Annotated in this window: 100 protein-coding genes, 1 pseudogene and 1 riboswitch (2 of these 102 cut by a window edge); of the genes and pseudogenes, 15 read left to right on the forward strand and 86 right to left on the reverse strand. The window is 42.7% G+C overall.

The window, feature by feature from the left end; translation table 11 throughout:
- From AC1DPK_RS06650 to AC1DPK_RS06700, 11 genes are all read right to left on the reverse strand, one after another.
- Positions 1-787, reverse strand: the 5' portion of a protein-coding gene (locus tag AC1DPK_RS06650; RefSeq protein ID WP_477509731.1) for a carbohydrate kinase family protein. 170 nt of this gene lie to the left of the window's left edge; 787 of the gene's 957 nt are visible here — the first part of the coding sequence; its start codon is at positions 785-787; its stop codon lies beyond the left edge, outside the window.
- A gap of 57 nt (positions 788-844) precedes the next feature.
- A complete protein-coding gene (locus AC1DPK_RS06655) occupies positions 845-1,855 on the reverse strand; it encodes a LacI family DNA-binding transcriptional regulator (protein ID WP_339203046.1) in 1,011 nt (336 codons plus the stop codon).
- A gap of 130 nt (positions 1,856-1,985) precedes the next feature.
- Positions 1,986-2,882, reverse strand: coding sequence for a metallophosphoesterase family protein (locus AC1DPK_RS06660; RefSeq protein ID WP_477509732.1), 897 nt, complete (start codon positions 2,880-2,882; stop codon positions 1,986-1,988).
- A 25-nt stretch (positions 2,883-2,907) separates the two neighbouring features.
- Positions 2,908-3,795, reverse strand: coding sequence for a CehA/McbA family metallohydrolase domain-containing protein (locus tag AC1DPK_RS06665; protein WP_477509733.1), 888 nt, complete (start codon positions 3,793-3,795; stop codon positions 2,908-2,910).
- A gap of 27 nt (positions 3,796-3,822) precedes the next feature.
- Positions 3,823-4,614 (reverse strand): carbohydrate ABC transporter permease, encoded by a 792-nt coding sequence (locus tag AC1DPK_RS06670; RefSeq protein ID WP_477509734.1) that lies wholly within the window; start codon positions 4,612-4,614, stop codon positions 3,823-3,825.
- Positions 4,615-4,717: 103 nt separating this feature from the next.
- Positions 4,718-6,448 (reverse strand): extracellular solute-binding protein, encoded by a 1,731-nt coding sequence (locus tag AC1DPK_RS06675; RefSeq protein ID WP_477509735.1) that lies wholly within the window; start codon positions 6,446-6,448, stop codon positions 4,718-4,720.
- 119 nt (positions 6,449-6,567) lie between these two features.
- Positions 6,568-7,515 carry an ABC transporter permease gene (locus AC1DPK_RS06680; RefSeq protein ID WP_441875547.1) on the reverse strand — a complete coding sequence of 316 codons (948 nt, stop codon included), beginning with the start codon at positions 7,513-7,515 and terminating at the stop codon, positions 6,568-6,570.
- 377 nt (positions 7,516-7,892) lie between these two features.
- Positions 7,893-8,603 (reverse strand): glycerophosphodiester phosphodiesterase, encoded by a 711-nt coding sequence (locus AC1DPK_RS06685; protein ID WP_477509736.1) that lies wholly within the window; start codon positions 8,601-8,603, stop codon positions 7,893-7,895.
- Between the two features lie 44 nt (positions 8,604-8,647).
- Positions 8,648-9,376: an MgtC/SapB family protein gene (locus AC1DPK_RS06690; RefSeq protein ID WP_441874948.1), complete on the reverse strand. Its 729-nt coding sequence runs from the start codon at positions 9,374-9,376 to the stop codon at positions 8,648-8,650.
- Between the two features lie 306 nt (positions 9,377-9,682).
- Positions 9,683-10,438, reverse strand: a complete 756-nt coding sequence (locus AC1DPK_RS06695) for an endonuclease/exonuclease/phosphatase family protein (RefSeq protein WP_477509737.1) — start codon at positions 10,436-10,438, stop codon at positions 9,683-9,685.
- A 139-nt stretch (positions 10,439-10,577) separates the two neighbouring features.
- A complete protein-coding gene (locus AC1DPK_RS06700) occupies positions 10,578-11,060 on the reverse strand; it encodes a hypothetical protein (protein ID WP_477509738.1) in 483 nt (160 codons plus the stop codon).
- Between the two features lie 255 nt (positions 11,061-11,315).
- A riboswitch (purine riboswitch) is annotated at positions 11,316-11,418 on the forward strand.
- A 111-nt stretch (positions 11,419-11,529) separates the two neighbouring features.
- Here AC1DPK_RS06700 and AC1DPK_RS06705 point away from each other — a divergent pair.
- Entirely contained in the window at positions 11,530-12,579 is a 1,050-nt protein-coding gene (locus AC1DPK_RS06705; protein ID WP_477509739.1) for a Rieske 2Fe-2S domain-containing protein, read from the forward strand.
- Between the two features lie 134 nt (positions 12,580-12,713).
- Here AC1DPK_RS06705 and AC1DPK_RS06710 read toward each other — a convergent pair whose 3' ends face one another.
- The 5 genes from AC1DPK_RS06710 to AC1DPK_RS06730 all read right to left on the reverse strand — a co-directional run bounded on the left by AC1DPK_RS06710 (position 12,714) and on the right by AC1DPK_RS06730 (position 17,903).
- Positions 12,714-13,406 (reverse strand): M24 family metallopeptidase, encoded by a 693-nt coding sequence (locus AC1DPK_RS06710; RefSeq protein WP_477509740.1) that lies wholly within the window; start codon positions 13,404-13,406, stop codon positions 12,714-12,716.
- A gap of 132 nt (positions 13,407-13,538) precedes the next feature.
- Complete coding sequence (locus AC1DPK_RS06715; RefSeq protein ID WP_477509741.1) at positions 13,539-14,333, reverse strand: SDR family NAD(P)-dependent oxidoreductase; 795 nt, start codon at positions 14,331-14,333, stop codon at positions 13,539-13,541.
- Positions 14,334-14,567: 234 nt separating this feature from the next.
- The gene (locus AC1DPK_RS06720) at positions 14,568-15,590 is read right to left on the reverse strand and encodes a helix-turn-helix transcriptional regulator (RefSeq protein WP_477509742.1); all 1,023 of its coding nucleotides are present in this window, start codon (positions 15,588-15,590) and stop codon (positions 14,568-14,570) included.
- A 566-nt stretch (positions 15,591-16,156) separates the two neighbouring features.
- Complete coding sequence (locus AC1DPK_RS06725) at positions 16,157-16,840, reverse strand: DUF2306 domain-containing protein (protein WP_477509743.1); 684 nt, start codon at positions 16,838-16,840, stop codon at positions 16,157-16,159.
- Between the two features lie 13 nt (positions 16,841-16,853).
- Entirely contained in the window at positions 16,854-17,903 is a 1,050-nt protein-coding gene (locus AC1DPK_RS06730; protein WP_477509744.1) for a DJ-1/PfpI family protein, read from the reverse strand.
- 173 nt (positions 17,904-18,076) lie between these two features.
- Here AC1DPK_RS06730 and AC1DPK_RS06735 point away from each other — a divergent pair, with 173 nt between their 5' ends.
- Both AC1DPK_RS06735 and AC1DPK_RS06740 read left to right on the forward strand, forming a co-directional pair.
- On the forward strand, positions 18,077-18,763 hold the full coding sequence (locus tag AC1DPK_RS06735) for a response regulator transcription factor (RefSeq protein ID WP_477509745.1): 687 nt from the start codon (positions 18,077-18,079) through the stop codon (positions 18,761-18,763).
- Position 18,764: 1 nt separating this feature from the next.
- Positions 18,765-20,099 (forward strand): sensor histidine kinase, encoded by a 1,335-nt coding sequence (locus AC1DPK_RS06740; protein ID WP_477509746.1) that lies wholly within the window; start codon positions 18,765-18,767, stop codon positions 20,097-20,099.
- Positions 20,100-20,359: 260 nt separating this feature from the next.
- Here AC1DPK_RS06740 and AC1DPK_RS06745 read toward each other — a convergent pair whose 3' ends face one another.
- The 17 genes from AC1DPK_RS06745 to AC1DPK_RS06825 form a co-directional block, all read right to left on the reverse strand.
- On the reverse strand, positions 20,360-20,956 hold the full coding sequence (locus AC1DPK_RS06745) for a hypothetical protein (RefSeq protein WP_477509747.1): 597 nt from the start codon (positions 20,954-20,956) through the stop codon (positions 20,360-20,362).
- A 598-nt stretch (positions 20,957-21,554) separates the two neighbouring features.
- Positions 21,555-21,926 (reverse strand): hypothetical protein, encoded by a 372-nt coding sequence (locus AC1DPK_RS06750; RefSeq protein ID WP_477509748.1) that lies wholly within the window; start codon positions 21,924-21,926, stop codon positions 21,555-21,557.
- A gap of 129 nt (positions 21,927-22,055) precedes the next feature.
- The gene (locus AC1DPK_RS06755) at positions 22,056-22,256 is read right to left on the reverse strand and encodes a hypothetical protein (protein ID WP_477509749.1); all 201 of its coding nucleotides are present in this window, start codon (positions 22,254-22,256) and stop codon (positions 22,056-22,058) included.
- Positions 22,257-22,703: 447 nt separating this feature from the next.
- A complete protein-coding gene (locus tag AC1DPK_RS06760; protein ID WP_477509750.1) occupies positions 22,704-23,210 on the reverse strand; it encodes a DNA topology modulation protein in 507 nt (168 codons plus the stop codon).
- Between the two features lie 385 nt (positions 23,211-23,595).
- On the reverse strand, positions 23,596-24,531 hold the full coding sequence (locus AC1DPK_RS06765; protein ID WP_477509751.1) for an ROK family protein: 936 nt from the start codon (positions 24,529-24,531) through the stop codon (positions 23,596-23,598).
- Positions 24,521-26,302: a class I mannose-6-phosphate isomerase gene (locus tag AC1DPK_RS06770; protein ID WP_441874924.1), complete on the reverse strand. Its 1,782-nt coding sequence runs from the start codon at positions 26,300-26,302 to the stop codon at positions 24,521-24,523. Before AC1DPK_RS06770 ends, AC1DPK_RS06765 begins: the two co-directional genes overlap by 11 nt.
- Before the next feature lie 77 nt (positions 26,303-26,379).
- Positions 26,380-27,699 (reverse strand): glycoside hydrolase family 125 protein, encoded by a 1,320-nt coding sequence (locus AC1DPK_RS06775; RefSeq protein WP_477509752.1) that lies wholly within the window; start codon positions 27,697-27,699, stop codon positions 26,380-26,382.
- Positions 27,700-27,725: 26 nt separating this feature from the next.
- Complete coding sequence (locus tag AC1DPK_RS06780) at positions 27,726-30,035, reverse strand: glycoside hydrolase family 3 N-terminal domain-containing protein (RefSeq protein ID WP_477509829.1); 2,310 nt, start codon at positions 30,033-30,035, stop codon at positions 27,726-27,728.
- On the reverse strand, positions 30,035-32,485 hold the full coding sequence (locus AC1DPK_RS06785; RefSeq protein WP_477509753.1) for a glycoside hydrolase family 38 N-terminal domain-containing protein: 2,451 nt from the start codon (positions 32,483-32,485) through the stop codon (positions 30,035-30,037). Before AC1DPK_RS06785 ends, AC1DPK_RS06780 begins: the two co-directional genes overlap by 1 nt.
- A 22-nt stretch (positions 32,486-32,507) precedes the next feature.
- Positions 32,508-33,392, reverse strand: coding sequence for a carbohydrate ABC transporter permease (locus AC1DPK_RS06790; protein WP_339203079.1), 885 nt, complete (start codon positions 33,390-33,392; stop codon positions 32,508-32,510).
- A gap of 17 nt (positions 33,393-33,409) precedes the next feature.
- Entirely contained in the window at positions 33,410-34,267 is an 858-nt protein-coding gene (locus AC1DPK_RS06795; RefSeq protein ID WP_430059307.1) for an ABC transporter permease, read from the reverse strand.
- A 128-nt stretch (positions 34,268-34,395) separates the two neighbouring features.
- Positions 34,396-36,075 (reverse strand): extracellular solute-binding protein, encoded by a 1,680-nt coding sequence (locus AC1DPK_RS06800; RefSeq protein ID WP_477509754.1) that lies wholly within the window; start codon positions 36,073-36,075, stop codon positions 34,396-34,398.
- A 99-nt stretch (positions 36,076-36,174) separates the two neighbouring features.
- Complete coding sequence (locus tag AC1DPK_RS06805) at positions 36,175-37,830, reverse strand: response regulator (protein WP_477509755.1); 1,656 nt, start codon at positions 37,828-37,830, stop codon at positions 36,175-36,177.
- Position 37,831: 1 nt separating this feature from the next.
- Positions 37,832-39,565, reverse strand: a complete 1,734-nt coding sequence (locus AC1DPK_RS06810) for a sensor histidine kinase (RefSeq protein WP_477509756.1) — start codon at positions 39,563-39,565, stop codon at positions 37,832-37,834.
- Between the two features lie 54 nt (positions 39,566-39,619).
- Entirely contained in the window at positions 39,620-40,801 is a 1,182-nt protein-coding gene (locus AC1DPK_RS06815) for a GH85 family endohexosaminidase C-terminal domain-containing protein (protein WP_477509757.1), read from the reverse strand.
- On the reverse strand, positions 40,798-40,935 hold the full coding sequence (locus AC1DPK_RS06820) for a hypothetical protein (RefSeq protein ID WP_477509758.1): 138 nt from the start codon (positions 40,933-40,935) through the stop codon (positions 40,798-40,800). Before AC1DPK_RS06820 ends, AC1DPK_RS06815 begins: the two co-directional genes overlap by 4 nt.
- A gap of 279 nt (positions 40,936-41,214) precedes the next feature.
- Positions 41,215-42,285 carry an AraC family transcriptional regulator gene (locus AC1DPK_RS06825; RefSeq protein WP_477509759.1) on the reverse strand — a complete coding sequence of 357 codons (1,071 nt, stop codon included), beginning with the start codon at positions 42,283-42,285 and terminating at the stop codon, positions 41,215-41,217.
- Here AC1DPK_RS06825 and AC1DPK_RS06830 point away from each other — a divergent pair.
- The 5 genes from AC1DPK_RS06830 to AC1DPK_RS06850 all read left to right on the forward strand — a co-directional run bounded on the left by AC1DPK_RS06830 (position 42,256) and on the right by AC1DPK_RS06850 (position 47,099).
- Entirely contained in the window at positions 42,256-42,630 is a 375-nt protein-coding gene (locus AC1DPK_RS06830; RefSeq protein WP_477509760.1) for an MMPL family transporter, read from the forward strand. The genes AC1DPK_RS06825 and AC1DPK_RS06830 overlap by 30 nt on opposite strands.
- Positions 42,631-43,243: 613 nt before the next feature.
- Complete coding sequence (locus AC1DPK_RS06835) at positions 43,244-43,639, forward strand: hypothetical protein (protein WP_477509761.1); 396 nt, start codon at positions 43,244-43,246, stop codon at positions 43,637-43,639.
- A gap of 57 nt (positions 43,640-43,696) precedes the next feature.
- A complete protein-coding gene (locus tag AC1DPK_RS06840) occupies positions 43,697-44,149 on the forward strand; it encodes a hypothetical protein (RefSeq protein ID WP_441874907.1) in 453 nt (150 codons plus the stop codon).
- A gap of 583 nt (positions 44,150-44,732) precedes the next feature.
- Positions 44,733-45,974: a sialidase family protein gene (locus tag AC1DPK_RS06845; protein ID WP_477509762.1), complete on the forward strand. Its 1,242-nt coding sequence runs from the start codon at positions 44,733-44,735 to the stop codon at positions 45,972-45,974.
- Positions 45,975-46,187: 213 nt separating this feature from the next.
- The gene (locus AC1DPK_RS06850; protein ID WP_477509763.1) at positions 46,188-47,099 is read left to right on the forward strand and encodes an NAD-dependent epimerase/dehydratase family protein; all 912 of its coding nucleotides are present in this window, start codon (positions 46,188-46,190) and stop codon (positions 47,097-47,099) included.
- Positions 47,100-47,159: 60 nt separating this feature from the next.
- Here the strand turns inward: AC1DPK_RS06850 and AC1DPK_RS06855 are convergent, their stop codons facing one another.
- Positions 47,160-47,798: a class I SAM-dependent methyltransferase gene (locus AC1DPK_RS06855; RefSeq protein ID WP_441874899.1), complete on the reverse strand. Its 639-nt coding sequence runs from the start codon at positions 47,796-47,798 to the stop codon at positions 47,160-47,162.
- Positions 47,799-47,922: 124 nt separating this feature from the next.
- Between AC1DPK_RS06855 and AC1DPK_RS06860 the strand changes: the two genes are divergently transcribed.
- The 3 genes from AC1DPK_RS06860 to AC1DPK_RS06870 are packed head-to-tail and all read left to right on the forward strand — an operon-like array spanning position 47,923 to position 49,361.
- Positions 47,923-48,381, forward strand: coding sequence for a hypothetical protein (locus tag AC1DPK_RS06860; protein WP_339203094.1), 459 nt, complete (start codon positions 47,923-47,925; stop codon positions 48,379-48,381).
- 26 nt (positions 48,382-48,407) lie between these two features.
- Entirely contained in the window at positions 48,408-48,857 is a 450-nt protein-coding gene (locus AC1DPK_RS06865) for a hypothetical protein (RefSeq protein ID WP_076265539.1), read from the forward strand.
- Between the two features lie 45 nt (positions 48,858-48,902).
- Positions 48,903-49,361, forward strand: a complete 459-nt coding sequence (locus AC1DPK_RS06870) for a hypothetical protein (protein WP_475442679.1) — start codon at positions 48,903-48,905, stop codon at positions 49,359-49,361.
- 87 nt (positions 49,362-49,448) lie between these two features.
- On the opposite strand, the gene AC1DPK_RS06875 is transcribed toward AC1DPK_RS06870, so the two are convergent.
- The 5 genes from AC1DPK_RS06875 to AC1DPK_RS06895 are packed head-to-tail and all read right to left on the reverse strand — an operon-like array spanning position 49,449 to position 55,576.
- On the reverse strand, positions 49,449-50,684 hold the full coding sequence (locus AC1DPK_RS06875; protein WP_477509764.1) for a sialidase family protein: 1,236 nt from the start codon (positions 50,682-50,684) through the stop codon (positions 49,449-49,451).
- A 26-nt stretch (positions 50,685-50,710) separates the two neighbouring features.
- Entirely contained in the window at positions 50,711-52,069 is a 1,359-nt protein-coding gene (locus AC1DPK_RS06880) for a glycosyltransferase family 4 protein (protein ID WP_477509765.1), read from the reverse strand.
- Positions 52,066-53,286 (reverse strand): glycosyltransferase family 4 protein, encoded by a 1,221-nt coding sequence (locus tag AC1DPK_RS06885; protein ID WP_441874890.1) that lies wholly within the window; start codon positions 53,284-53,286, stop codon positions 52,066-52,068. Before AC1DPK_RS06885 ends, AC1DPK_RS06880 begins: the two co-directional genes overlap by 4 nt.
- A gap of 34 nt (positions 53,287-53,320) precedes the next feature.
- Positions 53,321-54,283: an NAD-dependent epimerase/dehydratase family protein gene (locus AC1DPK_RS06890; RefSeq protein WP_441874888.1), complete on the reverse strand. Its 963-nt coding sequence runs from the start codon at positions 54,281-54,283 to the stop codon at positions 53,321-53,323.
- A 15-nt stretch (positions 54,284-54,298) separates the two neighbouring features.
- Positions 54,299-55,576 carry a nucleotide sugar dehydrogenase gene (locus AC1DPK_RS06895; RefSeq protein WP_441874886.1) on the reverse strand — a complete coding sequence of 426 codons (1,278 nt, stop codon included), beginning with the start codon at positions 55,574-55,576 and terminating at the stop codon, positions 54,299-54,301.
- Positions 55,577-55,842: 266 nt separating this feature from the next.
- Between AC1DPK_RS06895 and AC1DPK_RS06900 the strand changes: the two genes are divergently transcribed.
- Complete coding sequence (locus tag AC1DPK_RS06900; RefSeq protein WP_477509766.1) at positions 55,843-57,261, forward strand: glycosyltransferase family 4 protein; 1,419 nt, start codon at positions 55,843-55,845, stop codon at positions 57,259-57,261.
- A 310-nt stretch (positions 57,262-57,571) separates the two neighbouring features.
- Here the strand turns inward: AC1DPK_RS06900 and AC1DPK_RS06905 are convergent, their stop codons facing one another.
- The 40 genes and pseudogenes from AC1DPK_RS06905 to AC1DPK_RS07100 form a co-directional block, all read right to left on the reverse strand.
- The gene (locus AC1DPK_RS06905) at positions 57,572-57,904 is read right to left on the reverse strand and encodes a CatA-like O-acetyltransferase (protein WP_477509767.1); all 333 of its coding nucleotides are present in this window, start codon (positions 57,902-57,904) and stop codon (positions 57,572-57,574) included.
- Between the two features lie 789 nt (positions 57,905-58,693).
- The gene (locus tag AC1DPK_RS06910; RefSeq protein ID WP_477509768.1) at positions 58,694-61,318 is read right to left on the reverse strand and encodes a glycoside hydrolase family 3 protein; all 2,625 of its coding nucleotides are present in this window, start codon (positions 61,316-61,318) and stop codon (positions 58,694-58,696) included.
- A 491-nt stretch (positions 61,319-61,809) separates the two neighbouring features.
- Entirely contained in the window at positions 61,810-62,175 is a 366-nt protein-coding gene (locus AC1DPK_RS06915; RefSeq protein ID WP_477509769.1) for a hypothetical protein, read from the reverse strand.
- A gap of 18 nt (positions 62,176-62,193) precedes the next feature.
- A complete protein-coding gene (locus tag AC1DPK_RS06920; RefSeq protein WP_477509770.1) occupies positions 62,194-62,421 on the reverse strand; it encodes a hypothetical protein in 228 nt (75 codons plus the stop codon).
- Positions 62,422-62,442: 21 nt separating this feature from the next.
- Positions 62,443-63,039 carry a helix-turn-helix transcriptional regulator gene (locus AC1DPK_RS06925; RefSeq protein ID WP_477509771.1) on the reverse strand — a complete coding sequence of 199 codons (597 nt, stop codon included), beginning with the start codon at positions 63,037-63,039 and terminating at the stop codon, positions 62,443-62,445.
- 88 nt (positions 63,040-63,127) lie between these two features.
- Positions 63,128-63,283 carry a hypothetical protein gene (locus AC1DPK_RS06930; protein WP_477509772.1) on the reverse strand — a complete coding sequence of 52 codons (156 nt, stop codon included), beginning with the start codon at positions 63,281-63,283 and terminating at the stop codon, positions 63,128-63,130.
- A gap of 23 nt (positions 63,284-63,306) precedes the next feature.
- A complete protein-coding gene (locus tag AC1DPK_RS06935) occupies positions 63,307-64,608 on the reverse strand; it encodes an ABC transporter substrate-binding protein (protein ID WP_477509773.1) in 1,302 nt (433 codons plus the stop codon).
- A gap of 179 nt (positions 64,609-64,787) precedes the next feature.
- Positions 64,788-66,578, reverse strand: coding sequence for a cache domain-containing sensor histidine kinase (locus AC1DPK_RS06940; protein WP_477509774.1), 1,791 nt, complete (start codon positions 66,576-66,578; stop codon positions 64,788-64,790).
- On the reverse strand, positions 66,575-68,143 hold the full coding sequence (locus AC1DPK_RS06945; protein WP_441874868.1) for a response regulator transcription factor: 1,569 nt from the start codon (positions 68,141-68,143) through the stop codon (positions 66,575-66,577). Before AC1DPK_RS06945 ends, AC1DPK_RS06940 begins: the two co-directional genes overlap by 4 nt.
- Before the next feature lie 501 nt (positions 68,144-68,644).
- On the reverse strand, positions 68,645-75,343 hold the full coding sequence (locus AC1DPK_RS06950; RefSeq protein WP_477509775.1) for an InlB B-repeat-containing protein: 6,699 nt from the start codon (positions 75,341-75,343) through the stop codon (positions 68,645-68,647).
- A 197-nt stretch (positions 75,344-75,540) separates the two neighbouring features.
- Positions 75,541-76,560, reverse strand: a complete 1,020-nt coding sequence (mglC, locus tag AC1DPK_RS06955; RefSeq protein WP_477509776.1) for a galactose/methyl galactoside ABC transporter permease MglC — start codon at positions 76,558-76,560, stop codon at positions 75,541-75,543.
- Entirely contained in the window at positions 76,538-78,094 is a 1,557-nt protein-coding gene (locus AC1DPK_RS06960) for a sugar ABC transporter ATP-binding protein (RefSeq protein WP_441874861.1), read from the reverse strand. Before AC1DPK_RS06960 ends, mglC begins: the two co-directional genes overlap by 23 nt.
- Before the next feature lie 78 nt (positions 78,095-78,172).
- Positions 78,173-79,201: a galactose ABC transporter substrate-binding protein gene (locus AC1DPK_RS06965; protein WP_441874859.1), complete on the reverse strand. Its 1,029-nt coding sequence runs from the start codon at positions 79,199-79,201 to the stop codon at positions 78,173-78,175.
- Positions 79,202-79,341: 140 nt separating this feature from the next.
- Positions 79,342-80,664: a helix-turn-helix domain-containing protein gene (locus AC1DPK_RS06970; protein WP_477509830.1), complete on the reverse strand. Its 1,323-nt coding sequence runs from the start codon at positions 80,662-80,664 to the stop codon at positions 79,342-79,344.
- Between the two features lie 406 nt (positions 80,665-81,070).
- Positions 81,071-81,937 carry a malonyl-ACP O-methyltransferase BioC gene (bioC, locus tag AC1DPK_RS06975; protein ID WP_477509777.1) on the reverse strand — a complete coding sequence of 289 codons (867 nt, stop codon included), beginning with the start codon at positions 81,935-81,937 and terminating at the stop codon, positions 81,071-81,073.
- Complete coding sequence (locus AC1DPK_RS06980) at positions 81,927-82,685, reverse strand: alpha/beta fold hydrolase (RefSeq protein WP_441884021.1); 759 nt, start codon at positions 82,683-82,685, stop codon at positions 81,927-81,929. Before AC1DPK_RS06980 ends, bioC begins: the two co-directional genes overlap by 11 nt.
- Positions 82,682-83,860 carry an 8-amino-7-oxononanoate synthase gene (bioF, locus tag AC1DPK_RS06985; protein ID WP_441884018.1) on the reverse strand — a complete coding sequence of 393 codons (1,179 nt, stop codon included), beginning with the start codon at positions 83,858-83,860 and terminating at the stop codon, positions 82,682-82,684. The genes AC1DPK_RS06980 and bioF overlap by 4 nt, the downstream gene beginning before the upstream one ends.
- A 13-nt stretch (positions 83,861-83,873) precedes the next feature.
- On the reverse strand, positions 83,874-84,872 hold the full coding sequence (bioB, locus tag AC1DPK_RS06990) for a biotin synthase BioB (RefSeq protein ID WP_477509778.1): 999 nt from the start codon (positions 84,870-84,872) through the stop codon (positions 83,874-83,876).
- Between the two features lie 5 nt (positions 84,873-84,877).
- A complete protein-coding gene (gene bioD, locus AC1DPK_RS06995; RefSeq protein ID WP_441884012.1) occupies positions 84,878-85,624 on the reverse strand; it encodes a dethiobiotin synthase in 747 nt (248 codons plus the stop codon).
- A 5-nt stretch (positions 85,625-85,629) separates the two neighbouring features.
- Complete coding sequence (gene bioA, locus AC1DPK_RS07000; protein WP_477509831.1) at positions 85,630-86,952, reverse strand: adenosylmethionine--8-amino-7-oxononanoate transaminase; 1,323 nt, start codon at positions 86,950-86,952, stop codon at positions 85,630-85,632.
- A 370-nt stretch (positions 86,953-87,322) separates the two neighbouring features.
- Positions 87,323-88,510: a staphylopine family metallophore export MFS transporter CntE gene (gene cntE, locus AC1DPK_RS07005; protein ID WP_441884009.1), complete on the reverse strand. Its 1,188-nt coding sequence runs from the start codon at positions 88,508-88,510 to the stop codon at positions 87,323-87,325.
- A gap of 58 nt (positions 88,511-88,568) precedes the next feature.
- Positions 88,569-89,303: an ABC transporter ATP-binding protein gene (locus tag AC1DPK_RS07010; RefSeq protein ID WP_477509779.1), complete on the reverse strand. Its 735-nt coding sequence runs from the start codon at positions 89,301-89,303 to the stop codon at positions 88,569-88,571.
- Between the two features lie 3 nt (positions 89,304-89,306).
- Positions 89,307-90,113 carry a staphylopine uptake ABC transporter ATP-binding protein CntD gene (cntD, locus tag AC1DPK_RS07015; RefSeq protein WP_477509780.1) on the reverse strand — a complete coding sequence of 269 codons (807 nt, stop codon included), beginning with the start codon at positions 90,111-90,113 and terminating at the stop codon, positions 89,307-89,309.
- Positions 90,114-90,117: 4 nt separating this feature from the next.
- Positions 90,118-91,014 (reverse strand): staphylopine uptake ABC transporter permease subunit CntC, encoded by an 897-nt coding sequence (gene cntC, locus AC1DPK_RS07020; protein ID WP_477509781.1) that lies wholly within the window; start codon positions 91,012-91,014, stop codon positions 90,118-90,120.
- Positions 91,015-91,947, reverse strand: coding sequence for a nickel/cobalt ABC transporter permease (gene opp1B / locus AC1DPK_RS07025; protein WP_477509782.1), 933 nt, complete (start codon positions 91,945-91,947; stop codon positions 91,015-91,017). It lies immediately after the preceding gene.
- Between the two features lie 96 nt (positions 91,948-92,043).
- Positions 92,044-93,660 carry a staphylopine-dependent metal ABC transporter substrate-binding lipoprotein gene (gene cntA, locus AC1DPK_RS07030; RefSeq protein WP_477509783.1) on the reverse strand — a complete coding sequence of 539 codons (1,617 nt, stop codon included), beginning with the start codon at positions 93,658-93,660 and terminating at the stop codon, positions 92,044-92,046.
- Positions 93,661-93,704: 44 nt separating this feature from the next.
- Positions 93,705-95,009, reverse strand: coding sequence for an opine metallophore biosynthesis dehydrogenase (locus tag AC1DPK_RS07035; RefSeq protein WP_477509784.1), 1,305 nt, complete (start codon positions 95,007-95,009; stop codon positions 93,705-93,707).
- A gap of 30 nt (positions 95,010-95,039) precedes the next feature.
- The gene (locus AC1DPK_RS07040) at positions 95,040-95,834 is read right to left on the reverse strand and encodes a class I SAM-dependent methyltransferase (protein ID WP_477509785.1); all 795 of its coding nucleotides are present in this window, start codon (positions 95,832-95,834) and stop codon (positions 95,040-95,042) included.
- Positions 95,835-95,860: 26 nt separating this feature from the next.
- Entirely contained in the window at positions 95,861-96,694 is an 834-nt protein-coding gene (locus AC1DPK_RS07045; RefSeq protein ID WP_477509832.1) for a histidine racemase CntK family protein, read from the reverse strand.
- Positions 96,695-96,791: 97 nt separating this feature from the next.
- Complete coding sequence (locus tag AC1DPK_RS07050) at positions 96,792-97,031, reverse strand: hypothetical protein (protein WP_477509786.1); 240 nt, start codon at positions 97,029-97,031, stop codon at positions 96,792-96,794.
- 112 nt (positions 97,032-97,143) lie between these two features.
- On the reverse strand, positions 97,144-98,043 hold the full coding sequence (locus AC1DPK_RS07055) for an NAD-dependent epimerase/dehydratase family protein (protein WP_477509787.1): 900 nt from the start codon (positions 98,041-98,043) through the stop codon (positions 97,144-97,146).
- Between the two features lie 35 nt (positions 98,044-98,078).
- Positions 98,079-98,738: a type 1 glutamine amidotransferase domain-containing protein gene (locus AC1DPK_RS07060; RefSeq protein WP_477509788.1), complete on the reverse strand. Its 660-nt coding sequence runs from the start codon at positions 98,736-98,738 to the stop codon at positions 98,079-98,081.
- 109 nt (positions 98,739-98,847) lie between these two features.
- Positions 98,848-99,735, reverse strand: a complete 888-nt coding sequence (locus AC1DPK_RS07065; RefSeq protein ID WP_477509789.1) for a LysR family transcriptional regulator — start codon at positions 99,733-99,735, stop codon at positions 98,848-98,850.
- Between the two features lie 276 nt (positions 99,736-100,011).
- Positions 100,012-100,551, reverse strand: a complete 540-nt coding sequence (locus AC1DPK_RS07070; RefSeq protein ID WP_441883974.1) for a GNAT family N-acetyltransferase — start codon at positions 100,549-100,551, stop codon at positions 100,012-100,014.
- A gap of 372 nt (positions 100,552-100,923) precedes the next feature.
- Complete coding sequence (locus AC1DPK_RS07075; RefSeq protein WP_477509790.1) at positions 100,924-101,817, reverse strand: nicotianamine synthase family protein; 894 nt, start codon at positions 101,815-101,817, stop codon at positions 100,924-100,926.
- Between the two features lie 177 nt (positions 101,818-101,994).
- Positions 101,995-102,228 (reverse strand): annotated as a pseudogene (locus tag AC1DPK_RS07080) (thioredoxin reductase); the annotation flags it as partial.
- A gap of 61 nt (positions 102,229-102,289) precedes the next feature.
- A complete protein-coding gene (locus AC1DPK_RS07085) occupies positions 102,290-102,622 on the reverse strand; it encodes a helix-turn-helix transcriptional regulator (RefSeq protein WP_477509833.1) in 333 nt (110 codons plus the stop codon).
- 492 nt (positions 102,623-103,114) lie between these two features.
- Entirely contained in the window at positions 103,115-103,981 is an 867-nt protein-coding gene (locus tag AC1DPK_RS07090) for an SDR family oxidoreductase (RefSeq protein WP_477509791.1), read from the reverse strand.
- A 24-nt stretch (positions 103,982-104,005) separates the two neighbouring features.
- A complete protein-coding gene (locus AC1DPK_RS07095) occupies positions 104,006-104,488 on the reverse strand; it encodes a hypothetical protein (protein WP_477509792.1) in 483 nt (160 codons plus the stop codon).
- A 105-nt stretch (positions 104,489-104,593) separates the two neighbouring features.
- A complete protein-coding gene (locus AC1DPK_RS07100; protein WP_477509834.1) occupies positions 104,594-105,163 on the reverse strand; it encodes a MarR family winged helix-turn-helix transcriptional regulator in 570 nt (189 codons plus the stop codon).
- Positions 105,164-105,463: 300 nt separating this feature from the next.
- On the opposite strand from AC1DPK_RS07100, the gene AC1DPK_RS07105 reads away from it, so the two are divergent.
- Positions 105,464-106,048, forward strand: a complete 585-nt coding sequence (locus AC1DPK_RS07105) for a hypothetical protein (protein WP_477509835.1) — start codon at positions 105,464-105,466, stop codon at positions 106,046-106,048.
- A 159-nt stretch (positions 106,049-106,207) separates the two neighbouring features.
- Here AC1DPK_RS07105 and AC1DPK_RS07110 read toward each other — a convergent pair whose 3' ends face one another.
- From AC1DPK_RS07110 to AC1DPK_RS07125, 4 genes are all read right to left on the reverse strand, one after another.
- A complete protein-coding gene (locus AC1DPK_RS07110; RefSeq protein ID WP_477509793.1) occupies positions 106,208-106,933 on the reverse strand; it encodes a glycerophosphodiester phosphodiesterase in 726 nt (241 codons plus the stop codon).
- A gap of 78 nt (positions 106,934-107,011) precedes the next feature.
- Entirely contained in the window at positions 107,012-107,197 is a 186-nt protein-coding gene (locus tag AC1DPK_RS07115; protein WP_477509794.1) for a hypothetical protein, read from the reverse strand.
- A gap of 116 nt (positions 107,198-107,313) precedes the next feature.
- A complete protein-coding gene (locus AC1DPK_RS07120) occupies positions 107,314-108,144 on the reverse strand; it encodes a metallophosphoesterase family protein (RefSeq protein ID WP_477509795.1) in 831 nt (276 codons plus the stop codon).
- Positions 108,145-108,180: 36 nt separating this feature from the next.
- Positions 108,181-109,128 carry a glycoside hydrolase family 43 protein gene (locus AC1DPK_RS07125; protein WP_477509796.1) on the reverse strand — a complete coding sequence of 316 codons (948 nt, stop codon included), beginning with the start codon at positions 109,126-109,128 and terminating at the stop codon, positions 108,181-108,183.
- A gap of 1,155 nt (positions 109,129-110,283) precedes the next feature.
- Between AC1DPK_RS07125 and AC1DPK_RS07130 the strand changes: the two genes are divergently transcribed.
- Entirely contained in the window at positions 110,284-111,414 is a 1,131-nt protein-coding gene (locus AC1DPK_RS07130) for a glycosyltransferase family 4 protein (protein WP_477509797.1), read from the forward strand.
- Positions 111,411-112,409: a phosphotransferase gene (locus tag AC1DPK_RS07135; RefSeq protein WP_477509798.1), complete on the forward strand. Its 999-nt coding sequence runs from the start codon at positions 111,411-111,413 to the stop codon at positions 112,407-112,409. The genes AC1DPK_RS07130 and AC1DPK_RS07135 overlap by 4 nt, the downstream gene beginning before the upstream one ends.
- A 728-nt stretch (positions 112,410-113,137) precedes the next feature.
- Here AC1DPK_RS07135 and AC1DPK_RS07140 read toward each other — a convergent pair.
- The 3 genes in view from AC1DPK_RS07140 to AC1DPK_RS07150 are tightly spaced (at most 24 nt apart) and all read right to left on the reverse strand, a layout consistent with a single transcriptional unit that may run on beyond the window.
- On the reverse strand, positions 113,138-114,019 hold the full coding sequence (locus AC1DPK_RS07140; protein ID WP_477509799.1) for a carbohydrate ABC transporter permease: 882 nt from the start codon (positions 114,017-114,019) through the stop codon (positions 113,138-113,140).
- A gap of 24 nt (positions 114,020-114,043) precedes the next feature.
- Positions 114,044-114,976: an ABC transporter permease gene (locus AC1DPK_RS07145; RefSeq protein WP_477509800.1), complete on the reverse strand. Its 933-nt coding sequence runs from the start codon at positions 114,974-114,976 to the stop codon at positions 114,044-114,046.
- A 1-nt stretch (position 114,977) separates the two neighbouring features.
- Positions 114,978-115,343: the 3' portion of a glycosylhydrolase-like jelly roll fold domain-containing protein gene (locus tag AC1DPK_RS07150; RefSeq protein ID WP_477509801.1), read on the reverse strand. The gene runs 2,334 nt beyond the window's last position; the window shows 366 of its 2,700 coding nt (coding positions 2,335-2,700); its start codon lies beyond the right edge, outside the window — the gene reads right to left on this strand; its stop codon occupies positions 114,978-114,980.

Here is a 115,343-nt window from a genome sequence, read left to right on the forward strand (position 1 = left end):
ATCCATAAATATAACCGGCATTAAAAGAATCACCCGCTCCAGTCGTGTCGACGACTCGGACGGAGAAGCTCGAACGATAGGACTGCTGCCCGCCTACCGATGTCACCGCACCTTTCGAACCCAATTTGAGCACGATATGGCTGCTGTGTTTAGAAAGAACTTCAAGACTTTCCTCTACCGTTGTACAACCGGTATAGTGTATAGCTTCGGTTTCGTTCATGAAGAAAACGTCGATATGCTTCATTAGTTCAAAAATGCCAGGGTACCATTCCCCAGTGTCATCCCACCCCATATCAATAGAGGTCGTTACGTTTAGTGCTTTAAGCTTTTTTACCGTTTCCAAAAATTCAGCATGATTGCGGCTTCCCTTATAACAAGTCAAATGAACATGACGTCCTAATAAAACACTATTCATGTCAAGCTGCTGCAAGCTTAGCTCGGCGTTTGAACCAGCATACGTTATAAAAGAACGATCATTTTCCGGATTAATTGCAATGGATATTCCTGTATTGCTGCTGCTCTTTTTAATATATCTGGTATCGATTCCATACCGAGAAAATTGATCTTTTATAAGCTGACCAAATCCGTCCTCACCTAGAACTCCGTTAAAGGCAACCTTCAAACCTAGCTTGGCTGTTGCCAAACTAAACAAAGCTGCCCCTCCGCCGACGTGGATGGTCATATTTTGAACAAATACCTCTTGTCCGGGTGCTGGCAGCTCGTTGCAGCCCTCAACAACTAAATCAATATTCGCGTCTCCAATCACGATGACATCGTAATTTTTCAATGGTGCCTCATCTCCATCTATTTCCGATATGCACTGATGTGCTGTGCTCTCTAATCCTTATGAATCTCTTCTTATACAGCTTTCACGGACAACTAGTTTATGCTCCAAGATAATATCCTCGGTTGACGTTTCCTTATTCGTAATCTGTTTCAACAGCGCTGCCATCGTCACTTTGCCCATGTCTTGAATAGGCTGCTCCATTGAGGTTAACCTCGGACGGGCAAGCTCGGTCAGTTGACTTCCGTCAAAGCCCATAATGGAAATATCCTCTGGAACTCGAAGGTTATGATCCCAAATGCAGTTCATCGCTCCAACAGCCATATCATCACTTACGGCAAATACAGCCGTAGGCGTTTGTTTATTGCGAAGAATATCCTTCATTTGCTCGTATCCGCTTTTCACTTTATAATCACCGAACCGGATATTTTCATATATGATTTTAATGGAATGGTCTGACAATGCATTTCGATATCCGCTATACCGGTTTTGTCCCGATGTAATATCACGCATGTCGCCGCCGATAAACCCGATTTCCTCATGGCCAAGCTCAATCAAATATTTTGTCGCATCGTAAGCAGCTTTGTAGTCATCAATAATTACAGAAGCGAACTCCTGGTCCATCGGTTTAACACTAGAAAAAATAACGGGAATGTTCATCTTATGAATCAAAGCACGAATTTCCTCATTAATTTTCTCATGCATAATAATGATGCCTTCTACTCGCATTTCCTGAAACACATTGATATACTTTAATTCTTTATCTATATCCTCGATGATATTGCATACCAAAAGGTTATAATCATTAGTGCTAGCCGCCTCTTCGATGCTGCTTAAAATTGTCGAATAGAAGCTTGAGGTAAGATCTGGCACAATTACCCCAATGAGATTCGTTTTGTTGCGTACCAAGCTTCGGGCGATATGGCTCGGAGCGTATCCCAATTGATCGATGGCTTGATTCACCTTTTCCTTGAGATCGTCTTTCACATACCTCTCGCCATTTAGCACTCTGGACACAGTCGTAACCGAAACTCCTGCTACCCGGGCCACATCTTTGATTTTTGGTTGCACATTATTCACCCTTCGTGGAAGTATATTTCGTTCATATATTAGAATTATATAAGATATACTTCGACTTCGACAAACTTTCTCATCATTTATTCTTTAATATCATTCAGCCGCGAGACAATTCCTTATCAGCTTAGTTCAATTTCGCTATTTCTATCCGTGTATCGAACTCCCGTTTTCCTTCGAATAACGTAATGATTCTTGCTCCGCGCTCAAGCTCTCCGTATGTGTTGAAGCCCGTGGCACGTCCATAACACAATCGGATGCCATGAAGCTCTCCTACGTAATCATTATCATGATCATGTCCGGCAAAAGTCCCCATGACATCACCCTGCTCCAGCATTGCCGTGAATAAACCGCTGTTCAACTTCGGACAGCAGACCTCCTCGCCTTTATTGCCTATACTTTTGCCTTCCTGCCAGACTTGCTCATATTCCGGTATTGGAATATGGAAAAAAGCGAGTCCAGGCAATGCGCTGCCATTCTTCTGAGCAAGCTTTTTCGATTCGCTGCAGTACCAGTGAACCTGATCTGGATGTATCCATTCATATCCACCAACGGACTCAGGTGCTGAATCTCCGGAATCAAAAAAGTACAGAACAGCCGTATCTTCTTCACTCGCAGAACCCGCTACAGTAAGAGCATAATTCCCAACTCCATGGATGTCCTTAGGACCATCCTCAGATAAGTTATTACTATATTCCTTTAAAACTTCATTCAATCGCTGACGAGTAATACCTGTCTCTGAATCATGATTGCCATAAATGACAGCGAACGGAATGGCAGACTGGACAACATCCGCAATCGCACGGCGAAATGCTGCTTCTTGATCCTCTGTATCATAGCTGGATATGACATCGCCAGTAAGGACGATCAAATCGGGCTTCTGCGACGCAATCAGCTGCTGAATAACAGCTAACGTTTGAACATCCTTTTCAGGTTCAATTCCATTCTTGATATGCATATCGGTAAATTGAATGATCGTAAATGTCCCGTCTGATCGGAATCTTAACTTGTTGTGCTCCACCATAACTCCTCCTCGACCTAAGAGCTGATTAATCTTCAATAAATAATGGCTGAGAAAAAGCTGAATACCCGCCTTCCAAATAAACGGCTATACGGACGTATTTTTCGTCTCCTTTACACTCATATTCAGCTTGCTTGATTCGTCCTGTTGTTTCTTTAAGCACCTGTCCGTCTTTACCGAAAAACGTGACGTATTTGTACATTTTATCAAGCAAATCATTAGAGCGAAGATCAACAACAACCTTGTTGCCTTCTACACTGATCGCATCAAACCCATACCCCGTTGATACATAAAAGTTACCTTCTTTAATCGCATCAATGATAGCATCGTTCGTATTTGCCTTAGCTCTAACCACGTTCCAAGCGCGTTTTTCTTGTCCATATACGTGCGAGTCGTCATTTCCGAAGCCCCACACTTTACGACCCGCGGATAGAAGAGCATCCCACTTGTCAAACGCGATATCATACTCTGGATTGCCGTCCCCGTTATAGACTTCAACCCCAAGATAACGTTCCATCTTAAACATATCTTCTAGTTCCCAAAAATTCGAGAAATACCGATTCGGATGCACAAGCACTGCAAATCCATCGTTCGTCGTTGTTAGATCCACAAAGCGTTGATAGTTCTCAATCGTAAATGCATTGCTGTAGTTTTCCATAATCATTTGCGGCGGTTTCACGAGCAGCATATGTGTTTGCCGACTGCTTACTTCTATGGCTTCGAAAACATTCGGTATCTCTCTTTTGCCTTCGTGTTTCGTAATTTTATCGTGGTCAGAAATACCGAGAAAATCGTATCCACCGTACATTTTGTAAACCGTTTCGAGCGAAAACCAACCATCGCTGTTCGTCGTGTGATTATGAAAGCTTCCTTTAAACCAAGTCCCCAACTCTACGTATGGATTCACTATTTTCATTTTTCCCCCATCCTCTCCTAGGCTGATTTACTCTTTAATCGATCCGATCATAATACCCTTGGTAAAATAGCGCTGCACAAATGGATAGATAAGAATAATCGGCGTGACGACGATAATGATCGTTGCCATTTTAAGCGAGTTTCCTGTAACCTGCATTTTTTCGATCAAATCGTATCTAAGTCCGGCAGCCTGATTGAGCGTATCCCGCATCGCTTCCGCACTCATCAACATTTCTTGTAGAAGCGTGGACAGCGGGCGCAAAGACGATTTTCGAATATAAAATGCACCAGTGAACCAATCGTTCCAATGGCCAACGGCGTTAAACAAGCCAATAACCGCTATAACCGGCCGACTGAGCGGCATAATGACGCGCAAGAAAATCGAAAAGTCGTTATACCCATCAATTCGCGCCGATTCTTCCAAACTCGGATGGATTTGTTGAAAAAATGTTCGCATTATGATGATGTTCCATACGCTATATAAGCTTGGAATGACGTAAACCCAAATATTATTCGTCAAATGAATGGACTTAAGCAGCATGTAATAGGGAATGATTCCCCCTCCAAACAACATGGTGAAGAAAATGATCATCATAATGTATTTTCCGCCAGGCAATGTTTTGCTCTTTAATGCATAAGCCCAAATCCTCGGCCAGAAGTAAATGCCGCCTCTTTCCGCGTCTTTACCGGGATTAAAAGCAAGTGCAAAAATATTAAAAAAAGGTAGAATGATCGATAAACACAGCGCGATTAGAAGCAAGTAGTTAATGACTCTGAAAATTCTTTCACCCGTGCTGAGCTTATAAAATTCGTTTCCCACTTTCTCCCTCCTCCGTTGAAGGAAAGGCGTTTTTACCCAGGTGCGGATAAAATCGCCTTGCCTCTTCCACTAATTTTCTGCTTCTAAATGTTGAACCTAGTCTCTAATCGTTCAGGTTTACGTCCGTTTTTGGATCGGCATCTTTTTCTGCGAGAAGCTTCAAATAATCGTCCAATCCTGCTGATTTCAATTGTTTCAAGTTGCTTTCCAACATTTTCTTAGCTTCATCAAGACTCTTGCCGTAATAAGCGCGGATCAAAGTTTCATTGTAAGCGTCCAAAGCCGCTTTAAGTTCTGAAGATCTATCAAATTCACCAAGGAACGCGGTAGGTACGTAGCTGTCAATGATCTTCGCATTTTTGTACTTTTCCTCAAAGTTCCAATATTCGATTAGTTTTAGAGCACCGTTATTGTCTTCTTTTTTCAATTTGTCGCCATATTGCATTTCCCCGAAATCAGCCAAGTTATCGGTGTCCGTGCCGCCTAGAATATCGCCCCATGAGTTGCCGACGCCTTGGAAGCCGAGCTTTTTCGCTTCGTTCGGATCTGTTGCTTTCAGATCCAACACTTCTTGTTTCACAAGTGGAAAACCGTCTGCGCCGAGCGTATAATCGCGGCCCTCCAAACCGTATTTCCAAATAAGTTTTCCTTCCTTACTAGCTAAGTAGTCCGCAAATTTAACAATCTCTTGCGGGTTTTTCGTTGTAGTTGGGATCGCCCAAGCGCTGTAGCCGGACTTAAAGCTAACTTGCATTTGGTAAGGCCCGTCTACGTTGTTAATTGGTCCAAGCGGTAGGTAATGCATATCTTGGTTGAACTCTTGATAGTTGTGGGCATCACCGATAATCGCCCATGAGCCATTCAAAGCGCCCTCTGTTGCGCGGCTTTCGTCTATCGTAAAGTACTCGGGATGAATAAGCTTTTCTTTAAGCAGCTTTTGGAAATACTCTACTTTCTTCATAGGATATTCGGTTTCTGCTTCATGAAGGATTTGACCGTCTTTCGATTTTTTGATTCGCTGGTCGTCTTCGCCCCACTGCAGATCCTTGAAAGCGGCTGAAACATCTTTACCTCCCCAAAATGATGGACCGATTGGAATCACTGGACTACCATTGTTGTCTTTGAAGTTACCGGTTTTAATTTTCTTAGCCAGCTCATACACTTCATCCGACGTCTTGATTGTGCGCGGGTCGATTCCTAGTGAGTCAGCAATATCTTTACGGATATAAGCGCCGCCTACGTATTTGTTAGATAGATAACCGCCTTGTCGATTGATATTCATATGAACGAAATAAGAAGAGCCGTTAAACTCAGGACGGAACATAACGCCGTATTTCGTATCAAGCGGCAAATAGTCATCTTGCAAATATTTGCTGTACACTTTCGTATCTTTCATAAGCGGAGTCAAATCAGTGAACATACCTTCGCGCGCCGCTTTCAAGACAACAGGCATTTCCGGTCTACCACTGTTATTGAGGTAGAAAGCAACGAAATCCGGCAAGTCGTTTGCAGCGATGCCTGCAATCAAGCCATCGATGGATTTTTCGGCTTTCATGATTTCAATTTCAAAGTCGATCCCCGTTTGCTCCTTTATTTTCGCTTTAATTTCCGGGTTCATATCTTCTGTGTAATCGTCGGTACCCATGAATACAAGACCTTTGATTTTACGATCAGCAATCCATGTAGCCGGTTTCCCTTCTGTTGTAGGTGAAACCTCATCTGTCCCGCCAGGAGCAGGTGTTTCATTATTGTTCTTGTTGCCATTCGAGCAGCCGGCGATCAGCATCGCTGTCACCAAAGGTATTGCGAAATACTTTGCCCATTTCTTACTCATGCGATTGTTCCCCTTTTCTAAAATGATTTTATGAAACACGCCAGAAGACGTCTCCCACCAAGTGGATGGTCATGCAAACCTTTTCGCATAGCAACTATGGTAACGTTATCAGAATTAAGCTACCATAAGGATGTTTCAGAAACCTTTCGGGAAACTCGGTTCGCGAATACAACCAAGATCAATCCAATTAATCCTTGCAGCATGCCCACGGCTGTCGCGTATCCGTACTGACCGCCTTGCAAGCCAACTCGGATAATGTAAGTGTCCAAAATATCAGAGAGCGGTGCATTACCCGGTGTTTTGAGCAAATAAATCTGGTCGAACCCGGCGGATAATATACTGCCCAGAGACAATATAAAGAGGATTACAATTGTCGGTGTGATGGACGGCAGCGTAATATTCCAAACCTCTCGGAATTTGCTTGCCCCATCAATTTTAGCCGCTTCGTACATTTCGGGATTAATTCCTGAGATCGCTGCGACATAGATGATCGAATCCCAACCAATAGACTTCCATACATGGCTTCCGAACATAATCTGGTAGAAGTAATCCGAATCCATCATAAAGAATGTACTTCCGTCGCCGCCCATATTCGTTATTACCTGATTCAACAAGCCAGTATCAGGAGCGAGTATACGTTGAACTAAGCCGATGACGACAACCCACGAGAGGAAATGCGGCAAATACAGCAAGCTCTGAGAAACATTTTTGAACCATTTTGAGCGAACTTCATTAAACATAAGTGCAAGAATAATCGGAAACGGCAAGTATAGAAACAATTTCATACAACTTATGATGAGTGTGTTTTTAATCAACTCTCCGCTTTGATAGGAATTAAAAAATTGCTTGAAATAATCCAAGCCAACCCATGGGCTTCCTAAGATGCCCTCATTGAACTTGTATTCCTTGAAGGCTAACAACAAGCCGGCCATCGGAATATAGTTGAAAATGATGAAGAAAACAACACATGGCAACAACATGAAATATAAATATTTGTGAGCCAACATTTTTCTCCATAAAACGATACCACTGTTTTTTCGCTTCATTGGTACGGTCATTTGCTTCATAAGTTGAAAGTCACCTTCTTTCTGATTACTGTCTGGAAGCGATACCATATAAAATTTCAATTACATAAATTTTAACCAATCACCCTCTTATCCGAGTAACAGTTTTTCATCCTAGACCGATTGTATTAACAAAAACTTGTTTCTTAAACCATTATTTGTTATCTATAGGTAAATATTTTGTTAAGATTCATTCACTCATTGGTATCAAGAGCTGCAACAAAATTCACCTTCTTCCATGTTGACTATGAGCGTCTTAATCTGAAACTGCTTTTTCTGGAAGCGATACCATGAAGATTAAAATAAAGTGCGCCTCTTAAAGTAAGCGCTTACCATGAACGGATTATACCAAACTTTTTTTCAATTGGCTACAGTTAATTTCATTCTTTTTTAAGTGCGATTAGATCCATGGGTGAACGTGTAGTAATGGCGTCAACTTTCATCCTCAGAAACCATTCCATTGCTGACCGAAAGTTCACAGTATAAACCCATACCTTCAAACCTAAAGCGTGCGCTCGAATTACGATTGGCGGAAGACAAGTAAAGCCATTCATATTGAGCCCTGCGTATCCAGCTTGCTTAGCTTCCCTGCATACGGCCTCCGCGAAGTCGCCATATCGCTCCATTTGTTCCAAAGTCAAATCGTCCGGCGTATTCAGCATGACTTGAATATCCGGGTATCTTACCGTAATGTTATCGGAACATCCTGTAATGAAAACCCGTTTTTGCGCTTTAAACTGGTGAATAAGCCCTACCGTCGGATCAATAGCTTCTACTGTTTTTATATCCAAATTCAATTTGATTCCTAGCGAAGCCGAAAGCTGAAGCACTTGTTCCAACGTCGCAATTTCATGATCTTTATAAATCGGATCGAGCAGCGGCCGTATATCCGGATTATTCAACTGTTCGAAGGTGTGTGAGTGAAGATAAGGTGAATCATCATGCAGAAGGATTGCAATACCATCTTGGGTTATGCGTACATCGACTTCTACGATATCTGCGCCGAATTTAATGCCTTCTTCAAATGATGCCATTGTGTTATCCGGATAAACACCACATCCCGTATGGGCTGCTACCATCGTGTTATGCATGCCATGCCTCCTCTTTCTAAAATTAAAATGATTCCGCTTTCAAATTAGGCGGAGACGCCTTCCGTTTCCAAGCTTAGTACCCCATCCATATGAGCTAACGCTGCGATAGATACCTCATAGTTTTTTATTTTCTTTAATTTCAACTGAATGCGAATCGTTAAATGCCGATCACTTAGCCGCTCCTCCTCTTCGTCGTTGTTTATCGTGAGCTTGCTGATTTGCAGTCCGCTTTGATTCAAATGCATCAAAACAAGATTAAGACCAGCTGATGTTTTATCCATTTTTATTAACAACTCGCGTACTTTTTTCGTTCGGGAGAAAAGTTTCTCAACCTTGTTCAATAAAAACAAACTCACCACCACCAAGAAGGTCGCTATGACAGCGCCGTAGTAAAATCCTGCACCAGCAGAAAGTCCAATTGCTGCCGATACCCACAATGAGGCTGCCGTAGTCAATCCGGAAACACCAAACCCATTTCGCATAATGGTACCCGCACCGAGAAAACCGACGCCACTGATTACTTGCGCTGCCAACCGAGCTGGATCTAAACGAACATTCGGTTCTGCGGCGAAATCAGAAAATCCATACATGGATAACAGTACAATGACAGCCGAACCAAGACAAACCAAAATGTGCGTCCGGAAACCCGCGGAATGTCCGCCAAGCTCACGTTCTAGACCAATCAAACCGCCAAGTACTAAAGCCAATAATAGTCTTAGCGTCATCTCAAATAAACTAATTTGCCATACAGTCGGATCATATTGGAGATCCATCGTGTTCCACTTCACCTCCTATGCGCTGGTATCGATATTAGTTTTGAATAACCACTCATCATCGGGTAGCTGGATAAATGGTATTATTTACACTACAAGATTTCCATCTTTTTCTCAACTGATTTTTCTCAAGCTTACCGAGGCGTTTAATAAGAACCCTAGAATAATTTGTCTGTTAGCAAATGTAACACCACCTATCAAATTAGACCAGTCTTCTATTTCAACTGATGATTTCCTAGCGAGCGATATAAAAAAAGAATGGATTTTGGCAGTTTCCTGTCCATCCACTCTTTTATTGTTCGTATGCTATACCTGCAGAGTAGCAATAATTGGATAATGATCTGATGGGTATTTGCCATCGTACTTGCCCTTGTCGACATTCGCTGACACGATCCGAATATTCGGCGTAACGAATATATAATCGATCGGCTCACCTTCTTCGCCGCCCTCAAAACCATGATAAGTGCAGCCGGGATGTACATCAGGATTGGTGTATGTATGACGCAGCCCTGCTTGGATCAGAGTTTGAATCGTTTTGGTTTCCGGTTCACAATTGAAATCACCTGTTAGAATCGCCGATGCTCCACTGGTAATATTCATCTTATCCAAGATGAGCATAGCTCCATTTATTCTTGCTTCCTCACTTATGTGATCCAGATGTGTATTCAGAATCAGATATTCCTGCCCGTCGATTTGCCCCAGCCTCACCCAAGTGCAAATGCGTGGACAAGCGGTGTTCCAGCTTTGAAAGCCAAGCTGCTCCGGCCGTTCAGACAATCCGAATGTGCCGCTTTCGACTGGCTTCAGCCTATCTTTCTGGAAGAAAATCGCGCAAAACTCCCCCTCTTCGCCGCCGAGTCTGCCCTCCCCGATCCATTCATATTCGGGAAGCAGCGCATTCAAGCTCTCCAGCATGGGCAAGCTTCCTTCTTGCGTGCATACAACGGCAGCTCCAGACGCTTTAATCGCTTCTGCAGCCGCTTCGACACGGTTAGGCCAAGCATTTTCCCCATCCTCCGCAACATGGATACGAAGATTAAATGACATAATTAATAATTCCATAATGATCCCTCCTAACATGAATGTAAGATAAGCATATGGCGAGTTGACGGGATAATCAACCCATAGACAATGTAGCATCATGTCCATAATAAACTCATGTCCCAAAAGCAATGCGCAATTAAGCTTTCATGACGCCGCTTTACAGGTTTATTTTTTTACTAATATAGAGCCACTTTTTATAGTCTTCCTTTATTTGTTCTTGTGATTTCCCAAGTATACTGCTTCTATTGTAGGGTCTATTTAATTCTAATATTTTTAATGCGTCATTCAATGAATAGTCATTACTATAAAGTGGATCACTTATAATGGGATAAATTTTTGAGAGTAATTCGTCAGCATATTGCCTTAATATTTCCGCTGCTGAACCATACCTATTTTCTTGAATGCCTGATTCCATCATTAAATGCCATAGCTGTTCAAAGTCGCATTCAGGCAATCTAACAAACCCCGTCTCATTTCCCCAACCGAAATCATATAGATCTCGTTGAACCCATAAAGAATTATCCTTTGGACAAATATAGAAGCCGTTTTCAGCACTCCTTTTTAATCCAAACTCTTTAGGTGTTGATTTATCGAATCTAAAACTCATCAAAAAATATTGCTGTAGAGGGTCTGCTTTCACTATGTTTTTCCTCCGTTTAACAGCATTTTTTTAAACAAATCGTGCTTTCTTTCAGCTTAATCTTATTCTCAATCCAATTAATAATATATTGCTATTAAAGGACTAGGAATGCAAGATAGCTATTGAAATAAATATGCTGGCGACCTTTTTTGGCTGAACATAAACTGGAATGGCTCTGCTTAGAATAACTCCTTAAATAACAGAATTGACAAAAAGCTTCTTCCAGAATAGAATAAACACATAGTTCATGTTAAGTAATCTAACATGAACTTCTCTTGTATAAGCTCATAAATTGGTGTGAGCGTCTCGACCAGGCAACCGTAAATTGCCCCAGGCTACAAGAGGCCGTTAGTGAAGATACTCTAATTTTTTCATTTCAGAAAAATTAGATCTATTTCACTACGCGCCTCTTAAGCCTGGGGTTTTATTGCGTTCAGCCTAATCATTCATTCTAAAGGAGCGATTGTGTATGAATAAGCCAAACTCGCATGTTGAATCCGCATTGCAATACCCTCGTGATTGTACATTTACACTAAATGATTGGAATGTTCTTTCTCAGTTCTGGTATCCTGTGGCCATTGCTGAAGAAGTAACAAATAAACCAGTTGCTGTGAAGCTGCTTGATGTAAAGCTCGTTTGTTACCGCAGCAGCTACGGCAAAGTCGTGATTGCTCGTGATCTCTGCTTTCACCGTGGAGCACCTCTGAGCAAGGGTTGGATTGAAAACGATGAAATCGTATGTCCTTACCATGGGTTTCGATATAACTGCGATGGGGTATGCACTGCCGTTCCAGCCCATTCTGACTCCAAAATATCGCCCAAACTAAAATTAATCATGTATCCGGTTATTGAAAGGTATGGGCTGATCTGGACATCTTTAGCCGCTGTAGACGAACAAATTCCGCCGTTCTCTGGGTGGGACGATCCGGATTTTATTAATATATTACCTCCTAGCTTTGATATTGCTGGTTCGGCAGGACGCCAAATGGAAGGTTTTTTAGATGTTTCTCATTTTGCATACGTGCATACGGAGACGTTCGGAGACCGCAATAACACAGAAGTTCCACAATACAAAGTAACGCGCGACGGGAATCAGCTTCAGGCGGACTATTGGAGCACCGTCAGCAATTACGGTAAAGGCCAGGAAAATCCCGCTCCTGAAGGATTCATGTGGCTTCGCGCGTTTCGTGTATTTGCACCTTTCGCGGCCTCACTAACTGTACATTTCCCAAATGACGGAAAGCTCATGATTTTGAACTGCGCATCTCCAGTCTCAGCACGTTACACTCGTTTATTTTGTCCAATCTCACGGAATTTTGATAAAGAGCTTCCGATTGAAGATACGATTAAATTTAATTTGCAAGTTTTTCAGGAAGATCGAGAAATGGTTGAATCCCAAACACCAGAAGATTTACCCCTCGATTTGATGGCCGAAGCCCATATTCCAGCTGATCGTACTTCAATTGCCTATAGGCAGTTGCTTACACAGCTTGGCCTTGGAAGAACCTACACATCTTAAGATTTAAGATTATAGCTGATTTCTAAATAAATCCTTGAAAAGAAAATTCACCAAGTTACCAACAAAGGCTGCCGATAAGCTCGGCAGCCTTTTGTAGTTACTCTGTAGTTTAACTATATTTTCCATACCTACAGTTAATCAACGGTTAATAATTGCTCTATAAAACCGCCAATTTCCAGCTTCCTGTCCACAAAATGAATTTCCAAAATCCAATCGCGAGGATTACCATTCGAATCCGGATCTCTCATTGGAATATGATTATCAGGATGAATATAGTTTTCAACGGATTCTCCCTGTATTACTTCATGAGGGAATTCACCAATAAGGTGACCCGCATGCGGACCTCCAAACTCCCATCCGTATTTTAAAGCTAAATGACTCACATAGGTATAAAGTTCACTACCTGTAATCGCAGATTGAGACTGAAAATAGGCCTTCCCTTCATCCCAGGCCTCCACAATATCATTTTTCAGTTTTATTTTTGCTGGATCATCTCCTAGGACGAAGGTTCTTCCGAAATCAGCTTCCCAATCTTCAAAAATTGGACCGAAATCCAGAAATATAATATCATCTTTGGAAACAATCAGATCAGGCGGGTTTTCTCTATATGGGAACAACGTGTTTTTTCCAGCTCGCACGATTCGTTTATGCCAGTATTTCTTAATACCAAACATCTCGAATGCCAATTGATAGATTTCACGATTTATTTGCTTTTCAGTCACATCAGGACGAATAATTCCTTGATCTTCGATCGCCTTGAATAGTTGTTCCGCCTTGCTTTCAGCCTCTCGTAGCGAGGCATGCCGTTTACTAATAGATAGATCCATTTCCCATTCTCCTCTCAATTCTATGAATCTTCTGAAGAAAGAGTACTTACCATATCTTCTCAAAATAATTCTAACGTTTTATTACATCAATTCCAAATGAAATGAGAATCAATCATTCAAATCGTAAACCTATTAAAAAATAGTCGGTACCATTCCCCCATCCATACGGATTGGAGAGCCTTTAAATGCGGATGCATAAGGACTGCATAAAAATGCAGCTAGTCTACCTATTTCAATAGGCTTGATAAATCGTTGTATTTCAGATTGAGGCAGGTTTGTAGTCATAAAATTTTTCTCTTTTTCTGAAAAAGTCATATCTTCATTTGAGTATATGCCCTCAATGATTTGATGCACATTTTCAGAGAGTGTTGGTCCTGGCAGGATCGTATTCACTGTAACTTCTGTTCCAACTGTTAATTTGGATAAGCTTTTGGACAATGATAATAGCATTGATTTTGTCATACAATACTGAGGCATTTGTCCTGAAGGCATAATTGCTTCTTCACTCGCAATAAAGATAATGCGGCCATAATCATTTTTCAGCATTTTAGGTAAATAAAATTTAGATAATCCATTTGCCGCAAGTACGTTCGTACGGAAGTATTTTTCCCAAATCTCATCGTCAACGTCTTCATATTTCATCATTTCATAGATGCCCATACTATTTACTAATATATCAATATTGGGGTATTTTTCGAATAAAGCTTCTCTTTGCGCAATATCCACAATATCGGCTGTAGCATTTTGAGGTGAGGTAGCCGGGAAATCTGATTTGATTTCATTTACAGTTCGTTCCACCTCTTCGTAATTTCGACCATTAATGAGTACATGGACACCTTCTTTAGCAAGTTCAATAGCAATTGCTTTACCTATACCCTTCGTTGATCCCGTAACTAAAGCTGTTTTATTTTTTAATCCCATATCCATATTAAATTTCTCCCTTTTCATTTACTTATTCATTCACGACAAGCTGATTAACAGTCATGATTAAAACAGTCTTGTAATGAGGATAGTGATAATATTACCTTGTCTGAATGGGATAGTAACTAGCATCTCGCGCCAATGTACTCGTTTAACACGCCAAATAAAAAAACGCAATAAATACTAGCTCTCTATTTATTTAAATGGTTGGGAATTTTATATAATCGGCAATCCTAGCCGTCATTCTGCTAACGGGTTTGTACCTAAATGTTCCGTACGCCAATTTGTAGGAGTCTCACCTTCCCAAAGTCGGAAGGCACGGTAGAATGAATTTTGGTCTTCATATCCAATCAAAAAAGCGACTTCCTTAATATCAAGCGAGGGATTTGCCAAGTACTCTAGTGCCTGCTCATGTCTAGCTTTTGTTAAAACATGCTTGAAACTCGTATTTTCGTCGGTAAGCCGTCGCTGCAAGGTACGATCGCTCATACCAAGTTCCTTCGCGACAACCTGAATATCGGGGCGCCCACCTGTAAGGCTGCGTTTTAGAATCCATTTGACCATTTCAGTTATAGAGCGGCTGCTTTGCTGTTCATTGAGCGATCGGTCTAAAACAGGAGTCAGAATCTCCAGCAACTCTTCGTTGTACGTGACAAAAGGACGATCCAGATCGCTTCGATGCAGCGTCAAACGGTTATATTTTGCATCCATTCGGATTGGGCAGCCAAAATAAGCTTCAAGAGCTTGTACATCGCCCATTGATTGTGAAAATTCGACTACCCGCGCTGTCAGCTGTTGACCTGTTCCCCGGCGCCCTAGCTCCAGCAGAAATGCCAAAGTGATGCCCACCAGAAGCGGCGGACCTGATTGCTCCGTATGCAGCCATTCCAGTTCGATTGTACAATGCTCTCCTTCCTCAGTAATACGCAGGCTTTCGGGTGGGCACATTTGTTTGTACCGAGCCATTCGGTTTAAAGCGTCACGATAGTCACGAGCGTAGTAAGTAGCTAAGACGGTCGGTGGATATTGCGCTGTTTCATAGATGGTCGCAAGCTTGATAATTCCTTTTGCAGTGTCGCCAATGAGATCGGAATAAGCCTGCCAGATCGCAAAATAATGAGCGGTGGTAACTACTGATTCAGTAATAATGGTGAGCGGCAATCGTGCTTTACGAGCTACGTCATGAGGGGCAATTCCTAATTGACGTAATCCTATCCAAAATCCTGGCGGTATTTTAATACGATCAGCGTTATGAGACTTCAACCTTAAGGACCTCCTCTATCTATTTTTATATATTCATTAATATTGGTTGTGATTTGATGCCTGCCTTTTGCCAAATACAGCGAATCTTAAGTACTCATAAGAATAGTCTTAAGTTCGGTATGGTGTCAAAATTAACGTAACAAGCTGCACTAAACTGCCCATTAGTTTAACAAGGAAACAGCCATACTAACCAGCAGCCATCAACAATGAGGTGGTTGATCAATTTATCTTAAACAGAGACATTTCTATAATTATGAATCGCTTATTTTTTCTATTTTCAATCCAACAAACAAGCAATGTTAACTTAATTTAACATAATCGAACGAGGACAATTTTATAAACCATTCTCTTCTTTCAAATTGATATGATTTCCACAATGCTTTTCAGAATTCGCATAATGAAACGTTAACTGTGAGATTATAAGTTCATAGACAAGGGCTTTCACAACATGCAATTAATTTCCGCTTAGATGAAACATTAATTTCTAATATTTTTCAAGGTGAAAGCCCAAACAGGATTGGTGGTACACTCCATTTTTAAACGTATGATTAAACCCAATCCATTTTTTATTTATTTCTCAAATCCTCTTTGGATTTATTGATTGTTCTGATAATGACCTCTGGAATAAGCAGCAGCAACCCAAGGGTGATATAGATTCCTATGGTATAGCTATCAGCGTAACCGTAACCAAACACCTGTTCAAAAAGAAAAGTGACAAGATGAATCAACATATTCGTAAAACAAAACGCGTAGCTTCGGATCATCCAGTTCCGATGCCGGATCATTTGCTTCTTTCTAATTTGTACGAGCGCTGTAATCGTAATAATCGGCCATATTATATTTAGCATGTTGAACCCCATACTGCTGGTTTTCCCCCCGGTGGAGTAAGGTGCCAAATATCCTGAAGTCAGCACCACAATAAGAACAGACACGATATATACGTAGCCGTTTATGCGATGGAGCTTACGGCTTTTCTCGAAAATAAAGCTAGAAAAGTTGAGCAGCCCCGACGCCATAGCTAAACAGGCAAATGCAACATGAACATGCATCACATTTAACCAGACTGGAAGATTAAGCGTTCGCCTAAGCCCGATTTTTTGGCTAAGAAAGCCCTCTGCACCGGGATCGATCATATAATTTTTCGCCAAAGCGTAAAGAATAAATAGAATGCTAACACAGGATAATATGCCAAATAATAATTTTCGTTTCGTTTCGTTTCTTGTTCCAATACTACTCCCTCCGCGGCTCATATCGTTTGTACCTCTACATCATTCCGGAAAAGGAAATTCGATTGCCAGTTAATTTGGATGCCGGTAAAATTCCTGCTTTAGCCGTTCCAGTCAGGCTGTCTCCTTTGGCGGACACCTCGAATTTTAGATTTAAGCGCATAGGTTTTGTTATTCGCAGCGACCAGTTAAGCTTATTATTCTCAAGCATAGGGTTCATCATTTCTACCGTTTCGTCCCCTTGAGTTGCCATGCCTTGAATTAAACCCCCTCTAGTCGTTATCGAGAGCTTGACCTGCATTTTCCCGACTGGCGTAGCGATTGTCGTATCCCAATCCCCTTCGAAGATAGATGACTGTATCATGTGATTGTCAAAAACTTCATTCTTCATCTCAACTGTGTCTGCTGCTACGTTCGGCTCCTCACTTTCCATTGTTTTATGGCTGCCAGGCGTCCTCCCTGTTTCTCTCCAAACTGTCCCTCTTCGTTCGTATTCGAATAATTGTTCTACCGCATGCGCGATACGCGGTCCAAGCTCACGTTCCACCAAGTAAAGAGCTACATCAATACCGGAGGTTACGCCGCCGCCGGTAACCAAGTTGCCATCATCCACGACGCGTGCTGGGACGGGAACAGCTCCAGTTGCTCCAAGTAAATCCATACCGAGATGGTTCGTTACGGCTGGTCTGCCTTCCAGCAATCCTCCCATCGCAAGTATCAGCGAACCTCCGCATACCGTTGCGACTACGATGTCCTTTTGCATGAGAGCCTGTTCCATCAAACCTGTTAATGCCGTGTTCTTAGCACGGCTTAGAATAACCGGAATCGAGTCGGGGCCATCTCCTTCTACCTCACCGGATGCTCCTGGAACGAGAATGATCCCCTGCGTTGCCGTGTTTAGACTGCCGCTTGCTTCAATTTTCAACCCATTGATACCGCTAGTCACGAACCTCGGCCCTTCGGCAGTGACAAATTCTACGTGTAATGCCTTGTCTGCAAGCATCGCGGCAGCACAAAAAACCTCGTAAGGTGCTATGGCATCCAGAAGGTCGAAGCCTTCAAAAAGCACAATTTGAACATTTAACATAAATACTTCCTCCTCATCTCAATAAAAATCGTTCGTAATAAAATCATAACAGCACAATATCTCAATCATGGTTGTGAAATAATCACAAAACTATAAATGAACCATCACAAAACATTGGAATTCGATTGTTTCGGTAAAAAAAATGATAAACTGGTTTGGAAGGTGGGATATTTATGAGCTTATTTAATACGATACTCGTTGTAGACGATGACCCAAGTATCGTTGAACTATTGAGTGACTTTTTGGAAAATGATCATTTTCAAGTGGTAACTGCTAACGACACCACTGAAGCATGGACATTGTTCCAACAAAACACGGTACATTGCATCGTTCTTGACATCATGATGCCCGGGCAAGACGGATTCGAGTTATGCCGTCGTATTCGGAAGGAGAGCAAAGTTCCAATCCTTTTCTTAAGTGCCCGCAGCGATGATGTGGACAAGATTCGAGGTCTGACACTCGGCGGCGATGACTATATCGTCAAAAGCGCTTCCCCAGGAGAGATTGTTGCTAGGGTAAAAGCTGTATTGCGGCGTTCCGTTTCCCCGCAGCATTTGGATGAAAAAATTTTGGATTATGGTCGCATCAAGATAAATTTGTCCTCAAGAGAAGTATTAGTGGAAGGGCAAAACGTAGTGCTCACACCTAAGGAATATGAGCTGCTGCGATTGTTTATGGAACATCCCAGGCATGTTTTTTCCTTTGAACAATTACTTGAAAAGTTTTGGGAAGGGGTAGGCGACAAGCATACGATTCGGGTTCATCTAAGCCGGCTTCGTGACAAAATTGAACCCGATTCAAACCATCCACGGTACCTCATCAATGTATGGGGAATTGGGTATCGCTTCGAGGGAGGATAAAATGAGGTCCATTCGCATTCGCACGTTTACTTTACTTTGTTTCTTCCTTCTCCTTTCACTGCCGTGGATCTTTTATATTACCGCCCATTTCTTGGAAACAAATACGCTCAGCTTGGACAGAAGCGATTCACAAAACGAGACTCTACAAAAACATTTAGCCGAAATGACTCTCCTGATTGAATCGAACACAGACAAATGGACGGAACCCAATTGGCAAAAAGAGTTGCAAACCCAATTACGGAAAGCGAATATGAATGCGGTTATAGTATCATCGTCAGATCAGGAAATTTTCCGGTCCAACATGAACTCCCACAGCGCTTTTTCGACAACCACCGAGCGGTTTACTCTCTTAGAGGACGGTCATTTACTTGGAAAGTTCGTCCTTTATGTGCCGAAGACAAATACAGTACAATTCATTTCAATGATTGTCGGATTGTTTTTGGCATTCTTTATTATTGGTATCGAAATGCGAAGGTTCATACTAAAGCCACTAGAGAGGATGAGTCTTGCAGTGAGACAAATTGATGCAGGAGATTGGGGTGTGCGATTACCCATATCCCGAATCACTGAAATCGCCGAAGTAAGTGATGGTTTTGAAGTAATGGTGAATGGCCTTCAAACATCTAATCAGAAGCAAGTAAGGCTCGAGGAAGAACGTCGATTTGTGATTGCAGCCGTCGCACATGATTTACGAACACCGTTGTTTGCATTAAGAGGCTATTTGGACGGTCTGGAACAAGGAATTGCTCATTCACCTGAGAAAACGGCAAAATATTTGGCTGTTTGCAAGGAAAAATCAACTCAGTTGGATCGGCTGGTTGAGGATCTATTCACATTTACAAAGATGGAGTATTTGGAGGAAAAACTAAGCAACAACACTTTTGATCTCACGACAGTCATTCGGAAGTCGATTGATAGTCTAAATCCTCTAGCTCAGCAAAAACACATCTCAATATCCAGTCATTTAACAGACGATTGCATCATTAGCGGCGACATGCATTTATTGGAACGCGCCATAAATAATCTTTTGGATAATGCCGTTAGGCACACCCCTCCCGGAGGAAAAATTGTAGTCCAATGTGATCATGATGGCAGAAACATGAAATTTACAATCCAGGATACAGGCTCTGGTTTCTCTTTGGAAGAGCTGCAGCGAGTGTTTGAACCATTATATCGTGGTGAAATATCTAGGAATCGGTTAACCGGAGGCAGCGGGTTAGGATTGACGATTGCACAAAAGATTATTAGGCGTCACGGAGGCGAGCTTGCTGCAGAAAACCATTCGGAAGGTGGAGCCCTGCTGACTGGCTGGGTACCTGTGAACGGTTCGGAGTAAAATAATAACGAGTATGGAGTTAAGGAAATAAGTCAGTACCCTGAGACTTACTTTACGTGGAAGTTTCAGATTGTCCTAAACTCACAAAAAAGCGTCTCCTATGATAAAGGGAAGGCTCTGTACGAAGCTCCGTATTCCAAACAAAGAAGACACCATCTCCACATGGTTTGTGAAGTTAGTGTCTTCTTCTAATAGGAGTGGCCTATCAAATGGGGCGTAATATAGCCGTTACAACTTTTTGAACAGCATCGATATAACTATTACGCTAGTCCCGCCTCCAGCTCTTGCAACCGCTCGTCGTATTGACCGAGCAGCTTATGCAGCTTGCTGTTGCTTGCAGCAAGTCCGCCTTTCCGGTTGCGAAGCAGCCACAGTCGATCAAATTCCTTGATAATAACAAGGAGTTCTGCCTTCTGCTTCTTGATCCACGATTTCTCTGAATCGATGTCAGGCAGATCAATTTGGAAGATTAACCGGTGCAGAGCGGAACCTTGCTCGATGAGACGAATCGCATTTGCCAGTTCAGCAACGACCGTATCCGCATCCTCGATTTCAAGCTGTACCCCGTCAAGCTCCAGTTTTCGCTGCTCAATCCATTTCAGCATTTCGTCATATTGGTAATCCAGCTCAAACGGTGTTCCGCTGCCAAGCCCAAACGGCTCATCCAGATTAATATTGACATAATCGGATATAAAATGTGGCAAAAGATCGCTGAACATTGTTTCAATTAGTTTGATTGCCCTCTCGTCCGTTGGATTCAAAGTCATCGGAGGCAATTTGATAGACACCGGCGTTTGTTGTCCACCGAGGTGTTCAGCCAGTTCGGTAAACTCAGCTTTGGCCAGCCATGGTCCCATATGTCCTAGACAATTCTTTTCCCGCTGATTATTAGTATTTTCTGGAATGATTTTCATTTCATTAGATGATTAGGCAGAAAATCTATATTTCAGCCAACTTGCTGCCATTACAAATCAAACTTCTATACATTCAGCTCATGTGGCACACCACAAAAGTGCTGCCTCCGAAACTTACGGTAGATCAGCCCAAAACCTTAACGTAATCATACTCATCGCCATTTCTCCCTTGAAATAAAGTCCTCCCTTATCATATCGCCTTAGAAAAATTATCTCTATCCATTTTCCGTCAATTTCATAGCACTTTCTCGACTCTTGTGGCTTATCAGAAAAGTATCCTAAGTGATAATTGCTGCGTTTACTGCTAATAAAACATGATGAGTCAAGTTTGAAATATCTTTAATCAAAAAAACCACATGGAGTTGTTGCCCTCCATGTGGTCAATCATGTTATAATCTTTCTCTTTAACTATATTCCTATATGCATCTGTAGATAGGGAATAAATAGTTTTACTGCGCCTCTAGGCTCGAATACTCACGTGAGATTCCGTGGCCTATACTCTAATAAAACGAAGACCCAGCATAAGGTGGCTGGGTCTTATTTATAAATTTCTCTCTTTTATATCGTTTACTATCACTAACGCTTCGCGTAAATTTTCCACGATCCCATCGTCATTATATTTCTCCACTAATTCTGCTACAAATAACATATCATTCGAAGCCCCGTAATCATTTACCGTGTGTGCTAACGCCTCATATACCACAGGTTCTAGGGCGTGGCTATCGAAGCGGGTTATATACGTTCCGTCATTCGAAATAATTCGCTCTAGGCGCTCGCTTGCCTCTTCAAGTGATAAAGTCGGTGCGGGCTTGCTTGAGAATGCATCGGGCATATAGGTTTTAAAGGCGATTCCGCCAATAATGAACACGATTAGAGTAATAGCGATTATATCACGTTTTAAGTCCGTAATCATGGAAACCTACCTCCTACAAGTCTGTAACGCTTACGCACCTTACTTACATATATTGCAGGAATTCCGACTTTTCGTGTAATATTCAAGGCTTTATTTTCCTCTTTTTGTTGTCTGTGCAATCGTTGATCTTTATATTCTTAAACTACTTAAATTGCTTACCTGTAAATTTAAATCCATTACTTCCTGCCTTATTTTTTCAAGTTTATTGTACTTCTCTTCGAATTTTGGATCAGTGATTTCTAAGGAAAATGCATCCTTTTCTGCTTGCTTTAATTCCTTGTCTTTCTGCTCAATCGCTTTCAATAAAAAATCCATATTTAGTTTGGTCACGTTTCATTTCTCCTTTAAACGTAGAATCAACTTCAATCCCGTTAGTTCAAAAACTCTATTAAGACCAAATTAGAAGACATACCCAAAATAGCCCCCCAAAAAGTAATGATGTAATAATAGTTAATTGAGTACTATTTTCTTTATTAATAAGAGCACGGAATGTACTTAAGAAAAACAACATAAATAAAAAAGCCAATATAGCAAATAAAAAAGCCATTAGTTTTTCCCCCTATCCTTGAAACTAGTAAAAAGTTATCCGTTTGACATAAACTCTCGATTGTTACCAAATACGGATTCACCATTCAATAATCGTATATAAAAGCACTTTCAAAATAATAATACCACATATTGGAATCTACTAGACTAATTATACCATTCTAATTATGCATGACTGTCTATTAGCTTAATAAAATGAGCAGGCCACCGCAGCGCCTGCTCATCAATGTTTTATTCAAGTTTTGCTACAAATTCTCGCACGTCCTTCGGAGACTTTAAAATGATTATTTTCTTTTCATTCGATAACCTTCGCAGTTTTTCTGTTATCTTCGGCTTCTGTTTGTCTGGGTATTCCCAGACCCATTTCAAAAATTCCAAACTAACCCTTTCTTCGCAACCTTCTGCCATATCCATTCTCTTCTTGTTGCGGTACTGAAACCTTCTCTTCAACACGCGAACAATGCAGATCCATCTTGATAGATCAACAAATATGATTGTATCAGCCGCTTGTAACCTAATATCTAAAGTGCCTCCATAATTACCATCAATAATCCAACTATCATGACTTATGAGCTCCTCTTGAACAACTTTTTGCTCGTTTTTAGGCGTGCTAATCCAACCCGGCTTCCAAAAAATTGAATCCAAATGATGAACTTTAATCGATAATATTCTGCCCAGCTTGCTAGCCAAAGTTGATTTGCCTGAACCTCCAGAACCAATAAGTACAATTTTTTTCATATTGACCCCCATCAATGATCCTTATAAACTGATTATTCCTTAAAAGATAGTTTTAGTCATCACGCTAACCTGGCTTTTTTCTATTATAATGTAGCTTTGTGTTGACAAATCCCATTCATTCTCAAAAAAAACCATCCCGAAGGATGGTCCATACTTTTGATGAGCACTATAAGGTTTGGATTAGAGTGGAGAGTCCTATCCTAAACCTTTCGCTTTTTAATATAACATACATTTGTATCTCTCTATTTCATTCTATCGTCGTTGCTAACATAAAAGCCACCGAGATTGTTTTATTATTTATAATAAGGTTTAGCGATAAGCGATTGCTCCCGCTCCATTCTCCAATCACGGTCTCCATATACGGCTCCACTAGTAAGGAGTCCTATTATGAAGTCCCATGTGGTTCTGCGTCGAACATACAGGAAGCGCCGATAAAGGTATGGTGCAGCGCATTGTCAAGGGCTTCGACTTTAATACCGAGTGGCGAGAGAATTCGAAAAAGGCCTTCTCCGAACAAATCCATGCTTTTGGCTATTTGGCCTCCAATCATGAGACGGTCAGCCTTAAAATCTATTAGAAAAGGCAGTAGAAATTGTCCCAATTCATCCCCGAATGCCCTGAACAGCTCGCTCATGCGATTCTCGCCCTTCCGGGCAAGCTCTGCAAGATCCTTCACATCCATGCCATCATGCAGAAAGCCGGCATCCCGGAATAAATGAAGAATACCTCTCCGTGAAAAGCATTCATCCGCAGCCACGCCTTGATGAGGCAAGTTATATAAATAGCCATCTTGCGGTACGTGATCACCTTCGGTGACAAGAGTTCTGCACTCAATAAAAGCTGAACCAATGCCGGTCCCAAGCGTAATAGCCAGTATTCGCTCATTTGGATAGAGCTTGCCGGTTCCCAAACCAAACAATCTGCCATCATTCTGGAACCGGATGTCCAAGAAATCTGTATTCTCCTCAAAGCCGTTTGCACGCAATGCTTGCATGAGCTTTTCTTTCACGTTTACACCATATAGCGATTCGAATTTATCCAGCTCACGAATCCAGCTCACGCCGTTTTCATAATCAAACGGTCCAGGAAAGGACATGCCGATGCCAATGGCTTCGGGTGAGCATGAATGCGGAAACTGCTTGTATTGCTCAAGCAAGTCTAATAGAATAGCTGCCAATCCGGCAATGATGACTTCTTCCGAACCCTTGGCATTTGCAGCATAATGAGAGATCGTGCCTTCCATTACTTCCCCGCGTTCTACAACGCATCCCTTGACATAGGTTCCACCCACATCCAAAGCAAATATGAGATCAGCGTTCAATCAGGCTCACGTTCCATTCCGGAGATACTCCCGCTTTAATCAGTTTGCATGGCGTTTCCGTCAGGTTTACGATTTTGTATGCACCGAATACGGAAGGTAGAATATAAGATTCCGCGTAGTTCAAATCAACGAATATTGATTCATCCGCAATGGATACGATGCGTACACTATCTCCCTCCACGAGATTGTACATGACAAACTCGCCGTCTGTCTGGTCTAGCCATTCCGTCTGCAGATGGATCCGCCTTACGTAAAACAGTAGATCGTCTCGTTGACCGAGCAAATACTCTTCGTTGCCTCCTTGGCTCTGCAGCAGCTGTGGCTCAGGGATGAGGTTTTGCTTAACCCATGATGTCGTTTTGTCATAATCGATATTACGGAAGCCGTGATCCGCGTTGATGGGACGCGGTTTGCCATCTAGGTCCTTACGCAAATAATCGTATAGCTTGAACGTAAACCACCAAGTCGTAGATGATACTTCAAGCACAAGATTATCGATGCCTGAAGCATGAACGGTTCCCGGAGGAATGAGGAACAAATCTCCTTTGTTCGAATCGAATTCGTTGACATATTCAGTGAATTCCATCGGTACGCCTGTCTCCTGTGCCTGCAAGACGGCGTTTTGGAAATTCTCTCTCTCCGTTCCCTCCGTAAGCCCGAGGTAAACCTTGGCATCCTTTTTCTGTTCCATAATATAATACGATTCCTGCTGTGTCATAAACTCGTTGAAATGTTCACGCACATAGTCCTGCTTCGGATGCACTTGGCAAGATAGTTTGTCCCCGTTCATCGTATCAAGGTAATCGAACCTTACCGGAAAATAATCGCCGAACAAAGACACCGGACGTTCACCCATGATGGCTTTATATTCAAGGGCCATGACGATCAGGAACGGTACTTCGATCACGTCGCCTCCATATCCAATCAGAATAGAATTCTCTGGTGCGATTGGCTCGAAGCTCCATGCACAGTTCACCCACTCCTTAGGAAGGTCAGCCATGTCTTTCAAATATTGTCCTCCCCAAATACCAGGAGCGAAAAACGGCTTGACGCGAAGCGGACTTTGGGCCACGCTCCGAATCATCGCTTCAAGGTCAGAGATGGTCAAAAATACAGGCTCTTCCGGCTTGTTCATGTCCAAGTAGAGATCGATGTTCTGGAAAATACGTTTACGGTACGTTTCCAGTATCGGCCATTCCACGAAATAACTAATTTTATACTTTTCGACGGAATCGCGGTTCCATGACATTCCGAAATTGAGCAGTTGCTTTTTATGCTGGATTTGCTGATATTCCCTAGAAACATCCAGAAATAAGACAGTGCTGCTCCGCTCTCCCGCAAGCCAATAAGCGCCTGGCCCGAACACGATAAACGCCGTTCTCCCATTTTGTTCTTTCAATCGGTTCGCGAGCGTTTCTCTTGCGTCCAATACGAAATAAGCCTCGATTTCACCTTCTGTTACGTAACCGAACGCTCTATTTTCCGTAATGTTGCGGTCGAATTCCTCACGCAGCGTTTCGCCGGATTTCAAGTAACCTGCCGTACTTTGAACGTTCAAGCTCCAACCTTGCTTCTCTATCGCGGAAGCAGCATGCCGAATGAATGACTGAAAGTCAGCGCCGTGCGTGCCGTCCACGATAATAAGCGGGGGGGTGTCCGTCTTCTCGTCCAAACTCGCTTTTAATAGCTCCGTTAAGGCCTCGTAACCTTTTGAAATTGGCTGTTTCGAGAATGGCTGCCTGACTGGATTTATAGGATATTTATTAAACATGGATCATACCTCCTTCAATAATCGCCGTCATATATTTGATAAACAGGGCTGTATGTTTAAATGAACAGTCTATCGCTCTAAATAATGCCTTGTTGCAAAGCCTTCCACACCAAATGGGCAAACTGACTGTTTGACCAAGCAAACCAATCCCTCGTGAAGTTGGTAGGATCATCCTTGTGGAAGCCTTCATGCATAAAGCCGGTGTCAGCATCCGTGGCCTCCATGATATTGATCATTTCCCTGATTTCATCCGGATCCACGGCGGTCAAACCTTGCATAGAATAAGCGAGATGCCACACGAAGTCCGGCGGTGTATGAGGGCTGCCAATACCGCTAAGGCTCTCACCTTTGTAATAGTAAGGATTATCTTCGCTCAAAATGAAAGCTCGCGTGTTCAAATAGATAGGATCGTTTGCATCCGCGAAGCCGATATAAGGCGCTGATATCAGACTTGGCGTACCTGCGTCATCCATCAGGACGTGATTGCCGAAGCCGTCTGTCTCGAATGCGTACATGCGTCCGTACTTCGGATGTTCCACGATGCCGTACAATTCAATAGCATGCCGGATTTCTTCTTCCATTGTAGCCATGCGAGCCGCAAGCTTCTCATCTCGGTATACGTAACGAACGATTTCGCCCATGTCGCGAAGTGTTACAGCGGCGAACATATTAGATGGAATGTTGAAATGGAAATCGCAAGCATCGTCGCTTGGACGGAATCCCGACCAGATCATGCCAGTCTCGTTGACCAGCATGCCGCGCCCTTGCCTCCGCAGCGTATCGATCATGATTCCATTATGACGCTGGAACCTGTACGTAGAGAGCTCAGCATGCTGCTGCTCGACCTGCCAGACATCCAGCATCGCCAGCAAAGAAGCTTTGAATTGCTCATTGAATATGCCCGTCCGGCCCGTTTCCTTCCAATAATGATAGGCTAGACGGAAAGAGAAGCACATGGAATCGAGTTCGAATTTACGTTCCCACACCCAAGGCGAACTTTCCGTTTCGTCTCCGGAGTTCCAATGCCAGTCATTCGCGGTTTCGTTAAACGCGTTAGCATAAGGATCAATGCTAATGTAGAACATATGACGATTAATGACTCCCTCCAGAATACGCTGCAAATCGGTGTCTTCCTTGGCAAACGGGACATAATGCATCACTTGCTCAACGGAATCCCGCAACCACATAGCGGGGATGTCTCCTGTTAGGACAAAGGTAGTCCCGTCCTCCAGCAGCTTTGTTGTCGTCTCCAGCGTATTTGGGAAGCAGTTCTGAAATAATCGGTTAAGCTTCGGCCGATGAGCGAGCAGCTTCTCCGCTTCCTCCATCGCCTTTACGATGGAAGGCGGCAGCTTTAGCTCGGGGATATCAATTTGCGGCAAACGATGGTTTTTCATAGTGTTGTTTCATCCTCTCTCCATACTTATTTGGGTGGAAGTACATACAAGTCAGCCCCAAGGAGCGACTCCGCGTGGCCGCCTACTTGGATACGGAACTGACCCGGTTCGACGATGCGGCAATAGTCCCTTCCTACGTATTGCAATTGTTCCTTTGCGATCGTAAACTGGACGGTCGTCGATTCGCCAGGCTCCAATTGAATTTTCAGGAAGCCCTTCAATTCCAAAGGTGGCCTCGTTACGGAACTGACAACATCCGTTACATAAAGCTGTACGACCTCCTGTCCCGCCATTCCGCCGATATTCGTGACATCAACGCTTACGGTGCAGCTCTCATCCGGCTTTATATTAGATTTGCTTAGCGTGATGCCGTCATACTGGAAAGACGTGTAGCTAAGGCCATAACCGAATGGATATCTAGGTTCTAAGTCTGTCTCCACATATCGCTTGCCTTTGGTCCGCTTCGTATTGTAATAAATCGGAAGCTGTCCCGAATGCTTGGGAATCGATATTGTGAGCCTGCCGGACGGGTTGTAATCGCCGAATAGAACGTCCGCGATTGCATTCCCGCCTTCCTGTCCGGGATACCAAGCCTCTAGAATCGCATCGGCGTGTTCGTCAATCCACGGTTCCACGATCGGCCGTCCGTTGATATAAACGACGATAAGCGGTTTGCCTGTCTTGTGAAGCTCTTTCAGCAATTCCAATTGAACGCCTGACAAACTCAGTTCCGCTCTGTCAAATCCTTCTCCGCAATCCATATCGCTTAAGCTTGACTGATCGGTAATAATCGCAGCACCCGTCTTTAAATCTATCGTTCCTTCGCCGAAGTCCCTTGCGCTGGAACCGCCAACTACGGCTATGATCGCATCTGCAGCCTGAGCGATCTGGAATGCGTGCTCGAATCCTTCCTTCGACGGATCTTTAATGCGGCAGCCCGGCGCATACATGACCTCGCTTTGGCCTACGCATTTTCGCTGAATGCCGTCTAGTACCGTCACAATTCCGGAGCGCTCCTGCGGCGATGTATAATCACCCAATTGGTTATAAATATTGTTCGCGTTAGGTCCGATGACCGCGATTTTGCTCAAGTTTGTTGACAACGGCAGCACCTGATTGTGGTTCTTGAGCAGGATTATGCTTTCTTGCGCCATCCGTCCCGCCAACTTGATATGGCTTTCTTGGCCGATAATTTCCGAGGCCCTGTCTGGGTTCGCGTATGGTCGCTCGAACAAACCTAACTCAAATTTCTGGTGAAGGATGCGGCGCACAGCAAGATCAATATCGTCTACAGAGACCTTTTGATTTCTTACGGCATGCAGCAAATGCTTGCCGAAGCTCTCGCCAGACATTTCCATATCGACACCCGCAAGCAGCGCCGCGCATGCTGCATCCTCTTCACTTTCTACTACTTGGTGGCCGCCGCAAAGCATATTGATCGCTCCGCAATCGGTAATGACGAATCCGTCGAATCCCCATTTTTCTCTCAAAGTTTGGGTAAGCAGCTCATGATTCGACGTGCATGGCACGCCATCGATTTCGTTGTATGCCGTCATGATTGACAGCGCACCGGCCTGCACCGCTCGCTCGAATGGCAACAAATCCTTTTCGAGAAGCTCCCTCGCACCGATTCGAGCGGGCGCCGCATTGCGTCCTCCTTCGGAGCTGCCATAGCCGGCGAAATGCTTGAGTGTAGCGATAACGGTATCATCGGAAGCGATGGACTCCCCTTGCAAACCTTCGACTGCCGCTACTGCCAATTCTCCGATAAGATATGGATCCTCGCCAAATGTCTCTTCCGTCCGTCCCCATCTAGAATCGCGGACGACGTCGAGGACAGGGGAATAAGTGACCGTTCCCCCTTGTACCCTCGTCTCTGCTGCAATCGCGCGGCATACTTCTAGATACAGCGGAGTATTCCAGCTGCTTCCCATCGCAAGCGGCACTGGGAATACCGTTGCACCGATGGCCATATGCCCATGGGAGCATTCCTCCCCGAACAAGATTGGGATACCAAGCCTCGTATGCTCAATCGCATATTTTTGAATCAGATTAATAACTTCCGCCCCTTCGCGGGGCGATAATCCCGACTCCAGTGTTACACCGGTCCAAGGATCAGCTCGCAAAACGCCGTAGAGTGAGCCAACGCTCCCCCTCTCGATATAGGCACGGAATGTTTCCGTCAGTTCTATGCCGTTATCCGTTCGTTCGTAAGCCTGCCAGCCAAAGGGTTGGATAAGCTGGCCGATTTTTTCCTCTAGCGTCATGCGGCCCAGCAGATCATGAACCCGCTTTTCCGTCGATATTGAAGCATCTAAATACGTTTTCACTTTCATCATTTCGATCTCCATGCCAAGATACCAGCATTCATGCTGCGGCAAGTGGTCATCGCTGATTCCGGCTTATTGAGCGCTTCGCCCCATGCGACAAAATATCGGAATTCATAGAAGCCGCCCAGCGTTGCCGTAAAGTTAGTTTCCCAATAATTGTTCATTGCCCATGAATAGAGATGGCCTGGATCCTGCTTCAGCTTCTCGTCCCCGTTCAGTAATCGGAAGCCGTGTTCAAGCTTACCTAGTTGAATAAGCGGTGTATCCGGCATTGCTATTGACACTCCACCTTGACTTCCCACGTAAGCGACGCCTTCCCCGATACAATAATAATCGGCTAGACTTCCCGGTAATTGATCCTTGCGCGGACGAGCTAGCGAACCCATTTTATCCATCCACAACTCCTGCTCGCTGTCCATAATGGGTCCCCCGAAAGGCAAGGAAATATACAGATTCTCCGGATCCCATACGCTGTCCTTATGCATACGCACGGCCACATCCACGCGAGGTCTGTCTGTATATGCCGTAACGAGCAATGAATAATGCGAGCATCCCGCCACCTCGAATGTCAACTGAACTGTACCGTACACATCACCCTGCGCAATTACTTCCGCACTCGTCAGTACCCCTGTCGAGACAATTGCATCGGCTCCTTTACGGTTGCGGCCCATCTTGCGTCTAACTTCGTACATATCCTTAACGCTCGAAGCACGTGTTATGTCATATACCGGCGAGAAGGCATGGTGATTGCGGTCAGAGCGCAGCATTTCCGCCCCAGTACGCTTGTCGATCCAGGATGTAATCCCTTCACCTTTCTTCCATTCCACCCGGACAAATGGCGTTTCCAAATAAGTCGAGGTGAAGTGGAAAGTCTTCTCTACATGCGATACGTCGATATCCATCATCCTGTCTGACCCTACATAATCCGTAGTGTATGCTGTCTTGGCTTGACCATTGTGGACAGGTTGAATCATCAATATTTTCTCTTCTCCGGCTTGAAGTGTCACTGGTATGCTAACGATAACACCCCTCGGCGCAACTCTTAGCTGAGCAGGATATACCTCTCCACTTCCTTCGACACGAGCTTCGAATCCGTCCTTGATCAGGTCGTAGTGCCAACCTTCCATAATTAGATGGGCAACGTCTTCTTGTGCAAAAGGATTAGGATTGTGCATCTTGAACCGCATCGGCCGATCTGGCGCAAGCAGCGCATCCCCTTTATGTTCCAAAATATCATACAATGCGCGATGTGCGAGCGTGCTCGCATTGGCGGCAAACGCCTCCTTGCGGACACCCAACTCCTGAACGAAGGGATTCCAAGGCTCTGTCACAGAGGAATGGTAGCCCCAAGTATGCTCGGCGAACAACGTCAGCTCGTATTCCATCGCTCTCATCGCCTCAGCCGTCACAATCTCTCCGTTTGGATCAAGCTGCTTCACTTTCCGATGGACACGCTGCGCCTCTCGGAATACTTGCACATGCTTCGGCGTTGAACCAACGCCATCCGTCCACCAATCTGGCCAATCGCCCCGGAATACAGGAATATCGTCGGGATGCTGATCTGCATGACCACGTACCGCGTCAAAAAATTCATCCAACGTACACGGTACGATTTTGATTTTTTCGCTATGTTTGCTGTTCCACTGGTTCACGAAATCCATAAGCTGGGCATTCGGAGAGCTGTTGTCCGTCGGCAGCCCAGACATCATAACAGGAGCGAATGGGAACGGATAACCGTCCGCACGCAACCGTTCCAAATACCTCGGAATACGTGCTTCCGCAATCTCGAACGTAATGCCTTTGGTCGTATCGAATTCATCCTTAATTGTATAAGAGCCTCCGATACCTGGAATTAATCCCAAGTCGTTGCCGAAGACGTAATGCTCTCCGTTCCATGTCAGAAGCCTTTCGCCATTTGGCATCTCCCACCAGAAAGGCTGCTGTTTCTTCCATAGTGGATACATCGAATGATGAGTATGGATGCAGGTGATCATGTTTTGAATACCTGCATTGAGCAGCACCTCGCCATACCCCCAGCTGAAGCCCGTAATATCAGCTGTCATGGCAGACTTCACCGGCATTCCAATCGATTCTCCGTAAGTGCGAACTCGACCGATCATCGCTTCAAGCAGATCTTTGCCGACAAGCTCGCTCATATTAAGATAAGTGCCTGAAAGCCCGATATCTCCGCGTCTTACCGCTTCAGCAAACTCCAACTTTTCCTGCTCTGCAGCCTTTTCGAGGAACGCCTCAATTGGCCAAAACGTTTCGCAGACCCATTTAAATCCATTCCATTCAGGGCGACGTCCAGCCTGAATTTCGCGGAAAATATGAAGCGCCTGCCGTATAAAATCGACATGATATTGTTTTATCTTCTCTTGTCGCTCCGTGTACCCCACATCGGTATGCGAGTGATGAATCGCGTAAATTGTCCAATGTTTAGTTCCAGTCTCCATTAGCAATCGCTCCTTTAATTAATTATTCTTTTACCCCGCCCAAAACCATACCCTTCACGAAATACTTCTGCAGGAATGGATAAAAAGCAAGAATCGGCAGTGCACCTACGAAAATTTGCGCGGCTTTTACTGTTCGGTCCGACACGGAGGCTAAATTCGCCAGCTGCTCCGCGGACATGTTGGTCAAGCTCGATTGAACGATGACGGTTTGCAGGTAACTCGACAGCGGATAGTTATGCTGCGAATTCATGACTACAAGTCCGTCAAACCAGGAATTCCAATGCATAACGATCGTGAACAACATAATCGTGGCAATGGAAGGCATCGACAGCGGCACAAATATGCGCCATAACGTAGTCCAGTGTGTCGCACCGTCGACAAATGCCGCTTCTTCCAGTTCTTTGGGCAGCCCTCTAAAAAAATTCAATAATAAAATGACATTGAATACAGGAACAGCCCCAGGAATAACTAATGCCCATATGGAATCGAGCAGCCCGGTCGCGCGAATCGTCATATACCAAGGAATCAATCCCCCGCTGAACAAAATTGTAAAGACGAAGAACCACGCGTAACCCGTCCTAAATTTCAGCTCCTTGCCGGTTTTGGACAGCGGATAAGCAATAAGAATGGTTAAAACCATGCTAATGACTGTGCCCAGAACAACCCTCTCCACCGTAATCCATAACGAAGTAAGAAACTCACTCTTGGATAACACGAATTCATAGGCTTTGAACGTCATTTCCTGAGGCCATAGCTTTACGATCCCAGCGCTTGCCGCTACATTTGAGCTTAGGGATACCGCCAAAATATGAATAAGTGGTATCAGACAAGATAATGCGATCCCAATAAGAAATACATAATTGAGTGTGTGAAATAAGCTTCGTCCAAATGATTTTCCTTCTACCAAATCGGTTCTCTCCTTTCCTAAAAGATGCGGTAATCAGCAATTTTGTATGCCAGCCAATACGAGATAGATACAAGGGCAAAAGAGATAATTGATTTGAACAAGCCAAGTGCGGTAGCTACACCGTACTGCATATCCATTAACCCAATTCGATAAATTAGCGTATCCAGAATATCTCCACTCTCGTAAACTAGCGGACTATATAAATTAAATACTTGGTCAAACCCTGCATTTAATACATTTCCTAAACTTAATGTCGCCATCAAAATGATAACCGGCATCATACCTGGAAGGGTGATATTCCATGTTTGCTTCCATCTGCCCGCGCCGTCTATCATGGCTGCTTCGTACAAACTAGGATTAATCGTTGTCAGTGCCGCTAAATAAACAATCGTACTGAATCCGAATTCCTTCCAAATATCAGAAACGATCAAGGTTATCGGAAACCAAGTATTATCTCCTAGAAAAAAAATAGGTTTAATTGAAAAGATACCTAAAAACTGATTCAGCAGTCCGTTGGACGGTGACAAAATATCGATGAATACGCCGCCCAGAATAACCCATGATAAAAAGTGAGGAAGGTAAATTAGCGTTTGAACCCATCTCTTCACATACATTTTACCAACTTCGTTTAGCAAAATAGCGATCGTAATCGGCACAAGAAGCCCAAACACCATCTTGAGAACAGCGATATAAACCGTATTCCAGAGAACCTGCCCGAAATCGGGCATTTGAAACAAATATTCGAAATTTCTAAATTCTACCCATTTGGAATCGAACAAACCTTTTGACGGAATATACTTTTGGAACGCCATCAATACCCCGACCATCGGAAAGTAGCAATAGATCAATACGATCACGATGCCCGGTATTAACATCAAGTGCAACGGAAGCTGCCTGAGTCCCTTTTTTGTGTGCAAGATGTCCACTTCCTTATTTCGAATCTCAATTTGTCTGTATAGAAGAAAAGGGGCAAGCCATAAGCATCTTACCCCTCACACTTGGATTATTGCTGTGAAGCGTTCCATTCATTGACTTCTTGTGTAATTTGATCGCCGCCGAGCGCTTTCCAATCCTCGACGAACTTGTCGAATTGGTCGATCGAAGCAGCGCCGTAAACGATTTTCGTGAAGATTTCAGTCTCCATCTTCTCCAATGTAGCTTTTTTCTCACCCATCGTATCGGTAGGAGCTCCGCCGTATCCTTCAGCGATCACTTTACCTTCATCCGACAGTTTCTTCAGCACCATCATCGCTCCTTCTGGACCGTTCTGGTACATTTCACCGTAGAAATTCAAGTCTCCGCCTTCAAATGCCTTGATTTTATCGTAGGTTGATTTTTCTTCCGGGTTCAGCTTGGATGGATCCCCGATCTTGATCGCTTCCGCTACGTTCACCGAACGGTTGATATCTTTATCCGGCGCAAACAAATCCACCATTGAATATTTGGCAACCGTTATACCGCTGCCGTCTACTCCATATTTCAAATAATCTGCAGTTTCTCCATACAGCTTCTCCATGAAGAGATTTGCCATCTTGACCGCAATTTCCGGATGTTTCATATCCTTCTTGACTACATAGTAGAATGATGCGCCAAACGGCATTTGTACGGTGGCATTACCGCCATCGACGGACGGGATCGGAAACGCTCTCCACTCTGCAGCACCGTTTTTCTTTTTGTTATCTTGAAGCGGCCATTGTGAAGCCCAGCTTGGTCCAAACAGCATCCCAATACGGTCGCCGACCAGCGACTCCGCAACTTTCGAACCGTCCTTTACGCCAAATTCCTTATCCAGTTCGCCGTTCTTGTACAGTTCCGCCAGCTTGATTAGCGCTGATTTGACTTCTGGCTGGATGCTTCCGTACACTAAGTTGCCTGATGCATCTTTTTTCCAGATTCGAGGATATGCGCCGTAAGCATTCAGGAATCCATTCAGGGAAGGATATCCGTTAATGATATCTTTGCTTAGCGCGATGCCGAATGTATCCGCTTTGCCGTTGCCGTCAGGATCTTTGGTTGTGAAGGCATTCGAAATTTGCAATACTTCTTCCCATGTTTTCGGCTCGGAAAGACCCAGCTTCGTCAACCAGTCCGTACGCAGCCATAGCAACGGTGTTTGCGCGCCGATCATCGGCTCCGTCTTTGGAATTGCATATAATTTGCCGTCGAAAGTAACGGATTGCAAAGCCTGCTTGTCCTGCTCGAAAACGCTTTTTACAGCTGGAGTTGCATATTTCTCATAAACCGATGTCAGATCCTCCAACATATCCGATTCAACCAATTGCTTTAATTGAGAGGAGTTAACCATCATGAGATCGGGTATTTCGCCGGAAGCGATGGAGAGGTTCAGCTTCTGGAAATATTGTGCGTCCGTACCCTTTACAATCCAATCGTATTTTAGATTAATACCCATTTCTTTATAGAGATCTTCCCAGGCGTTTTTCGACTCCGATTGACCTTCCGGATACACCACGTCTTGCGTGATAAATTTCGCCGCCGTTACATCAATGGGAGGATCATATTTGCCAAGCGGCTCAATAACGGCTTCTCCTGTCCCTTGATTTCCAGAATTAGCACTCCCGCTTTGTTCGATGCCGTCGTCTTTGCTGCCGCAGCCTGCCAGCACAACGGAACATACCAAGATGTTTGCGAGAATGATACTCAAATGACCTTTTCTCTTCATCATGAACACCCTTTTCTAGTTAGTTTTCTTTGCTACGGCTTCATTATAAAAGTAAAGCGAGTACGCTAACTAGTTTCCATTCGTGACATTTGTATCTTTTATTTACACGTTTGAATCCCTCTTCAGTTCGCGGTATTCCTGCGGCGTCAGATGCGTCGCTTTTTTGAAAAAACGATGGAAATACTGGGAAGACAAGAAACCGAGCTCGGATGCAATCTCATGCACCTTGTAACCATCTTGCTCCAGCATACGCTTCGCTTTCTCCAGCCTAATTTCGTTGATATAACTGGACAAACCTTTACCCGTCAGTTTTTTGTACAACCTGGAGAGGTAGGAAGGGTTATGCCCCACCACCTCACCAATTCTCGACAGCGACAAATCCCCAGACAGATGGCTCGCCACATAATGCTGGATTTTCTGTATGAGCTCATGCTCCTGAACGACCATGCCGGCATGCTGCCATTCAAATATATTCTTGGCGTAAGATGTGAATTCTTCGCAAATTTGATGCCAGGAACGGTATCTTTCGAACTGCGTAAACCGTCCCAAATCCTGATCAGTGTGAGCGTCATTACTCGAATGCAGCAAGCCATGAGGCAGGAATACTGCCACAAGCAAATAGTATAGCTCCATCTGCACAGCGCTTGGGAAAGCTCCTGAAAGCGACGCGAAGGCAAGCAGCTCCTCCAGCGTTTCAATTGTTGCTTCCTCCTGTCCGTTCACCATGCAGGACTTCAAATAGGAAATTTTATTAAAATGAACCGAGGTAAGACGCATCTCGGCGCTACTGTTATTAGTTTGGGGCATGAATTCAGGCTCCAGTAAAATCAACTCGCTTCCGAATCCAAGACCGCTATGGAAGAGCAGATTAAGCCGCTCGAACTTGTGCGGAACGTCATACCATTCCGAGAAGCTGTTCGCAAGTGCCAGAGACAGAGGCAGCTTAAGCAAATTAAGCGATGTCAGTTGAATTTGTTCCAACATTTCGCGAACGAACAGGAATGTTCTTTTGAAAGCGCCTTGATCAGATGGAGCTTCGGAAGGTTGGATAAACCAAACCATTTTGTTTTTGTCATAACTCATAGAGATTACTTTCGTGAGTGGAGATAATAATTCGTTCGTCATATTGTCCAGCGCAAATTGGAACAGTGTTTTGTCCATCAAGCTTTCCCGTTGTCCCCAATCATCGATGCGCACAATCATGAGCAAGCAAGGAACGCCAGCATCCAGAGGAATCTGCAGATCTTCGAATTTGTCGCGTAGCGAATGCAGCGACCTGTCGTCCCCTTGTATCAGCTCGTTCAAATACTGCTTCTGAATATAAGGCAGCGCGACCTTCCTTTGCTGGCTCGCCTCGATGAGCTGCATATCCACTAATTGCTCTTGATCAAGCTGCTTGGCAACAGCGAGAATGCATTCCACAATTTTGGCATTGCCTTCCGTCTTTAGAATATAGTCCGCGCTGCCTTGCCGAATCGCTTGCTGAATATAAGCAAAGTCGCTATGACCGGTCAAGAAGATCACTTTGCACCTAGGCCACTGCTTCACAATCTCGCCCTGAAGCTCCAGACCATTCATGCCTGGCATCCGAATATCCGACAACACAATGTCTATTTTCACTCTTCCGAGCCAGATCAACGCCTCCTGCGACGTACCCGCCGAATAGATTTCCAATTCGGGTTCCGTCAACCGGCTGCATAACTTCGTAAGCCCCTGCAGAATCAAAGGCTCATCATCTACGATTAATAAGCGGTACATCTTACTCCTCCTTTGTCTTAACAGGTATTTTCATCGCAACGCCCAAGCCGCCTAGCTCGCTTCGGAATACGTATAGACCAGCCGATTGGCCAAATTTGATCTGCAGCCGCCTATGCACATTGACGACTCCCGTCGTTTCAAGTTCCGATGCATCCTGAAGCTTGAACTTGAGCCGCATAAGCTCGTCTTCCGTAAGCGCGGTGCCATTATCTTCGAAATAGATACAAAGGAAGTTGTCCCGCAATTCATTCGTAATTCGCAAATGACCATCTGATATTCTGGACTCCAGTCCATGCTGGTAGGCATTTTCAATGATAGGCTGCACGATGAGACGCGGTACCAGCAATTCCTCTCGCCACGAGGGAATCGGTTCCACCGAAACATTGATCCTGCTGCCGAACCGCATCATCTGGATATTTAAATACGCTTCAGCATGCTTCATTTCTTGCCCTAGTGACAGCTCTGACTTTGCATCTCTCGTAATAAACTGAAAGTAGTTGCCAAGATAGTGTACGAATTTCCTTGCATTATCCAAATCCTCGAATTCGATCAGCTGATGCAAAATAAAAAAGCTGTTGTACAGGAAATGCGGGTTGATCTGCGACTGCAGCTGTCTTAGTTCAGACTGTTGACTCCTAATTTGCTGCTCGTATACTTCTTGTATCAAGGATTGCAGCTTTGATACCATCTTATTGAACTGTTCTGACAGGTCCGAAAATTCGTCATTACTCCTCTGTGAAACCCGAACCGCTAGCTGACCTTCCTCCACTTTTCGGAAAGCCTTTAACAGGTTGCGGACGGGATTCCGAATCGCTTTGAAAATCCAATATGAGAAAAGCGCCATCACAATGATGGACAAAGCGAACAAGATCCAGAACAACGCATTATATTTGTCAAAGTCGCGCATAATGACGTCTTCCGGCGTGTATATTCCTAGCGAAAAATCATATCCTGACGATTGCCGGAGCGAAACCAAATATTTCTTTCCTTGGTTCTCAAATATGAGGCTTTCAACTTCACCGCCTGACTGCCTAGTTAATAATTTTTCGATTTCATCGGAGGTATTGGGCACCGCGTGATTAGTAATAACACGACCCTCCTGCTTGAAATAGAGGTAAGCTCCTCCTTGATCGGACATACTGCTTAAATCGTCCATGATCATCCGCTGATTGATCTCGATCTCGATCAAGAAGACGGGAGCCCTGTTTTTGATCACGCTTTCCGGATAATAAGAGCCCATCAGCAGCTTGTCGCCATGCCATACTAATGGAGATAATTGCTGTTGCATCTTGAATCGAATCGTTTCCAGTTCTTTGATCGAGACGCCCTCGATGTAGCTTCCGGACTTTATTTGCTTGTCAATCATCGGGATGTAAAGAGTTGCACTCGCAATATAAGAGCTGGAGTCCTGCAGAAGAGCCACCTTTCTCTCTAATCGCAAAATCGCTTCACGCAGCTCGTTTTCCGTCAAGGCCGGAGCTACCGTGCTTAAAGCCATAAGATCCTCGTCCACCAGTAAGGAACGTTTAAAATTTTCGATATTAACGATTTCATTCGTCAGTGATGACAAATAAAATTTCACATTGGTTTGCATGGATTGCAGAATTTGATCCCGCAAACTGCTGGCCACCTGCTTGTTCAAATAAATGCCCAACATGTACACAGGTAAAATCGCGATCAAGAAGCCCAGGAGCAGCTTAGGAAAAATCGTAAATCTCCACTTTTGAAACCACATTTCATTTCCTCCTGCCGAACGTTTGTGTCGATTTCCATGATGTACTTACTATTCTCAGAAAAAAATCAATTGTTTGAACCCGCAGAAGCGTTCCAACATTGGAAAAACCCGACCGCAAAGGGTCAGGTTTTCATTAAATATATGGGTGAGCTTTACCAATCTATTCGGTAACTTGTTTACCGTAATATTCTTGACTTCGGACATGTTCCCTTTATAGTCTTCCAGCGTAATACCGATTACAGCTCCCTCTACCGGAATAGATAATCCATTCAAATCATGATATCCCCGAATAAAATAATCGGTTGTTGCACCATCATACTTTTTTGTAGGTTTAACCTCTACTCCATTAACGGTAATGTACATATGCCACCAGTCTTTCGAGGAAGGTACATCGATCCCAAGCTTATTGCCATTAATATAGTAGCTTCCATCAAATGATTCGGAATAAATATCTTTCATTTTGCTTGCATAACTGACGGTATCTATAACATTCTCTCTCTTATCCAATGTGGATCTTCTTAACAGGTAACGATCATCATCTTTCACTGGTACTTCGAATTTCGTTGAAGCCAGTTTTATATCCAAGGTCTTGGTATAAGTATCTTTTCTGCCATCCGTAAAGCTCAAGTCGAAACGAACTTTGCTGCCGCGGTTCTCCTTGCCCCAGCTGATATCGAATCCTTCGGCTGTTTCATTGACTGACACTTTCGAAAGATAATCTTTACTTTCAAGTTCAATAATGGCTGGTTTGCTCTCGCTTTGATCGGCTCCAACAGCAGTCAATTTAAGAGCCACGACATGTTTATCTAAGTTTTTCACATAGAAGTTGTCGCCATAAACTCCGCCTAAAAATTCCTCTTTTCCATTATTCAGCTTTGCATAGAGATTGTATTGCTTCACCTTACTATAATCAGTACGATTCCACACGACATCGATTTCATTGGTAAGATATCGATCTTTGACTGCAAAACCCGTAGGCGTGCTAGGCGTGTAGTTTTTCCCATCTGTGAGTTTAAGCTCCCCGATGTTGACTTGATAGCCGTTGATGGATTTCCCCTTCGGATCAAATGCTAGACCCAGGGCAGCGATTTCACGATTCGCATACGAACTTAGATTCAATTTGGCTGTGACAAAGCCTTTTGTCCTCTTCCCGCTATTCGGTACGGTGACATATTCAACTTGATCCGGCGCATCTTTGAAAATAAGTCCTAACTGGATATCAGAACCATCATTCACTGATGTTTTGGTTGATTCTTGCCATATGCTGCATCGCCTGTAGGCGGCATGGAGTCTCCTGCTAATACATTATAGGGGAACGCTAAAAGCGACATCATTACTGTTGTTATAAGTGCTTTTCTTCTTATTTTCACCGATCTTTCCTCCTAATTGTTATTTAGCCCTTAGAGATTCCTTAAGACAAATGGGGCTGGTACGACGGACAGACAGATCCTGCATTCACAAGTTTTATTGTTTCATTTTACAAAAAGTAATCGTTTCAAGTCTTTGAAAGATAAAGTCTTATTTTTGCACATTTCGGACAACTAGTTGATATTCACTTAGCTATTTATTTTCCCCTTCGCAATTGTCTCTTCGCGATCTTGCACCTTGATTATAATAGAGCTTGTCGTCCCCCTTCTATTCGCCGTTGTTTACATTCGACTATCATCTGTTGACCTTCCAATCTGATCCCGGTATCCCTGCGGGGTTGCATTCGTTGCTTTACGAAAAAAACGGTAAAATGATTGCTTGGACAAGAAACCGACTGCTTTGGATATTTCGTTGATTTTCAACCTATTTTCCCCCAGCAACTCCTTCGTCTTCGTTATTTTCACCGCCGTAATAAAATCGGATAGTCCTTCACCCGTTATGCGTTTATATAACCTAGATAAATAAGACGGATTATGGCCTGCCACCTCGGCAATTCGATTCAAGCTAAGATCGCCTGCCACATTGTGCCGGATATAACGCTGAACTTGACTTACAACATCCATCTCCTGATACCCATGACCCGATGATTTGTGCTCAAAAATCACTTCAGCCAATTTCCCGAAGTATTCGGTCACTTCAAACCAATTGTTCGTGTAATCCAACAGGGTCATCTTTCCGAGGTTAATGTCATCGCCGATTTCCTCATGAACCTTCCAGCGATTCACGTACGATAAGAAAATAGAAATGAGCGTAAAATATATTTCACTTCTAGTACTGTCTGATTTCCCTTCAGCGGATGCCGCGAGCTTCATCAGTGCGGAATATTCGACAGAAAAATGTACCTGTTGACCGTTTTCCAGAAGCGTTTGCATCAACGTCATTTTCTTCATTTGTTTGCGCAGCTCTCTTACGTCTAAATCCGCGGCAAGTTCGTGTGATTCCTGTTCAAGCAGCAGTAATTCTTGTCCAAGTCCCAGCCCGCGATTCATCAACAAGCGCAAATGCTCAAACTGATCGGATAGCTCTTTCCATTCCCGGTATGTCGTACCCACGGCGAATGATAGTTTTATATTGAGCAGCTTCTTGCACGCGTTCTGGATCATCTCTGCTGCGCCTTTAACAAACGCCAAAGCCCGCTCTCTCGTCACCCTCACTCTGCTGGAGAAGAATCCTTCCTGTTTCGGTTGAATCAACCAAGCAATCTTCGTCTTCTCTTCGAATTCAAATGATACTTGGATTATCAGGTCTTTCTTGTCAGCTCCATGCGAGAGTCTTATGTCCATGGGCATCATGGAACGGAGAGCGTCGTTCACGGATACAATCAGGCCAGCCGCGTAGTTGTAGCAGCAGCCGTAATTATGGTGTCCGTCTTCGCTGGCTTTATTTTCGCTCATGATATCATGATCAAGCAGATTGGTTTTGCACTGGCGATCGGTATCCTTATTGACGCCTTTATCGTCCGTATGGCACTCGTCCCGGCGGTCATGGCAATCTTCGGCGATAAAGCTTGGTGGCTGCCTAAATGGTTAGACCGCCTGCTGCCGAACCTGGATGTCGAAGGTGATAAACTGATTGCACAGCTTAAAGATCAGGAGAGTACCTCCAATATCAAGTCTAGCTCTCGTAAGGCATACTAATTTTATTAAATAAGGGGCTGTCTCAAAGCAGTAAGCTCTCTAGCGAGATTGCCCGCTCTGAATGATAATGTTGAACACCATGAATAAATGGCTGTACAGGAGACTATGCCTGTACAGCCATTTTACTATTCTGATCTATCGTTCCCATCATTTCTCCAATTACACTTTCCGATACAATCATCCACCGACCACAAGTTAGTAGTTATATCTACTTTCGAGACTGACCCTTATTTTCACTTATGATTTCGAAATTGTCTTCTATAATCAGTCGGTCCAAATTCAGCATATTTTTTAGATTCTTCTATTAAATAGAGAACATTCGAATATCCAATACATGACGAAAGTGAACTCATAGGGATGTTCCTCTCAGAAAATTGTACTTTTGTATCGGGGTTTTTGTACATTTCTTTCAAAATAGTTTGAATATAGTGGAATGGTAGTAGATTTCAACTGAAAGGAGATGTCTGAATGTGAAGGTGTAACGGTTGTTGTACCTATCATCATAATCGGACAAGTCATTAAGGCTAGTATCATAATAAAGGAGATGTCGCTCATGTTAAATATCCTTGATTTTGAATTTGAAGAGGTCCCTATCGGAGGAGGGTCTTTGCCCTTGGCTGTAAATGCAGGGGCTTCCGAACTACCACTAACTGAAGTTTGGCTTAGTGTCACCGGCTCTAATCAGTATATCTTCATGTACTCTACCATTGGATGGCAAGCACAAATCACCACTACGTCTATTGCTCCCGAGCTTGTCTTCCGCATTCGGCGCGGCGGATTTGGAACGAATTCTCCGATTGTGTTTCAAACATCGGATTCTGCTTTGCTAATTGGAAACACGGCTATCAGTATGAATATTGGAATGACTACAGCATTTGATCACACGGAGCTCCCACCAACGTCAGTAATAGGAGTAGCACAACAATATTTCTTAACCGTTCAGAATATAGGAGTTGGCAATGCTTCCATTGTCGGTCCTGTAAATTTAACAGGGTTTGTATTAGGATAATTGAAGAATACAGCCAATGAATTCACCATAGTCTACAATAGAGGAGTTGTGATTTAAATGCTCAATATCCTTGACTTCGACAAGGAAGAAATTCCAATTGGTTCAGGGTCGCTCCCTTTAAATTTAACCCCAGGCCCCGAACTTGCCTTGACTTCAATATTCCTCAATATTTCCAGCACAAACGTCAACTTATTAATATCTGCTACCGTAGGATGGGAAGTACAGCTGCTGAATCAAACCATCATACCTGAACTCATCTTCCGAATTCGCCGTGGAGGTTCGGGATCGAGCTCCCCCATCGTCTTTCAGATACAAGATTCTCAGTATTTACCGGACTTCCAACAATTCATTATGCCTATCAACTTTAATACTTCATTTGATCATTCTGAGAATCCTAGCCCATCAATCGTAGGTAGTTATCAACAGTATTATTTGACTGTTCAACAAATTGGCATCGGAAATGTATCAATTATTGGTCCTGTCAATTTTACTGGCATGATTCTCGGTTAAAAGCAGGGTCCCGATGTAATCTAAAAAAAGTGAGGAATAGACCTATGCCAAGTATTCTGCAATATGCTACACAGGAGGTTCCCGCAGGCGGTGGATCGTTGCCCCTAGGACTAACACAGGGGGTCGAGATTAATTTAACTTCGATATTTCTCACAGCCACAAGCTCAACGAACCAGCTTCAATTCTGGGGAAATGTCGGTTGGGCGTTACAACTTCTCAATCAGGCTGTATCTCCCCAACTAACTTTTCGTATTCGTACGGGAGGATTCAGCCCAACAGATCCTATCGTATTTCAAACCACGGACTCCGAGCTATTTCCTGGTAACATGGGCTTTATAACTCAGGTATCATTTAACACTTCCTTCACTCATACGCAAGTACCAAATCCAACGTTAATTGGTGTCGCTGTACCCTACTTTTTGACAGTTTCCTATTTTGGCCTCGGAAACGTGGCCATTACCGGACCGATAAACCTTACAGGGCAAGTTCTAGGATAATAAAAGAAAACAACTTGTTCCTACAGTTTGTAGGTGACAAGTTGTTTTTCTCCATTTATAAAATCTACCATGAGGAGGACATCTATTTGACGAACATACCGGTTACTATGGGTGCGCAATCACAGCAAGAGCCTTCCATTACCGTTAATACTTTGAACAACTTAACCGTCATTGTTACATCTAGCAGCATTTCTACAGGAACTTCCAGAATCAATGTATATGTGTCGCAGGATGGCGGGTTTACGTACCCAACCAGTCCGACGCTGACTCTACCTGTCGGTTTTACTACCCAAGGTAATGCTATAGGCACTTATGGCTATCGCAATACATTTATGATAGCCTGCACCGCACTGAACACGAATCCGGTCATGGATTCTTCTATCACCGTCTATACTTCTACAGATAATGGAGTTATTTTCTCCGCTCCGGTCATTACATGTGAGGGCTTTGGACAGCAAATATATAATGATAAACCCTTCATTCAACTCGATAACTCTAACGGAAGTCCTTATCTCGGTCTGGCACATGTTGGCTTTACACGATATTATGACAATTTCGCCACCTCAGGCACTTTTTATCAACGTTCTCTCGATCTAGGACAAACGTGGTCGATTCCCATTCTTTTGTCAAATCAAACGACAGGAACCGCCGTGTTCGGCACGAATGTAGCAATAGGACCAACGGGACAGGTCTATGTAGCATGGGCGCAGTATGCACCAGGTAATCCTCAATTCCTCATTCGACGATCCGATGATGGAGGTGCGACCTTTAATCCGATTGTTGTAGTATCGAATATTTCCCTCGTCCCAAGTCCCCTTCCCGTACCCGGATTCGCTTTCCGCGTCTTGACCAGCGCCTTCCTTGCGGTAGATATTTCGGCCAATCTCGGCCAAGGAATACTATACGCCGTTTGGCAAGGTTATCAGACTGGCTTTTCGCACATCTACTTATCGAGGTCAACCGATCAAGGAAATACTTGGTCGACACCGATTCAAGTGGATGACAGCCCCACTGGTACGCAAAATTTTTATCCGAATATTGCGGTTTCTCGTAGTACGGGACTCATCCAAATTGTGTATTACACGAATCGCGTCGACTCCAGTATGCTTGATGTTTATGGCACAACTTCAGGAGATGCAGGCGCCACTTTTGCTGTTAATACCCGCCTATCAGACACTTCATTTGATCCTAACGCAGATCCGAGTTATGGGGAGCCTTGCCCGTCTTTAGGAGACTATATTGATGTTGCATTCACATATCCCGACAGACAGATTACGGTATGGACAGGAATGATCAACAACATACAAAATATTATTTCAAACCTATAACCTAAATAAGCTATTTGCATTAGCTGGAATCTTGGTACCCGGAGCAACGTTCATAATACCGGCAGGTTTGTCATCCACATGGAGGGGCGTAATATATGCCGCTCCATTATTATTTCTGCTGTCAAATTGGCTATAACCTAGGGTATGAATACATATTCCAATCCCTTTTTTATGCATATGATGAATCAAAACGTCATAGTGGGGAGTTGTGTTATGAAAGCTTTGGTTACAGGAGGTGCAGGTTTTATTGGTTCCCATCTTACAGATATGCTTATCGATAATGGCGCTGAGGTACACATTATCGACAATCTTACAACTGGATCAATAAAAAATGTAAATCCTGCAGCAACATTGCATATTGAAGATATAAACAGCGATTCATCTTCTCAAATCATTCAAACAGTTAAGCCGGATGTTGTGTTTCATATGGCAGCTCAGGTTGATGTTCAACGGTCGATAGCCGACCCTGCATTCGACGCTAACGTAAATATCGTTGGTACCGTGCGGCTTATTCATGCTTGCAAGCAAGCTGGCGTCGGAAAAATCATATTCTCGTCTACCTCGGCCGTATATGGTGTCTCAAAAAAAGAACGTGCATCGGAGGATGCATTACCTTCTCCGATTTCCTATTATGGTTTATCCAAACATGCAAGCGAGTGCTATATTCGATTGTTTCATGAATTGAACGGCATTAACTACACGATATTACGTTATAGCAACGTATATGGTCCTCGTCAAACTGCAAAAGGTGAAGGTGGCGTTATTGCCATATTTATGAGCAACCTGCATAAGGGGCTTCCGCTTTTTGTGCATGGCAGCGGCAATCAGAATCGCGATTTTATTTTTGTGCAAGATGTTGTAAGAGCAAATATAGCTGCGAGCCGTCAAGGGAATCAAGAAACGATCAACATAAGTACAGCCTTGCCTACTTCGATTAATAACTTAGTGCATAGGTTAAATATGATTCACGGCTCAGCCATAGATGTTGCACATGGCCCAGAGCGGCCAGGTGATATTATGGACAGCTGTCTCGATAATTTGAAAGCTGAACAAATATTGGGTTGGCGGCCGAAAGTTAGCTTAATCGAAGGATTAACACAAACTTATGAGTATTACCGTAAATAATAGGCTAAAGCGGCGATCGTTTCTCGGCATTCAGCCTGAGAGCGATCGCCTATTTTTTATTCATTTCATGGCAACAAGAACCGTTGTAAAACCATCATCACGGCCTATAATAAGCTCATACGTCTCATTATCTTGTGTACATACCTGTTGGATACGAAAGCCACAATCCGTCAACAAGCTGGACAATTCATTAGGTTGATAATGGCGATAGTGATGAGGATTCACACCACCTAGGAAGTACGGATTGTTCAAATGCGGAATAACCTTTTCATTTGGTGCTGAGATAAGAAGAATGCCGTTTACATTAAGAGAATCATAAAGCTTCTGGACGAATGACCGATCATCCTTCATATGCTCGACGGTTTCGAAGCAGGTAATAACATCGAACTTTTGGATAGGAAGTTCTTCTTGAAACAATCCAGATAAGTCGCTTTTCACATAAACGGTATTGTCGCAGTAGAAATGATCAATCGCCCAATTTAATGCATGATCCGATCGATCCACACCGATAGTCAGTGTGCAAGCAGAGTTTGTAGCCAAGTAATGAGTGCCATACCCTGAGCCGCAAGCCGCATCCAATATATAATCTCCACGACGAATGTAGTTCAATGCAAAATGATATCGATAATGATGATCCATCATGACATCGTGGAAGGACGTCGCGTACATTCGTTCCATCTTCGTAATTTCGTCATCCATTCTCTTTCCTCCAATAACCAAAAAAATCAAACCTTTAAACGGGTACATCTATCCGTGTCCGCGATGTGAATCTATGAATCTACTATAATGTAATATTCAATTGAACAGGAAAGGAGCTGCGTAAATGGCTCAATTGATTGATTTTGCTTCACAAGAAGTTTCTATCGGACAAATGTCGCTTCCTCTTAATTTGCCAGCTGGCACAGAAGTTTTGCTGACCTCTATCTTTCTTAATATCGCTAATGCGAATGTGGAAGTGGAACTGTCTGCTACCGTCGGCTGGGAGGCTCAACTATCACTGCTGCCCCTAGTTCCTGAGGTCATCTTCCGTATCCGCCGCGGTGGATTCACACCAGCTAGCACGCTCATCTTTCAGACTACAGATTCCGTTTTTCTAGGAGCTGGCAACTTGATACCGGTACTGACTTCTGACTTGACTACATCCCTTCAGCGTTCCGACTCTCCTGATACCCCCGCAATTGCAGGAACCTATCAACAGTATTTTTTAACCGCGCAACTGAGTGGCACGGGTGGGGCGACAATTATTGGACCCGTTACATTATTAGGATCAATTATCGGGTAATTTACGATTAAAAAGGAGTTGAGAGTATGGCATTTTTAGTTGATTTTGCGTCACAAGAAGTGAAGCAAAACACACAGTCATTACCATTATTGCTGGCTGCCGGTACCGAAACGTTATTAACATCCGTATTTCTTAATGTCACGAGCACAAGCAATAAATTAGTATTACAAGCTACGGTCGGTTGGCAAGCTGAATTACTTTTGCTTCCGATTGTACCCAAACTCACATTCCGCATCCGACGCGGGGGGTCTACGGTGGCATTCCCTGAGGTCTATCAAACAACAGATTCGGAATTTTTAGGAACAGGCGGGTTGATCTCGAACATCATAACAACAACTTTAAATCACGTAGAATCGCCTGATCAAAGCCTTGTCGGTTCGTTTCAACAATACTTTTTGACTGTGCAAAGCAATGGACTCGGAACGATTACGGTTGTTGGTCCGGTAACGTTAATGGGTACAACGATTGGCTTTTAAATATCCCAATTCATGCTTTTTTCAATAGGAAAGGAGGTGAAAGCTATGGCTGTAATCATTAATGACTACCAGTTTCAAGAAGTTCCCGTTGGAACAGGGTCTCTCCCCCTTTCTATTTCTCCCGGTTCGGAAGTGCTGCTGACATCTATCTTTCTTCAAGTTACTAGTGTAAACAACCGGATTGAGTTAAAAGCAACCATCGGCTGGGAGGCGCAATTACTCGTTCTGAATATCGTACCGAAGCTTCTCTTCCGCATTCGACGCGGCGGAACGAGTGCCCCCGCGACGGTAGTCTTCCAAACGACTGATTCCGTATTTTTAGGAACCGCAAGTGAAGGTCCATGGGTACCGCTCGATTTCACGACTTCTTTCCAACACACCGAGACGGCTATTCCTGCTATCGTTGGCACATTCCAGCAATACGCATTAACTGTTGAACATATCGGTCAAAACGTTGCTACGATTATTGGTCCAGTTCATTTGGACGGTACCGTTCTTCTGTAACACAATAGTCCGATACCTTTACCGTTTCTATACTAAGCAGTATGGCGAATTGATTTCCGTTAGGCTGGAAATCAATTCGCTCTTTGTTTAGATATCCTCGAAGATGTTCTGTGATCCCGTCCGTGTGTCCATCCAGACAATGAGTGCTGCGCCAGTTGCTTTTACAATTAGGTCGTTATAATCACCAATCGATGGTGTTGGAGTGCCTAATGACGGGTCCGCATTCGGATCGAAGGAGACGCTCGTCACACGAAGATTAGGCGCAAACGACGAACCGGCATTGTTTGATTCAGCTAAAAACACATCGATTAACGAGTTGCTTACACGGTTCGTATAGTACATCACCTTCACCCCGCCATTATCACGCGATACCGTTAAATTGGGCAAAATATTTTGCGATCCTGAAGGGCTATCATCTACTTGAATTGGCGTTGACCATGAAACGCCTTTGTCAGTCGATCGCGAAAGAAATATATGTGCAGAACCTGTACGGTTGTCTTGCCAAGCAGCATAGACGATGCCTTCTCCGTTAAATGGCGAGATATCTACGGCTAAATAAGCAATCGTCAAGACGCGAAAACCAAAGGTTGGAACAGGAAGAGGGGTTGGAACTAACGAGACTGTCGATATGGTAATAATAGGACCATACGTCACTCCCCCATCATCTGATCTGCGCATAAGAAATTGCGGCGTTCCTGGACCATATTGCATCCATCCGACATAAATTTCGCCTGCGGGACCAATTGCGATACTCGATCCAAAATTCGAAACATCTTGAACTTGATTTGTTAACAGAAAGGGGGTAGACCAGGTTATCCCTTGGTCTAGTGATCGCGAAATCAATGTTTCAGAGCTTTGGAAATTGTTGAAATAACGTGTAAAAGCAATATATGCTTGACCAAGATACGGACTGCCATTCGACGTATCTATGCGTATTGACGGCTTGTCGTTATATACCGCGGTGCCAAACCCCTGGTTTACAATGATTGGGGTTGAAAAGGAGGCGCCATTGTTCGTCGAGCGGTACACGATAATGGACGAGTCCCTTACAGGGTTCACATTCAAAGCTGTCGCTGCAACAAGAAACAGATTAGGATAACCGTACGCTGCTACACCATCACCTGATGCCGCGAACCCCGCTGGAGGGGGATTCAGCATCTCGGTGTATGATGCACCGCCATTGACTGACCGGTAGATCGTCGTCATATTATTCCCCGACCGCAGATCATTTGTTGTTACGATGACAGTAGATTGATCCAGTGAATTAAGAGCGATGGAAGGTTCTTGTTGAGGACCTGATGGAGTGATTTGTATATTGGTCATGAAATCTTTCCTTTCAGATAGTTTTTTTATTTTCCTTGATATAGAACGGAACCAATAATATGATCATCAACAATTGAATAGGATTGCGGGATGTACATATTGTACACTTCTCTTAGTGATGAGCTTATCCATGCCCCATGTCTTCCAACATGTTTCGGAGGATGTGTTACTTTTCGTATACGCTGTTTATTCAAGAGCTGTTCATAAAGATGGGTGGTTAGCTGCTCCATGGTCGTTAGTGACCATCGATTCACGCCCCATTTGTAACCATTTGCTGCAAGCTTATTGCGAAGCTTATGATCATCCAGCAGTGCATTCAAGCAGTGTGACAATTCGTCACTGTCCCCAGCTTTTGCAACCAATCCCGTATGATTGTGTTTCACCATTTCCGGAATACCGCCAGCATTGGAAACAACGAGTGGCTTATGTGCAATCTGCGCTTCCATGACAGTAAACGGATGATTGTCATTTAAGCTTGCGAGCACGACGATATCAGACTGCTTAATCAATGACGGAACGTCATTTCTGCTGCCCGTAAAAATGACGTGACTAGCTAAGCCCAAGCGGTTTGCTTTCGACTCTAACTCTGACCGAAGATTCCCATCACCAACGAGTAGACATATCCAATCATTTCTTATTTGTTTGAGAGTATACAGAGCATCTAGTAAACAGCTGTGCCCTTTTACTTTGTCAAATCGCGCAGGACAGATGATGACATTCGCTGCATCCGGTATCGTAAAGGTAGAGCGTTCATTCATCCGTTGCAAATATAGCTCCACGTTCATCCCATATGGGATAACCTCCATATGCTGGGAAGGCACCATATATCCAACGAGCGTATCATGCAGCCATTTCGTCGGAACAATAGTCAAATCGCTTGAAGTTGCGCCATAATACTCCCGAGCACATGCATACTTCCAAATCGTATCGGACGGCAATTTCCCTTCGAGCGATACCCAGTAGTCAGTTGAGAGACATCCATGGATTGTACTTATTAATGGTATCTCTTCCGGTTTAATTTGCCATAGTGCTCGGGATGAAATGACATCCTGAGTATGAATCAAATCATATTTTCCAAGTCCAAAATAAGATGCTGCAAGGGCATAAGAGCAGAACTCAATTTCCTGTTCAACAATCCATGGATCAATTAGCGACTGGTATGGAGCGTAGATCGCTCGTATTTCGCCTTCGACGAGCCGTTTAAATCTCTCTTTCTCTACCCGCTCACCAGTATTAGCCATATAATAGCTATTTTCATCCGGATGCCTAGCGAACACATCCACCTCATGACCTAGTCGTTCCAAGCTTGCTTTTAAATCTTGAATATAGACCCAAACCCCTCCAACATGGGGGATCAGCCAGTACGTTGCAAGTAAAATTTTCAATTTACTTCACCTCTCTTGACTTGAAGCGCCTTTTCGTACAGCTGTAAAGTTCGATCGCACATCTTATCCAATGACCATTTTTTGAGTCCATAAGATCTGGCTTTATTGGCCAGACGTTTTCGAAGAGAGTCATCATTGAATAGTTTATGAATTTGGCTGCATAACAAATCTGCTCGACCGGCTGGCACTAATAAACCGTTCTCGCCATGAGTTATCATCTCTGGAATACCTCCTACTGCTGAAGCAATGATCGGTTTCCCCATTGCTTGCGATTCCATGACCACGAACGGAAAATTATCATGAATGCTTGGCACTACAACGTAATCCGCTTCCTTCAATAGAGCTGCCATATCGTTCCGATGTCCAAGAAACTTGACATGGCCCTCCAGATTATACTGGTTCATCACTTGTTCAAGACTATCCCGCAGCGGTCCGTCTCCGATCAACCAACATATCCAATCCGAACGGTTCTTTAACAGCAATGAAAGTGCATGGAATAAAACATCATGGCCTTTCACCTGATCTAGACGCGCGGGACAGACCAACAGCTTCACCCCTTCTGGTTTAGTCGTTATTATTCCATTAGTAGATTTATGGAGGAAAGATAACGTATCGAATCCATATGGAATAACATCCATTTGTATATCATTCATGAGCCCAGTTGATTCATATTGTTGTTTAAGCCATTTGGAAGGGTAAATATTCCAATCACCAACCATGCTTCCATAATGATCGAGCGCATTTCCCCATTGTTCAGATAGGGTATCATCAGAAATATAACCTTGAAGCCTCCATTCGGCTTCTAGTTTCCCGTGAAGGGTTACAATAAGAGGTGTAGTTCGCGGCTTAACTTCAGATACTCCAATCGCAGAGATCACATCTTGCGCATGAATCAGGTCATATTCCTTTAAGGAAAATTCGGATAATGCTTGACGGAAAGCGATTCGTTCCCCGTCCATTGCTGCCAACCAAGAATCATAATTCAATGATTTCTCATTGAACCGAAGACCCATATACTGCATGATCGGAGTTAATACAGCTTGCTTATCAATCGACTTACCTTTATCGACAACGTGGTAATTCTGCCCAGTTTCGTTATGAGAGAGGATATCGACCTCATGCCCCCTATCTTCAAGTCCTTTCCTGAGTGCCAATACATAAGTGGATACTCCACCTGTATATGGAACACACCAATATGAAACAAGTGCAATTTTCATCCGTCACCCCTCTTTCAGCCAAAAGGAACAAAAATCATATATGATTTCGATACCAATCTATTGTTCTCATAAGTCCTTCTTCCAACTTCACGGAAGGTCTATAGCCAAGCAAAGTTTGTGATCTTGTTAAGTCCGGCTCTCGTGCCGGTATATCCTCATAACCCGCGCCATAAGCTTCATCATACGTTTTGGACACGATAGAAGATGTCGAATTGCTAAGAGAAACAATCAAGTTTGCAAGTTCCCTAATCGAGATAGAGCGGTTCGTACCGATATTGAATGCAAGTCCGTTAGCTTCCGGCTTGAGTGCTGCTAAAGTACCAGAGATCGTATCCTCTACATAAGTGAAACAACGTTTTTGAAACCCATCTCCATAAACCTCAAGTAGCTCTCCCTTCAAGGCTGCCTTAATGAATTGTGCTACAACACCGCCATATTGCGAATTTGTTTGCCTAGGTCCGTATGCGTTGAAATACCGAAGCACGGTAACTGGCAGTCCCTTTTGGGCATAAGCAAAGCACATATGCTCATCCAGCGACTTCGCCGTTGCATAGCACCAACGATGAACAGATGGGGCACCATAGATACGTCCGGACATTTCGTGAAAAGGCAGCTCCTCATTTTTTCCATATATTTCGGATGTTGAAGCAAAAATGACTTTGACATGGCGCGGATATGCTAATTCAAGTACATTGCGTGTACCGTCAATGTTGCCTTCTATAACTTTAATGGGATCATCTACCGTATTTTTAACGCCTAGAACAGCCGCTAAGTGGTAAACAACATCAGCTTTGGCAATCAATTTCTTCATCACCACTCGATCCATTACTGAGCCTTGGATAAGTGTGTGACGTTTATGATTTTGGAGATGGGATAAAAATTCCGGCCGCCCATTCGAGAAATCATCTATTGTCCAAACGGTGTGGCCTTCCTCCAGCAAACGCTCAACTAAATGTGAGCCGATAAAACCTGCGCCACCAGTTACTACTATTTTCATTGAAATCCCCCCCTTTTAAAGTAAGATGACGTTTTTACGGTCTGCGACTTTGCTTGTAGCATTGCGTGTATCTATGACAACAGGTGTGTGTTTCACAAATAGCTCGTAAGGAATATTCGAATGATCCGTTAAAATTAACGTACAATCAATATTTCTCATATTTCGTGCCGTAAGCGGGACTGCATGAAGCACCGTTTCGCCAATTTTCAGTTCATTTACATACGGGTCAAAATAATCTACCTTAACTCCGGATTCTAGCAGTTGCTCTATAATGTGCAGCGCGATGGACTCTCGCATATCATTTACATCTTTCTTATACGTAACCCCGATGACAAGTACATTGCATTCGTTTAGCTCTTTAGGACGCAAAGTCTTTGCAACCCGTTCTACTATTAAACTAGGCATATCCTCATTTACCTGACGGCAAAGCTCAATAAAAGGCAGATCAATATGGTGTTCCCTCGACTTCCACAACAAATATAATGGGTCAACCGGTATACAATGTCCGCCAACACCAGGACCTGGATAATATTTCGTAAAACCATATGGCTTTGTACCTGCTGCCTCGATCACTTCCCATAGGCTTATATCCAGCTCCTCGCATATCTTCAACAGACTGTTCATAAAAGAGATATTCAAATAACGCTGACTGTTCTCGAGCAGCTTCGTCATTTCGGCAACGCGCGGTGAAGACACGACGACCATGCGTTTAAACACTGCTTCATATACTTCCTTGGCATACGATGTGCATGATGGCGTTACGCCTCCGACAACTTTGGGGATATGCTCCAATTCCCATTTCGAACCGGGATCAATTCGTTCTGGTGAATATGCGAGCGAAATTTCTTTGCCTACTAGGAGACCAGTGGACTCCAAAATCGGCTTAAGCAGCTCCTCACAAGTTCCCGGGTACGTAGAACTTTCCAATACAATGAGTTGACCTCTTCGCAAATGTGGAAGCAAATTTTGTGCAGCTCCAATCACATATTTCAAATCAGGTTGATCATGATCATCTAGCGGCGTAGGCACACAAATGATTATGACATCGACTTTCTCGATGACATTGAAGGTAGTCCCAACATGAAAACTATTTTTACTGAAAAGATTTCGAATCTCGTTTTTCTTATAGTCAGACAAATAGGATTGACGCTTGTTTAACATATTGATTTTTCGTTCATCAGTATCAATACCATAAACCGTATTACCTTTCTCAAGAAACAACTCAGCCAATGGCAATCCAACGTACCCTAGCCCAATAATACCAATTTTATAATTAGTAGCATGCTCTTTCACTCTCTCAACTCCTTTGACTAATCTTCTAGCATCATACGAAAATTAATCAAAATCGCATTAGATAAAAGTCTATATTTTACAGAAATAGTAGAATGTCACGAAGTTTATAAGATTTTGAGGATATTGAATTATACCGACTGGATGCAATTGTTGATTGACAATCGCCTGTAATGATACGAGAGAAAAATAGGTGGATGTAAGTTAACATTATTGTAATAGACTCATATGATAGTGGAATGACAGACAAATTGACCGGAGGGGAACAAATGCGAATACTAATCGCCTGCAGCTGGTCTCTACCTCATGCAGGTGGCGTAAATACGTATGTCAATCAGTTGTCAAAAGGATTACAGCTCGCAGGGCATCAAGTAGATATATTCTCCCCGACGCCGGATGGACAGGGATTCCATGTCCCAGGAAAAAGCTTATTCATTGATAAAAGCAAACTAACATCTCTTATTGCCGATCAGACTAGTCTCTATATGAATCACTATTTGCCCGGAACTGATCCATGGATAACTAGCACCGAAATTGAGCGGTATTGTATTGAAGCAGCTGCCTTGTACTTCGACTTATCCGATTATGACATTATCCATGCACAGGACATTGTTAGCGCACATGCGTTGTCACGTGTTAAATCTCCTAAAACTCCTTTAGTAACGACAATTCATGGCTGTCTCACCAAAGAGTGGTTTGTTAAGTTGAAAGAATTGGGGTTACTGGAACAAGACACAAATACCCCGCTTTGGCACTATTCGGCCATACGTGAAAATTTGGGTGCAACCGTCAGTGATGTAACAATCTCGCCCTCGCAGTGGTTAAAAGATGTTTTAGTAAATGAATTTTCTGTTCCAGAACATAGTATTACAGTCAGCCATTATGGTTTTGACATTGACGAGTTTCTTCAAAACATGAATCGAGAATCAAATGTTACAAGACCTGCTGAGAAGAAAGTATTTATGTGCCCTGCACGCTTTGATGTTGTGAAAGGTCAAATCCATCTCATCTATGCACTAGCCAAACTAAAAGAAGAACGTACGGATTGGATTTGTTGGTTCGTAGGAGATGGTTTTCTTCGTGAAGAAATAACGCAAACTGCCAATAATCTCGGTCTTACTGATCACGTTATCTTTATGGGAAACCGCGAGGATGTTCCTGAATTGCTTCGACAAGCTGATTTTGTCGTCCTGCCCAGCATGCAGGATAACCAGCCATTTGCCATTATCGAAGCACAAATTGCAGGCAAGCCAGTCATCACTTCAGACGCTGGTGGTATTCCAGAAATGGTAACCCACTCATCGACTGGACTTGTATTTCATGCTGGAGATAGAGATCAGCTGTTTCATTGCTTAAGATCTGCCTTAGATGAAGATGATTCAACATCTCTGATTGAGCTGGCAAATCATGCAAAGAGATGGGGAGAGGAACATTGGTCATTGCATGCGATGACTGAACGTGTCGTCGATTTGTATAATCTCGCGAAAAGCAAGCATCCAGAAATAGATAACGGAATTAGTTTGCAACCTATACAACCTACACAAATTATACAACCTATACAACCTGTTCAACGGAAGAAAAAGAAAGGAAGAAGTAAATGGCGCATCTTACGAAGAAGAAGATATCTAATCGCATTAAAAATAAGAAAACGAAAAAACAGAAAAAGAAGACTCGCAAAAAAAAGATAATTAAACGAGTGCTTAAAAAAGCACGTCGAAGATCAATACTTTTTAACCTGAGAAGACCAGAATTGCTAACTGCTCATAATTTACAGCAGATGATCGATTCCAAATTCTCATCAGCCCATGATATTGAACAAAAAAACATCTGGAATCGTATTCTTCAAGTAATGCCTATTGGATACACAATTCCCGATATGAGCATTGTGCAACCGCTTATGAATAAGCGTATAAATTAAGATTCTATTGTATGAGCAGGCTGCCCTTTAGCTTAATAGAAACAAGGAGCAGCTACCGTAGTAGCTGCTCCTTGCTCTATTTAACCCGTGTAGTTTGGCAACCATTCCGTACAAGTATCTGCACGTAATTGCAGCTCATTACACAGCACCCCGGCATGGTGGAATTGTCCAGATAATGGCAACAGTATTTTTTCGTCATGCTGAAAATATTTCCCCATTGTAAAGATGGGTAATAAATAGGTTCCCTCATTATAGATGTTCAGGTTAAAGCCAGTGAAGCTAACCCAAGGAATGCTAGAAATGGGGAAAGTGCCCGGTGGTTCGTTTGTTTTAGCGGCAAATTGTTTAACATTTCCGTACTTTTTTATGTCATCAAGATAACGACTGTAGAGATAGCCACAGGATGACACCACCTTTTGCTGAATACGTTTAATTGTTAACCTTATATTTTTATTTTGGTTAACAATAGAATGTAGCTAGTTTAGCAGACATAATTTTTCCTGTAAAGATCATCACTCCAGAAATTTTTAGAATCCAATTCAAACGTTTATACTGGATAAATACGATGCAAAAGTAAATTAGCTTTGTTCGAACGGTGGATTAAGAGTAAAAAAACTAGGATAGAAACCTACTAAGACAATAAAAAAACCACTTTAGAAAGTGGTTTGAGATCATGTTTAATTTTGTTTTACAAATTGATTTTCTGACCAACACGGTCGACACTGAGCACTCTATAATTATCGAGCAAGCAGAGTCAACACATCATAATTGTCCATTAGTTCCTAACTCTCTCCAGAATGTTGTTAACCTCATCCATCCCGTGACAATAGCGCAAGGTTCCGTTTTCTTCCGCTTTATAACATGATCACTCCGCTTTTAATCATTACGCTCATCGAAAAAGTCTAATCCGGATTCCTTGAGCTAACTTCTACTTCATGATCGCCGGCAATCGCTTTAACCTCATGAGCACTCACGGTGCGTTATGTAATTATTGGGGTCATTATAAAAAGTCAAAAGGTTTTTCTGATTTCGAAGCAATTTTTTATGAAAATCATGTTATTCCCATAAAATGGGGAGAAATGCAGAGGTAAATGGAACCAAAAAAAGGGATACAGTTCCCTTGCTGCGTATAAAAAGAACACGCGGCAAATGAACTACCTCCCTAATTTCGAATCATACCAGCAGTGATAACTCATACATATTTATTTCCGAACGAAAAACTCTCCTGTTAGCGGAACGTCGCCCGAGTTTGGTCCGACCATTACCTCAAATTTACCCGGTTCCACAACCCAATCATGGCTTCTAGTAAGTGTACGGAGTTGTCTGTATCCCAGTGTAAGCGTGATGCGCTTTGTTTCGCCTATTTCAAGATGAATTCGCTTAAACCCTGCAAGCTCCTTGACTGGTCTGACCGTACTGCTGAATTCATCCCTAATATAAAGCTGAGCAACTTCCTCACCTGCGACATTTCCCGTATTAGTTACGTTAAACGATACATCCACTGTTCCATCCGGAGCAATTTCCCTTGCTGAAATGTCAAGATCCGAATACGCAAATGTTGTGTAACTCAGACCAAACCCGAATGGGTACAGTGGGAGCCAGTCCATTTCAACATATTTATGTCCATAGAATGGTGTGCGGTTATAGTATACAGGTAGCTGACCAACCGATCTTGGGAAAGACATCGGAATACGACCAGCAGGATTGACATCTCCGAAAATAACCTCTGCAATAGCATTTCCGCCCTGCTCGCCAACAAACCATGCCTCTATAATCGCGTGCAGATGCTCTGCCTCCCATGTGATCGACATCGGACGTCCGTTTTGGAGGACAAGAACAACAGGCGTTCCTGTTTCATAAATTCTCTTGACGAGTTCAAGTTGTCTGCCCGGAAGATTAAGGTCCGCTCTGTCCAGGTTCTCTCCACTAGTCTGATCGTTGTCACCCACCGCTACAATAGCAACATCCGCCTCTTGTGCTGCTTTAACCGCAGCGTCCATATAGTCGTTGCCGAGGCTGTAACCGAGGATTACCCTTACCCCACGTGAATCATTGAGATACTCAACCTTAACATCGTACTCTTCGCCTTCGACAAATTTGAACGCAACCATCTGATTGGAGTCAAGGTCGCCCCAACCGTCAACAAGCAGCGTGCCGTCGATCCACAAACGCATGCTGTCCATGCTGCTGAGTCCAATGTAACCATCCACTGTATCGCACGGTTTAATTTTGCCTGTCCAACGAACGGTGAAGTTATCTGCGTTTACACCGTCAGCAGGTTTTGTGTAAATCCAGTTGAAGTTTATCTGTTTGTCATTTCGCACACAAACAGGATCTCCCTCAAAAGAAAGAGAATTGTAGTACTCACCTACAAGTCCTTCGTTGCCATCATTGTCCTTGAGCCATTTGCCCGGTATAGTCATTAAGTCGGACTCCAGAATTTCGCAGCCCTTGGCGTAGATAACTTCGGTCGTTTCCGAAACGATGTTTTGGATGCCTTTCAAAAGCGTAACCGCATGCTCAGGCACAACTGGGCTGCTGTAATCTCCGTAACGGGGAACATCCGCGCTTGGTCCAATCACTGCAATCTTGCCAATGTCTCTTTTGAGAGGAAGCGTATTTTTGCTGTTTTTCAACAGGCAGATCGACTTTCTTGCAACTTCGAGAGCCGTCTGTACGTGCTCCTCACTGTGCACAACTTTCGAAGAAAGTTCGATATCTGTATATGGATTTTCAAAGATTCCAACTGTAAATTTAACTGTAAGTACACGTCCAGCAGCTGTGTCTACTACTTTCTCGTCCACCTCACCTGATTTTACAAGGTCAATAATGCTGTCCTGGTATATATCATGCGGAAAGTCGTAAAGCTGCATGTCAACACCGGATTCAAGACCCATTTTGATAGCTTCCCGATTGTTTTCAGCAACAAAGTGCATGGTATGCAGCATGGAGACAGCCGTCATATCCGCTCGTACGAAGCCCTTCATGCCCCACTTATCGCGAAGTACACCAGTAAGCAGCGAATGGTCGCTAGCTACAGGAGTGCCGTCAATAGAGTTATAGGAACACATTGTGTTCATTGCACCCGCTTGAAAAGCAGCCTCAAATACAGGCAGACAGTAAAATGCATTATCATGATGCCCCATCATGGCCGGAGCACAATTGTGTCCTCCCCTAGGAGCACCGTATCCTGTAAAGTGTTTGGGCTCCGACACTACGGCATCGGGTCTTGTAAGGTCATCCGTTTGAAGCCCTCTTACCATGTTCTCCGCGAACATAGACCCTAGATAAGGATCCTCTCCGTATCCTTCTTCCACTCGTCCCCATCGGATTTCCCTAGCTAGATCGAGAACAGGTGCCCAAACCTCATGTATACCAAAGCTGCGCGCTTCGGAAGCGATGACTCTCGCTTGTTTATATCCGAGTTCTGGCTCAAATGTTGATGCGAGTGCGACCTGCTGAGGGAGCACTGTACAGCCTTTCCACCCAAAACCGTGAAGTCCCTCTTCACTAAAGAGTACCGGAATCCCCCATCTTGAATTTTGGATGATATACTCCTGAATTTTATTAGCAGTCTCCGCTTTGGAATTTCGGTTTTGGATGCATCCGATTCCAATTCCAGCAGATACCTTTTCCATTTTTTCGTAGTTAAGCAAATCTGCATTTAAGCCTTCTACTGAATCGGAAATTTCATTTCCAGAATAAATATCAAGCTGTCTTACCTTTTCTTCAAGTGACATTCTCGATATAAGGTCCGCAACTCTTTCTTCAATAGGCAAGCTTGCATTCATATAAGGGTAATGTTGTAAGTCTATTCTTGTGCTCATTGTTTTCTCCTTTTAGCTCTCTGAGTGCTTGATTCTTTCATTTGTTGGCTAAAGTATCTGTCAAACTTCAAGTGAACAAAATCACAAGCCTGAATGGCCATATTGCCCAGCCTGGAATAAGATCATAGCTGTATACCGAATTTCATAATTAAGGTTTTTTTCGTTGTCCTGAAGTTGAAACAACTTCTCCAGACTCTAAACTATCAGTCTATTAGTAAAAGCATATTCTTAGATGATAAACTCCCAAACCATATTAGTATTTGAACTAACAAGACTTAATTTTGCACTATGTGGACATGAATGGATAATCGGAGATACGGAAGCAATAGCGAACCATTAGAGTTTCGGAAATCGGCGTACTCAGAAAAAACAACCGTTCCCCTATTATGTATAGGAAAACGGTCGCCCTTGAAGTCGAAGGCCGTCAACTTTGCACTTTGATTCGCATATACGATCCGACTATTGTCATCAGAGATGATGACACCATACTCCTAAGCTAAATCGGTAATGTTTTTGAAAAAACTGCTCTCATTAATTCGCATATAAACAATATTCGTGTAGCGCTCTTTTAGATTACCTGGGAATTTATGGACTACAAACAGTTCGTTATTCTCATATTTCCATAGTGGTTCTATCCCCTTGATAACTTCGTTATACCATGGCTCCTCACTAACACGTTTGTGTGGGACTACTAAATCGCCGAATTCCGGCACAGTGCTCTGGGTGTAAAAGGTTATTTTCTGAATATCCTTGTCAAGGTTCATCATCATAATAAAATACGGATCTAAGAAATCATTCAAATCCCGTGAAAGATTGACTAAGTCGATATAATCATTGGCTACGATCTTCTGAAACATCTTAGTGAATAGGATCGATCAAATCGCATGATTGTAGCGTTCAACCGAATTGTCAATACTCTGAGTAACGGTATTTACATTCTTATCAATCCCTTGCAGTGCCTGCAACTTCAGCATGTCCTTTGATTGATTGTAGGCGTATATGCCAAGCACCATAATAGGAATGATAATAACGATTAAATAGGAAAGAAATAGTTTTTGATTAAACCGTAAACGATTGAACAATCCATAGATCAGCCGTTTCATAGGTTATGCCTCTTCTCTGCACTAGGAAGGTGTTCGACCAAAATGATTTTTGAATAACGAGCTGAAGTAGGAAAAGTTGCTATAACCAACATCATGGCTGATATCGATAATTTTACGGTTGGTTGTTATAAGCAGTTCCTTTGCCCTTTCCATTCGGTGCAAGGTCATGAACTTATTGAGACTTATCCCTTTCTGTTTCTTGAATAAATGGCTCAAATAACTAGGAGATAAATAAACCCGCTCCGCCAATAACTCCAACGACAAGTCTGTCTGGTATTCGTTCTCGATTATTCGGACGACTTCATCGATCGCTTTGGAGGTCGCTTCCGAATTCTTTTCGCAGGAAGACTCGTTTGCCTTTAAAATACTCAGTACTACTTTACGCAAATCACTCAGCTTTACCGTTTTATAGATGTCCTCCAAACTATGCTTGAATCTATCATTATTCTTTGTTATAGAAGCATTGAATGTAGCTTTGACAATTTCGGTGCACACATATTTTACATAGATAACCGTAAAATGCTCCCTGTGTTGCAAAGCATCAAACAGTTGCTCGACATGCAGTTGCGCGATATCGTATCGATTGTGCTGAATGTTTTGCTTCAATTCCGTTAGCACATCATTTACTCCTGCTCGTAACAAATGACGTGCGGTTCGCAAGCATCACCGTACCCTCATCGAAAAAGAACTTGTTTTCCAGCATCGTTTACATCTCGTGAAATTGTTTGTGGAGCTGCTTTACATCATCCATCAATCCGCTGATCACAACACAGATATCATTATCGTACATATCCTGGAATATCCGGATCAAATGCTGTCCAAGCTCCGTTGCTTCCAGCGACTCGTCGGGGGCGGTTTCCAAGAGTAGCAACGCTTGAAATGTATTTAGCGAATTTGAGTATCAGCTTGCGTCTGCGCATCCTTCAGGACGGTATCTACATCTTTCCCGCCAAAATAAGCTTGCAATGCAACAACGATAATATCCTCAATGGCGTAAGTGTTCGTGCCATAGTTGACGGTAGGAATCTTAGCAGTCCATGTTGCAAAATCAGATACGATTTTTTGGCCTTGAAAATATTCGTCTGCCGCAGAGTAAGCTTCTCCACTTGCCGCAGCCTTTAGAGTACCAATGACTCCAATCTTTGTATTTAGAGACTGATAGAGTTCAGCGTCGGAAGCAAATGTCTTTCCGAGAAACTCGGCAGCAGCTTCTTTACCCTCCACATTCATTACATACCAAGAGCTGCCGCCAAGACTTGATGCATGGACGGAGCCTTTTGTTACTGCAAGCTTAGGAAGCGGAGCTACTGCCCATTTTTGTGACTGAGAAGCTTCAGCTTTAATTGAAGGGGTAATCCAGTTACCGGTAGGTACGCTAGCGACTTCACCATGATTGAATGCACCAACAAATTGGCTCCAATCCGATATCACCTTCACAATGCCGGAATCCAGCATTTCTTTATACAATTCAATCGCCTCTTTTAAAGCGGCATTGTCTGCAATGATCGGAGTCTTGCCATCCTCTGCCGTATACCATTGCCCCGCAGATTGCATCATCATGCGAATAAGTCCAAGATCGTTAGGGTCAAGGGTGAGCATGTTTTTGCCGGTCTTCTCTTTTATAGCTTTACCGATCTCGATATACTGCTTCCAGTCGATTTCTTTCATGTCAGCTAAGCTATAGCCCGCTTGCTCCAAATAATCTGTCCGTACATACATTCCGGTTACACCTGAATCAAATGGTACGCCGTATTGCTTGCCATCAACACTCGTCGGATCAATCTTATAATCAGCGAAATTTTCGACTTTTACGGCGTCTGTCAATTCATAAAACGAATTCGGATACGCTTGCAAAAAGCTCTGTGCTCGATAATCCTCGATCAATACGATGTTAGGCAAACCTTTCGTAGAACCTGAATTCAACAAGGTGTTCAACTTTTGAACGATATCAGCCTGCGCGTTTTCCACGATGTTGATCATTACATCCGAATGAACTTGTGAATATGCTTCTTTTGCTACACCCATGGCGGCAATGTTAAACGCCGGGTCCCACGCCCAAACTGTAATCTCTTTCGGATTGGAAGTGCTTTCATCTCCCGAGCTTGTTAGGCTGCCTTTCGTTCCACCAGACGAACATGTTGTCAAGAGAATAACGCCAGCAAGCAGAATGAAAACTAATTGCTTCAATAAATAATCCCCCTTGTAAAATAAAAAAAGATGAAAGCGTTTTCCAATGACGCATCCATCTTAACACTTTGTATTCATGTTCTTTTGTATTTTCTTTGTTAGCTTTTGTGCTATTATTGGATCGTTTATTCACTTTTCATGACGTCTCTAGCACATTCTTTTGTTGTTTAGCACATTCTTTATTTATTAATTAATGGAATGTTAATTTTGATTTTAGTACCTTCTCCCCGTTTGCTTGTTATGTTAATCCCATAATTCTCCCCGTACATTAATTTAATTCTGTCGTCAACATTACGTATGCCGATGCCGGAGAAAAATTGGCGTTTTCTCTTCGGCGTACGTATCTGCTCCACTTTCAGCTGCTTTTGCTCTATATCCATACCGTCTCCGTTATCCACGACCTCGCATACTAGTTGGTCCTCGTTCACGGCTATCATGATCAAAATACTTCCTTGTTCTTTTATGTTGAATCCGTGAAAGAATGCGTTTTCGATAAAAGGCTGGAGAATGAGCTTCGGTATGTGGTAATCCAAGCTGTCAGGCTCCACAAAATAATTCACGCGTATCTTCTCACTGTACCGTACATGATTGATATAGACATAATGCTTCATTGTCTCCAGTTCCTGACAAACAGGAATAGTGGACTCTACATCACTAACTGTATTTTGCAGGAGAGAGATAAGTGCATTAATCGTACCTGCTGCTTTTTCCTTATTACCTTGCAACACCAAAAACTTTATTGATGCCAGCGTATTGTATAGAAAGTGCGGATTGATTTGCATTTGAAGTGCGGCCAGCTCTGCATTACGCACTTGCTTTTGGGTTTCCAACAGCCGATCTACATAATCATGCAGTGCATCAAGCATATAATTAAAAGCGTTGCCCAGCTCTTTAACTTCATAACTGCTAGTAGCGATATCGATATGATTATCGAATCCACTCGTTGGAATATGCGACATCTGTTTAACGAGTACACGCAGGGACTTCGTCATTTTTCGGGTAATTAAAAATACGATAATAAGGGAAATCGCCACGATGACCATAATTGTCAACGTCACCGCTTCAGCATTCACCATCTGTCCGGTCACGGCTTTCTTGTCAATTAGATTTACCAGATAAAAATCAAACTCCGGCAAATATTCAGAAAACACAATTCGTTCATTACCCATGACATAGGCGGATCCTTCATCTTCTTCTCCGAGCTGCTGAGCTGCTACTTCTGTATATAACGGCTTATCCATTAGCCCAATCCGCTCGCTCCGATTGCTGGACACTATCAATCCGTTTTTATTTATCAACAACACGTCATTGCCTTCACTCGTAAAGTTAGCATAAAAAGATCTGAAATTGCGATCACGAATCGCAACATACAAGGTGCCGTAAAAACTACTTGTCTGTTGATCAAATAAAGCTTTGGAAGCCACAAGCACTTGCTCTTTCGCAATGCCTTTGTTGTCACCAGCTGGATAGAGCTGATACAGGATTTGCGCAGATTGCTCATTTGTTGCGTTCGTAACGGTGTGATGTTTCATTTCCTCGGCGAAAGTGGACCAATAATAAGCATCTGTTGAATAACTCCGACCATTCACGCCTATGATCATAATCCCAACGTCATAAGCGCTGAAGTTGGACCGAATCGCCTTCATGCCTTCTGTCATATGGTATGTTTCGGTGGCAAGTGATACTGCATCCGTCTCTTGCCCAGATAAATAGTTTCGGATGGAGGCATTTTGAGCTATCATCGCTGCTCCAGTAGCTACCGTGTAGTTGTAAGACTCAAGGTTGGTCTTCATCTGGTTCAGCAGCTTGCTGTTAGTAATGCTGAACGTTTGAAAAAATAATTTTTCCGACATGCTGATCGTTATAGCCAGGGTTATTAGCGATACGGTAACGATGCTAATGAGCGTGACGAGAAACAACTTGAGGAACAAGCCCTGTTTTTTCAGCTTTAATGCAGCATTTCTTATCATGACTCCTTTATCTCCTCCGAGAATTGTTTCCGATACTGGCTTGGCGATATGCCGGTATGCTTTTTAAACACCTTTGTGAAATAGCTCTGGTCCGAATAGCCTACATTTGCACTGATTTCGGATATCGATTCTCCCGTCGTCAAGAGAAGCTCCATCGCTTTTTCCAGCCGGACTTTGTTCAGGTATTCACTGAAACCTTCCTCATTATGAGTAGCGAAAAAACTAGACAGATACGAAGCGTTGAAATGAAACTGCCTCGCCACTCCGGTCAGCGTGATCGGATCAGCGTAATGCTCATGAATATATTCAAGCAGATTAGATATATTTGGATTAAATAATGAGTTCGCCTTGCGAATCACATGTTCTGCCTCATGTATGAACGCTTCAGCTAGAGCAATTGCGTCTTTAGCATACCTAGCTTCATCAATTTTTCGGAAGTAGTCATATTTAGCGTCTTCTCCCCCAGGGGTTTCATACTTCATTTTCCCAAGTGTTGTCGTCACGTTAAATATGAAGTTCCCCAAAAACGATTTGAATTCAAAAATTTCGGTGCGATAGTCCTTTGACCACAGATGCACAAATTCCAGAAAGCTCGTAAACGCCTTCTGGAATTGCTTTCGTCGCAGCTGTTCCGATAATTCTGCCATGTCATATTCTTGATACGCATCCGAGAGTCCCGGTAAATGATCATTTTCAATCAGGCTTCGTGTCGGCAGGTAAAAGCTATATCTTGTAAGCTTCAAGTGATTGTTCCGATAAATCTCTCCAAGGCGGTTAAAATCCTCGAAGCTTTGACTAAGAACGAATTGGGTACCGCTCTTAATCTCTGTCATTTCTGTGACGAGGCACCTGAGCTCCATAAGCATTTCGACCCATTGCTCTGGATTCACATTAATTAAGAAAAGAATAGAATCGTTGTCAAACTTTAGCTGCATATAGGCTGCTTTGTCCTTGCTGAGCTTACGCAGCCCTCTATCTATTTGGCTTGCGAAAGTCACCTTTTCATCAGAATCTTTAATATGGTTCATGTCCGTACCGAAAAATGCATAACGTCTGTATGGAAACTTCGAATGCACCAACCCAGGTTCTTGCGAAGCCTCGTATCCGCTCATTAGCTTCTCGATTATTCGTGTAAGCTGTTTTTCCTCCATATCAATTCCTTGATCGCCCATCTGCGTCCCAACCATTTTGGCAGTTGTTTTGTTTAAGATTGATAACAGGTATTCGGCTTCCAACTTCGGCTTTAGGATATAGTCCGCTACTCCGCTCTGAAATGTGGAGCGAACGTAGCCGTATTCACTGAAGCTGCTTAAGACGATTACCTCAATATGAGGGTACTTCTCCTTCACCCGCTTAACAAATTCCTCACCGTCCATAACTGGCATCACGATGTCTGTTAGTATGACATGAGGGTTGACCTCATCAACCAAATCCAAAGCTTCAAGACCATTCGAAGCCTCAGCGACAATTCGGTATCCCTCCTGTTCCCAATCTAGAAGGTGCTTAATTCCTTGTCTAACAAGCATTTCGTCATCTACAATCATAATCTTATATATTGGTTTCATTTCTGCCCCCTTGCAGCTTTTCAACCTATAATTAATACGCTACGATTTGATTTCAATCTAAAAAAAACTGAAAATTACCAGGGTAATTCATTTTTGGTCTTTCATTCAAATACACTCCTCTACTCTTGGTAATTGTTATAAGTGTAGAGGAATTTCACAGATTCATCCATGTATGCTTGTATCCACTACATGTATAATTGTACACATCATACGAGATATTTAATGAATATAATGGTAATTTAATGTATATAAGTACAATTGTTAGGAGTGTAGCGAGTAGTAGACTGGCCAATCTTTATCGTTCATGAGGTTATTGCCAAACACGCATCATTTTCTTCGATGCTATTTTTGACATCGCTTACAATCAGTGATATGCGAATAACCATTTATTAACAACACACCTTAATCAGTCTGCAAATTGAGCTCTATCTTCTCATACGTTTGGTTAAAAACACGTAGTCAGCTCACATGATGAGCTGACTACGTGTCATTCTTTATTGATTACGAATTAATCAGCTTAACAAAGCTCAATGCTCGCTTCAGCATGACAGCTGTCTGAGCACGGCTTGCTGTATCTTTTGGCGCAATCGTGGTTTCCGATTTGCCATTCATAATACCTGCATTTATTACGGCTTGAACTGCTTCACGGGCAAAGCCCGATAGCTGGTCTTGATCAGCAAAAGCAGCTAACGAAATGCTTGATGAATTCGATCCAACGCTTGTATCTCCTTGAACGAGATGAACAGCTTTCATAATCATAACAGCCATTTGCTCTCTAGTGATGAATGCGTCAGGATTGAACTTGTTGTTGCCTACTCCTTGTACTAACCCGTGCTGAACCGCTGTACTTACATCTGCGGCATACCATTTAGCAGTTGCTACATCGTCAAATACCTGATCAGCACCATTATTATTCAAGCCCAAGCTTCTTACTAGCAGCGATGCGAATTCTGCACGGGTCACTTTCCCTTCCGGATCATAAACTTGATTCGTTTTCCCATTTACGATCAGCTTAGACGCGAGTGTTTCTACATCCTTCTGTGCCCAGTGTCCGCGCATATCTTTGAATGTTTTATTGCCTTCAATGATGACATACATGCCATTCGAGTAATGCTTGATCGTTGCTACAGTCTTGCCATCCATAACGGTAAACACCGCTGGTACAAATCGAATGGCTCCCGTTTCAGGATCATATGATACGACCGTTGCTTCATTTAAATTGCGAATTACTTTGTCTACGGTTAAAGTACGCTCAATATAATCGATGGAATGATTATCGTATTCCGCATCTTTCGTTTTCAGCGTTGCTTTATAGTCGATAATGTCGCTTATACGCTTCATTCCATTGCCGGATAGGGCTGCATCCAATTGCTGCAACTTATCCTCGTTCGCTTTCACCATGCTTACAATTAATACAGCATCGGCATCTACTTTACCTTTCATATCCTTGCTGTTTAACATAGACACCGGCCATTCATAGCTTCCAAACTTGCTGCGGATCGATACGATCGAATCCGGCTTGTTCGCAGCTAATCCGCTCAAAGCGTCCAATGGAATTCTCACTTCATATCGTGTGTGATTTTCAGGAACATCAATCGTTAGAATGGTATCGGCTTGTTCTGCTTTTAAAAACTCCGCTGCCTTTTTGGCAAGTTGATTGCGATCAAGCGAAGCTGTCACGCTATTTAGTGCGGAATCAATCGTTAGCTCAGATTTCTTCGGCTCGTATAAAGCTGGGTTTTCACGGGCTGGTTCTGTTATACCACCACCGCTACCTCCGTTGTTTCCTCCGTCGGAAGTTTGATTAGTAATATTAACCGCTTTTTCAACTCGAACCTCTGATCCGTCCGTTGCAGTTGCGACTACTTTTACAGCTCCGTCCTTCACGGCAGTCAACAATCCATTTTGATCGATCGTTGCTTTGTTCGTTGCTGTTACGCCATCTGACTCATAGACAGTCCAAGCTACCTTCTTATTGGAAGCGTTCGTTGGCAATAGCTCTGCCGTCAACTTCAGGCTGCCGCCCTTCACATCAATTGCCGCTTTGCCACTTGCGCTAGTCAGGCTGATCGATTCTACCAACAAATTCGTAGATTCAGACTCCCACTTCGCATATAAGGTGATATCTTGTTCTGCTACTTTATCCGTTGCAAAATTCCATTGTTCCATCAATGCTTCATCTTTGTACCAACCAACGAACACGTAGTCTGCTTTTGTTGGTGCTGTTGGCTCTGTAAGTACGGAGTCTGGTTTGGCTTTAATACTTGCTACTTCGCTGCCGCCGTTACTATTAAAAGTAACTGAAATATCTTCAACTTCAGATTGATTCGTGATGACAATCGTTATCTCACCTCGAACCTCTGAGCCGTCCGTCGCGGTTGCGACTACTTTTACAGAGCCGTCCTTCACGGCAGTCAACATTCCGTTTTGATCGATCGTTGCTTTGTCCGTTGCCGTTACGCCATCTTCCTCATAGACAGTCCAAGCAACCATTTTGTTAGAAGCATTGGTTGGCAATAGCTCTGCCGTCAACTTCAGGCTGCCGCCTTTCACATCTATTGCTGCATTGCCAACCGCGCTAGTCAGGCTGATCGATTCTACCAATACATTCGTAGATTCAGATTCCCACTTCGCATATAAGGTGATATCTTGTTCTGCTACTTTATCCGTTGCAAAATTCCATTGTTCCATCAATGCTTCATCTTTGTACCAGCCGATGAAGATGTAACCTTCTTTTATCGGCGCTGCTGGTTCAGAAATCGGTGAATCAGGGTTTGCTTCAATGCTAGCTACACCACTACCACCATTACTATTGAATGTTACAGTGTACTTTTCTATTTGCGCTTCTCCAAATTGTGAGTAATCCCATTCCGATTGCCAATTCATTGAAATGCGTTTATTCTCACTGTCCAAGTGTATTGGGGACCAAATGTATCTGGAGTCACTCAAGTTTCCAGGATTCCAACGATCTGCCATAAAGATAAATTTATCTCTTACAATATTTCCGTTTTTATCTCTGTATGGCAGTACAAAAGTACTTTGACTCTCATGAGTAGTTCCTTTCCAATCATCCCAGAATGGATCGCCTTTATCTTCCCACCACCATGTTAATGGATGTCCTGTAATATGATATTTAGCAGGATTTGGGTTCCAGCCTGTTAAACCAGATGTTATTGAATAATACGTATCATCTTGTTTAAATAATGTTGGAGCTTCTCTACCATTGCTATGAGCTTTCGCCCAAATCGCATTTCCATGTTCCTCACGAGCTGGTTGTGTATAAGTATCATCCAGTTTTAGAACGATGGTTGTCCCATTTCCTTCGGATGAATAGATCAAATATGCTGTTTTATCCTCATCAACATAAAGGGTCATATCGCGGAGCATACCATCTCCTTCACCCCTTTTGTCAGGATCCCATCCATCATTTGGCATTCTCTCAATATCAAGCACTTTAAACGGACCTATCGGTGATTTACTTACAGCTACACCACCTGATGCTGTCCAATATTTACCCGACATTGGACCGTCATGATGCCACCACATGACATAATTATCATATTTCTCGTTGTAAACAACTTTTGGTCGTTCCACAACTTTATCCCAATTGAACAGCCCGTATAATCTTTGTTTCTCTTCGATAGAAGTATCTTTATATAGTGCATTCAAATCAGCAATTTGTTCCCGTGTATTATGTTTTTTAAGTGTTTGAACTGGTGATTTCATGTTACCAGCGAAATTATAAAAACGTTTTTCCACTCCATTTTCCGGAATGAAATTCCAATCATCAAGCTTCCCATAATTTTGTTCTTGTCGCCAAGATTCGAATCCTACTCCCGATTCCTTATATGATTCATCATCTTCATGAATATACATTGGAATGTTAGAAGCATCCGTCAATCCATCGTATGTTCGATCACCAAGAGACGGATTATTAAATACCGGCAATACAACACCTTCATTTTTCCAATTATAAAGGTCAGTAGATGAGTAAGCATGTACACCTGTCATCGGAACATAACCAGCACCCATGTTCGATTCCGTTTTATCTTCTCCGTACCAATAGTATTTTTTAGTGTTTTCGTCATATATAATACCTCCGCCATGCGCCTGAATTGGCACACCGTCAGTATCTAGCCACACTTCACCATTTTTGATGGAGCTTACATGACCAAGATTAGAATAGAAATTATAATATTCATTAAGCCAGTAATTATAATGTTCTAGTGATTCTAACGTTAGATGCTCTGTATCTTCGAGTTCATTTAAATAATTGTCCATAATATTTCTTACATATGGAACCATATCTTCGTAAAGAGTGACCAACTTTTCCTTAGCAATTTGAACTATACTCGTATCAATGTCCGCAACATTTTTTTGATAAACAGCCAAATCGCCAATCGATAAAGTAGAGCTGTTGCCGCCAGTTTTGATAACTTGAATAGCTACATAACGTGCATTTTTTGAGGGGAAGGTTGCGGATTGATCATAATCTTTTCCTGTATCAAGACCGCCGACGGCTGCCAACTCAAAATGTTGATCCAATTCACTTTGTGTACCTGTTAATTCAACGTTTGACAAATCTTTATCGCTTGTATAAATTTTGAATTGTCTAATACGACCGTTTTCTTTATCTTTACCTTGTCTCGGTGTGTAGAGGATTTGACTTATATCTTTTCTGCTTTTATTCAAGTCAAGAACGATATAGTCGCCTGCTAGGTATTTACGGCCCCAATCTTCCCAATTCGTTTCATAAAATGTATCTCGATTACCATCTAACATGCTTTCTACAGGTGTGCTCCAGTGTGCTTCTGGGGCGTATTTTACTGTGATCCCTTCAACTAGGAAACTATCTCTCTGCAAATTAACCATTTCATCATTAATTTGATTAGTCGTACGATTCATTTCTTCTTGCGTGGATGAATCCGATCTCATTAATGCATTGCCAGCTTCAACATATTGTTTCAAAAGCTCTAATAGATTTTCATCTTTATTCGAAGTTGCAATAAATTGTTCAGCATCTGTTATTGCTTTTGCAAGTTGCTCTGAATTTAGTTTAAAATTTGAATCCCTGTACAAATTGATTTCAGCAGCAGATGCAAACTGTGTGCCAGTATCACTTTGCGATGCTAGTGCTTTGAATTTAATATGAGTCGCATCGACGGGAGTAAAGGTTGCTGTTTTTATTGCTTTGTTAGCATCCCATGTTCCTTCTGCAATTTTATTAAAATTCACACCGTCAATACTTGCTTCAATTTCAAACTTAGTAACTGTACCATTCGTATCTGTGTCTTGTCTTGGTGTATATTCCAGTTTGTTAATGCCTTTGTACAGTTTGTCTAATTCATAAGTAATAGAGTGCGGTGGATCTTGATAGCCATCGCCCCATGGCGTATGCCATTTTGTATTTACATCACCGTCTATGGTAAGCTCCGGACCTTCTCCAGTTTGTGCGCTGCTCGCCGAAGCCCTCATCAACTGTTGTGGTATAACACCTATAACACCATCAGACAACATTGCCTTGAATTTGAGGCTGATTTCAACAATTGCATCAGAAATTTGTTCATTGCTGCCAGATTGAAGAGCATCGTCAGCTTTTGTAATTAGCGCTTCCAACTCTTCAATATCCGGGTTATCTTCATTCAAGGTTGCTTTATGTTGTTCAATACTTACCTTTAAATCATTTAATATCTGTGTAACGTCTGCTTCTTGGCCTTCGACGTACTGAGCATTTTTGATTACAAAAGTTGTAATTGATTTTCCTTCCACATTTGCATAAAGCTTAGTTCCTAAAACTTCTAATTTACCTTCCTGTAAATCTTTTTCTGATGTTGTCACATAAGTGGATACTTCACTTCCCGGCTTTGCAAACTTGGAAAGATCAAATGACAATTGTCTGCTGCCTTGATCCGGGTTACGATAAACGATAACCGTTTCCCCCGTCCCTTCGTTATAAGCCGTTAGTGTCTTTCCATCAGCGTCGCTATTCTCAAAAAATTTCGAGCCTTGCGGAATGAATTTACTAAATTGCGCCATCGCGTAATATTTTTTCGTATACCACCATTGTTCAGTATCAAAATCAGCATGAATCAGACCCCAGTTCATATTCTCCTTGTCTGATTGCATATTTTGTTCGCTTTCAATAGCTTGCCAAATTACCCATGCCTGCGGTTCAAACCATTTAATATCCACCATAATTTGATCAGCCAGCGCTAATGCTGGTTCGATATCATCATGATTATGAGCAATACCGCCTGGTCCTAAATCAACTTCTGACATCCATAGCTTTTTATTTTCCTGTTCGGCAAGCTGACGAACCTCATATCTTTTTGAACCTCCATAAGCATGAACGTTCATTTGAGAAATGCTGTTTTTTGCATCGTCATTATAATGGCTCCAATTTTCCAGGAAAGTATCGATTACGGATTCTTCCATTGCTGAAATGCCAACATTATTCAATCCTTTTTCATTCAGCTTTTGTCGAGCTTCCCAAATAATCCATGACTGCGCCCAAGGATCCCAATGCGAGCCTTCCTGACGATTGAAAGCACCCCAGTAATTTGTATTGGGCTCGTTAATTGGTGAAAGAGTATCGAACTCTATTCCAAAATCATCATTATAATGTTTGACTACCTCTGCTAAATATTCCGCGAAATCATCATAATAATCTTCTTTTAAGTTATTCTCCCAAGCATTATGATTACCAGCAGTACAACCACTGTGGGTCATATAGTATGGCGCAGAATTGGAAAACGCTTCCATAATTAGTTCTGGTTTACGTTTCAATGCTTCCTGCAACCACCAACGCTGTTTTTCATCACGATTAATATCAAAATGACCCTCTTCCGTTGAAAAGCCTTGAATATCAGCGCCTTCACGCATATGATTGTGAGTCGGATCATCGCCACCGCCAATGTTGTAGCGGGCAATATTATAATTAAGTCCCTCTTTGCCATATAATGCATCCACCAAATCATTTTTCGCTTGCTCGCTTTCCCAGCCGCCAGTAGCATTAGCAAACCATATTAATGAAGTTCCCCAACCATCCCATACTTTCTTCATCTTGTCTGGACTTAACTTAATTTCAGTTGCACTTGGTGCTGCCGAGACAGCATTCGGCAAACCAACGAACATCGATCCTACTAGCGAAAATGCCAAGCAGGACACCAACATTTTTTTTGCACGTTTTTTAATACCCAATTTCAACCCTCCCAAAAATAGTAGCATCCTAAAGCAACACTTTTTTTATAAATCCTCTGTTACCTAAAGGAATGTATGCCTTTAATAGCCATGGCAATCGCCAAGGCTGCATGTGATAAACATTCCTTTGAATCATCATGTACTTGCCAATAAGCAATACATTCATCACCTCCTTTTTAATACGTTGAATGTACAAACTATTTTTTTGCCATATATTTTCGAATATCAAAAGCTACGGCTGCAACTATAATGAGTCCCTTAATAATTAATTGATAATAGGGACTAACACCGATATACGTTAATCCGTAGTTAATAACACCAAAGATTAATACGCCTGCTGCTACGCCTTGGATTTTGCCCACCCCGCCAGCAGTTGACACCCCGCCAACTACGCATGCCGCAATGGCATCTAATTCATACATGTTTCCGTAGTTATTCGTAGCTCCTCCTGTTCGGGCTGCTTCAAGTACACCAGCAAGACCATACAACGCTCCCGAAATGGCATAAATATAAATCAGATTTCGAGCGACATTAATGCCGGAAACATGTGCCGCATGGACGTTTCCTCCAATTGCATACATGTTTTTTCCCAGTCGAGCCTTATTAAATACGACCCAACAGATAAGTGCTACAGCGAGCGCAATAAGCACAATATACGGGATCGTATAGCCGCCTCCAAGATCGATATATCCCGAACCCCACACTTTAAAATCATCTCGAAGACCGCCAATCGGCTGCGATTGATTCGGCTTCATATCGAAATAAAGGCTATTGATACCGTAGATTCCTACCATTGTTCCTAACGTAGCAATAAAAGGTGGAACATGAAGTTTTGCTACGATAAAACCGTTTATTAATCCAACAAGCAAACCAACTATAATGCCTATTAAAATCGGAGCTATTACCCAAAGCTGCGGCAAGTCCGGGTAAAATCGGTTGGCATACGTATCTATTTGCAGCATCGATGCCGAAATAACTGCCGTTAGCCCAACAACTCGTCCAGATGACAAATCTGTACCGCCTGTAATAAGAATAAATGCCGCACCAATTGCAATAATTAGCTTAGTCGAAGACTGCTGCAATATATCTCTAAGCGTAGAAAAGGCTAGAAAGTTAGGATCTGCCACCGCGATGCCAATTACAATCAAAATCAACACCACGAAAATCGCTCGTTGCATTAAATAGTCTTTCACTTTAAACAGTAATTGCGTGTTCATTACGTTTACCCCCTGATACGACCGAACGTTGCTGCGCAGCTAGGCGCATAATTTCTTGCTCTGTTACTGACTTGCCCTCCACAATGCCTGTCAATTTGCCTTCGCTCATGACCATAATTCTGTCAGACATCCCAAGCAGTTCAGGCATTTCCGAGGAGATCATAATAATGCTTTTCCCTTGCTTCGCAAGCTCGGTAATTATCGTATAAATTTCAAATTTAGCGCCAACATCAATACCACGAGTAGGCTCATCAAGCAGCAATATATCTGGTTCTGTAAGCAGCCATCTTGCCAAGAGTACTTTCTGCTGATTTCCCCCTGATAAATAACGAATTTGTTGATGAACAGACGGTGTCTTTGTTCCAAACTTTTCAACATTATCCGCCGCGTCAACTCGTCCTTTTCTTTCATTCAACAGCCCAAATTTATTTTGGTAACGAGACAAATTCGCGATAATCGTGTTCTCATAAACCGATAACACTGGAAAAATCCCTGTTACTCGCCTTTCTTCGGTTAGAAGCGCAATTTTATTCTTTTTCGCTTCAGAAGGTGTTTTTAAATTCACTGGCTTCCCGTTTATGGAGATTTTTCCGGAAACTACGCTCCGTAGTCCAAACAAGGCTTCAATCAGCTCTGTTCGTTGAGCGCCAACCAAGCCACCTAAGCCGAGAATTTCCCCTTTCTTCAGCTCAAAGCTAATATCCTGAAACGACTTGGGATTAGGCGACGATAGACCTTCCACCTTCATCATTGTGCCGCCAGGCATATTCTTTCGTGCAGGAAAGCGTTCTTTCAAATCACGACCGACCATTCTTGTAATAATGAGGTCTGTCGTTAGCTCACTTGAAGGCCAAGTTCCAACATAATGACCATCACGCATGATCGTCACTTCATCAGAGATGCGCAAGATTTCTTCCATTTTGTGAGAAATATAAATAATAGATACACCGCGTTTACGCAAACTATTGATAATGTTGAATAGCTGTTCAACCTCGTTGCCAGTCAAAGAGGATGTTGGCTCATCCATTACGATGAGCTTTGAGTGAAAAGAAACCGCTTTCGCAATTTCCAGCGTTTGAATTTTTGAAACAGACAGCGTCCCCGTGCGCACTCGAGGATCTATATCGACCTCAAGATCTTTGAATAAATGCAATGTGTCTTCGTACATTTTCTTTTCATGAATAAACTTAATCGGACCAAAACCTATTTCCGGAAACCGACCAAGCCAAATATTTTCCATTACATTACGATGCGGTACGGGATGAAGCTCTTGATGAATCATGGAAATTCCATTTTTCAGTGCCTCTTTAGAGTTATGAATCGTTGTTTTATGACCATTTATAAAAATCTCACCTTCATCCGGTCTATATATGCCGAACAAGCACTTCATTAGCGTTGATTTCCCAGCCCCGTTTTCACCCATAAGAGCATGTACAGTTCCTGGTTTCACCTTTATTGTTGCGTTGCTGAGCGCTTGTACCCCTGGAAAGCCCTTCGAAATTCCTCGCATTTCCAGAACATAATGCTGCTCCATTTCATATCCTCCCATCAAAAACCAATAAATAAGTTAGGAGGAAACAGCGGGATACCGCTTTCCCTCATCTTTATTTCATTATTCCGCGTCTGCAATGTTCGCATTTGTGATTTTCTTGTAAGCGATCCATACATATTTATCATCTGTGATTTCAAAACCAATATTTTCTTTTGTTGGCGTCTCCCCTTTGGAAAGCGCAGTAGCAATCGCAACAGATGCTGCTCCTTGGTTTTTCGCGTCATTCAGCACCGTACCCAGCATGGTTCCGTCCTTCAAGGCTTGAATAGCAGGAGCTGTTGCATCTACACCAACAACCGGAATATACTTATCACCTTTGAAGTAACCCGATGCTTTCAACGCTTCAATCGCGCCAAGCGCCATATCATCATTATTAGAAAGAACTGCTTCGATTTTATCTCCATTTGATGCTAGAAATGCTTGCATTTTTTCTTGCCCTTTGACTCGGTCCCACATCGCTGTATCTTTAGCAAGCTCTTCAACCTCTATGCCTGCGTCCACAATAGCCTCAACAGAATACTTTGTACGAAGCTCCGCGTCTTGATGCCCTGGCTCACCAGTTAACATCACGTATTGCAGCTTGCCGTCACCGTTCTTATCCGCGCTTGGGTTTTCTTTCCAATAATCGCTAATTAATTGCCCCGAAATCGTTCCTGAATCCTCTGCTCTAGCACCGACGTAGTATACCTTATCCCATTTTTCCATATCTTCCGCAATCGGCTCGCGATTTAAGAATACGACTGGCATATTAGCTTCTTTTGCTTTATCGATAATGACGCCTGCAGCTGTACGATCAACTGGATTAATAATAAGCGCATCGTACTTTTTCGAAATAAATAGATCCACCTTCTCATTTTGTGTTGGTTGCGAGTTTTGGCTGTCCACAACATCTAATTTCGCTCCGTTTTTCGCTGACTCCAGCATTGCATTGCGCACACCCGTCATAAAGGTATCATCAAATTTGTAAATAGCTGCTCCGATCTGTATGCTATCCTTTTTTTCTCCCTCTGTATTTCCTCCATCGTTGCTGCATGCTGCAGCCGTCAACATCATACCTGTCAGTAACGCAAGAACCCATTTCTTTTTCATCCAAAATTCCCCCAAATTCATTTTTTAACTTCTCGACCTATTATGTAGAAGAATGATTGTTATTCGAACCCACAATTCTCACGTCTTGTCTGGAAATTCTAATCTATTGTTGTAAATCTGATATGGTGTGTAACGATGAATCACTCATATTTCACTAGGGATTCTGTAATTCTACTCCGATACTCCGTTAGCGAAATCCCGACATGCTTCTTAAAGCAAAAACCCAAATATTTAGGATCGGTTATCCCGACGCGATCTGCAATCTCAGAAGCTTTAAGCTCTGTAAGACGCAGCATTTGCTTAACAGCCTCTATCCGGATGTGCATGACATATTGTCCATAGGTTAGTTTTACTTCTTTTTTAAATACACGACTGAAATAACCTGTACTAATGTGTAGGAATGAGCAAACCTCTTGAATGGATAAATCTGGATTCATAAAATGATCTTTCGTATACTGAATGGCTTCTTCGACAATATCTTTATATACATGCTTCCGCTGGCTGGAAATCTTCCTCATCATTTCAATGCATATATCAAAAACCCAACGTTTTGCCTCTCTTAAACCTGGCAATCTATACATTTCTGCATGCAGTTGAATACTTGTACCTAACAGTCCATCAAGATCAATATCAGCCTCTTTCGCTGTACGCAATATTACCGTCAATACCTCAAATAAATAGATTTGAATATCCTGCAAAGCAAAATTACTTTCAAACAGTTCATCGAATATTGTATCAACTGCGTCAGAAAGCTCTTCGGCCGTCCCCATCTTCAAGCTGTTCCTTAAAGCTTGCCCCTTCAGTTCGTCGAATCGAAGTTGCTCACTCTCATAATCTTCAATATTGTGAAAATAGATAACCTTCTTGGACCCCATAACAAGACGATAGTCTAGTGCAATAAGCGTTTCTCGGTAAGAATGATGTACATCGGCAATATCTGAAACACGCGATCCAACACCAATCGTGACATTCAGCTTCAGCTCTTGCACAATCTGCTCAAGAACATCCGACAGTGCTGCTTGCATAATCGAAAACCAATGCTCCTTGTGCTGTCCATTATCGATAGCCAGCAAAGCAATGCTTTCTTGATAAATAAACACTTTCCCAAGCGAATTGATGTCCCATACTTCTCGCGTTCTATTCAAAACAGCTTGAATCATATAATCCACACCACGCGACTGTCTTAACAAGGAAGAGGAGTATTCTTTTGATTCTTCCGTAGGATAAAGAGCGATGAGCGCTACAACATACTGAGAGCCGCGCAGCTGAATATCATAATTCATTGATTTTTCTTCAATTTGCTGGCTTGTCAGTTTTCGGGTAAGCAGCGATGCTAGAAATGATTCCTGAAGCACAGGCATACTTGTTCGATAATGATCTTGCAAAATTCGAAAGTATTCAGAATGCTCTTCGTTCTTCTTCATTTCTTTTGCTATGTCTGACTCTTCATCCACAAGAAGCATATTATTCAAACGAATCCCCTCCAATTTAAACAAGATGCGTCATGAATTTTTTACAATTTCATCATATCACCCTATAAAATCAGGCCTTATGACAAACTTTATACGTTTTTGTCCTTTTCATTGCCTATCCGAAAATGCTTACATTTTGTGTTGGTATTATTTTTAGATTTTGTTTTTTTATTGGTTCGCAGCTATGCTCAGCTTTCTAATGAGCAGTATTTTACTCCGATGGATTTATTGAAAAATAATTAATAATCGCTAGAAATAGCTTGGAAAAAGGTAATAAACCCATTCTTGATGAATATGGATTTAAACCTAAAGCTCATAAAAAAGCAGCCCCGTCTATAACATGGAATACCATGTTCTAGACGGGGCTGCTTTTTTTAAACTTTGTGATTTTACTTATTTACTCATTTGCCAATGCTTGAATCAATAGAAGTTCATAACTGGCAGCAACGCCTCCTTGCATGCTGAACTTCTCCTCGTATTCCTTATACATGTTGGCAAACAACCGCCTCGAACTGAGACCTCGCTTCGTATTAGCCTCTGAAGTGCTAGCTCCCATCGCTTTTACCGAGTGAAGAAAGTCTCTTGCTGAAGCATACTTTTCCGTCTGAATGAAGCTTTCAGATTGAATACTAGAAAAACCAGATTGAATGAGCAAGCTGCTCCATTCATTTGTCGATAGAAACCAAAGTCCGTGCCGCTGCGGCTCGACTGCACTGGCTCGATAAGCTTCGTTAAAAGCATAATGCATCTCGCAAAATGTAGCAGGTCCGAATGTCGTGAATATGAGCAAGCCTCCAGGACGAAGCATGCGCCGAAGGTGACCAAATGTTTGCCTTGAATTGCTCAGCCACTGAAAACAGGCGTTGGAGACGATGAGATCATAAGAGGATTCCTGAGCATCTTCTCCCCATACTTCAACATCCGCCTGAATAAAGCTTATACGCTCTGAAGTGTTTTTTAGGATGCCATCACGGTTCGCTTCATTTGATAATACACGTTGTTCAGCCAGCTTGATCATGGCGGGAGCAATATCAAGTGCTGTAATACTTGCACTAGGCCATTCATGAACTAGAATCTCAGTCAATGTCCCCGTGCCGCAGCCGATCTCAAGAATCTTGGGCTCGGCCATGTTGCGTTTGTTCTTCCACCCAATGAATGCTTTCGCAAGGTGATCTGACATCCTACGCTGAACATGAGCATGAGCGTCATACGAATTTGCACTGCGGTTAAATTGACGTCGGATATCATTTATCCTACTGATCATGCCACCATCTCCTCAGTTCATTAGCTATTTGGTCTTCCCTTCCTAAGAAAGAGGCATGCCCGCAGGCTGGCATCGTGAATAACGTTGCTTTTGGCAACTGGGTCATAAGCTCCACTGCCGCGCCGTAAGGACAAATACGATCATCAGACCCATGCACAATAAATACCGGGCAAGTGATGCTCTTTAGTTGAGACAAACAATCCTCGCTTCGCAAAATTTGAAGTCCTGCGATTAACGCTGGGGTTGTCCAGCTGCCGATCGTGGATAGGCTTTCGTCTAGAATGACTTCCCTTTCTGCATCCGAAAACATGAGCTCTCGGAATCTTGATTCTACCCCTTGTCGGTCCTGTTTGAGCCCTGTAATCATCTTCCTAACATATATATCTGCAAAGCCGAGATCAGACTCACCTTTTGATCGAGTAAATCGAGCAGTTGCTCCGAACAACACAAGACCATCAGCAAACCCTTTTGCCGCGAGTCTTAGTGCAAGTAAACCGCCAAGAGACCAACCTCCGATTAACAACGGACCATGATCAGCCATCGTCTTGTCTACTGCCATTTCAGTCAGGAGCAGCATTTTCTCTGGAGAATCGGCATCACTGTAATCAACAGAAACATGATGAAAATCCGGAAGAAACTCACGAATCCGATCGAAAACCGTATCTGGCATACTCCATCCGCATAACCATAAAATAGTGCCGCTTGTCTGTCGCTTAAGTTTCACTGATTCGCTATCCAATGTAATCATGGACTCAGCACTCCTAGTCGAAGTCCGATTGAATGAATGCGTGCGGCTGCATTTAACAACTCCTTATCTGTATGAACTGCTGACAAGGAAAAGCGAATACGCGCTGTTCCATCAGGTACAGTAGGTGGACGGATGGCAACCGCTGTGATTCCCTCTTCTTCAAGAGCTTCGCTGAAGCGTAAAGCCATATCGTTAGAGCCTACGATTAAGGGTACAATTTGGGAATTTCCGGAACCGATGTTAAACCCCGCATCACTAAGGAAGGAACGAAATAATCTGCTTGCTGCATAAAGCCTTTCTCGACGCCAGTGTTCCTCTTTTACTAAAACTAACGCCTTTGAAATACCAGCAACGATTGAAGGAGGCAGCGCAGTTGAATATAGGAGTGGTCTAGCCTTATTCACAAGCCATCGTATTAGCAAGCGGCTGCCACAAATATAAGCGCCATAAATACCGAACGATTTACTGAATGTTCCCATATGAATATCAATGTCATTCTGCAATCCGAATTCATGGCACAATCCTTCGCCTCGCCCTCCGTAGATCCCCCCACTATGTGCCTCATCCACCATAAGCATCGCTCCGTACTCCTGTTTGAGCGCAACAAGTTCACGCAATGGTGCCATGTCGCCATCCATAGAGAAAATAGCGTCTGTAACGATCAGCTTACGCCGTTTATCACGATACTTATTTAATAGCGTACGTAAATGTTCCATGTCGTTATGGCGATACCGGGCGTGCTCCGCACGGCTGAGTACAATGCCGTCCACCATACTCGCGTGGTTCAACTGATCGCTAAAAACAACATCTCCTCGCCCTACAAGTGCACTAATCACACCAGAATTAGCCATATAACCATTTGCAAAAACTAACGCTGCTTCACAGTTTTGCCAATCCGCTAGTTCTTCTTCTAGACAACCATAAGGTAATCGGTTGCCTGTCACATGGCGTGATGCACCTGAACCAGCTCCTTCAGTGAGCAAGGTCTCACGCATCACTTCAAGTATGGCCGGATGCTGGGCAAGTCCAAGGTAGTCATTAGAGGACAAATTGAGCAATGTTCGTTCTCCGCGCATCGTATAACCAGGTGATCCGAATACAGAGCTAGTTATACGCAAAGAACGCTCCCTCGAAACATCAGCCAATAATTCTAGTTCTTCTTCCATCCATTTCATAGTCGGCACCGCCTTAAAGGGCAATTAACTCAATCTCAAAGCCCAAATCCTCAATAATTTGATGATCAGCTGATATGTCTTGGCCTGCTGTCGTTAAATAATCCCCCACAAAAAGTGAATTCGCGGCGAAAAGAGATAAAGGCTGCAGCGTAAGTAGGTTGACCTCTCGGCCGCCTGCCACACGGATTTCTTTAGAAGGACATATGAAACGAAACAGTGCTAGTACCTTCAACGCTTTCATCGATGGCGTGCGACCTGCGTGTTCCAGTGGTGTTCCCGGTATTGCATTCAGAAAATTGATTGGAATTGAATCCGCATCTAGTTCGCGCAGCGCATAAGCCATTTCGACAATTTCCTGATTTGTCTCACCCATGCCGATAATGACGCCAGAGCAAGGGGACATGCCGTATGTCTTTACTTTTTCCACAGTTTCAACGCGTTGATCATAAGTATGGGTCGTCGTGATGGAAGGGTAGTTGGCTTTACTGGTGTTCAAGTTGTGGTTGTATCGATGTAGGCCTGCTTCAGCAAGTCGCCTGGCTTGATCATCCCCAAGAATACCCAAACATGCGCAAATTTTTAGAGGCATCGTTTCACGAATTTCTTTTACTGCAGCCACCACTTGGTCTAGCTCCCTGTTAGTTGGGCCTTTCCCGGACGCAACAATACAATAGGTTCCAGCTTTACGCGCCATCGCCTCACGTGCACCTGAAAGCAATGTGTCTTTATCAAGCAGAGAGTATTTTTTAACTGGGGCCGTCGAAACAATCGATTGCGAGCAATAGCCGCAATCCTCGGGGCAAAGGCCGCTTTTGGCGTTGATGATCATATTCAGCTTCACTTTTTTACCGTAAAAATGTTTTCTCACCGTAAACGCTGCTTGCATGAGCAGCAGCAGCTCATCATCGTCGGCTTCAAGCACTGCGAGCCCCTCATCTAGCGTTAAGCATTCTCCATGCAATGCTTTTCTGGCAAGCGATTGCCAATCCGTCTCTACTTTAATTGTTTTCATCTCTATCATCCTCCTATGGGTTTAACTGCAAGTGCCTCTCTAATAGGCGCGAATTGTATGGATTTTTGTAAGGTATGTATCAGCATGTGTGTAGTCTCTTCGGTATGCAAACGAGGAAACCGACCGAGAACTTTAAGACCGCTAAATTGTTCAATTAGTTGTGCATTCGTAGCAACACTCGGATCGTCATCTGTTTCCGTTAATTCACCATCGTTCAGTATAACGCCAACAATAGGAACCCCCCGATTTTGAAGGAAAGAAGCAGTCAGAAGTGTGTGGTTAATTGTCCCGAGGCTGGAACGGGCTACAATTAGAGCAGGAATCCGAAGCTCCGCAATGAGATCCACCATGAGGGTGCCATCGGTCAGTGGCACAGCGACGCCGCCAGCCCCTTCGATGAGCAGTGCTTCATAATGTTTTGTGAGCGGTAAACCAGCGGCAATTAGCTCCTTAATCGTAAGCATCACACCAGCCTGCTTAGCTGCGAGCATTGGCGCAAGTGGAGCTTCGAATGTAAATGGCGCGACTGCCCCAGGCTGTTCGTTTATTCCCGTGCTTCTTATCAGCCGCTCAGCATCGGTAAGACCGCTGCCAAGAGGAGCACCGGTTTGAATCGGCTTCCAGACACCAGCATTCATTCCTTCAGCACGGAGCATAGCGGTAATGGCTGCCGTTATAACCGTCTTCCCGACGGCTGTATCTGTACCTGTCACAAATAATCCGCGTATCGAATCATCGTTAAAAATGTTCAAAGAACTCATTCCCCTTCGGTGACGTGAAGTATCGATTCCATCAAAATATTTGTCATGGCATCCAGTTCAGCAACATTACTCGAGAGCGGAGGAATAAAGACGATCACATTGCCGAGCGGCCTTGTTAGCATTCCTAGCTCCCTTGCCCGCAAGGTTGTGCGAACTCCAATTCGATCTGCCCAGTCATACGGCTCACGTGAAACCTTGTCGCGTACGAGCTCTATTCCAATCATTAGTCCCTTTTGCCGGATTTCACCGACATGCTGGCAATCCTTTAGCGCTGCGAGCTTTCGCTGGACAAACGATGCCTTTGCTCTTACTCCCTCGATCATATTGCGCTCTTCAAACAACTTTAAGCTTGCCAAAGCAACGGCACAGCCAATCGGGTTACCGGTATAGGAATGACCGTGGAAAAATGTTTTCTGCTCTTCGTAATCAGCATAAAACGCTTCATACACCTCGTCAGTTGCAAGTGTCGCTGCTACAGGCAAATACCCACCGGTCAGCCCTTTGCCAATCACCATCAAATCAGGCGAAACATCTTCGAGATTACAAGCGAACATCGCGCCTGTCCGACCGAAACCAGTCGCCACCTCATCAGCAATGAGCAGTACGCCATACTCACGGCACAGCGCAGCCATCTGGCGTAAACAGCCTGAAGGCATAACGATAATTCCCCCAGCCCCTTGCACAATCGGCTCCACAATAAGTGCCGCGATTTCATCCGACTTTGTCTCAAGCAAATGACGCAGTGACGCTAACGTATCTTCCAGTGCCTGCGCCTCACCGCCTGCATGACGATAAGCATAGGGATATGGAATGGTGTAAGAAGAAAATAACATGGGGCGAAAAGTGTCATGATACAGAGGAATGGCACCGACGCTCACCGCACCAATTGTATCGCCATGGTACGCTTGGTTCATCGTTACAAACTTCGTCTTACCTCGTATCCCCTTGTTATGCCAGTATTGAAATGCCATTTTGATCGCGATCTCGACACCGGTTGCTCCTGAATCGGAGTAAAATACTTTGTTTAGTCCTTCCGGAGTAATTTCCACCAATTTTTCTGCAAGCTCAATTGCCGGAACATTAGCCATACCAAGAAGGGTGGAATGGGCCACTCGCCCTAATTGTTCTGTAATCGCCTGATTTAGCTCCGGCACATTGTGTCCATGTACGTTAAGCCAGACGGATGAGAAACCGTCATAATATGCGCGTCCTTGGACGTCATATAGCATGATGCCTTCTCCGCGTTCAATAATGAGTGGATCAGCGTTATTGTAATCTTTCATTTGAGTAAATGGATGCCATAAGTGGTTCTTATTCATGGCAGCAAGCCGTTCGAAATCTGTTATCACAAATGATCACCATCCATTATTTTTAATTGTTAACCTATAATAATTAATTTAGGTTAACAATCGGATTTTGCTATTCTAGCAGACCTGCACTCCCCTGTAAAGAGAATACAAAATGAAAGATTAAAGATTAACTCCGTGAGGAAGCAACCGAAAGCCTCATGAATAATAACAAAATATAGAATTATACTTTTGTTCAGCTACTCAAAAAAATACTAAAATAGAAACAACAAAAACCCTTCTGCTTGGATCACAAAAGGGTCGATTTTTTAAATTATGAAATATGATTTAATGTTTTTTTAGCTTGCACATGTCTATGAATAATAAATATTTTCAAGCCCTGCTATCGTTGTCGAACAGACATTTTCCCTCGATCATAAGCAAGGATGATCATCGTCGCACCTAAGCCAGCACAGATCATATACATCATAGAATATGAGGTGAAATCAGCTATTGGCCCCATAATAACGCCGCCCAGCGAAATTCCTAAATCAGCCATAGCAATAAAAAGTCCGATTAACACATTGCGGCTCTTCTGCGGCAAAACAAATGTTAAATAGGTTGTTAATGTAGGATAGATGAGAGCCTGAGCCGTTCCCATTAAAATGGATCCCGCATAGAAAAAAACAGCTCCTCCCGTTACAGAAAAGCTCACGCATTGCGCCGCCAATGTCAAAAGGAGCATATTCCCCATCAGAAATGATGAATGCCATTTACCGCTTGACGGAATCTTTTTTCTTAAAGCAAAACGAGCCAAAACAACGGTACCCGCTTGCAGCATTAGATAGATTCCAGCATTGCCGTTTTTTAATTCCGAAGCGTATAAAGGAATAAAGGTGGTAACTGCTCCAAATACCATTGAAGCTACTAACATCAACATGCTGCACTTAAACAAGATTGGGTTAGTTACTAACTGACCGAAGGATTTAAACATACTTTCTGACTGCCCGGTCTGATTTGCAGCAGTCTGGTCGCTTCCTTGATCCATTTTGGTGCCATAACCGAACACCCCAGTAAAGATTGCAATCGCAATCATGACCATCGTAAAATAATTCATATCCCCCGTTTGCCAAATGCCCAAAGCCAGAACAGGGCCAAGGATACCCGGCATATACGTAAATAAAGAATAAAGTGAAATGCCTTGGGAGCGATCCTTCTCTGGCAGTGAATCAATGATGCCGATCTGCAAAGCCATTGAGAAAAAAGCGGTTGAAACTCCTTGTAAAATACGAGCAATTAAATAACCCTCTAAACCCGTAATCGTATAGAGGATTAATGCAAAACCATTGACGATAAGAATAATGCGCAGCACTTTTATCGGTCCGTGCATTTGAATAATTCGGCCTGCCCACGGTCGAAAGAACATGGTAGTGAACAAATACGCCCCCATGATTAAACCGATCGTTGTATTGCTGGCTCCGAGTGACTCTCCACGCAAAGGTATAATGACATTTAATATGGAATTGCCGCTGAAATAAAGAAGAGCCAGCATATACAATCGTATAAAAGGCCAAGATAATGCTCCACTCACAACTTCCCTTCCTCCTAACTTCTGCATGCAAATATCCTATTCTCCAAAACTCATTCAGCTAAAAAGTGATAAGCATCTGCAACAATTTTTTCGCATATTCCGACTTGACGTCTTTTAATTGTTCGATTCTCACTATTTCTTCAACTTGACCATCTCTAAAAATAATGACTCTATCGCAAATATAGGCCGCAGCCTGTATATCATGTGTGATAAATACATAACTCATGTTGTACATTTTTTTTAAATCTTTTAATAAATCAAGCACTTGGGTTTGAACAGATACGTCTAATGAGCTGATTGCTTCATCTAACACAATGCATTTTGGCTCTGTGGAGATGGCTCTTGCAATACATACCCTCTGTACCTCTCCGCCCGATAGTTCATGTGGATATTTTTTTCTATAGGATGGAAGTAATCCAACTTGATTTAACAGCGTATCAACCATGCTATGTTTTTTTTTATACCTTTTTATTGGCTCCATAATGGCTTCTTCGACCGTAAAAAAAGGATTAATGGACGACTTATAGTCTTGAAATACCGCGCTAATGTTGCCAAAGCGCACTTTTCTATCCCCTACACTCTTGCCATCAAATAAAATGCTGCCTCGATCAGGCTTTTCAATGCCTAATAACAAACGCCCTAAGGTCGATTTTCCGCTGCCGCTCTCTCCAATAATACCGAGACATTCACCCGCTCCACATTCAAAACTAATATCATTCAACACTTTTTGTTTCTTTTTCGAAAAAAAACCGCCATTTTCATACGATTTATCCACATGATCAATTTTCAGCATTGTTCAACCCTCCCCCATGATCAGCTTAAAATGATTACTCAGCGCCAATCTAGTAGACAACAAATATTTTGTATATTCATGCACTGGTTCTGAAAAAACAGTTCGGATGCTCCCTTGTTCGACAATCTCTCCATCCTTCATAACCAAAACGTCATCAGCCATTTTTTTTACAACGCCGAGGTCATGAGAAATAAAGATCATCGAGCAGCCCATTCGCTCACGCATTTGCATAAATTGTTCAACCACTTCAAATTGTGAAATGGTATCCAGACCCGTTGTTGGCTCATCTGCGATAATAACGTCGGGCTCCAGTACTATTGCGAGCGCAATCATAACTCGCTGCAGCATGCCCCCCGATAGCTGATGCGGATACTTATTCATCACTTCGATCGGATTGTTCAACATCACGCTTGCCATAGCTTTTTTCATTTTTTCTACGATTTCGTTCGTACTCCAGCCGAAATGTTCATAAAGGGTTTCCTTCAAATGAATGCCGATTACACACGAAGGGTCAAATGCACTCATCCCATTTTGCATAATCATACAGAGCTGCTTTCCCCTTTTTTTCCTCATTTCATGTTCTGAAAGCTGATTTAGATGTTCACCTTTAAATACGATATCGCCAGATTGGCGCAGCCAGGCTTTATTCAACCCCATAATCGACCTGCTGGTGACAGACTTGCCGCTCCCGCTTTCCCCTACTATAGCAAGGCAGCTGCCTTGCTTTAACTCGAATGAGCTGTTATGAATGATCACATGATCCGTTTTCATATCCCATACTTTTAAGTTTTTTACCGCTAATACATTCATGGCTTTAATCTGCCACCTCTTTTTCGCGAAATCTTTTTTTGGTCACGATTCGTTTCCCTTGAAGCATAGAATTAGAGCTCATTAACTTCGGATCCAATGCAATCTGAAGGGCATCCGACAAGAAATTAAATGCCGAAACGATAATAATAATAGCTATGCCTGGGGCTAACATGAGCTCAGGTCTTGTAAACATAACTTCTCTCGCTTCATTCAGCATCATTCCCCATTCCGCGTCGGGCGCTTGAATGCCTAATCCTAGAAACGAAAACCCTGATATTTGCAAAATCATCGAACCGATCGCGCTGCTCGAGATGACTGTTATGTCCGCAAATGTAACCGGAATCATATGCTTATAAATAATTTTTGCATTGCTGATGCCAGATGCTTTGGAAAATTTGACATAATTAAGTTCGGAATACTGCATCACAGACGTTCTGATTACCCGAGCAAACCATGCCCATTTCATAACAACAAACGCTATCAAAATGTTTTCAAGACCTACACCTAAAATGCCGACTATCGCCAATGTCATAACATATAGCGGGAAAGAAAGCATGATATCGCAAATTCTCATAATAAAGGCATCTACTTTTCCTCTAAAGTAACCTGCGATAAAGCCTAATAGTGCGCCTATCCCTATCGATATCGCTAATGCAGCCAATACCCACAAGACACTGGGACGAATGCCATAAATTAATCGGGATAGAATACATCTCCCCAAGTGATCGTTCCCGAGCAGGTATTCCCAGGACGAGGACGCATATCTTACGCTCATCTTGACTTCGTTAGGATCGTGCGGGGCAAAAAAAGAGGGGAATAATCCGACAATAAGCGTTGCAGCAATAACGATTAAGGATAAGCTGCCTATTTTATCTTCGCTTATGTTTTTTAATCGTTTCATCTAGATCTCCTTCCTCATTTTAGGATTCAAAGCGGCATTTACGATGTCCGATATGGTATTAAATAATACAAATGCGACTGCCACTATTAGAACATAGGCTTGGATCACAGGGAAATCTCTGCTTAGAATCGATCTTATACTTAAACTTCCTAATCCTGGCCACGCAAAAACATTTTCAACAACGACGGTGCCTCCTAAAATAATCGGGATAGCCATACCGAATATCGAAATGGCAACCTGCAAGGAATTTCTTAATATATGCATCGTAATTTTTTTCTCAGACAAGCCAGATGCCCTGCCATATAGAACATAGTCTTCATTTAGATTGCTTATCATCGAGCTTCTGACGTTTCGAAAATAAATCCCTGCATAACTTATCGCAATCACAGTTACCGGCAAAATATAGCTTTTATACGAATCCATTCCGCTCGTAGGCAGCAAATCCAATTTAACGGATATATACCAAATTAATATAGCTGCAAGCCAGTATGACGGCATGGATGTTAATAAAAATGAGATGCCCCTTACTGATTTGTCTATCATTTTCCCTTCATTTATTGCACTAAGCACCCCCAATAGGATGGACAAAACAATAACAACGATAGATGAAACCAGCGTTAGCTTCAACGTATTCAGCAAAGCTGGGCCTACCAATGACCAAATCGGTTTTCCTGTGACATATGAATCTCCAAAGTCTAGTTGCATGCAGGCAACGACCCAATGTAAATAACGAATGATAAATGGCTGGTTCAAGCCAAGTTCTTCTTTCGTCTGAGCAATTAAATCATTTGTTATATTGGGTATGCCTTGCGCTTGCAATATCAATTGGGCCGGATCTTGGGGAGAGAGATTAATGAATACAAACGTTATAAACGAAATAATTAATAGAAGAGGGATTGCTAACAATAGCCTTCTAATGATGTACCTTGCCATATAAAAATCTCCTTTCTACAGAAAATATCAAATGACTCTATCCTTCTTTACTCAAAATAAAAAAGGGAGTAATCCTCCCCTTTAATTTTCCCCGTTCTATTCAAAGCTCATTCGCTCGAATGGCAGCTCAAATTGTGTTTGTTTAAACGAGATATCTTTTATCTCTTTTGGCGCCACGATAGTGACACTGCCATTCGAGATTGGAATAAAGACAGCTTCGTCATGAACGATTGTCATAATATCAGCATATAACGATTTCCGTGCAGCCTCATCCTTGGATACCATGACCGCATCAATTTTCTTGTAAAGCTCACTTGCTTCCGCAATTCCGCTTGTTGTATGCAAATAAGCATTCTCAGAAGTAAAAGCAGAGATAGTGCTTTGCGGATCATAAGCGAGTCCCCATGTTTGATTGAATAATAAATCATAATCTCCGGTTGATCTTCTTTTGGCGATTGAGGTTGATTCCTCACCGATAATTTCCAATTGAATACCTATCTCCTTCAAAGAGCTTTGAATAAATTCAGCCTGCGTTTTTTGGGAAGAAGAATTGCTGTCATAATATAATTGGATTGCTAATGTTTTGTTATCCTTCACTCTAGCTGCAGCGCCTTTCTCCAGTTTCCATCCTGCACCTTCCAATAGCTGCTTCGCTGCTTCCAAATCATAGTCTCGTTTCTTCAAATCGACATTCGCATAATTGACGTTAGCTGAAAATAGGGAATGCGCTGCTGATTCAGTCCCGTTAAAAATATCCTTACTAATCGTATCTCTATCAATAGAGTGCCAGATAGCTTCACGAACAACTTTTTCGCTTACGGGATGATCGGATTTACTGCTGTTGGCCACGATCATTTTTGTGTTCATCGCTTCACTTCTAACAAGCTGATAATTGCCTGTTTCGATTAATTGTTCCATCGCTTCAACATCGATACTGTCTGCACCACGATCGTCAGTGAACACAAAGTTCACTTCACCCTTTTGCAAAGCTAGGAATGTCGTCTCCCCCGCTGGGAGAACTTTAGACGTAATTTTTTTAATGTTAGGTGCGCCGCCCCAATATGCTTCATTTGCTTCAAACGAAGCATACTCATCAGATTTATGGTCCGTAAGCTTATATGGTCCTGTTCCGTTGTAGCCGTTTACGCCATTTTTCGTTTCTCCATCCATAAAGTTTTTAGGGGAGATGAATACGTACGGCCTAGTCATGGATAATTCAACTAAGGTTGGATAATAGGATTCAGACAGTGTGAGTTCAACTGTATATTCATCTACCGCTTTAACGCTTACTATTTTTGTCGACAGCTTGATCCAAGTATGCTTTTCTTTATTATGTTGTACCGCTTCAATATTTTGCTTTACAGCCTCTGCGTTAAAAGGTTCACCATCATGGAACTTCACATCTTTCCTCAAATGAAAGGTATATATTTTGCCATCTTCTGAAATTTCCCATGCTTCAGCCAGTAAAGGCATGATTCCCTCCTTTGTGTTTTCGACTAAAGATTCGTACACCATTCCTTGTGCTGGCATTGAACCTGCATACAGATGTGGATTCATATCATTAATGTCTTTGGCCGATGCATACACGAGTTCTGTTTTCTTTTCCTTATTTGTTGGATTCGATTTCGCATCTTTGACGTCACTGCAGCCTGCCAGCACAATTAAAAGCATCAGCATGGATAAAACAACAACAAGCAAATTTCCTTTTTTCACAATATTTCCTCCTAAAAAATATAAGTTCATTATGCTTTCAACAATTATGCTTTTAAATATTTCCCAATTTCATTACAAATTCTGTTCAAGTCTTCTTCAAAGCTTTGAACAGCAAATGCAGCAGATAACCTAATTTCCTTATGAGATCGAGCAACTTCTTCCAACTTTTTCTCATAGGTTTGTATGAATTTATCGATGGTAGGGCATCTCGAATCTAAATATTTTGCAATTCCCTGAATGATTTTCAGACGATAATAATCCTCCTTTGGCATTCTTGGAATATCCAAATCACCTTCCCTATTGATGAACATCTTTCTGATAGGGACTGCAGAAAAGTCGAAATATTTCCCATCCTTATCTGGTTCAGAAAAAGGATCGATCAATAGCGAGGTATAACGGATATACAACAAATACTCTTGATGAATAGTTTCGAACGTGGGGAAATTATCTATATCATGACGTGATAAACTTTCGAGTCTTACCGGATAATTGTCATCCGTCATAAATTTAAGTAAATTTATACCTTTTATATGTAACTTACTGATAATATTCATAATTTCTTTCCAATGGGCCAACATCTCACGAATGAGTAATGGTGTAATTGGCCCTTCAGGATAAATTTTATAAACATACTTTATGGTTTCTCGATCCCCGAATATCGTGCTTAAAGAAACGTCATTCATAAAGAGCGGCGGATGAACGTATAACGAAATATTTCTTGTTTCTGCTTCAATCGGCGATTCCATTATGTCTATCGCAATACCTAATTGTTTGTATGCTTTACAGAGTTCTTCAACATTAGGAGACGGGTACTTTGTAGAGCCTATAAAAACTTTTTTCTTGACCGCTGTCGTTAGGGCATGATTTGTAGGTCTAGCATGCATCCATCTTGTATCACCAAAGTAGGTGGAAAAACTAATAATCTCCGTACTCGGATTATAATCATTCATATAATGGCGAATTAAGCTATTCGAGCCTAACGTCGGTGAAATTAATAGCATGTTCTTTACTTTCCTTAGAAGCTTAGGATCGATTTGTTTCAACACTTCGATATAGGCATCCGTTGTGACAGCAAATATAAGGGTATCCCACTCACCTGTAATCGTTTCGTACCCTTTAAATACGTGATCAACAAAACATTCACCCTCCATAGCACGATGCTTCTCATTCTGAATGCTTACACGTATACGTTGATTGCTCTGTTTAATCGAATCAAAAAATGACTCAGAACGTACGGATTCTCTCCCTACTATCGCTATACGGCAATCCCAACATTTTTTTAGATTCACAGCGAGTTGAATCGTAGCTGGTCCCGTGCCTAACAGCAAAACATGTTTGAAATCACCCATAAATGCCTTCCTTCCTAATAAAAAAACACACTATGCTTTTTGGTACAATGCAATATCAAACAAATGATCTGGACGTCTTACCTGTTCCACCAACCTCCATTTTTGAGCATTCACCTCTTTCAATGGAAAATTGAATAATGATTTTATTTGTTCTCCATATCTCATTGCCACAACGACATGCTTATTGGTCAATGAATAGAGCTGATCCAAAATGTCATATTTATTTTCAACGGTTGAGCTAAAAATGATATGGGAAGCCTGTTTCGTAAAATCAAGATTTTCCACCAGCCTATTCTCTAATCGAATATTTAAGCCGCTGCTAAATTTCTCCACAACGCTCCTTCCAAGCTCTAAAGCTTCATCGTCAATATCTAAGCCAACGACCTCCGCTCCAGTGCGCTTCGCAATCAAAATGGGCGTCATCGGAAATGCACCTGAGCCTATTAATAACACTTTTGAATCCGAGGATAGTTGGAAGCTCCCAAATTCTTCTTCGATGCACGATTCTATGTTTTTGAAATAATCGGTTATCTCAGCATTTCCTTCATGAAGCTTTAATGCACGATATTTCTCCATAATCGCAACGCAAAATGCCGATTTTCTTCTCAAATCCACCACAAGTTGAAGAATATCATTGGAATCATGATGTCCAAGTAGATCCCAAGCTTCATGGTTACTTCTGTTTGTTACGAATTTCGAATATTCATCTATTAAATTTTCCATCTCCGAGCTATTGTTAACCGTATGATCATATCGACCTGCTAAACGATCAAATTTTTCTGAAAATTCAATCAATTTATTTTGAAAACTCTTCACCTTATTCATTGTTTTCCCCCTGCTATAAAAAATCACTACACTTCTATAAAAGCTTTGCCTTGCGCAACAATTCCAACAGATCCTTCAATTTTAAGACTAGCAAGTACTTCTTTATAACAATCCGCCATTACTTTAATCGTGCCACCGGGTTGTTTTATTTGTGCAACAACTCCCTTCTTATTTTTCCATGCTAGATAAGCACCCAATGAAGCAGTCCCTGAACCGCATCCCCTTTCCCAGATCATACTGTCTAGATGCGGAACATAAATCAGCGGAGCTAATTCAGCAGATTGTGATTTATACAATAAAATGCCAACCAAGTTTGCATTTAAAGTTGATCCAAATAATTTAGCTAATCTTTGCGCTTTATCTCTATTCCATTTATCAAATTGCTCTACTTCTATCACAATATGAGTAAACTCCTGGTAACTCACTAGAATAACATCCAGATCGCAACCGTCATGTTTAATCGTTCTCTTTTCTATCTTGTTAGGAACTGGCATAGCAACTTGACATAAATATTCATCTGCCATTTTTCTTACCTGGCATATGATTAATTTATCTGTTCCTGATACCTCTAATCGTAATTCCGCCAAGGCATCCTGATCCAACCCTTTTTCTGACGCAATAAAAGCTGCCAATGACATGCACGCATTCCCGCAAAACTCACCTCCAGCCATGATCAAATGTGCATCCGCTTCTTTTTTATTCGATTTTTCGATAAAACCTACTTGCTCCGCATTCACGTTGTCATAGGACATCATTTTTGTTGCAATATGCTTATACTCATCAACAGGATGATTCGATTTAACTAAAATCGTCATATTTTGTGTTGGATTAAATTTAATAAAATCTATTTCCTGTTTCATCACAACTACCCTCAACCCTCCGATTTTTTATTGGTATTCCTTTAATGTGTAGAGTTTCCCAAGCTATAAAGTGTAATAATTACGATATAACATTGTTTTAAATGTAATGATTACGATTATCACTCACAGGATTGATTATAGCATGATGTTGAACCGTGTCAATATTGATTTTGGTTTTTTTTGGTTTTTCAATACTATTTGACCCTACTAAACAGCGGTTGCGCGGAATTTTATGTTTTTCAAAAAGAAAAAGCCACCTAAAAAGGCGGCTTACAATCCAAAAGAGTGCAAAAGAATATTTTCCATTCCCCGCTCCCAGCTTTAAATCCAATAACAAAGGAACAATTCCCTCCCATTAACCTTTTTCTTCTGTCCTCGATTGGATGAAAGTGCTCTGATTAACGGGAGCTCCTCCCTTGTTGATGCTCTTAAAATTCTCTACTGACTTACTATTGTAAATTGTTTTTTATCCAGCTAAGCAGTGATTCTTCCTTAGGGGCCCAGCCAAGTAAATTTCTTGCGTGAGCCGCACGTACACGGCTGTTTGAAGCGATGGCAAAACGCGCCCAATCCCCAATCTCTGCAATCGACTCGTCTGCGGACCAGCTTATCGTCTTGCCGCCAAAGCCTAGCGCCTCACTGACCGATTTGGCGATGTCCCCGTACGATTCCTCCCCATTTTCGGCAAAGAAATACGATGCGGAAGGTGCTTTTTCAAGTGCCAACACATACAGCTGAACCAAATCCTTGATGTGTACATTGGACCAGCGGTTTACGCCTTTACCAACGTGAACGCCACCTTTCAGCTCACGCGACTTGCGAATAATTTGAGGCAATTGATCGCTTTCCACAGGCAATGCTAATGCATCACCATAGATCATAGACGGGACAATCACGATGCCTCTCACCCAATCCTCAATTCCAGCCCTGCGCACGAGGTTGTTGATCGCTACGCGATTTTCCCTAATATCCATAGGCACAAACGGCGTTTCCTCGTCAAAAATATGTTCGCTCGCTGTATCGCCGCGGGCATCATCCCCAACCACACTCGAACCCGAAGTATGCAGAAATGGTTTCCCGCTTCCGCGCAGCGCAGCAATAAAAGTCTCAACTGCCACTAAATGATCAGAATCGGCCGTATGAATAACTGCGTCGCTGAGTTTGGCATACTTCGTTAGAGTATCTGTATCATCCAACGTTCCAAGTATAGGCTCTATACCGATTTCCCTTAATGCTTCCACCTTATCGGGATTACGAACCAGACCGTAGACGGTATGCCCCGCATCAAGCAAAGCTTTGGCCACCCATCCACCAATATAGCCTGAAGCTCCTGTAACAAACACTTTCATAACTATCCCTCCTCAATCATGTTGTATAACTTAAATTAAGATAACTTTTCAATAACGGCTTTCGTTACAGCAAGCGTAGATTGCGGGTTTTGACCAGTAATGAGGTTGCCGTCCACCTCGTAATGAGTAGACCAGTTCGGCGCTGCCACGAATATTGCTCCTAGATCACGAAGCTTGCTCTCCAGCAAGAAAGGCAGATGCTTGTCCAGCGTCGTTTGGGCTTCCTCCCGATCTGTAAATGCATTGACTCTTTTACCCGCTACAAGCGGTTGTCCATTTGTCAAAGTTACACCAACCAGCCCCGCAGGACCGTGACATACAGCAGCTACAATTTTATCTTGTTCATAAAAATCACGCAGCAGCCTCTTCAGGTTTTCGTCATGCGGTAGGTCGTACATCGTTCCATGACCGCCAGGCAAAAATATAGCGTCGAACCCTTCAGCAGATACTTCATCCAGTTTTATAGTGTTCTCCAAATATTTCTGTGCATTCAATATTTCTTGCGGAGTGTTAGCATCAACACTTCCAGGATCAATTGGGCCGATTCCTCCAAGCGGGCTTGCAACCGTTACTTTATATCCTTGAGCCGTAAACTCCATATATGCTTCGGCGAACTCTGAAAGCCATATGCCGGTCTTTTTTCCTTCATGAATATCGGAATGGTTCGTAACAACGATCAGCACTTCTTTTGACATAATATTTAGCCTCCATTATTTTTTATTCTGCTGCTTCTTTATTTTAAGGCTCAGTTCATATATAAAACAAATTACGAAATAACTGTTCATTTATAATTATTTTTATAAATTAAACAGAATGATCCTTCGTATTTTCCTTAATGACTGACATGATTTCATTGATTAGAGACAAATGCTTATTCTTTAACTGATAAGCGAGATATAGCTCGTTTTTTACTTTTAAATGTTTAAAAATAACTTTTGTTTTCCCTGCTTTTAACGAATCTTGCAAGAGATATGTAGGGATGACACTCAAGCCCATTCCAAGCTCAACAGCATTCAGGATCATATGTAAATTAGGAATGACATGAATAGGTCTAATTTGAGGACGCATCTTAAAATGCTCTCTCCAAATTCTTCTTATGATTGGCAGTTCCAAGCCATAGCTGATCCATTTCTGTTCTGAGAGCCATTGCTCTTCAAGCTTCAGATTATCGAATGCAACAATTTCATAATCGCTTGGAGCAACGATAACAAACTCCTCATCCATCAATTTCAAATACTCGATACCGGGCGTTTGAAACCTTTTGGACATAATGAGGATGTCTAGCTTGTCTTCCTTCAGCAGCTCCAGCAATTGCTCAGCAGTTCCAAAATGTGAAATGGTACAAACATTATATTTAGGAAGCTGCGGCAGTATTTTTTCACTAAAAAACTCATGCGCCGCTCCAATCTTGATTACGCTCAACGTAGGCAAAGAAGTTGATTTAAAGTTCATCGTCGTATTCTCTAACGATTCAATGAGCGGAGCGAGCTGGGAATACAACTCCTTTCCCCGCTCTGTCGGGGTGATTTTTCTAGTCGATCGAATAAATAAAGTTTCTCCGACCTCCGCTTCCAAGGCAGCTAAATGCTGACTCATGGCCGGCTGCGTCATCATGCGGGTTTTTGCTGCTTCGGAAACGGATTGATGCTTGTAAATCGTGCAAAAGCTTCTATACCATTCAAAATCAACCATGCTGAATCCACCTTTGTACTAACATAAATAACACTATATTATCACACCTTGCCAGTGGGAACATGCATTTAAAACACATGGGAATGCAGTTCTATAAAATATTGTTAATATCAATAAAAGTAAGTACAGAGCCGGTTTAGTCAAATAAAACAAATACACAGAAGAAAAACCTTCCAGCAATCGCTTAGAAGGTTCTTTTTGTTGCTTTTAGTGAAGCTTTTCGTCATACAAAAAACGGTCCAAAACTTTCTTGAAGACAGTTTTTTGCATAGTTTGTTACGTAGCAATATCATGTTGCATGATTTTATTGCAATCTAAAAAGTCTAACCGCTCCACTTTATACAAATCATAGATCTGTTGCGCATTATTTATCGATTTATATATTTGATGGTTTATATCATTTGCTAATTTGGCATACGGTAATTTTTCTATCGCCTTCCTCGATCGAATATTTTGTTTACGGACTTTCAAAAATACCGTTTCGATATTATGCTCAAGGAATAGTTCAGTAAAAAAGGATTCCTTCGCTCGTTGGTTATAACCTTTTCCAAAATAAGGAGTTCCAATCCATGTGGCTAAAAAGCCGGTTTTATTAACAATATCATATAGATCAATGGTACCAATGGGATGTCCATTCTCATTTATTATTGTTCTAGATATACATGTCTCCTGTTCTTCTTCAACGATCAACTGTTTGGTTATGAATAAGTATTGTTCATATAATTGGCAATTATAACGAACGTAAGGAAAAACCGCAGGATCCATCATTAAGTCATACAGTGAATGGCATTCCTGCAAATCACGTTTTTTTAACATTAAATCTACCACCTAGTCCTTTTATTTCGCTATTTCTAACCATTAAAGTATATAAAAGAACTTCGATGCTTTAATTAATTCTATATGGTCTTTGTGTAAATTCATCGTAGAAATTACTTACGCTTTAACTGCGGCAGAGAATGATGTGAGCTGATCTTATCAGCTTGTCCACCATCCCCATTTAAAGCGTGTCCTTTAGCAGATAGTTCACTAAATGAGCAATAAAAATAGCCACCTGGAAGGGTGGCTCGCACTAAAAAAAGTGAAAATGTATAAACTGCTCGACTTATCCCAAACTCCTCATGCAAATCAGATCCTCTAGATCTTCGCCAATAATGTCGATTGCTTTGACGTTATGTACACGATACGATGTCAACCAGGTATGGCAGGAGCAGTCATACTTTCAAGAAACAAGGTCGAATTAATGACTAGCGTTTCTTCAGGCCAAGTTCGCGTCAGAATCCGCCAACCTTGCTTTTTTAACTGCGATTCATCAACCGCTTCATACATGATTCGCTTCATTCCCTCAGCTGTTCGAACAGCTACTAGAGAATCTGGGGATGTACGTTTAATTTGATTCAGCACCCCAAGCTTATCTCTAACGAGACTAGCCACGAATACTCTACTATATGAGCTATAATCAAAATCTGATCCATTCTCCAATACAACAGTCACTTTATTCCCTAATCCCATACGCTCGAGCAAAAAGCATGATGAATCATAGGCCACAGGATCAATTTCTAGGCAGAGAACCTCAACATCCCCGATAAGATGCAAAATAATAGGACTTAGTGGCATCGGCCCACTTCCAACAAAGACAATCCGCGACTTCTCTTTCTGACCATCCGCTCGAGTAATCCGGCGAAGAGTGGACAGCTCCTCACTAACTAAGGCCATATAAATGTTCCAGTAAGACAGCCTTCGAATGTTATCCAAGACGGAATCCTCTGATTTGCTAATGTGAAGAGAATCGCCTAACTCTACTAAAAATTCGGCTTCTGACAACTTATCCTGCAAATTTCGTTGGTTCATTCGAATATATTCGTTGCTAAGAACGGCCTGTACCTCCTCCGGTAAGTAGTGGGAACGTAATTGAAGTGAAAGGCGCCTAATCATGTTCGTAACTAATTGATTAGCAGGAGACAGATCAACTTCTTTTTGAAGAAGTTCATTTACTTCACGGATAAAAGCGATAAAGCCGTCAACCATTTGTATTCTTGTTGTGTTGCTTGTAAGTAAAATAGAACCAGATGAATAAACCTCCATTTACCCATTTCCTCCTTCATTCTCGATCCAATTTCTTACTACAGAATATATTCATATGATTAAGGTTGTATACGAATATAGGAACATGGATGGAACAAAGTAAGGGGACGCGAAGGTTCGCGTCCCCTACTCACTCAAATACTTACTAAGAACCAAATGCACTCCGCAAAATGACTTTTATTTCGTATATAAGCTTTTCATCAGTTCACGGTTTTTTTTCCTAAACAAGTCATTGTGCGAGGATACCATTCCATTCGCATTTGCATCCGGAGTCACGTATTGCTTTGCTTTATTAACTGCGTTCGCAGCGTCCTGGAACGCCCCCGCAATGAGATGCAGCTTTCCATCATGGTGTAAAATATCTCCTGCTGCATAGATTCCTGGCATCGATGTTTCGCTCATCGGAGATCCAAAAATCCAATGATCATGGAGCACATCACCATCAGTTGCTTGCTTAATCTAAATCGGAAAATCAATATATATGATTATCTAATTTATGTGTGTATGCGGATGGAGACACACCAAATTTTTTTAAAAATAATCTGCTGAAATATAAAGGATTCGTATAACCTACGCTAACGGCAATATCGTGGATGGAGAAATTGCCTGCTTTGAGTAGGTCACTGGATCTTTCCATACGATAATTAAAAACATAGTCAATTGGACGGAATCCGGTATATTTGTTAAAGAAGTCATTCTCTCGATTCCTGCAACCAATTAGAACTTGATGTAAGATGCTTAAGAATAATTCCTTGACACGAAGTTTTTCAATCCCTCCAGATGCATGAACATTCTGATGAAGCATGATTTGTAATTCTATCACTCTTGGATTTGCTTCCGGTTCAAGCCTGAAATGAGAGTCGCATTCATGAGTCCAATTTACATCATCTAACTTATCTATTTTATAAAAAAGCGAATAATTCACGCAATATATTTTTCGGCTGGATGACTAAACGATAGACATCTTCTATTTCATAGGTACCAGCAGCAAAGATCTCTGCTAATTTATTTAAATTTATCATTGCTCTCTACCTGCTCCCTAGCATCAAGTCGTTTTTAATGTAAACTTCGAGAATGTTGTATTTATAATTCTCTCATATATTTCTTCGACAATAAATGATGCCCTTATAATATTATCAGAATCGATTACATCAATAGAGTGGCGTAAGAGGTTTTCCTATTTCAAGCAGAACCTTTCGCTGGAATAACTTTAATCACAAAAACCGCCTGAAGGCTGTGACAGCCGGTTCAGACGGTTCAGACGGTTTGGTTTGGAGAACGCTCTATTTACAGAAGCCTACCGAAATATATCCACATTCTCTTGCAGATACCCGTCCAGCGTTCGGGGCTGTCTGCCGAGCAAACGCGTGACATCGTCCGTTGGCCTTTCCGGCACCAACGTAGACATCGTCTGAATTTCTACAACGTGGTTTGCGAGCCAAGGGGGCATGCGCCCTTGCTCAGTCAGATTGCGAAGCATCACTTGAGGCTCCACGTTTATGTAGCGAATCGTCTTGCCTAGCAAAGCGGATAGCTTATCCGCGATCTGCGGATAGCTGTAGATCTCCGATCCGGTAAGCGTATAAATACGACCGGCTGCCTCCTGGTTGGTCAAAACTTCTGCTGCAACGTCCGCTATATCCCGGCAATCGATGAAATTGCAAGGCGCATCGCCCATGACGCCGAAGAAAGCACCTTGAGCTGTAATCGTCGGAACATGGCGCAGCAAGTTTTGCATGAATGCATAGGGACGCAATACCGTGCGAGTCATACCGGCCTCGTCCAAAAACGACTCGATATCGCGATGCCAGCCGGCGACTGCCACGGGCGAGAGCTCCTCGAAGGCTGGACTGGATATTTTGACGATATGCTCGATGCCGGCTTCGGCGGCGAGGCGAATGATCGTCATTTCCATCTCGACCTGTCTCGGGCTGTTGGATATGGTCATGAAGAGCTGCTTCACTCCGGCAAACGCGCGGCGAAGCGATTCGGGATCGGCGGCATCTGCCCCTGCCACCTCGATCGTGGATTTACCTGCATCTCCGAGCCGGTTGCGCAGCATCTCCGGTTCCCTGCTGAGCGCCCGAGCGGGCACCTCAAGATCGGCCAAACGTTTCAAAAGTTCGCTCCCTATCGTGCCTGTTGCTCCAATAATCGCTATCATCTTCTATCTCCTCCGTTTAACGTGTCATTTTTTTTCCAACGCCTTGCGCCAACGCCATGTTATGATCGTGCTTGCAATCGTGCCGGATAATGGAAAATCGATCCATATCCGATCAAACCAAATCGAATAGTCGCTCAAACGAACTGTATCCGGCACTTTGTTCGTCACCCATGCGGCGTAAAAGCCGAGCGAAGCGCAGATTATCGCGAACATGACAACGACTAGCAAACGAGGCGGTCCAACAACCCATCGTATGCTTCTCCCCCGTTTGCGCAGCCAAAGCCCCAATAGCCATGCAATCAGTGCGGACGTTCCCCCAATTGTGGTTAACGCAGCGATCTGAAGGCTCTTGTCGCCTGTGATCAGTCCCCCGATGCCTGCCATGACGGCGGGCGAAACATAGGCCATCAGTACTTCGCGCCATAGCACAAAACCTTTCAATTCGGAACCTTCCGTTGCAAGGCTATAAGCAGGATCTGTATTGTGCGAATGCTTCACATTGCTCATGTTGTCACCCCTTTCTTCCAAAATTTGCTACAAATGTTTATATCGCCATATAATTAGGCGCCTAACTATATGGCGGTAAATAAGGGCTAGCATGACTAGCCCGTTTTACCCTTTCTTTATGCTACCATTTTCCTTGGATGCGCTCGGCTCGTCGGTCAATGCTGACATGCCTTGCGTCACCCGGCCTAACAAATCGAGAAATACTCTGCGCTCCTCGACCGTAAGCAAGCGGACCATCGCTTCCAGTCTCTCGAAGTGCTCTGAAGCCATGTCGCGAAGCTTGCTCGCTCCATTCTCAGTTAAGATGACTGACTTCTGACGGCCATCCGCCGAACTGGTCCGGCGGGATACGTAACCGTCCCGTTCAAGATTGTCGATAAGCCCCGTAACGGTAGCACGCGTTACGCCTAGATGCTCCGCTAATTGCGAGGGCAGCTCTTCGCCCTGGTGATCTTCAAGATCCGCTAATAAACGATACCGGCCTGTGGACAAACCGAATCTGGAAAAATGAATTTCCGCGGCATGTTCAAGCTTGGCTCCAGCGGCCATCAGCCTAGACGCGACAAGTACGGCTTGCGCATCGACGTTCAACCCGTAGCGCTCAATCTGACGTTTCGTTTGGACAAGTGAAGGAACAGCTTGACTATCCATCATTACATTTTTATCGTTCGCCATAAATGTAGTATGGCACCTAATCATTTTTGAGTCAATATTTTTTTTCGCTGTCATCCCAGCTCCTCTCCCCCTCGTGAGTGTCTAGTAACACAAATGGGCGAATGCGCATAGACTAGCGCTGAATATCATGATTCTTTGGCATTGGAGATGTGAGAATTGAGCAATACAAAAACAACTAAGGATAAAGCACAGCAATTTTCCATGAAAAAACTTTCACCCGTAAGCATTGTAAGAGAGCTTCCTCCCGTCCGCGGTAATTTAAGGACCTCCTCCTCAAATTCTAAGCCCTCCGATAATCAAATGGGCACAATATTGGCTATCGATGCATGCGTAGATCGCGCTTTTCGAATTCCTATATTTTTGAGTACAACAAACTCAGTAAATGACCTGCAAGGACAATTTCTGAATCGTCTTATTGCGGAAATTGAAGATGCATTGCTCTTTCCCCGCACATTGCCTGTAAGCGAACAATATCCAGAGAGCATCCTCACGAATATACGACGCTTGGTTTTTTCAAGCTACGGGTTGCTCACGATCAACTTCCGCAAATTTTTTGTTGAAATTCTTCAATCCAATGTGGGGCAGCCGCCATCGAGCACTCCGTTCTGGGAAGGATCGACTTTCTCTCAAATCGAGCCTGCCATGGCTTTTCAATTCGGAATTCCAATATTATTAGTTAGAGAGAAAGGAACGGACGTCAATAATGGCGTTTGGGCTGGTGGAATCACACCTCTCAACATATTTATTGATTGGGATTCCGACAACCAATCCGTTGACGATTTCTTTAACAGTGTTCAATGGAGAGAGGTCTTTGCAAATTGGACTGCAGAGGTAAGAGGTAACTATTTACTAAGAACGGAACCCTTGTTCAATAATCAACATTAATTATAAATCCACAGCCTTAATGGCTGTGGATTTTTAAGAATGAAGGTGAACCAAGTGTGAGCGTGTGCAAGTGATTAAGCCTAAAAAAAAGACAACCTTCATCAAAAAGGTTATCCTTTACACAGTTAAAATGTTATTCATGTACTTCTAAATGACTTATTAAGAGATATGTAATTCGGGATTTTTGCGGTAAAAATCCGCCCAAAGCTCCAGATTGTCAGTTGTAACCAGAGATGTCGGATATTTTTTTGCGATTAACTCCATATCCTCAATCGTATCAATCGGCCAAGGGCCGGATTCAATGCCGTGCTCCGCAATCATTTCCGCATATTTCAGCGTCATAAATTGTTTTTGCACCCCAAGATACGTACAGCGGATCTCCTTCATAAACGGGAAAACGTAAGGCATACTGCCACCGCAAATCATTCCCAATTCAATATTAGGATCAAGTTCTCTAGTACGTGCTATGGAAAAATGGTCGAAGCTGATAATCCGCGATTGGTCCAATGTATTCGTACGGCGAACAACATCCAGCACCGATTCTTCCAGTCCCGGATACCGGTCTCCGGTTTGCTTTAATTCGATAAGCACAGAAATGTTGCCCTTGAGCAATTTCATCGCTTCCTCCAGCGTCGGGATCGTTTCTATTTCCTTCACACGGAACCTTTTCAATTCCTCCAACGTATAATCGCGGATCAAACCTTGCCCGTCCGTCATACGGTCAATGGCAAAATCGTGCATCAGCACGGGCACACCGTCCTTAGACAAATGGACGTCTAGCTCCAAGTGGGTAAAGGACAAGTCAATGGCAGCCTGAAACGAAGATAATGTATTTTCCGGTAATCTCACCGGATAACCCCTATGCGCTACACCTCTGATTTTCATAGCCTTATCCTCCACTATTATGAATTTATGAATAGGCATTCGGCTGATAAAGTAAACAGCAGAATCTGCAAGCAAATTCTAGTATTTCTTAACTGTCAGATTCGAATCCGCCGGTTGTTCGATACGAGAGACTTTCTGAAACCTCTGCCGCTCTACATAGTTGGCGAATCTTGCAAACATCATGCTTGTCAGTACAGCAAAAAGCACGAAACCATAGAAGCCGGCTCCTAACCCGATACCCGCTCCACCCACGAACAGTATCATGGCCGCCGAAGTTCGTAGTATAGTTCGAAATGACGTACGATATCTGACACGGCGCCTGCCAGAGCATCATTCATTGCCTTGCCTCCACTCCAGAGCGATCTTTTTAGTTTGTGCCACTAAAACTTCATGATTTGATCCCGATCCGCATTTTGCCCATATGCATTTAATGGCCGATGATACAGAGGTAATTTTTCATATAAAACCTGTGCAGCTCTTACTAATTCTTCATCCTCGATGGCTACAATTCGGGTGCGAACTTCAGACTTATCGATTTCCACGATGCGTATGGAAGGATGACACAACCCTGCAGCAGTTTGAATAAAATTCCATTGCCCTTCCTTTACAATGGAGTGTACGTGATTGTGGCCGTTGAAGTAAAAACAGTTTCCTTGTCTTTTTTGTAATACGGCTCGCATATCAATCGTAGGATCAATATGCATCTTCTCATCCAGTGACCCAGTTGTCGTGTTATATAGGGGATGATGGGCAAAAACCAAGATTGGCTTAGATGGAGAAACGAGCATTTGTGCCTCCAACCATTCCAATTGTTCCGGATTAAGATGACCGCTATAATCTTGCGGGTCCATTTCTCTAGTCGAATCAACAAACACGAACAGGGCATCACTTGTTTCATATACATCGTTTAATGGTTGATCAATCAAATATTGAAGTTTTGTTTTAGGTAATTCATATGCATCGTGATTCCCTAGTACTTGTCGAAACGATACACCGGAGCTACGAATATACTGATATACGTTTTCGAATTCTTCCTCCGTTCCCATGTGAGTCAAGTCGCCAAGGGAGATGTGTAAATCTGCCTCGATTTCGAATAGCTTTTGCAAATATTTTTCATAGAAACATTCTTTAGCCCTTAACAGTTCTTCATTTCCTTGCACAAATTTGTTATCAAAAAAATGCAAATCTCCAAATAGCGCCAAACGCATCATTTTATCTCTCCCCTATCTAAATTTGAGTCGATTTCATTATTCGCCAGAAGGCACATCAATTGGCTGATCGATTGGGACCGGAATTCCGAAATCGGGATTACCTTGTTCATCCCATCCGAATTTTTGTGCTCTAGTACTTCTATGCGCACTTCCTGCGCCTGATACTGAAATAGCGTGGTAGATTATCCAATCTTCCTTGCCATCAGGTGACTTAACAAAACTATTATGTCCTGGCCCGAACACTTCGTTTTCCAAGCTCTTTTGGAATACTGGACTTTCGGTTTTTATCCAAGATTTTGGATTCATCAAATTATCCTGTTCAGAGCACGTCAGCAAACCTAGTGAATAGTCATCAGACCAACAAGTGCTAGCCGAGAACACAAGAAAAATCTTCCCGTTATTTTTCAAAATTACAGGGCCCTCATTAATCGCCATACCACCTTGCATTTCCCAAGGGTCCGTTGGTGCACTTAGCAGGACGTTTTCTCCTTCTAATGTCCAAGGATTGATCATTTTTGCCATATAAATCGCAGACCCATACTCCGGAAAATGGCCATATCCCGCATATAGGAAAAAAAGACTGCCCATATGTTCAAATACCGTACCGTCCAAGCCTGCATATTCTGTATTAATAAATCCTTTATCCGTCCAGGTTCCTTCAAAAGGGTCATCTTCCTCATTCTCAAGGACAAATATTTTACGAGTACTGTCCCCGCCCCCATCATTCGCCGTATAATATACATACCATTTTTTGTTAATATAATGAATTTCTGGAGCCCAAAGATTATTACTGTTAATTCCGGTCTCTTCCGGGATCCAGATTGTTTTTTTGTCACCGTTGGCGATATTCGTAATATTGTCTGATCTCCATAGGTCTAGACGATTCCTTCTTGTAACCATAAAATAATAGGTTCCATCTACGTGTTTATACATCCAAGGATCCGCGCCATGCACTAGTAATGGATTCACAAAAGTTTTGCTCATACGATTCCCCACTCTTCTAAATTATTTGAAGTTCGTTTACTCAACAGGTGAAGATCTATGCTTATAGTAGTAGTCTTGGCCTGTCGATCCATAGACCCGCCGTTGCTTTTATTTCCCAACTTCACACTTTTTTGAAGGCAAGCATGGAGTAATGCCTTCTTTTCCTATTTTTTAATACCATGCCTAGATATTTGTGTTCATTATACTTAGGATATTTCAAAAGTTATATATTAAATTTAGTACATAATATATAAGTTATAATAAAGAGTATGAGCTGTTGTCTAATTGAAGAAATCATCGCAGATTTCGCATTTTCAGTGAATACCTCATTAACCGCCATATATTCCGAAAATGCAAAAAAGACAGCTGATAAGATTGTTTAAATTAGCATTTCGCTTAATAATGCTTTATGAAATATTCTTTAATTTGGAATACCCTCATTAGATTTATATTAATATACTTCTCACTATACGATTCTGGTGTTTTTCATTCTATTAGTGATTATTGCTTGTAGTTGAGGTATCCTCGGCCGCAATGATAGAAGAGAAGAAATATCTATCCAGAAGTCTCGTAGTTTGGGTCTTTTGTGTTCTAAAATTCATATCTAGAGCTTCAATATTCAATCTGGTCACTCATCACCGCAGAGAAAACGTCCAATCCCAAAGCATCATCCGCACATAATCTACATAGCGTTTAAAAATCGGGATGTGATTGTTTAGCAACATAAACTTCCGGTACAAACGTTTGAGTTCTCAAGCAATGCAAAACTGTACGTTCACACACATTGTCCTAGCCTTTTATAAAAGGCTAGTATCATACCAGAACAAACATCCAATCACTAAGTTCTATCAGTACATACTCTACATGGAAATCAATACACAGGGAGGCGAATTAAAAAACACGCAATAACCTAGGTACGATTTTTGTGCTTTTCATTTATAGGACATCATCGCTTGTGGTTGCAACGTCCACAGTCGCAATGAGAGACAAGATGAGAGAACGCGACGAAAAACGTGAAGAAACAATCTGCTTCCTCAACAACAACAAAGTCTATTAATTGCGTAATCTACATTCGTTAACTCATATAATATCATTAATAACTAAGTCCATTCTTTGGGCTCGTTTTATAAAAATTAATGTGAAAGGAGTACTCAAATGAAAAGTAGAAGGAAACTTAAAGTATGGGTCATGACAAATGAATTTCATCCAAATATTGTTGGGGGACTCGGTATTGTCGCAACCAATTTGACTAAAATGCTGAGCAAGCTCGATGTAGAAGTTATGGTGTTATGCTCCAGTGACTCTAAGCAACTTTCGTTTTCGAACCCTAACGGCAGACTGCGAATCGTTAGGATTCCCAAAAACTTACGTTACTTTAGTCATTACACTCGAGCGTTCAAAGCTAGTACCGTTCTGCGGGCTGCAGTAGCCATGGGCTTCGGCAAACCAGACCTCATTCATGTTCATAGTACGGATTTCGCCGCAGTTGCTTTGGCAGCAAGAAGCTTGTACCGTATTCCTATCATTTATACATGCCATTCAATGGCTTCAAAAGGAATCACTTCATCATCAGGAAAAAACCAAGCCAAACTGTTTCTCACCGCGAAACGGATCGTCGTTCCGAGCAGGTGGCAAGCAAATGAAATCAAACGGCTGAATCCACGTAAACAAGGCAGTATAACCGTCATTCCTAACGGTGTGAAAGCCAAGTCGAAGCAAACTAAAGGTTCTCCTACCAAATTGCTCTATGTCGGAAGACTTCTTCCTTCGAAAGGCATTAACCCCTTAATCAAAGCTGTTGCTTTGTTATACCACAATCACAAGAATGTTAGTTTAACAATCGTTGGAAGCGGCTCAGTGGCTTATCAAAATAGTCTACAAGCCCTCGCAAAGCGATATGGCATTGCTGAACGCATTCATTGGATTAAAAAGAAACCGAACGATGCGGTACAGCGGATGTACGCTACTTATGGGGCCGTTGTTGTTCCGAGCAAAAAAGAGTCGTTCTGCCTTGTCGCGCTCGAAGCGATGGCAAACGGCGTACCACTTGTATCGACATTATCTGGCGGGCTAAAGGAATTTGTGAACACACGGAATGCCCAAGTTATTCATTCCGTTGATAGCTCCACTATCGCCGATGCAATTGCAGCGCTGTGGAAAAATCCGGAGAAGAAAAAGCAGCGTCTGACCAACGCCCATTCGACTGCCGCTCGTTATAGATGGCCTTCAATCGCTCGCCGCTACAAATCACTATATATGAAACTGAGGAAGGTGAATTCGCCTTGAGTGAGCAACCGATTTCTAGAATCGCAGAACGATTTGGAATAAAGGCAAGCAGAATAAAGAAAATTCGGAAAGGAGTTTATCGGGTTGTAACACCTAGCGGGAAAATATTCAGCTTGAAACGAATGCCAAAGCAGCTTGCGCGTTTACAGTGGACCGACCGAGTACTGCGACGTGTCCAAAATAGCGGACCACTTCTTGCATGGCGCAATCCACAAATGCCAGAAGGACGAAGGCTTTATGTAATCTCGCAAAAAGGAGAGCCTTACGTACTTACACCATGGATCTCAGGGAGAGAGCCTTCTCCCCGTTCTTTAAGCGATATGCATGCATGCGGCGTCGCCTTAGCACAATTTCATTTGGCTGGACGTACCGGACTTAAAGGTAAAATCGCTCATAGCAGGATCGGATCATGGCACTCTACTCTTCGTTATCGGCAACGGAATCTACAAAAAAAGATTACCAAGGCGATTAGAAATGGTTTCAGTCCTCCGATTAACCGCTTTGTACAACAGCACCGCTCGGAAATTTTGCATTATTCGAGCCAAGCGGGAGCTCTGCTGCGAAGCAGCGGATATCGAGCTTATTGCCGTAGTCCACGCCAAAACGGAGTACTATCACACGGCGATGGAGGGCCCAGCAATTTTATTCTAAATAAAAAAGGAACATATCTTATCGACTTCGAAACGCTGCACGTCGATTTGCGCGCCTACGACCTGTTTCGAGTCATCTATAATTCGTGCAAAGATTACAATTGGAATTTCGCGATTGCTAAAGCTATTCTGACAGGTTACCGCAAGGTAGCGAAACTGAGTAAAACCGATTATGAACTTATTCAAGTCTGGTTACGGTTTCCGTACACTACGTACTTGGTGCTATCTCCTTTTGAGAGGTTTCCTTTAACTACAAGCTGGTTGCAATGGGCGCTTGCATCAGAAAGGAAAATCGGCTCGTTCCTGCAAAAACTCGACAATTATGCCGCGAAGCATAGCCAATAAATTTGCGGTAAAATCACTGGTTTGAATACTTCATTTACTCCGGTCTCGACTTTCTAAAAGAAGCTGTTCTTCCTTCGCAGGCAGTAATATTAATAGAGTAGACTCAACAAACGTGATTGCTTCTTTCCCACTCAGGGATTCAACTGCAGAAATATCGGATTCACTTAGATACTTCGTCATCATCAAGTTGGCCATTAAAACAACCATATTATTAATAAGTTTCTTCCACTTCAGTCTCGCCCTCAATAACAGCAAGGCATCTTTGGCATTAAAATTACACTAGCCTGCTGGAGAATCAAAAACGATTGATTTTACCATTTTTGAATTTTAGCACTTTAATTAAAAAAATAAACAACGAGATAGCTTATAAACGAAAATAGCGAGTAAACCAATAAGGTCTACTCGCTATTTTTTTCTAATTCATTATGATTTGCTAACTCTAATATATGTTTATGGATAAGTTCATTAACTTAAGCTTCTTCCCTCTTATTCATGAAGGTTATAACTAGCGACAACAAAAAAAATGAAAAAAAAAGACGTTGGAATAAAAATATCAAATACTCTATCATTTTATATAGTTTCTTTCTATGTCTAACGGCAGCTGTTACTTTTATATTTTTGCTCTTTACCTCAGCACATACTCGCCTTCTCCTCCACTGTCATGAGAGGAAGCCATTCCTTTATTTTCACTTGTTCCATTTATTCATCCACCTTACCCCTACACACCCTTACCCCTTCACTGCACCAATCGTAATCCCCTTGATAAGATACTTTTGGAAGAAGGGATACATCACCATAATCGGCAGAAAACCGATTACAGCAATCGCCATCTTCACCGTCGTACTCGGCAAGTTAGCTCCAGCCTCACCTAGCTGAGCACTGAACTTGCTCTCCGTCAGAAACTGGATGTCGGTTAGCATTCGATTCAATATGTTCTGTACGCTGAACAGCCGCGAATCGGTCACGTAAATCATCCCATTAAACCAATCGTTCCAATAAATGATCGTCTGAATCAAACCTACTGTAGCTACGATCGGCATCGATAGCGGCACAATTATTTTCCAGAATATTTTGAATTCTCCTGATCCGTCGATTTGCGCCGCCTCGATAAGTGCCGGGGGGATCGTCGTCATGAAGAATGTCCGCATTAGGAGCACATTAAAGCCATTCATGAGCAAGCCTGGTACGATCAAGGCCATAATGGTGTTTTTAATATCGAAGTATTGGACATAGACCAAGTAGGTTGGTGTAAGTCCGCCGTTGAATAGCAGCGTGAAAAATACAAAAAATGCAATTCCGTTACGTAAAGGAACTCCCTGTCTGGACATCGGGTAAGCAAGCATCGAGGTCATCAGCAGACTTGCTGCCGTGCCGAAGACTGTAATAAACACCGTGATCCCATAAGCACGGGCGAGCTGCTCCGAGTGATTCCAGAGATAGTTATAAGCGCCCAATCCCAATTGATCCGGAAAGAAAGTATATCCCTGTCGCAGAATTGAGCTCTCATCGGAGATCGATGAGATTACAAGCAGCAGGAACGGCAGCACGCAGGCCACCGCCAGGGCCATCATCGGAAGATGAAGCCATATTCCCTTGTTGATCGTTTTCATGCTTCTACACTCCAGTCCCACGCCTTAGAACAATGCGCTGTCCTTGTTGAATTTGCGCACCGCGTAATTCGATAACAGTACCAGTATAAAGCCGACTACGGACTGATATAGCCCCGCTGCCGAAGACATTCCAATATCGCCTAAATTCATAAGCGCCCTGTATACATAGGTATCGATAACCTGTGTCGTATCATTCAGTGCCCCAGAGCCGAGTGGAACTTGGTAAAATAGACCGAAATCAGAATAGAAAATTTTGCCTATAGCAAGCAAGGTCATCATGATGATAATCGGATACAATAATGGGAGAGTAATATAGCGAATTTGCTGCCATTTGGAAGCCCCGTCTAGTTTTGCTGCCTCATAATATTCCGGATCAATCCCGATGATCGCAGCCAGATAGATGACGCATAAGAAACCGGCGCCTTTCCATAAGCTGATAATCGTCAGAATGAATGGCCAATATTGCGATTCGCTATACCATGAAATACCCTCTATCCCCAGACTGGAAAGAATGGTTTTGTTAATAAATCCAGTCTCCATGCTGAGCAGGGAATAGGCCAAATAACTTACGATAACCATCGATATCAAATGGGGCAACAGTAATACACTCTGGTAAAACCGCGACATAAAGCGGCTGCGAATTTCATTCAGTGCGATTGCAATTCCCAGTGCAAAAGCAGTATTTAAGATGATGAAACAAAAATTGTACAATATCGTGTTGCGTGTAATGATATACGCATCCTGCGTTTTGAATAAATACTCAAAATTTTTCAGGCCAACCCAGTCACTACCGAGTAGCCCCTTCGCAAAATTGTAATCCTTGAAGGCGATCATTAACCCGAACATCGGCAAATAATTGTTGATGAGCAAGTAGACTAGCCCCGGTATCATCATGAGCAGCAGTACGTAGTACTTTCGCACACTGCTCTTCCGGCGGGGCCGATAGGTTTGTTCCATATTACTCCCCGCTTCCCTGGCTGATCGCAGATGAACCAATAATGCTAACTGGACCCAGCAAGCCAGAGGGCTCCTGCTGGACGAACTTGGAGAACCAGTCCTGCTGATTCTTCGCTAGTGTATTGGTCACCTCAATAGTCAATTCATTCTCTCCTTGCTTCCAATAGCGAGCGATATTCCATACATAAGGCGCACACAGCTTCACACCCACATCCTGACCATTAACCCACACCTGTGCAGTCTCATAAACCTGCCCTAGATCCAGCCATATCGGGTCAGTTATTTCACCAGTTAATTCACCAGTTACAACACACTCATACTTCATCGTGCCAGAAAATCTCGGCAACAGGTCGCGTGAGCTCATATT

It is taken from the genome of Paenibacillus sp. 01T424, assembly GCF_056398745.1.

Coding starts and splice junctions, on each gene's coding strand:
- AC1DPK_RS07075 (WP_477509790.1), bottom strand. CDS start 101,817: ATGGAGGTTTATTCATCTGGTTCTATTTTACTTACAAGCAACACAACA.
- mglC (WP_477509776.1), bottom strand. CDS start 76,560: ATGAACACGCAATTACTGTTTAAAGTGAAAGACTATTTAATGCAACGA.
- AC1DPK_RS06705 (WP_477509739.1), top strand. CDS start 11,530: ATGAATAAGCCAAACTCGCATGTTGAATCCGCATTGCAATACCCTCGT.
- AC1DPK_RS06725 (WP_477509743.1), bottom strand. CDS start 16,840: ATGAGCCGCGGAGGGAGTAGTATTGGAACAAGAAACGAAACGAAACGA.
- AC1DPK_RS06770 (WP_441874924.1), bottom strand. CDS start 26,302: ATGTTTAATAAATATCCTATAAATCCAGTCAGGCAGCCATTCTCGAAA.
- AC1DPK_RS06890 (WP_441874888.1), bottom strand. CDS start 54,283: ATGAAAATAGTAGTAACTGGTGGCGCAGGTTTTATCGGCTCACATTTA.
- AC1DPK_RS07130 (WP_477509797.1), top strand. CDS start 110,284: ATGAAAAGTAGAAGGAAACTTAAAGTATGGGTCATGACAAATGAATTT.
- AC1DPK_RS07010 (WP_477509779.1), bottom strand. CDS start 89,303: ATGCTGAAAATTGATCATGTGGATAAATCGTATGAAAATGGCGGTTTT.
- AC1DPK_RS06785 (WP_477509753.1), bottom strand. CDS start 32,485: ATGGAGACTGGAACTAAACATTGGACAATTTACGCGATTCATCACTCG.
- AC1DPK_RS06665 (WP_477509733.1), bottom strand. CDS start 3,795: ATGAAAATAGTGAATCCATACGTAGAGTTGGGGACTTGGTTTAAAGGA.
- AC1DPK_RS06920 (WP_477509770.1), bottom strand. CDS start 62,421: ATGAAACGGCTGATCTATGGATTGTTCAATCGTTTACGGTTTAATCAA.
- AC1DPK_RS06695 (WP_477509737.1), bottom strand. CDS start 10,438: ATGGAATTATTAATTATGTCATTTAATCTTCGTATCCATGTTGCGGAG.
- AC1DPK_RS07100 (WP_477509834.1), bottom strand. CDS start 105,163: ATGGCGAACGATAAAAATGTAATGATGGATAGTCAAGCTGTTCCTTCA.
- AC1DPK_RS06870 (WP_475442679.1), top strand. CDS start 48,903: ATGGCTGTAATCATTAATGACTACCAGTTTCAAGAAGTTCCCGTTGGA.
- AC1DPK_RS06965 (WP_441874859.1), bottom strand. CDS start 79,201: ATGAAAAAGAAATGGGTTCTTGCGTTACTGACAGGTATGATGTTGACG.
- AC1DPK_RS06865 (WP_076265539.1), top strand. CDS start 48,408: ATGGCATTTTTAGTTGATTTTGCGTCACAAGAAGTGAAGCAAAACACA.
- AC1DPK_RS06885 (WP_441874890.1), bottom strand. CDS start 53,286: ATGAAAATTGCACTTGTTTCATATTGGTGTGTTCCATATACAGGTGGA.
- AC1DPK_RS06850 (WP_477509763.1), top strand. CDS start 46,188: ATGAAAGCTTTGGTTACAGGAGGTGCAGGTTTTATTGGTTCCCATCTT.
- AC1DPK_RS06805 (WP_477509755.1), bottom strand. CDS start 37,830: ATGTACCGCTTATTAATCGTAGATGATGAGCCTTTGATTCTGCAGGGG.
- AC1DPK_RS06730 (WP_477509744.1), bottom strand. CDS start 17,903: ATGTTAAATGTTCAAATTGTGCTTTTTGAAGGCTTCGACCTTCTGGAT.
- AC1DPK_RS06740 (WP_477509746.1), top strand. CDS start 18,765: ATGAGGTCCATTCGCATTCGCACGTTTACTTTACTTTGTTTCTTCCTT.
- AC1DPK_RS06910 (WP_477509768.1), bottom strand. CDS start 61,318: ATGAGCACAAGAATAGACTTACAACATTACCCTTATATGAATGCAAGC.
- AC1DPK_RS06940 (WP_477509774.1), bottom strand. CDS start 66,578: ATGATAAGAAATGCTGCATTAAAGCTGAAAAAACAGGGCTTGTTCCTC.
- bioB (WP_477509778.1), bottom strand. CDS start 84,872: ATGAAAACAATTAAAGTAGAGACGGATTGGCAATCGCTTGCCAGAAAA.
- AC1DPK_RS06710 (WP_477509740.1), bottom strand. CDS start 13,406: ATGGATCTATCTATTAGTAAACGGCATGCCTCGCTACGAGAGGCTGAA.
- AC1DPK_RS06860 (WP_339203094.1), top strand. CDS start 47,923: ATGGCTCAATTGATTGATTTTGCTTCACAAGAAGTTTCTATCGGACAA.
- AC1DPK_RS07085 (WP_477509833.1), bottom strand. CDS start 102,622: ATGCTTCATCAGAATGTTCATGCATCTGGAGGGATTGAAAAACTTCGT.
- AC1DPK_RS07115 (WP_477509794.1), bottom strand. CDS start 107,197: ATGATACTGTTCGTGGGTGGAGCGGGTATCGGGTTAGGAGCCGGCTTC.
- cntD (WP_477509780.1), bottom strand. CDS start 90,113: ATGAATGTATTAGCGGTAAAAAACTTAAAAGTATGGGATATGAAAACG.
- AC1DPK_RS06775 (WP_477509752.1), bottom strand. CDS start 27,699: ATGAAAAACCATCGTTTGCCGCAAATTGATATCCCCGAGCTAAAGCTG.
- AC1DPK_RS06690 (WP_441874948.1), bottom strand. CDS start 9,376: ATGGATCTCCAATATGATCCGACTGTATGGCAAATTAGTTTATTTGAG.
- AC1DPK_RS06980 (WP_441884021.1), bottom strand. CDS start 82,685: ATGATTACATTGGATAGCGAATCAGTGAAACTTAAGCGACAGACAAGC.
- AC1DPK_RS07120 (WP_477509795.1), bottom strand. CDS start 108,144: ATGATGCGTTTGGCGCTATTTGGAGATTTGCATTTTTTTGATAACAAA.
- AC1DPK_RS06855 (WP_441874899.1), bottom strand. CDS start 47,798: ATGGATGACGAAATTACGAAGATGGAACGAATGTACGCGACGTCCTTC.
- AC1DPK_RS06825 (WP_477509759.1), bottom strand. CDS start 42,285: ATGATGCCCATGGACATAAGACTCTCGCATGGAGCTGACAAGAAAGAC.
- AC1DPK_RS06800 (WP_477509754.1), bottom strand. CDS start 36,075: ATGATGAAGAGAAAAGGTCATTTGAGTATCATTCTCGCAAACATCTTG.
- AC1DPK_RS07065 (WP_477509789.1), bottom strand. CDS start 99,735: ATGGTTGATTTTGAATGGTATAGAAGCTTTTGCACGATTTACAAGCAT.
- AC1DPK_RS06970 (WP_477509830.1), bottom strand. CDS start 80,664: ATGCTTCTTGTGGATGAAGAGTCAGACATAGCAAAAGAAATGAAGAAG.
- AC1DPK_RS06760 (WP_477509750.1), bottom strand. CDS start 23,210: ATGAAAAAAATTGTACTTATTGGTTCTGGAGGTTCAGGCAAATCAACT.
- opp1B (WP_477509782.1), bottom strand. CDS start 91,947: ATGGCAAGGTACATCATTAGAAGGCTATTGTTAGCAATCCCTCTTCTA.
- AC1DPK_RS06830 (WP_477509760.1), top strand. CDS start 42,256: ATGCGAGAGTCTTATGTCCATGGGCATCATGGAACGGAGAGCGTCGTT.
- bioF (WP_441884018.1), bottom strand. CDS start 83,860: ATGAAATGGATGGAAGAAGAACTAGAATTATTGGCTGATGTTTCGAGG.
- AC1DPK_RS07125 (WP_477509796.1), bottom strand. CDS start 109,128: ATGAGCAAAACTTTTGTGAATCCATTACTAGTGCATGGCGCGGATCCT.
- AC1DPK_RS06945 (WP_441874868.1), bottom strand. CDS start 68,143: ATGAAACCAATATATAAGATTATGATTGTAGATGACGAAATGCTTGTT.
- bioA (WP_477509831.1), bottom strand. CDS start 86,952: ATGAATAAGAACCACTTATGGCATCCATTTACTCAAATGAAAGATTAC.
- AC1DPK_RS07040 (WP_477509785.1), bottom strand. CDS start 95,834: ATGAATAAGGTGAAGAGTTTTCAAAATAAATTGATTGAATTTTCAGAA.
- AC1DPK_RS07090 (WP_477509791.1), bottom strand. CDS start 103,981: ATGATAGCGATTATTGGAGCAACAGGCACGATAGGGAGCGAACTTTTG.
- AC1DPK_RS06745 (WP_477509747.1), bottom strand. CDS start 20,956: ATGGGACCATGGCTGGCCAAAGCTGAGTTTACCGAACTGGCTGAACAC.
- AC1DPK_RS06675 (WP_477509735.1), bottom strand. CDS start 6,448: ATGAGTAAGAAATGGGCAAAGTATTTCGCAATACCTTTGGTGACAGCG.
- AC1DPK_RS06780 (WP_477509829.1), bottom strand. CDS start 30,035: ATGAAAGTGAAAACGTATTTAGATGCTTCAATATCGACGGAAAAGCGG.
- AC1DPK_RS06685 (WP_477509736.1), bottom strand. CDS start 8,603: ATGCATAACACGATGGTAGCAGCCCATACGGGATGTGGTGTTTATCCG.
- AC1DPK_RS07145 (WP_477509800.1), bottom strand. CDS start 114,976: ATGGAACAAACCTATCGGCCCCGCCGGAAGAGCAGTGTGCGAAAGTAC.
- AC1DPK_RS06750 (WP_477509748.1), bottom strand. CDS start 21,926: ATGATTACGGACTTAAAACGTGATATAATCGCTATTACTCTAATCGTG.
- AC1DPK_RS06795 (WP_430059307.1), bottom strand. CDS start 34,267: ATGTTAATACCGGGCATCGTGATCGTATTGATCTATTGCTACTTTCCG.
- AC1DPK_RS06810 (WP_477509756.1), bottom strand. CDS start 39,565: ATGTGGTTTCAAAAGTGGAGATTTACGATTTTTCCTAAGCTGCTCCTG.
- AC1DPK_RS06900 (WP_477509766.1), top strand. CDS start 55,843: ATGCGAATACTAATCGCCTGCAGCTGGTCTCTACCTCATGCAGGTGGC.
- AC1DPK_RS06840 (WP_441874907.1), top strand. CDS start 43,697: ATGCTCAATATCCTTGACTTCGACAAGGAAGAAATTCCAATTGGTTCA.
- AC1DPK_RS07110 (WP_477509793.1), bottom strand. CDS start 106,933: ATGAAAATCAGAGGTGTAGCGCATAGGGGTTATCCGGTGAGATTACCG.
- AC1DPK_RS06680 (WP_441875547.1), bottom strand. CDS start 7,515: ATGAAGCAAATGACCGTACCAATGAAGCGAAAAAACAGTGGTATCGTT.
- AC1DPK_RS07055 (WP_477509787.1), bottom strand. CDS start 98,043: ATGAAAGTGTTTGTTACAGGAGCTTCAGGCTATATTGGTGGATGGGTG.
- AC1DPK_RS06735 (WP_477509745.1), top strand. CDS start 18,077: ATGAGCTTATTTAATACGATACTCGTTGTAGACGATGACCCAAGTATC.
- AC1DPK_RS06875 (WP_477509764.1), bottom strand. CDS start 50,684: ATGACCAATATACAAATCACTCCATCAGGTCCTCAACAAGAACCTTCC.
- AC1DPK_RS06715 (WP_477509741.1), bottom strand. CDS start 14,333: ATGGATATGGGATTAAAAAATAAAACAGCTTTAGTTACGGGATCAACG.
- bioC (WP_477509777.1), bottom strand. CDS start 81,937: ATGATCAGTAGGATAAATGATATCCGACGTCAATTTAACCGCAGTGCA.
- AC1DPK_RS06960 (WP_441874861.1), bottom strand. CDS start 78,094: ATGGAGCAGCATTATGTTCTGGAAATGCGAGGAATTTCGAAGGGCTTT.
- AC1DPK_RS07140 (WP_477509799.1), bottom strand. CDS start 114,019: ATGAAAACGATCAACAAGGGAATATGGCTTCATCTTCCGATGATGGCC.
- AC1DPK_RS06660 (WP_477509732.1), bottom strand. CDS start 2,882: ATGGTGGAGCACAACAAGTTAAGATTCCGATCAGACGGGACATTTACG.
- cntC (WP_477509781.1), bottom strand. CDS start 91,014: ATGAAACGATTAAAAAACATAAGCGAAGATAAAATAGGCAGCTTATCC.
- AC1DPK_RS06915 (WP_477509769.1), bottom strand. CDS start 62,175: ATGTTTCAGAAGATCGTAGCCAATGATTATATCGACTTAGTCAATCTT.
- AC1DPK_RS07070 (WP_441883974.1), bottom strand. CDS start 100,551: ATGTTAAAAAAACGTGATTTGCAGGAATGCCATTCACTGTATGACTTA.
- AC1DPK_RS07105 (WP_477509835.1), top strand. CDS start 105,464: ATGGGCACAATATTGGCTATCGATGCATGCGTAGATCGCGCTTTTCGA.
- AC1DPK_RS07045 (WP_477509832.1), bottom strand. CDS start 96,694: ATGAAACAGGAAATAGATTTTATTAAATTTAATCCAACACAAAATATG.
- AC1DPK_RS07035 (WP_477509784.1), bottom strand. CDS start 95,009: ATGGGTGATTTCAAACATGTTTTGCTGTTAGGCACGGGACCAGCTACG.
- AC1DPK_RS07095 (WP_477509792.1), bottom strand. CDS start 104,488: ATGAGCAATGTGAAGCATTCGCACAATACAGATCCTGCTTATAGCCTT.
- AC1DPK_RS07060 (WP_477509788.1), bottom strand. CDS start 98,738: ATGTCAAAAGAAGTGCTGATCGTTGTTACGAACCATTCCGATATTCAT.